Origin of the sequence: Streptomyces sp. NPDC005866 (genome assembly GCF_040629895.1) — a bacterium.
Classification (GTDB): Bacteria; Actinomycetota; Actinomycetes; order Streptomycetales; family Streptomycetaceae; genus Streptomyces.
Window position 1 is genome coordinate 57672 of the sequence record NZ_JBEXWP010000017.1, and the last position, 115343, is coordinate 173014.

The 115343-nt window shown below is 70.0% G+C and carries 86 protein-coding genes and 7 pseudogenes (1 of these 93 only partly in view); 46 read left to right on the forward strand and 47 right to left on the reverse strand.

The window, feature by feature from the left end; translation table 11 throughout:
• The first annotated feature begins 1333 nt into the window (after nucleotides 1-1333).
• From ABZ396_RS24460 to ABZ396_RS24485, 6 genes and pseudogenes are all read left to right on the forward strand, one after another.
• Nucleotides 1334-2650 (forward strand): sugar ABC transporter substrate-binding protein, encoded by a 1317-nt coding sequence (locus ABZ396_RS24460; protein WP_358926818.1) that lies wholly within the window; start codon nucleotides 1334-1336, stop codon nucleotides 2648-2650.
• Nucleotides 2651-2655: 5 nt separating this feature from the next.
• A complete protein-coding gene (locus tag ABZ396_RS24465) occupies nucleotides 2656-3648 on the forward strand; it encodes a sugar ABC transporter permease (RefSeq protein WP_358926817.1) in 993 nt (330 codons plus the stop codon).
• Nucleotides 3641-4501, forward strand: a complete 861-nt coding sequence (locus ABZ396_RS24470; protein ID WP_358926816.1) for a carbohydrate ABC transporter permease — start codon at nucleotides 3641-3643, stop codon at nucleotides 4499-4501. The genes ABZ396_RS24465 and ABZ396_RS24470 overlap by 8 nt, the downstream gene beginning before the upstream one ends.
• 38 nt (nucleotides 4502-4539) lie before the next feature.
• A complete protein-coding gene (locus tag ABZ396_RS24475) occupies nucleotides 4540-5898 on the forward strand; it encodes a GH1 family beta-glucosidase (protein WP_358926815.1) in 1359 nt (452 codons plus the stop codon).
• 145 nt (nucleotides 5899-6043) lie between these two features.
• On the forward strand, nucleotides 6044-7924 hold the full coding sequence (locus ABZ396_RS24480) for a discoidin domain-containing protein (RefSeq protein ID WP_359185847.1): 1881 nt from the start codon (nucleotides 6044-6046) through the stop codon (nucleotides 7922-7924).
• 337 nt (nucleotides 7925-8261) lie between these two features.
• Nucleotides 8262-8738, forward strand: a pseudogene (locus ABZ396_RS24485) (leucine zipper domain-containing protein); the annotation flags it as partial.
• Nucleotides 8739-9147: 409 nt separating this feature from the next.
• Here ABZ396_RS24485 and ABZ396_RS24490 read toward each other — a convergent pair.
• From ABZ396_RS24490 to ABZ396_RS24500, 3 genes are read right to left on the reverse strand one after another with little or no spacing between them, the layout of a single operon-like run.
• The gene (locus tag ABZ396_RS24490) at nucleotides 9148-10185 is read right to left on the reverse strand and encodes a hypothetical protein (RefSeq protein WP_358918743.1); all 1038 of its coding nucleotides are present in this window, start codon (nucleotides 10183-10185) and stop codon (nucleotides 9148-9150) included.
• Between the two features lie 5 nt (nucleotides 10186-10190).
• Complete coding sequence (locus ABZ396_RS24495; protein ID WP_358918745.1) at nucleotides 10191-10706, reverse strand: ABC transporter permease; 516 nt, start codon at nucleotides 10704-10706, stop codon at nucleotides 10191-10193.
• Entirely contained in the window at nucleotides 10648-11454 is an 807-nt protein-coding gene (locus ABZ396_RS24500; RefSeq protein WP_358918747.1) for a CDP-alcohol phosphatidyltransferase family protein, read from the reverse strand. Before ABZ396_RS24500 ends, ABZ396_RS24495 begins: the two co-directional genes overlap by 59 nt.
• Before the next feature lie 121 nt (nucleotides 11455-11575).
• Here ABZ396_RS24500 and ABZ396_RS24505 point away from each other — a divergent pair, with 121 nt between their 5' ends.
• The 5 genes and pseudogenes from ABZ396_RS24505 to ABZ396_RS24525 form a co-directional block, all read left to right on the forward strand.
• Nucleotides 11576-12556 (forward strand): zinc-binding alcohol dehydrogenase, encoded by a 981-nt coding sequence (locus ABZ396_RS24505; protein WP_358918748.1) that lies wholly within the window; start codon nucleotides 11576-11578, stop codon nucleotides 12554-12556.
• Between the two features lie 150 nt (nucleotides 12557-12706).
• Nucleotides 12707-13105 carry a 6-carboxytetrahydropterin synthase gene (locus ABZ396_RS24510; RefSeq protein ID WP_358918750.1) on the forward strand — a complete coding sequence of 133 codons (399 nt, stop codon included), beginning with the start codon at nucleotides 12707-12709 and terminating at the stop codon, nucleotides 13103-13105.
• Complete coding sequence (locus ABZ396_RS24515; protein ID WP_358918752.1) at nucleotides 13102-14319, forward strand: glycosyltransferase family 4 protein; 1218 nt, start codon at nucleotides 13102-13104, stop codon at nucleotides 14317-14319. Before ABZ396_RS24510 ends, ABZ396_RS24515 begins: the two co-directional genes overlap by 4 nt.
• A gap of 92 nt (nucleotides 14320-14411) precedes the next feature.
• Nucleotides 14412-15359: a class I SAM-dependent methyltransferase gene (locus ABZ396_RS24520; RefSeq protein WP_358918754.1), complete on the forward strand. Its 948-nt coding sequence runs from the start codon at nucleotides 14412-14414 to the stop codon at nucleotides 15357-15359.
• 47 nt (nucleotides 15360-15406) lie between these two features.
• Nucleotides 15407-16237 (forward strand): annotated as a pseudogene (locus ABZ396_RS24525) (lysylphosphatidylglycerol synthase transmembrane domain-containing protein); the annotation flags it as partial.
• Between the two features lie 98 nt (nucleotides 16238-16335).
• Here the strand turns inward: ABZ396_RS24525 and ABZ396_RS24530 are convergent.
• A complete protein-coding gene (locus ABZ396_RS24530; RefSeq protein WP_358918755.1) occupies nucleotides 16336-17094 on the reverse strand; it encodes a creatininase family protein in 759 nt (252 codons plus the stop codon).
• Between the two features lie 38 nt (nucleotides 17095-17132).
• Between ABZ396_RS24530 and ribA the strand changes: the two genes are divergently transcribed.
• Entirely contained in the window at nucleotides 17133-17792 is a 660-nt protein-coding gene (gene ribA / locus ABZ396_RS24535; protein ID WP_358918756.1) for a GTP cyclohydrolase II, read from the forward strand.
• Nucleotides 17793-17915: 123 nt separating this feature from the next.
• Here the strand turns inward: ribA and ABZ396_RS24540 are convergent, their stop codons facing one another.
• The gene (locus ABZ396_RS24540; RefSeq protein WP_358918757.1) at nucleotides 17916-19139 is read right to left on the reverse strand and encodes a serine hydrolase domain-containing protein; all 1224 of its coding nucleotides are present in this window, start codon (nucleotides 19137-19139) and stop codon (nucleotides 17916-17918) included.
• 433 nt (nucleotides 19140-19572) lie between these two features.
• Between ABZ396_RS24540 and ABZ396_RS24545 the strand changes: the two genes are divergently transcribed.
• Together ABZ396_RS24545 and ABZ396_RS24550 are read left to right on the forward strand one after the other, a co-directional pair.
• Nucleotides 19573-19998, forward strand: coding sequence for a PPOX class F420-dependent oxidoreductase (locus ABZ396_RS24545; protein ID WP_358918758.1), 426 nt, complete (start codon nucleotides 19573-19575; stop codon nucleotides 19996-19998).
• Nucleotides 19999-20102: 104 nt separating this feature from the next.
• Entirely contained in the window at nucleotides 20103-20444 is a 342-nt protein-coding gene (locus ABZ396_RS24550) for a VOC family protein (protein WP_358918760.1), read from the forward strand.
• Here the strand turns inward: ABZ396_RS24550 and ABZ396_RS24555 are convergent.
• From ABZ396_RS24555 to ABZ396_RS24565, 3 genes are all read right to left on the reverse strand, one after another.
• The gene (locus tag ABZ396_RS24555) at nucleotides 20341-21555 is read right to left on the reverse strand and encodes a glycosyltransferase family 4 protein (RefSeq protein ID WP_358918762.1); all 1215 of its coding nucleotides are present in this window, start codon (nucleotides 21553-21555) and stop codon (nucleotides 20341-20343) included. The two genes, ABZ396_RS24550 and ABZ396_RS24555, sit on opposite strands and share 104 nt — an antisense overlap.
• 74 nt (nucleotides 21556-21629) lie before the next feature.
• A complete protein-coding gene (locus tag ABZ396_RS24560; protein WP_358918764.1) occupies nucleotides 21630-22952 on the reverse strand; it encodes a nucleotide sugar dehydrogenase in 1323 nt (440 codons plus the stop codon).
• Nucleotides 22953-23031: 79 nt separating this feature from the next.
• Nucleotides 23032-24453: a glycosyltransferase gene (locus ABZ396_RS24565; RefSeq protein ID WP_358918765.1), complete on the reverse strand. Its 1422-nt coding sequence runs from the start codon at nucleotides 24451-24453 to the stop codon at nucleotides 23032-23034.
• 92 nt (nucleotides 24454-24545) lie between these two features.
• On the opposite strand from ABZ396_RS24565, the gene wecB reads away from it, so the two are divergent.
• From wecB to ABZ396_RS24585, 4 genes are read left to right on the forward strand one after another with little or no spacing between them, the layout of a single operon-like run.
• On the forward strand, nucleotides 24546-25634 hold the full coding sequence (gene wecB, locus ABZ396_RS24570) for a UDP-N-acetylglucosamine 2-epimerase (non-hydrolyzing) (RefSeq protein ID WP_358918767.1): 1089 nt from the start codon (nucleotides 24546-24548) through the stop codon (nucleotides 25632-25634).
• A complete protein-coding gene (locus tag ABZ396_RS24575; protein WP_358918769.1) occupies nucleotides 25627-26301 on the forward strand; it encodes a methyltransferase domain-containing protein in 675 nt (224 codons plus the stop codon). The genes wecB and ABZ396_RS24575 overlap by 8 nt, the downstream gene beginning before the upstream one ends.
• Nucleotides 26301-28109, forward strand: a complete 1809-nt coding sequence (locus ABZ396_RS24580; RefSeq protein ID WP_358918770.1) for a hypothetical protein — start codon at nucleotides 26301-26303, stop codon at nucleotides 28107-28109. The genes ABZ396_RS24575 and ABZ396_RS24580 overlap by 1 nt, the downstream gene beginning before the upstream one ends.
• The gene (locus ABZ396_RS24585; RefSeq protein WP_358918771.1) at nucleotides 28106-30292 is read left to right on the forward strand and encodes a glycosyltransferase; all 2187 of its coding nucleotides are present in this window, start codon (nucleotides 28106-28108) and stop codon (nucleotides 30290-30292) included. Before ABZ396_RS24580 ends, ABZ396_RS24585 begins: the two co-directional genes overlap by 4 nt.
• A 203-nt stretch (nucleotides 30293-30495) precedes the next feature.
• Here the strand turns inward: ABZ396_RS24585 and ABZ396_RS24590 are convergent, their stop codons facing one another.
• Nucleotides 30496-31497 carry a fatty acid desaturase gene (locus ABZ396_RS24590; RefSeq protein ID WP_358918773.1) on the reverse strand — a complete coding sequence of 334 codons (1002 nt, stop codon included), beginning with the start codon at nucleotides 31495-31497 and terminating at the stop codon, nucleotides 30496-30498.
• Nucleotides 31498-31775: 278 nt separating this feature from the next.
• Between ABZ396_RS24590 and ABZ396_RS24595 the strand changes: the two genes are divergently transcribed.
• Nucleotides 31776-32081 carry a hypothetical protein gene (locus ABZ396_RS24595; protein WP_358918775.1) on the forward strand — a complete coding sequence of 102 codons (306 nt, stop codon included), beginning with the start codon at nucleotides 31776-31778 and terminating at the stop codon, nucleotides 32079-32081.
• Between the two features lie 104 nt (nucleotides 32082-32185).
• On the opposite strand, the gene ABZ396_RS24600 is transcribed toward ABZ396_RS24595, so the two are convergent.
• On the reverse strand, nucleotides 32186-33547 hold the full coding sequence (locus ABZ396_RS24600; protein ID WP_358918777.1) for an MFS transporter: 1362 nt from the start codon (nucleotides 33545-33547) through the stop codon (nucleotides 32186-32188).
• A gap of 198 nt (nucleotides 33548-33745) precedes the next feature.
• Entirely contained in the window at nucleotides 33746-34411 is a 666-nt protein-coding gene (locus ABZ396_RS24605) for a TetR/AcrR family transcriptional regulator (protein WP_358918779.1), read from the reverse strand.
• Between the two features lie 179 nt (nucleotides 34412-34590).
• Here ABZ396_RS24605 and ABZ396_RS24610 point away from each other — a divergent pair, with 179 nt between their 5' ends.
• The 3 genes from ABZ396_RS24610 to ABZ396_RS24620 all read left to right on the forward strand — a co-directional run bounded on the left by ABZ396_RS24610 (nucleotide 34591) and on the right by ABZ396_RS24620 (nucleotide 39454).
• Nucleotides 34591-35472, forward strand: coding sequence for a shikimate dehydrogenase (locus tag ABZ396_RS24610; protein WP_358918781.1), 882 nt, complete (start codon nucleotides 34591-34593; stop codon nucleotides 35470-35472).
• A gap of 110 nt (nucleotides 35473-35582) precedes the next feature.
• Complete coding sequence (locus ABZ396_RS24615; RefSeq protein ID WP_358918782.1) at nucleotides 35583-37373, forward strand: TIM barrel protein; 1791 nt, start codon at nucleotides 35583-35585, stop codon at nucleotides 37371-37373.
• Between the two features lie 209 nt (nucleotides 37374-37582).
• Entirely contained in the window at nucleotides 37583-39454 is a 1872-nt protein-coding gene (locus ABZ396_RS24620) for a glycosyltransferase family 39 protein (protein ID WP_358918784.1), read from the forward strand.
• Nucleotides 39455-39506: 52 nt separating this feature from the next.
• Here ABZ396_RS24620 and ABZ396_RS24625 read toward each other — a convergent pair.
• The 8 genes and pseudogenes from ABZ396_RS24625 to tkt all read right to left on the reverse strand — a co-directional run.
• Nucleotides 39507-40257: pseudogene (locus tag ABZ396_RS24625) on the reverse strand (beta-galactosidase small subunit); the annotation flags it as partial.
• A gap of 136 nt (nucleotides 40258-40393) precedes the next feature.
• Nucleotides 40394-40993, reverse strand: a complete 600-nt coding sequence (locus ABZ396_RS24630) for a histidine phosphatase family protein (RefSeq protein ID WP_358918786.1) — start codon at nucleotides 40991-40993, stop codon at nucleotides 40394-40396.
• 6 nt (nucleotides 40994-40999) lie between these two features.
• Nucleotides 41000-41881, reverse strand: coding sequence for a phosphogluconate dehydrogenase (NAD(+)-dependent, decarboxylating) (gene gnd, locus ABZ396_RS24635; RefSeq protein ID WP_358918788.1), 882 nt, complete (start codon nucleotides 41879-41881; stop codon nucleotides 41000-41002).
• Between the two features lie 6 nt (nucleotides 41882-41887).
• Nucleotides 41888-43552 (reverse strand): glucose-6-phosphate isomerase, encoded by a 1665-nt coding sequence (gene pgi, locus ABZ396_RS24640; RefSeq protein WP_358918790.1) that lies wholly within the window; start codon nucleotides 43550-43552, stop codon nucleotides 41888-41890.
• Nucleotides 43545-44480, reverse strand: a complete 936-nt coding sequence (gene opcA / locus ABZ396_RS24645) for a glucose-6-phosphate dehydrogenase assembly protein OpcA (RefSeq protein WP_358918792.1) — start codon at nucleotides 44478-44480, stop codon at nucleotides 43545-43547. Before opcA ends, pgi begins: the two co-directional genes overlap by 8 nt.
• On the reverse strand, nucleotides 44477-46045 hold the full coding sequence (gene zwf, locus ABZ396_RS24650; protein ID WP_358918794.1) for a glucose-6-phosphate dehydrogenase: 1569 nt from the start codon (nucleotides 46043-46045) through the stop codon (nucleotides 44477-44479). Before zwf ends, opcA begins: the two co-directional genes overlap by 4 nt.
• Entirely contained in the window at nucleotides 46045-47211 is a 1167-nt protein-coding gene (gene tal, locus ABZ396_RS24655; protein ID WP_358918796.1) for a transaldolase, read from the reverse strand. Before tal ends, zwf begins: the two co-directional genes overlap by 1 nt.
• Nucleotides 47212-47279: 68 nt before the next feature.
• Entirely contained in the window at nucleotides 47280-49358 is a 2079-nt protein-coding gene (gene tkt, locus ABZ396_RS24660) for a transketolase (RefSeq protein ID WP_358918798.1), read from the reverse strand.
• Between the two features lie 145 nt (nucleotides 49359-49503).
• On the opposite strand from tkt, the gene ABZ396_RS24665 reads away from it, so the two are divergent.
• On the forward strand, nucleotides 49504-50400 hold the full coding sequence (locus tag ABZ396_RS24665) for an AraC family transcriptional regulator (RefSeq protein ID WP_358918799.1): 897 nt from the start codon (nucleotides 49504-49506) through the stop codon (nucleotides 50398-50400).
• A 50-nt stretch (nucleotides 50401-50450) separates the two neighbouring features.
• On the opposite strand, the gene ABZ396_RS24670 is transcribed toward ABZ396_RS24665, so the two are convergent.
• The 4 genes and pseudogenes from ABZ396_RS24670 to ABZ396_RS24685 all read right to left on the reverse strand — a co-directional run.
• Nucleotides 50451-50885, reverse strand: a complete 435-nt coding sequence (locus tag ABZ396_RS24670) for a DUF3592 domain-containing protein (RefSeq protein ID WP_358918801.1) — start codon at nucleotides 50883-50885, stop codon at nucleotides 50451-50453.
• A gap of 224 nt (nucleotides 50886-51109) precedes the next feature.
• Complete coding sequence (locus ABZ396_RS24675) at nucleotides 51110-51289, reverse strand: hypothetical protein (protein WP_358918803.1); 180 nt, start codon at nucleotides 51287-51289, stop codon at nucleotides 51110-51112.
• A 117-nt stretch (nucleotides 51290-51406) separates the two neighbouring features.
• Nucleotides 51407-52816 carry a glycoside hydrolase family 16 protein gene (locus ABZ396_RS24680; RefSeq protein ID WP_358918804.1) on the reverse strand — a complete coding sequence of 470 codons (1410 nt, stop codon included), beginning with the start codon at nucleotides 52814-52816 and terminating at the stop codon, nucleotides 51407-51409.
• 177 nt (nucleotides 52817-52993) lie between these two features.
• A pseudogene (locus ABZ396_RS24685) lies at nucleotides 52994-53436 on the reverse strand (L,D-transpeptidase family protein); the annotation flags it as partial.
• 246 nt (nucleotides 53437-53682) lie between these two features.
• On the opposite strand from ABZ396_RS24685, the gene ABZ396_RS24690 reads away from it, so the two are divergent.
• On the forward strand, nucleotides 53683-55467 hold the full coding sequence (locus tag ABZ396_RS24690; protein WP_358918806.1) for a sulfatase-like hydrolase/transferase: 1785 nt from the start codon (nucleotides 53683-53685) through the stop codon (nucleotides 55465-55467).
• An 88-nt stretch (nucleotides 55468-55555) separates the two neighbouring features.
• Here ABZ396_RS24690 and ABZ396_RS24695 read toward each other — a convergent pair whose 3' ends face one another.
• Both ABZ396_RS24695 and ABZ396_RS24700 read right to left on the reverse strand, forming a co-directional pair.
• Entirely contained in the window at nucleotides 55556-56326 is a 771-nt protein-coding gene (locus tag ABZ396_RS24695; protein WP_358918808.1) for an IclR family transcriptional regulator, read from the reverse strand.
• Nucleotides 56323-56856 carry a MarR family transcriptional regulator gene (locus tag ABZ396_RS24700; protein WP_358918810.1) on the reverse strand — a complete coding sequence of 178 codons (534 nt, stop codon included), beginning with the start codon at nucleotides 56854-56856 and terminating at the stop codon, nucleotides 56323-56325. The genes ABZ396_RS24695 and ABZ396_RS24700 overlap by 4 nt, the downstream gene beginning before the upstream one ends.
• Before the next feature lie 191 nt (nucleotides 56857-57047).
• Here ABZ396_RS24700 and ABZ396_RS24705 point away from each other — a divergent pair.
• Nucleotides 57048-57140: pseudogene (locus ABZ396_RS24705) on the forward strand (MaoC family dehydratase); the annotation flags it as partial.
• Nucleotides 57141-57237: 97 nt separating this feature from the next.
• On the opposite strand, the gene ABZ396_RS24710 reads toward ABZ396_RS24705, so the two are convergent.
• The 5 genes from ABZ396_RS24710 to ABZ396_RS24730 form a co-directional block, all read right to left on the reverse strand.
• Nucleotides 57238-60171 carry a glycoside hydrolase family 2 TIM barrel-domain containing protein gene (locus tag ABZ396_RS24710; RefSeq protein ID WP_358918812.1) on the reverse strand — a complete coding sequence of 978 codons (2934 nt, stop codon included), beginning with the start codon at nucleotides 60169-60171 and terminating at the stop codon, nucleotides 57238-57240.
• On the reverse strand, nucleotides 60168-61031 hold the full coding sequence (locus ABZ396_RS24715) for a carbohydrate ABC transporter permease (RefSeq protein WP_358918814.1): 864 nt from the start codon (nucleotides 61029-61031) through the stop codon (nucleotides 60168-60170). The genes ABZ396_RS24710 and ABZ396_RS24715 overlap by 4 nt, the downstream gene beginning before the upstream one ends.
• 14 nt (nucleotides 61032-61045) lie before the next feature.
• Complete coding sequence (locus tag ABZ396_RS24720) at nucleotides 61046-62005, reverse strand: sugar ABC transporter permease (RefSeq protein WP_358918815.1); 960 nt, start codon at nucleotides 62003-62005, stop codon at nucleotides 61046-61048.
• A complete protein-coding gene (locus ABZ396_RS24725) occupies nucleotides 62005-63291 on the reverse strand; it encodes a substrate-binding domain-containing protein (RefSeq protein ID WP_358918817.1) in 1287 nt (428 codons plus the stop codon). The genes ABZ396_RS24720 and ABZ396_RS24725 overlap by 1 nt, the downstream gene beginning before the upstream one ends.
• Nucleotides 63292-63364: 73 nt before the next feature.
• Nucleotides 63365-64384, reverse strand: coding sequence for a carbohydrate kinase family protein (locus tag ABZ396_RS24730; protein WP_358918819.1), 1020 nt, complete (start codon nucleotides 64382-64384; stop codon nucleotides 63365-63367).
• 127 nt (nucleotides 64385-64511) lie between these two features.
• On the opposite strand from ABZ396_RS24730, the gene ABZ396_RS24735 reads away from it, so the two are divergent.
• The 5 genes and pseudogenes from ABZ396_RS24735 (at nucleotide 64512) to ABZ396_RS24755 (ending at nucleotide 72023) form a co-directional block, all read left to right on the forward strand.
• Nucleotides 64512-65276: a DeoR/GlpR family DNA-binding transcription regulator gene (locus ABZ396_RS24735; protein ID WP_358918821.1), complete on the forward strand. Its 765-nt coding sequence runs from the start codon at nucleotides 64512-64514 to the stop codon at nucleotides 65274-65276.
• Nucleotides 65273-66610, forward strand: coding sequence for a 6-phospho-beta-glucosidase (locus ABZ396_RS24740; RefSeq protein WP_358918822.1), 1338 nt, complete (start codon nucleotides 65273-65275; stop codon nucleotides 66608-66610). Before ABZ396_RS24735 ends, ABZ396_RS24740 begins: the two co-directional genes overlap by 4 nt.
• A 46-nt stretch (nucleotides 66611-66656) precedes the next feature.
• Nucleotides 66657-69701, forward strand: a complete 3045-nt coding sequence (locus ABZ396_RS24745) for a glycoside hydrolase family 38 C-terminal domain-containing protein (protein ID WP_358918824.1) — start codon at nucleotides 66657-66659, stop codon at nucleotides 69699-69701.
• 4 nt (nucleotides 69702-69705) lie between these two features.
• Nucleotides 69706-70955 (forward strand): annotated as a pseudogene (locus ABZ396_RS24750) (alpha-L-fucosidase).
• 177 nt (nucleotides 70956-71132) lie between these two features.
• Entirely contained in the window at nucleotides 71133-72023 is an 891-nt protein-coding gene (locus tag ABZ396_RS24755) for a sulfotransferase (RefSeq protein ID WP_358918826.1), read from the forward strand.
• A 45-nt stretch (nucleotides 72024-72068) separates the two neighbouring features.
• Here ABZ396_RS24755 and ABZ396_RS24760 read toward each other — a convergent pair whose 3' ends face one another.
• Together ABZ396_RS24760 and ABZ396_RS24765 are read right to left on the reverse strand one after the other, a co-directional pair.
• Entirely contained in the window at nucleotides 72069-73748 is a 1680-nt protein-coding gene (locus ABZ396_RS24760; RefSeq protein WP_358918828.1) for a carbohydrate binding domain-containing protein, read from the reverse strand.
• A gap of 166 nt (nucleotides 73749-73914) precedes the next feature.
• Entirely contained in the window at nucleotides 73915-75039 is a 1125-nt protein-coding gene (locus ABZ396_RS24765) for an ATP-grasp domain-containing protein (RefSeq protein WP_358918829.1), read from the reverse strand.
• A 364-nt stretch (nucleotides 75040-75403) separates the two neighbouring features.
• Here ABZ396_RS24765 and ABZ396_RS24770 point away from each other — a divergent pair, with 364 nt between their 5' ends.
• Together ABZ396_RS24770 and ABZ396_RS24775 are read left to right on the forward strand one after the other, a co-directional pair.
• A complete protein-coding gene (locus ABZ396_RS24770; protein ID WP_358918831.1) occupies nucleotides 75404-76309 on the forward strand; it encodes a metallophosphoesterase in 906 nt (301 codons plus the stop codon).
• Nucleotides 76257-76937, forward strand: a complete 681-nt coding sequence (locus tag ABZ396_RS24775; protein ID WP_358918832.1) for a 4'-phosphopantetheinyl transferase superfamily protein — start codon at nucleotides 76257-76259, stop codon at nucleotides 76935-76937. The genes ABZ396_RS24770 and ABZ396_RS24775 overlap by 53 nt, the downstream gene beginning before the upstream one ends.
• A gap of 15 nt (nucleotides 76938-76952) precedes the next feature.
• Here the strand turns inward: ABZ396_RS24775 and ABZ396_RS24780 are convergent, their stop codons facing one another.
• From ABZ396_RS24780 to ABZ396_RS24790, 3 genes are all read right to left on the reverse strand, one after another.
• On the reverse strand, nucleotides 76953-77180 hold the full coding sequence (locus tag ABZ396_RS24780; protein WP_358918892.1) for a hypothetical protein: 228 nt from the start codon (nucleotides 77178-77180) through the stop codon (nucleotides 76953-76955).
• Between the two features lie 234 nt (nucleotides 77181-77414).
• Nucleotides 77415-77957 carry a toxin-antitoxin system, toxin component gene (locus tag ABZ396_RS24785; RefSeq protein WP_358918894.1) on the reverse strand — a complete coding sequence of 181 codons (543 nt, stop codon included), beginning with the start codon at nucleotides 77955-77957 and terminating at the stop codon, nucleotides 77415-77417.
• 79 nt (nucleotides 77958-78036) lie between these two features.
• On the reverse strand, nucleotides 78037-78693 hold the full coding sequence (locus tag ABZ396_RS24790; protein WP_358918834.1) for a helix-turn-helix transcriptional regulator: 657 nt from the start codon (nucleotides 78691-78693) through the stop codon (nucleotides 78037-78039).
• Nucleotides 78694-78939: 246 nt separating this feature from the next.
• Here ABZ396_RS24790 and ABZ396_RS24795 point away from each other — a divergent pair, with 246 nt between their 5' ends.
• On the forward strand, nucleotides 78940-79611 hold the full coding sequence (locus tag ABZ396_RS24795) for a hypothetical protein (protein WP_358918835.1): 672 nt from the start codon (nucleotides 78940-78942) through the stop codon (nucleotides 79609-79611).
• A gap of 17 nt (nucleotides 79612-79628) precedes the next feature.
• Here ABZ396_RS24795 and ABZ396_RS24800 read toward each other — a convergent pair whose 3' ends face one another.
• The 3 genes from ABZ396_RS24800 to ABZ396_RS24810 form a co-directional block, all read right to left on the reverse strand.
• Nucleotides 79629-79874, reverse strand: a complete 246-nt coding sequence (locus tag ABZ396_RS24800; protein WP_359185884.1) for a hypothetical protein — start codon at nucleotides 79872-79874, stop codon at nucleotides 79629-79631.
• Nucleotides 79875-80078: 204 nt separating this feature from the next.
• Entirely contained in the window at nucleotides 80079-80858 is a 780-nt protein-coding gene (locus tag ABZ396_RS24805) for a hypothetical protein (RefSeq protein ID WP_358918836.1), read from the reverse strand.
• A 38-nt stretch (nucleotides 80859-80896) separates the two neighbouring features.
• Nucleotides 80897-81637, reverse strand: a complete 741-nt coding sequence (locus ABZ396_RS24810; protein WP_358918838.1) for a GntR family transcriptional regulator — start codon at nucleotides 81635-81637, stop codon at nucleotides 80897-80899.
• Between the two features lie 123 nt (nucleotides 81638-81760).
• On the opposite strand from ABZ396_RS24810, the gene ABZ396_RS24815 reads away from it, so the two are divergent.
• The 10 genes from ABZ396_RS24815 (at nucleotide 81761) to ABZ396_RS24860 (ending at nucleotide 93956) form a co-directional block, all read left to right on the forward strand.
• Nucleotides 81761-82792 carry an ABC transporter ATP-binding protein gene (locus tag ABZ396_RS24815; protein ID WP_358918840.1) on the forward strand — a complete coding sequence of 344 codons (1032 nt, stop codon included), beginning with the start codon at nucleotides 81761-81763 and terminating at the stop codon, nucleotides 82790-82792.
• A 29-nt stretch (nucleotides 82793-82821) separates the two neighbouring features.
• On the forward strand, nucleotides 82822-84012 hold the full coding sequence (locus ABZ396_RS24820; RefSeq protein WP_358918842.1) for an ABC transporter substrate-binding protein: 1191 nt from the start codon (nucleotides 82822-82824) through the stop codon (nucleotides 84010-84012).
• A 3-nt stretch (nucleotides 84013-84015) separates the two neighbouring features.
• On the forward strand, nucleotides 84016-84879 hold the full coding sequence (locus ABZ396_RS24825; RefSeq protein ID WP_358918844.1) for an ABC transporter permease: 864 nt from the start codon (nucleotides 84016-84018) through the stop codon (nucleotides 84877-84879).
• Between the two features lie 11 nt (nucleotides 84880-84890).
• Nucleotides 84891-85706, forward strand: coding sequence for an ABC transporter permease (locus tag ABZ396_RS24830; protein WP_358918845.1), 816 nt, complete (start codon nucleotides 84891-84893; stop codon nucleotides 85704-85706).
• A gap of 55 nt (nucleotides 85707-85761) precedes the next feature.
• The gene (locus ABZ396_RS24835; protein ID WP_358918846.1) at nucleotides 85762-86757 is read left to right on the forward strand and encodes a LacI family DNA-binding transcriptional regulator; all 996 of its coding nucleotides are present in this window, start codon (nucleotides 85762-85764) and stop codon (nucleotides 86755-86757) included.
• A gap of 138 nt (nucleotides 86758-86895) precedes the next feature.
• The gene (locus tag ABZ396_RS24840) at nucleotides 86896-88248 is read left to right on the forward strand and encodes an extracellular solute-binding protein (protein ID WP_358918848.1); all 1353 of its coding nucleotides are present in this window, start codon (nucleotides 86896-86898) and stop codon (nucleotides 88246-88248) included.
• Nucleotides 88249-88254: 6 nt separating this feature from the next.
• Nucleotides 88255-89211 (forward strand): sugar ABC transporter permease, encoded by a 957-nt coding sequence (locus tag ABZ396_RS24845; protein ID WP_358918850.1) that lies wholly within the window; start codon nucleotides 88255-88257, stop codon nucleotides 89209-89211.
• A complete protein-coding gene (locus ABZ396_RS24850; protein ID WP_358918851.1) occupies nucleotides 89208-90089 on the forward strand; it encodes a carbohydrate ABC transporter permease in 882 nt (293 codons plus the stop codon). Before ABZ396_RS24845 ends, ABZ396_RS24850 begins: the two co-directional genes overlap by 4 nt.
• A 30-nt stretch (nucleotides 90090-90119) precedes the next feature.
• On the forward strand, nucleotides 90120-91727 hold the full coding sequence (locus ABZ396_RS24855; protein ID WP_358918853.1) for a glycoside hydrolase family 13 protein: 1608 nt from the start codon (nucleotides 90120-90122) through the stop codon (nucleotides 91725-91727).
• 51 nt (nucleotides 91728-91778) lie between these two features.
• Nucleotides 91779-93956 carry a discoidin domain-containing protein gene (locus ABZ396_RS24860; RefSeq protein WP_358918855.1) on the forward strand — a complete coding sequence of 726 codons (2178 nt, stop codon included), beginning with the start codon at nucleotides 91779-91781 and terminating at the stop codon, nucleotides 93954-93956.
• Here the strand turns inward: ABZ396_RS24860 and ABZ396_RS24865 are convergent.
• The 4 genes and pseudogenes from ABZ396_RS24865 to ABZ396_RS24880 form a co-directional block, all read right to left on the reverse strand.
• On the reverse strand, nucleotides 93925-94740 hold the full coding sequence (locus ABZ396_RS24865; protein ID WP_358918857.1) for an ABC transporter ATP-binding protein: 816 nt from the start codon (nucleotides 94738-94740) through the stop codon (nucleotides 93925-93927). The two genes, ABZ396_RS24860 and ABZ396_RS24865, sit on opposite strands and share 32 nt — an antisense overlap.
• 24 nt (nucleotides 94741-94764) lie before the next feature.
• On the reverse strand, nucleotides 94765-95541 hold the full coding sequence (locus ABZ396_RS24870; protein WP_358918858.1) for an ABC transporter permease subunit: 777 nt from the start codon (nucleotides 95539-95541) through the stop codon (nucleotides 94765-94767).
• A pseudogene (locus ABZ396_RS24875) lies at nucleotides 95538-96312 on the reverse strand (ABC transporter permease). The gene ABZ396_RS24870 and the pseudogene ABZ396_RS24875 overlap by 4 nt, the downstream one beginning before the upstream one ends.
• A 5-nt stretch (nucleotides 96313-96317) precedes the next feature.
• Nucleotides 96318-97283, reverse strand: coding sequence for an ABC transporter substrate-binding protein (locus ABZ396_RS24880; RefSeq protein ID WP_358918860.1), 966 nt, complete (start codon nucleotides 97281-97283; stop codon nucleotides 96318-96320).
• A 241-nt stretch (nucleotides 97284-97524) separates the two neighbouring features.
• On the opposite strand from ABZ396_RS24880, the gene ABZ396_RS24885 reads away from it, so the two are divergent.
• The gene (locus ABZ396_RS24885) at nucleotides 97525-98277 is read left to right on the forward strand and encodes an IclR family transcriptional regulator C-terminal domain-containing protein (RefSeq protein ID WP_358918862.1); all 753 of its coding nucleotides are present in this window, start codon (nucleotides 97525-97527) and stop codon (nucleotides 98275-98277) included.
• Here ABZ396_RS24885 and ABZ396_RS24890 read toward each other — a convergent pair.
• From ABZ396_RS24890 to ABZ396_RS24900, 3 genes are read right to left on the reverse strand one after another with little or no spacing between them, the layout of a single operon-like run.
• Nucleotides 98228-99166 carry a PDR/VanB family oxidoreductase gene (locus ABZ396_RS24890; RefSeq protein ID WP_358918864.1) on the reverse strand — a complete coding sequence of 313 codons (939 nt, stop codon included), beginning with the start codon at nucleotides 99164-99166 and terminating at the stop codon, nucleotides 98228-98230. The genes ABZ396_RS24885 and ABZ396_RS24890 overlap by 50 nt on opposite strands.
• Nucleotides 99163-99333 carry a hypothetical protein gene (locus ABZ396_RS24895; RefSeq protein ID WP_358918866.1) on the reverse strand — a complete coding sequence of 57 codons (171 nt, stop codon included), beginning with the start codon at nucleotides 99331-99333 and terminating at the stop codon, nucleotides 99163-99165. Before ABZ396_RS24895 ends, ABZ396_RS24890 begins: the two co-directional genes overlap by 4 nt.
• Complete coding sequence (locus ABZ396_RS24900; protein ID WP_358918867.1) at nucleotides 99330-100394, reverse strand: aromatic ring-hydroxylating dioxygenase subunit alpha; 1065 nt, start codon at nucleotides 100392-100394, stop codon at nucleotides 99330-99332. Before ABZ396_RS24900 ends, ABZ396_RS24895 begins: the two co-directional genes overlap by 4 nt.
• Before the next feature lie 916 nt (nucleotides 100395-101310).
• On the opposite strand from ABZ396_RS24900, the gene ABZ396_RS24905 reads away from it, so the two are divergent.
• On the forward strand, nucleotides 101311-102330 hold the full coding sequence (locus ABZ396_RS24905; protein WP_358918869.1) for an IS110 family transposase: 1020 nt from the start codon (nucleotides 101311-101313) through the stop codon (nucleotides 102328-102330).
• Between the two features lie 922 nt (nucleotides 102331-103252).
• Here ABZ396_RS24905 and ABZ396_RS24910 read toward each other — a convergent pair.
• Together ABZ396_RS24910 and ABZ396_RS24915 are read right to left on the reverse strand one after the other, a co-directional pair.
• On the reverse strand, nucleotides 103253-108589 hold the full coding sequence (locus ABZ396_RS24910; RefSeq protein ID WP_358918870.1) for a tetratricopeptide repeat protein: 5337 nt from the start codon (nucleotides 108587-108589) through the stop codon (nucleotides 103253-103255).
• Nucleotides 108586-109875, reverse strand: coding sequence for a hypothetical protein (locus tag ABZ396_RS24915; protein ID WP_358918872.1), 1290 nt, complete (start codon nucleotides 109873-109875; stop codon nucleotides 108586-108588). Before ABZ396_RS24915 ends, ABZ396_RS24910 begins: the two co-directional genes overlap by 4 nt.
• Before the next feature lie 604 nt (nucleotides 109876-110479).
• On the opposite strand from ABZ396_RS24915, the gene ABZ396_RS24920 reads away from it, so the two are divergent.
• A protein-coding gene (locus ABZ396_RS24920) for a hypothetical protein (RefSeq protein WP_358918874.1) crosses the window boundary here: on the forward strand, nucleotides 110480-115343 show its 5' portion. 488 nt of this gene lie beyond the right edge of the window; the window shows 4864 of its 5352 coding nt (coding positions 1-4864); its start codon is at nucleotides 110480-110482; the stop codon falls past the right edge of the window.

Here is a 115343-nt window from a genome sequence, read left to right on the forward strand (position 1 = left end):
GGCCTTTGCGTGCACTGCCGGAACCCGGGGCGCGATCCCAATTTCTCAGCCACTAGCAGCGCTTCACCGAAAATCCACATATGTTCCACATCAACTCCGGCCGGCCCGGGACATGCCGGCGCGTTCCGTGCGCCACCCGCGACGATGTGCATCCGGGGCGTTCCGGACGTCCTTTCCCGGGGCGGCCGGGCAGGTGAAGAGGGGGGGTGTCCCAACGTCCCGCTGGGGGTCGTAAAGCGTGCCTTTCGGCCAATCGCTGGAGTTTTGGCGGTCTCTTCCGATGAGGGGCTCGATCTCCGTCCGCCGATCCGGAAAACACCTTCCGGGGTCGCGGAGTTATCGAAGCCGTCCAGATGAATGTCCGGAAAATGCCGGGACAACGAGCCGTCCCATTCTCCGAGGAGCGGAGCAAAGGGAACGAATCGGTATCTCCGGGAGGGCCAACTCCCCTGGTCCTACGGAAGGCGGTCGCGTCCCATTATCGTGACGAGTTCGGACGAATGAGGGGAGAGGGTGATGTGCGACCGCACGACTGCCGTCCCCGTCCCGCCGGTTCCCGCTCTGCGGCCCGTACCGGACTCCGTGACACCCGACCGGCTTTCAACTACTGCCGGACGCCCAGGCATTGATGGCCCATCAGTCATGGCCCGGAGAACTTCGTCGCACGGAAATTGCGCCGCCCATTCCAGGATCCGTCAGGGAACCGCATTCGATAGGCATCGGGCCATGCGCGCCGAACTCCACCCGATCCCGTCAGCCCGCTTGCAGCGGCCGTTCGCAACCTGGGCATCCCCGCCCACATCGACGCAGGGAAGACCATCGTCACCGATTTCGCCCCCGGGTCGCGACCGCGGCATCACCGTCTTCGCCGTGGAGATCGAACGCCCCCTGTGCGTCCTGCGGTGCGTCCTGCGGCGGAGGTACCTGCACCGGCCTCCGCGCTGCGGTGGGACCGGCCTCCGCGCTGCGGTGGGACCCGCCCCCGCGCTGCGGAGCGACCGGCCCCGCAGTACGGTGACCCCCCGTCGAAACACAACCGTTGTGGAACGCCCCGTGAGCCCTCTCTGTCCAGGTCACGCGCCTCCGGCCCAGGTCACACCACCTGGCGTGAACACGCCACCGGTCCGGAACCGGGTGTTCCCCGGCTCGCCTGCGCGGATACCCGTGCCGGATCCCTTGACGAGTCACTGTTCGGGGGATTAACTCACGTCCTAAATTAAGCCATGAGGGGCTTCGGGAGTCGAACGGTGGTCTCGGCCTTCGCAAGTGCGGGCGCCGGCCTTCGCGAAGCCCTCTCGGGGTTCTCGACTCCCGGAAAGGCACAGCTGGAGCCATGCGCAGCATCCGAGCCGCGGCCGTAGGCGCCGTCACCATGTCTCTTGCCCTCGCGGCCACGGCCTGCGGTGGCGGTTCGTCCACCGGCGGCGGGTCCAACGACTCCCCGAAGACGCTCACTTACTGGGCCTCCAACCAGGGCGCCAGCATCGAGGTCGACAAGAAGGTGCTCCAGCCGGAGCTCGACAAGTTCGAGAAGCAGACCGGCATCAAGGTCAAGCTGGAGGTCGTGCCCTGGTCGGATCTGCTCAACCGGATCCTGACCGCGACCACCTCCGGCCAGGGCCCCGACGTGCTGAACATCGGCAACACCTGGAGCGCATCCCTGCAGGCCACGGGCGCGCTGCTGCCCTGGGACGCCAAGAACTTCGAGAAGATCGGCGGCAAGAACCGTTTCGTCGACTCCGCGATGGGCTCCACGGGTGCCGAGGGCAAGGACCCGGCGGCCGTACCGCTGTACTCGATGGCGTACGCGCTCTACTACAACAAGAAGATCTTCGCCGACGCCGGTATCGCCAAGCCCCCGGTCACCTGGGACGAGCTGGTCGCCGACGGCAAGAAGATATCCGCCAAGGGCAAGTCGGTGCTCGGCGCCGAGGGCGGGAACCTGTCGGAGAACATCCACCACACCTTCGTCTTCGCCAAGCAGCACGGCGCCGACTTCTTCACCTCCGACGGCAAGCCGGACTTCACCAACGACAAGGTCGTCGCCGCGGTGAAGCAGTACATCGACCTCATGGCCAAGGACAAGGTCATCCCGACCGGCGACGCCGAGTACGCGCAGAACCAGTCGGTGAGCGACTTCGCCAAGGGCAAGCAGGCGATGCTGCTGTGGCAGTCGGCGTCCTCCAACCTCAAGTCGCAGGGCATGAGCGACAGCGACTACGGCATCGCCCCCGTGCCCGTGCAGTCCGGCGCCCCCGGCACCGGCGCCCAGGTCAACTCGGCGGTCATGGGCATCAACATGGCCGTCTTCAAGAACACCCACAACGTCGACGGCGCCACGAAGTTCGTGAAGTTCATGACCAGCGACACGGAACAGAAGATTCTCAACACCGCCTACACCTCCATCCCCCCGGTCAAGACCGTGCAGGAGGACGCGGCCTTCGGTACCCCGGCCAACGCCGTCCTGAAGAACACCCTCGCCACCAGCGCCGCGGCCCTGCCCCAGGTGGCCTCCGAGTCGCAGTTCGAGACGACGGTCGGTACGGCCGTGAAGAACCTCTTCGCCGACGCGGCCGCAGGACGCGCCGTCACCACCGACTCCGTGAAGGCCCAGCTGGAGAAGGCCCAGCAGCAGATGCCGGCGGCCTGAACGCGATGACGACCACCACCACCGCCGTGCACGAGCCGGTGCGTGCGAAGTCCGCCGGGACGGCGGGCGGCTCGGGCCGCCGTCCCGGGCGGATCCGCCGGATCGGACTGCCCTACCTGCTGCTTCTGCCCGCCCTGCTGCTCGAACTCCTCGTCCATCTGGTGCCGATGGTCATCGGCGTCGTGATGAGCTTCAAGGAGCTCACCCAGTTCTACATCCGCGACTGGGGCACCGCCCCCTGGTCCGGGTTCGACAACTACCGGACGTCGGTCGAGTTCAACGCCCCGGTCGGCAAGGCCCTGTTGCACTCCTTCTTCGTCACCGTCGAATTCACCCTGCTCTCAGTCGGCCTGTGCTGGCTGATCGGCACGGCGGCCGCGGTGTTCATGCAGGACACCTTCCGCGGGCGGGGCCTGCTGCGCGCCCTGTTCCTGGTGCCGTACGCGCTGCCGGTCTACGCGGCCGTCATCACCTGGGTGTTCATGTTCCAGCACGACAACGGCCTGGTGAACCACGTCCTGCACGACCAGCTGCACCTCACCGACAAGCCGTCCTTCTGGCTGATCGGCGACAACAGCTTCTGGGCGCTGCTGACCGTGTCGGTGTGGAAGGGCTGGCCGTTCGCCTTCCTGATCGTGATGGCCGGACTTCAGAACATCCCGAAAGAGCTGTACGAGGCGGCCGCCCTGGACGGCGCCGGCATGTGGCAGCAGGTCCGCCGGATCACCCTGCCCTCGCTGCGCCCGGTCAACCAGGTGCTGATCCTCGTCCTGTTCCTGTGGACGTTCAACGACTTCAACACGCCGTACGTCCTGTTCGGCAAGTCCGCCCCGGAGGCCGCCGACCTCATCTCGGTCCACATCTACCAGGCCTCCTTCGTCACCTGGAACTTCGGCACCGGCTCCGCGATGTCCGTGCTCCTGCTGCTCTTCCTGCTGGTCGTGACCGGCGTCTATCTCGCGCTCACCTCACGCGGACGGAGGACCGCCGATGTCTAGCCCCCACTCGCCGATGGCCCCGCCGCGCTCCTTCCTCTGGGCCCGGGGGATCTTCCTCACCCTGCTCACCGGGTTCGTGCTGGTCCCCGTGTACGTGATGATCTCGAGCTCGCTGAAGCCTCTCGCGGACGTCACCGGCAAGTTCCGCTGGCTGCCGAGCGGGCTGACCATCCGCCCGTACATCGACATCTGGTCGACGGTCCCGCTCGCGCGATACTTCGTGAACTCGCTGGTCGTGGCGGTCTCGGCGACCGTCTGCTCGGTCGTCGTCGCGGTGTTCGCCGCCTACGCGGTCAGCCGCTACGAGTTCCGCGGCAAGCGGGTCTTCACGGTCACCGTGCTGTCCACCCAGATGTTCCCCGGCATCCTCTTCCTGCTCCCGCTGTTCCTCCTGTACGTCAACATCGGCAACGCCACCGGCATCGCCCTGTTCGGCTCGCGCGGCGGACTGATCCTGACGTATCTGACGTTCTCGCTGCCGTTCTCGATCTGGATGCTGATCGGGTACCTCGACTCGGTGCCCAGGGACCTGGACGAGGCGGCGCTGGTGGACGGCTGCGGGCCGCTCGGCGCGCTGTTCCGGGTGGTCGTACCGGCGGCGATCCCGGGGATCGTCGCGGTCGCCGTCTACGCCTTCATGACCGCCTGGGGCGAGGTGCTGTTCGCGTCGGTCATGACCAACGACACCACCCGCACCCTGGCCGTCGGCCTCCAGGGCTACTCCACGCAGTACGACGTGTACTGGAACCAGATCATGGCCGCCTCGCTCGTGGTGAGCGTCCCCGTGGTGGCCGGCTTCCTGCTGCTCCAGCGTTACCTCGTCGCCGGGCTGACGGCGGGCGCCGTCAAGTGAACCCGTCCAGTTCAGAAGCTTGTCGCGAAAGGAATTACGTGACCATCGACCTCGCCGCACTCCCGCACGACTTCCTGTGGGGAACGGCAACGGCGGCGTACCAGATCGAGGGAGCCGTCGCCGAGGACGGCCGCTCACCCTCCATCTGGGACACCTTCTCGCACACCCCGGGGAAGATCGCGGGCGACGACAACGGCGACATCGCCTGCGACCATTACCACCGCTGGCGCGAGGACATCGGCCTGATGGGCCAACTCGGCACCAACGCCTACCGGTTGTCGATCGCCTGGCCACGCGTGCGGCCCGGCGGCGACGGCCCGGTCAACGCCAAGGGCCTCGACTTCTACGACGAGTTGATCGACGCCCTGCTCGCGGCAGGGATCACCCCGTCGGTCACCCTCTACCACTGGGACCTGCCGCAGGCCCTCCAGGACCGGGGCGGCTGGCCCGAGCGGGCGACCGCCGAGCACCTCGCCGACTACGCCTCCGTCGTCGCCGAGCGGCTCGGTGACCGCGTCCGGCACTGGACCACCCTCAACGAGCCCTCCTGCTCGGCCTGGATCGGCCACCTGGAGGGCAAGATGGCCCCGGGTCTGACCGACCTCACGGCCGCCGTCCGCGCCTCCTACCACCTGCTCCTCGGCCACGGTCTGGCCGCCCAGGCGATCCGCGCCGCCGCGCCCGGCGCCGAGGTCGGTATCGTCAACAACCTGTCGACCGTGTACAGCGTTTCGGACCGCCCCGAGGACGAGGCCGCCGTCCGCCGCCACGACGGACACGTCAACCGCTGGTGGCTGGACCCGGTGCACGGCCGTGGCTTCCCGGCCGACATGGTCGAGACGTACGGCGTCGAACTCCCCGAGCGCCCCGGCGACCTGGAGACCATCGCCACCCCGCTGGACTGGCTGGGCCTGAACTACTACTTCCCGGCGTACGTGGAGGACGACCCGAACGGCCCGGCCCCGTACGCCCGTTCCGTGCGCCGCCCCGACGTCCCGCGCACCGGCATGGACTGGGAGATCGACGCCAGCGGCATCGAGACGCTTCTGCTGCGCCTCACGAACGAGTACGGGGCCCGCAAGCTCTACGTCACCGAGAACGGCTCGGCCTACCCGGACGTGGTCCGCCCCGACGGCACCGTCAACGACCCCGAGCGCCAGGAGTACCTGGTCGGCCATCTCGCCGCCTGTGCCTCGGCGGCCCGCAAGGGCGCCCCGCTGGCCGGGTACTTCGCCTGGTCGCTGCTGGACAACTTCGAGTGGGCGTACGGCTACGCCAAGCGCTTCGGTCTGGTCCACGTCGACTACCGCACCCAGGTCCGCACGATCAAGGGCAGCGGCCGCCGGTACGCGGACATCATCCGTGACCACCGGGGACAGGGCCGCCAGGCGGCCTGACCGGGACCGCGGTGGGCGCGGACCAGGGGAGTTCCGCGCCCACCGCACCGCACTCTCACACGCATGCACGACGGTCCATGGACACCGAGCTCTGATCTGTCATGAACACAACAATATGTGCACCATCGACACTCAGGAGACCCGCATGCCATCCCGCATTCCCCGCACCCTCCTGGCCGCCGCCGCCGCCGCGACCGCGGCCCTGCTGGCCCCGGGCCCGGTCCTGGCCGCACCGGCGTCCGCCGCTGCCGCCGCCGTGACCTGGGACACCGACCGTGCGAACACCGCCTACGCGGCCGACCCGAACGCCGTCACCGCCTCCGGCAGCGAGAACGGCGGCACCACTCCCGGCATGGCCTTCGACGGCGACGGCGCGACCCGCTGGTCCAGCAACTTCGCGAACGACGCCTGGATCCGGATCGACCTCGGCAGCACGATCCGCATCGACCGCGTGGTCCTCGACTGGGAGGCCGCCTACGGCAAGAAATACGTCCTGGAGGCCTCGAAGACCGGCACGGACTGGACGCCGTTCTACACCGAGACCGCGGGCACCGGCGGCTCGGTCACCGCGCACACCTACCCACAGGAGGTCACCGGCCGCTACATCCGGATGCGCGGCATCGAACGCGCCACGCCCTACGGCTACTCACTGTGGAACTTCAAGGTCTACGGCGGCACCCCGGCCCCGGCGTCCTCGACCGTCAGCAACCTCGCCCTGAACCACCCGGCGTACTCCAACTACTACCAGCACGCGGGCAACTCACCGGCGTTCGCCACCGACGGCGGCTGGCCGGCCGACCTGAAGGGCGACTACACCCGCTGGTCCAGCGACTGGAACGCCGACCGCTGGATCTCGGTCGACCTGGGCGCCACCTCCACGATCTCCTCGGTGGACCTGTACTGGGAGTCGGCGTACGCCGTCGACTACCTCCTCCAGGTCTCCGCCGACAACGTCAACTGGCGCACGGTGTACGAACCTTCGGCCGCCGCCATCGCCGCCCGACGCGCGAACGTCGTCGCCCCCGGGGACGCGGCGGGCCTGCACGACACCGTCACCCTCCCCTCCCCGGCGACCGGCCGCTATGTCCGGATGCTCGGCAAGGAGCGCCGCAGCTTCTACAACCCGGCCCCCTCGACCGCCCAGTTCGGGTACTCCCTCTACGAGTTCCAGGTCTGGGGCACCGGCGGCAGCGCGCAGGCGGCCTACCCGGCCCTCCCTGGCGAGCAGTCGGGCACGTACCAGACCACGTTCTTCGACGACTTCACCGGCGGCTCGCTCGACCGCTCCAAGTGGCGGGTCGTCCGCACCGGCACGGAGATGGGCCCTGTCAACGGCGAGTCGCAGGCGTACGTCGACTCCACGAACAACGTCCGCACGCAGAACGGAGAGCTGGTCCTCGGGGCGAAGTACTGCAAGGGCTGCACCCAGGCGGGCGGGGGCACCTACGACTTCACGTCCGGCCGCATCGACACCAACACCCACTTCGACTTCTCCTACGGCAAGGTCAGCGCCCGTATGAAACTCCCGGTCGGCGACGGCTACTGGCCCGCCTTCTGGCTGCTGGGCAGCAACGTCGACAACCCGTCGGTCTCCTGGCCGGCCTCCGGCGAGACCGACATCATGGAGAACATCGGCTACCCGACGTGGACGAGCACCTCGCTGCACGGCCCCGGCTACTCGGCAGACGGCAACATCGGCACCCGCCAGACCTTCCCCAACGGCGGCACCATCGACCAGTGGCACACCTACGCGGTGGAGTGGACACCGACGGCGATGCGTTTCTACGTCGACGACACCCTGGTCCAGGAGACGACCCGCAACAAGCTGGAGTCGACCCGCGGCCAGTGGGTCTACGACCACAACCAGTACGTCATCCTCAACCTCGCCCTGGGCGGCGCCTACCCGGCCGGCTGGAACCAGGTCACCAGCCCCTACTGGGGCCTGCCGCAGTCCAGCGTGGACAAGATCGCGGCCGGGGGAGTGCAGGCGGAGGTGGACTGGGTGCGGGTGGAGCAGAAGCGGTAGGGGGACGTACGTCTCCCCGGAGACGAGCAACACGGCCGGGCTCCCTCGTAGCTGCACAAGTCCGCCTGGTCCGAGCGGGAGCGGCCGGGGCTGCTGCGGGTGCGGGAGGGCGTGATCGCTTTGCACGCGATGCGCTGGCCGGAAGAGATCCGCGACCCGTCACAGACCTACCCGCCGGCGGTGGAAGTCTCGGACGCGGAAGTCGACGAGGCCCTAGGTGTGTTGTCCCGGCACGTTGGTGACAGGCGACACGCCTTGAGCGGTCCTTGAAAGAGGTGAGGGCCTCTGGGTTCGGTGTGGATTGCGACATCTACAACCGGCACCCAGGAGGCCCTCGTTGTCCCACCGTAATGCCCCGCTGACCCCGACCGGCAGGCTGCGTCTGGCCCGGTGCGTTGTCGATGACGGCTGGCCTGTGCGGCGGGCCGCGGAACGTTTCCAGGTCAGCCACACCACCGCCGCCCGATGGGCCGGCCGCTACCGCCACCACGGAGCCGAGGGCATGCATGAACGCTCCAGCCGACCTCACCGCTCACCCCGGCAGACGCCCGCCACGGTGGAAGCAGAGGTGGTGCGGATACGACGCGAGCACCGCATCGGACCACTTCGGCCGGCCGCCCGCACCCGGGTCGCCGCGTCCACCGCCCACCGCATCCTCAAGCGCCACGGCGTGCCCGCCCTGGCCACGCTGGACCGGGCCACCGGCGAGCCAGTCCGCCGCTACGAACGCTCCCGGCCCGGCGAACTGATCCACATCGACGTCAAGAAACTCGGCCGCATCCCCGACGGCGGCGGCCACCGCACCCAAGGACGTGCCGCGGCCAGGGCCTCGGCGAAGAAGACGGCGGCCAAGAAGACCACGACAAAGAGGACGACGGCGAAGAAAGGGTCCACACGCAACCCCGGCGCAGCGCGTAGCGGCGACCACCGCCGTCCTGTACGGCGCGGCGGGCGAGGACCACCTCAAGGATGTCCGTCGCCAACGGTCGGCCACCGAGCCCAACAGGCCCCCGAACGCAATGTGGTGGCCTGCGTGCTCTACCGTGGCCGAAGCGGCCGTCTCGTTCTGGTGTTGCGTCACACCACGTCGTGATCATGGTGGCCGCCCTCACACCCGCAGCCACCCCCTCAAGCCGCTGAACAGCAGCGACGAGCACCAGCAGACCTATGTACAGCTGCCGTATCGAAGCTGGTGTCAATCCGACGTAGTCTGCGGGTCGGATTCAGGCTTGGGGAGTGTCGATGAGTTCTCCGGGTACCTTGAAGCTGTGGCTGGTGCTGTGGGTTAGGTCGGCGGTGACTACCCGGTTCCCGGCTGCGAGGACCCATGTCCCTGGAGTGGTTTCGCTCATTCCCTGTGCTTCGTTGATGTCCTTGATGGTCATGTGGTGCAGTTCGCGGCCATCGCCTCGAGAGACCTCCACCAGTTCCACGCTGTGCGGCAATGTGATCGCTGCTGTGATCGTGTCTCGGGTGGAGGCGACCTGGCGGATGTTGCCGGCTGAGGCCGTCAGGATGTCCATGCCGTCCTGGGTGCGGAGTTGAAGCGTGGGTGGTCCATCGGTGGTCTGCTGCTTGGCGCTTCCGGCGAGAACGGGCTTGCCCGGGCCGCAGGCAATGTTCTCGACTTTTATGGTCAAGGTATGGACGGTTGCCTGCTTGTCGGTTGACTTGGGGGTGATTACGGCGACGCGAGAACCGGTGTCCGTGACCTCGCTGATACATACTCCGCTCTCGCCGCCAGCGGTGACGGTGGGGTCGATGGGCAGGGGCACTTGGTGTTCGACCTGCCAGGTGGCGGGGTCATAGACGAGGGCTTTGGCCTGCTGGGTGGGTGACAGTGCCGCGTTGGAAACCGCGAACGTGCGGGATCCGGCTGGCACAAGGGTGCTGGCGCCCTGGACGTGCCCGAGTCCGGCCAGGTCGTGGTCCTTGGTATCGACCTGGTACAGGACGCTCGGCTTACCGTTTTTCTTGGGGATGGCTACGGCCCAGCGTCCGTCGGTGAGGCGGACGATCTGCGGGTTCTGGATGTCGTCGTCGTCCTTCTGGGTGGGCACGACGGCGAGCGACTCCGCACGATGGCGGTCCGGATCGATGCCGACGACGGTGGTGAGCCCGTTGACCTTCGACAGCACGAAGACCTTGGATCCCTCCCAGTCGTCGCCGAGGGTGACGCCGCCAGGGCCGCACGCCGCGAGGGGAACAGCGAGGGCGGACAGGGCTACGAGGGCCAGAGCGGGACGCAGGATGCGCTTCATCGAACTCACCATTCACTGATCGCGGTGCTGGGGGCGAGCTGGGCGGCGCGCCGCGCAGGCATCCATGCGCCGATCACGGTCACGGCCACTGTCAGCAGGAGCAGTCCTCCCAGTGTCGGGGCGCTGGGTAGGGGAAGGGCGACGGGCAGGTAGGGGGCGAGGCCTGGGTCGCCGTGGAGGACGGCAACGGTGGCGGCCGCACCGCCGACCCCCAGCAGCGAGCCGACGAGTGCACCGGCGACGCCGACGAGGGCCATCTCAGCGACGAGCATGGTTAGGATGCCGCGGCTGCGGAAGCCCACGGCTTTGAGGATGCCGATCTCGCGTACGCGCTGCCGGGACAGGGCTCCGGCGACCACTAGCGCGCCCAGGCCCGTTTGAGTGCGTGCTCCGTCATCTGCATGGGCGCCAGTATGTGGCCAGGCACTGACACGACCTGGCCGAATGCGCGCCGTACTCAGTTCAGCGCACCGCCAGTTCCAGCCTCTCGATCTCCTCCACGCGCACCTCCACCCGCGCACTCTCCCCAACCGCCACCACCACCGTCGGCGTCGCCGCCCGCGCGTTCCGCCACAGCCACACCACATCCCGCCCGAACGACCACACCAGCGAGCCGAGCGCCAGCAGCACCACGCCCAGGTCGGCCAGGTACGGCAGCAGGTCCGCGCCCGCCAGCAGCAGGCAGATGCCCTGCATCGCGGCGACCGTCTTGCGGGCCATCGACGGCGGCAGCGGGGCGTTCAGCCAGGGCGCGACCTTCGCCGCCGCGAGGAACGCGTAGCGCATCGCGCCGATCAGCAGCACCCACGGCCCCAGCCGCGTCGAGACGTACACGCTCAGCACCAGGATCAGGAACGCGTCGACCTCCATGTCGAAACGCGCGCCCAGCGCGGTCGACGTGCCGGTGCGGCGGGCCACCTTGCCGTCCACGCCGTCGAGGATCAGGGCCACGGCGGTCAGGCCGACCAGGAGCGAGACCGGCGGGGAACTCTCGAAGGAGTCGGCGACCAGCGCCGTGACACCGCCGACCAGGATCGCGCGGCCGAGGGTGACCCGGTTCGCCGGGCCGAAGGTGCGTGGCCGGGTGCGGTGCAGGGCCCGCGAGAGCACCGCCCAGGTGGCTATCGCGAACGCGAGACCCGTCGCCCATCCGGCCGGCCCCATGCCGATCGCCGACCCGAGCAGGGTCAGCAGCAGGATCTGCACGCCCGCTCCCACAGCGGTCTCCTGCTGGACCAGCCTGGCTTGGTAATTGTTGTTCAGGGCCACCGCACGTCCTCCGGCCGAATGACAGAGTCGATCAGCGCCGCGTACTGTGCGCGGCCTGTGCACTTGTCGCTGTGCACATCTCGGTACGTGAACAACTTCCCGATCGTTCAGGAGGATGCCGATGAACCGCTCGGCCCGCGCGTTCTGGCTCCGCTCTCCGGGCCACGGAGAGCTGCGTGACGTCGCCCTCACGGAGCCCGCCGAGGGCGAGGTGCTGGTGCGCTCGCTGTACTCGGGGGTCAGCCGGGGAACCGAGACACTGGTGTTCCGCGGCGGGGTGCCGGCCAGCCAGCATGCGGTGATGCGGGCGCCGTTCCAGGAGGGCGAGTTCCCCGGGCCGGTGAAGTACGGCTACCTCAACGTCGGCGTCGTGGAGGCAGGCCCCGTTGACTTGATCGGGCGTACGGTGTTCTGCCTGTATCCGCATCAGACGCGCTACGTCGTTCCGGTGGCCGCGGTGACGGTGGTACCGGAGCGCGTACCGGCGGCGCGTGCGGTGCTCGCGGGCACCGTGGAGACCGCAGTGAACGCCCTCTGGGACGCCGCTCCCCTGGTCGGCGACCGGATCGCGGTGATCGGCGGCGGCATGGTCGGCTGCTCGGTCGCCGCCCTCCTCGCCCGCTTCCCCGGCGTACGGCTTCAGCTGGTCGACGCCGACCCGGCCCGCGCCAAGACCGCGGAGGCCCTCGGTGTCGACTTCGCGGCGCCCGAGGACGCCCTCGGCGGCTGCGACCTGGTCGTCCACGCCAGCTCCACCGAGCAGGGCCTCACCCGCGCCATGGAACTCCTCGCCCCCGAGGGCACGGTCCTCGAACTGAGCTGGTACGGCGACCGGCGTATCGCCCTCCCGCTCGGCGAGGCGTTCCACTCCCGCCGGCTCACCGTGCGCAGCAGCCAGGTCGGCACCGTCTCCCCACGCCGGGCCGGCCGCAGCTACGCCGACCGGCTCGCCCTGGCCCTTGACCTGCTCGCCGATCCGGCGCTGGACGCCCTCATCACCGGGGAAAGCGCTTTCGAAGAACTGCCGGAGGTGCTTGCGAAACTCGCCTCCGGGGAGATCCCCGCCCTCTGCCACCGGATCCGCTACGGCGACATCGGCTGACGCAACGTCCAACGCGGCCCGCCAAGTGGGCCTGACCTCAGAAAAGGGTGAGAGTGGACTGAACACGGGGAAGCCAGGAACCGTATTAAGGGCATCCCCCGGCAGGGATCAGCCGAGGGACCAGACGCGCCGCACCTGGAGGGTCGTCCGTTGTTCAGCATCACCGTCCGCGATCACATCATGATCGCCCACAGCTTCCGCGGCGAGGTGTTCGGGCCCGCGCAGCGCCTGCACGGCGCCACGTTCCTCGTGGACGCCACCTTCCGCCGTGAGCAGCTGGACGAAGACAACATCGTCGTCGACATCGGTCTCGCCACCCAGGAGCTCGGTGCCGTGGTCAGCGAGCTGAACTACAGAAACCTCGACAACGAACCGGACTTCGCCGGGGTCAACACCTCCACGGAGTTCCTCGCGAAGGTCATCGCCGACCGGCTCGCCGAGCGGATCGAGAAGGGCGCGCTGGGTGAAGGCGCCAGGGGCCTCGCCGGACTCACCGTCACCCTCCACGAGTCGCATGTCGCCTGGGCGAGTTACGAGCGTGCCCTGTGACCGACGTGACCATGGGCCGGGCCCCGGCCCTCACCTACGTGCCCGCGCAGCGCGCAGGCACCGGCGAGAACAAGACCGCCGAGACCAAAGCCCCCGCGAACATCGGGATCCTGCCCATGTCCCTGCGTATCGTGCACTTCGTCCTGCCGGGCGGTGTCGACGACCTGGCGACGCCGAGCGGCGGCAACGCCTACGACCGGCGGGTCTGCCTGGACCTGCCCGGCTTCGGCTGGCAGGTCACCAAGCACGTTGTGCCCGGCTCCTGGCCCCGCCCCGACGCGGCCGCCCGGGACACCCTCGCCCGCACCCTGCGGGAGCTGCCCGACGGCGCGATCGTCCTGCTGGACGGCCTGGTGGCGTGCGGGGTCCCCGAGACCGTCGTACCGGAGGCCGAACGGCTGCGGCTCGCCGTCCTCGTGCACCTGCCGCTCGGCGACGAGACCGGGCTCGATCCGGCCGTGGCCACCGACCTGGACACCCGGGAGCGCGCGGTGCTGCGCGCCGTGCCGGCCGTCGTGGCGACCAGCGACTGGGCGGTACGGCGGCTGGTCTCGCACCACGGTCTGGCCCCCGAGCGGGTCCATGTCGCCGCCCCGGGCGCCGACATCGCCCCGCTGGCCGGTGGCACCGACGGGGTCTCGCACCTGTTGTGCGTCGCCGCCGTCACCCCGCGCAAGGGCCAGCACCGGCTGGTCGAGGCCCTCGCGGCGGTCCGGGACCTGCCGTGGACCTGCACCTGCGTGGGCGGGCTCGGCCAGGACCCGGAGTACGTCGCCCATCTGCGGTCCCTGATCGCCAAACACGGGCTCACCGAGCGGCTGCACCTCGCCGGTCCCCGCTCCGGCGCCGACCTCGACGCCAGCTACGCCGCCGCCGACCTGATGGTCCTCACCTCGTACGCCGAGACCTACGGCATGGCGGTCACCGAGGCCCTCGCCCGGGGTATCCCGGTGCTCGCCACCGACGTCGGCGGGCTGCCCGAGGCGGTCGGCCGTGCCCCCGACGGCGGGGTGCCCGGCATCCTCGTGCCGCCGGAGGACCCCGCCGCACTCGCCGCCGAACTGCGCGGCTGGTTCGGCGAGGCCGACGTACGCCGTCGTCTGAAGGCCGCCGCGCGCGGCCGGCGGGCGGCGCTCGACGGCTGGGCGACCACCGCCCGCAGTCTGGCCGGAGTCCTGCTGAGGCTCCCCGACGAACCCCGGAGGGCGGCATGACCAGCGAGACGACGACCACTACTCCGGTCGGCGCGATCCCCGCGCCGCCGGGGCCCAGGGATGCTACCGATGCAGAGGTGGGACGAGAGCACATGGATGTCGCAGCCGCCGGTGAGCCCGGACGGTCCGAGGTGATCGCAGGGGCCGGTCCCGTCGTGCGCCTGGGCGAGCGGGCCACCGTACGCCTGCGCGAGAGCGGGCCCGAGGAGCCGCCGCGGTACGCCCCCGAATGGCTGGAGCTGCGGGAGAGCGCGGACGCGGCCGCCCGGGCGCACGATCTGCTGGACCCGCTGCGGATCCGGCTGGCCAACCTGCCCGGCAAGACGGGAGGTCTGGTCGTGCACGACCTGGGCTGCGGCACCGGCTCCATGGGCCGCTGGCTGGCGCCCCGCCTGGACGGCGCCCAGCACTGGATCCTGCACGACCGCGACCCCTACCTCCTGCACTTCGCCGCCGTCGCCTCGCCCCGCGTGGCCGCCGACGGCAGCCGGGTCACGGTGGAGACCCGCCGTGGTGACGTCGCCCGCCTCACCCCCGACGCACTGGCCGGCGCCTCGCTGGTGACCGCGTCCGCGCTCCTGGACGTCCTCACCCGGGAGGACGTCGGCATACTCGCCGAGGCCTGCGCCGGGGCCGGCTGCCCCGCCCTGCTCACCCTGTCGGTCGCCGGACGGGTCGAGTTCGGCTCGCCCCATCCGCTGGACGCGGAGCTCACGGAGGCCTTCAACGCCCACCAGCGGCGCGACGGGATGCTCGGCCCGGACGCGGTCACGGCCGCCTGCGAGGCGTTCGCCGACCGGGGCGCCACCGTGAAGGTGCACCCCAGCCCCTGGCGGCTCGGCCCCGACGAGAAGGCGCTCACCGAGCAGTGGCTGCGCGGCTGGGTCGGCGCGGCCGTCGAGGAGCGCTCCGAACTGGCCGAGCGCGCCGAGGCCTATCTGGCCGAGCGACTCGCCGCCTGCGCGGCCGGCGAACTGCGGGTCGTCCTGCACCACAGCGACCTGCTGGCGCTCGCCCGGCCGACCGGAGGCACCTCATGACCACCCCCACCCTGGTCCGTGCGGCCGCCCCCGTCGCCCCGGTGACCATGCCCCCGCGGCTCGGCCTCCGTGCCGTTCGCACCCACGTGGGCACCCTCGCCGGAGTCGCCATCATCGCCGTGCTGCTGTGGCGGCTCGGCACCGGCGTCTTCCTCGACGGACTGCGCCGCATCGACACCCCGACGCTGGTCGCCGGCCTGCTGATCGGCGCGGTCACGACCGTACTGAGCGCCTGGCGCTGGCAGTTGGTGGCCCGCAGCCTCGGCCTGCGGCTGCCGCTGGGGCCCGCCGTCGGCGACTACTACCGCGCGCTGTTCCTCAACGCGGCCCTGCCCGGCGGGGTGCTCGGCGATGTGCACCGGGCGGTCAGGCACGGGCGGAGCGAGGGCGACATCGGGCGCGGGGTCCGCGCGGTCGTCCTCGAACGGACCGCGGGACAGATCGCGTTGACGGTGTTCGGCGCGGGCGCGCTGCTGATCCTGCCCTCGCCGGTCCGCGACGACGTGCGCAGCTTCGCCCCGCTGCTGATGGCCGGGGTGCTCGGCGCGTGCGCGATCGTGGCCGCCGTCCGCATGAACAAGGCCCCGGGCAAGCGTCGCGGTGCCCTCCGCTCGGCCCTCGCCGAGGCCCGACGGGCGCTGCTGTCACGGGAGAACGGGCCGGGCGTCGCGCTGTCCTCCGCGGTCATCCTCGCCGGGCACGTCGGGATGTTCGTGGTGGCCGCGCGGGTCGCCGGCTCCACCGCCTCCGTGCCGGTGCTGGTGCCGATCGCGGTTCTCGCCCTGGTCGCCATGGGGCTGCCGCTGAACGTGGGGGGCTGGGGGCCCCGGGAGGGCGTCACCGCCTGGGCGTTCGCCGCGGCGGGCCTGGGCGCGGACAGCGGGCTCGCCACCGCCGTCGTCTACGGCGTCCTCAGTTTCGTGGCGGCCCTGCCGGGCCTGGTGGTCCTGGTCGTCCGCTGGTACGCCGGGATGCGCTACTCCCGCCCCGAGGTGAGCAGTTCGAAAACCGCTCCGAAGGAATCGGCCAGGCTCGCCAGGAGTTCCTTCCCCTTTTCCGCCGACCCCAGGGAGGGACGGCCGATGACGCCCGACTCGGTATAGGCGGACATTCCCAGGGTAAGGAGATGACGGCGGTCGTCAGCGGTGAAATCGGCGGACTCGTGACCAGGGCGGACCAATTCGGGATGAGCGTGCAGCAGAATCGAGGTCTCGATTTCTCCCGCGTGCATGTCGGTGAGCGCCGAGGTCTCCACCCCGGCCCGCACGAGCGCTGTCTCCCAGTCCTCCGCGGCCGGGTACAGCGCCATCCGCTCACCCCGCGCGGACGCCTCCTGGACGACGTTGCCCAGCACGTAGTTGCCGCCGTGGCCGTTGAGCACGACCAGCGCCTCGACACCCGAGCGGCGCAACGATTCTGCGATGTCCTGGACCACCGCGTGCAGGGTCACCGAGGAGATGCTGACGGTCCCCGGCCAGGCCGCGTGCTCGTGCGAGCAGGAGACCGTCACCGGAGGCAGGAGGTGCACCGGAAACGCGGCGGCGATCTCCCGGGCGACGGCACATGCGACGAGCGTGTCCGTCGCCAGCGGAAGGAAGGGGCCGTGCTGTTCGTAGCTCCCCACCGGAAGGACGGCGACCTGAGATGAAACGCCCGCCCCCCTGGTACGTACCTCTTCCGTGGTGTCCGCCGGCAACAAGCCGTATGCCGCCGTACGCGCGCCCGAACCATTCATCGTTTGACGGCCTTTCGTCTCTGCTTAGGAATCAGATCATGACAGAAAACATCGGCGTACTCGGCAAGGAGTCCCCACGGCGTTCGGGCGTGGAACGCGTCGTGAATACACCGCTGCCCACCGTCTACGGGAAATTCCAGGCGATCGGCTACCTGGACCACGACCGCGGTGACGAGCAAGTGGCCCTGGTCTACGGGGACATCGACAGCGACCGGGTGCTGACCCGGTTGCACTCGGAGTGCCTGACCGGTGACGCGTTCGGCTCCCAGCACTGCGAGTGCGGCGACCAGCTCGCCGCCGCCCTGCGCGCGGTCGTCGCCGAAGGCAGCGGCATCGTCGTCTACTTGCGGGGCCACGAGGGCCGCGGCATCGGACTGCTCGCCAAGCTGCGCGCGATGGCGCTCCAGGCGGAGGGCCTCGACACGGTCGAGGCCAACCTCGCCCTCGGCCTGCCCGTCGACGCCCGCGACTACGGCGTCGCCGCCGGCATCCTGCGCGACCTCGGGGTGGCTTCCGTACGCCTGATGTCCAACAACCCGCGCAAACGGGAGTCCCTGCTGCGCCACGGAATCGAGGTCGCCGAGACGGTCCCGCTGCTGATCGAGCCGTGCGAGAACAACATCACGTATCTGCGGACCAAGCGGGAGCGCCTCGACCACGTGCTGCCCCATCTGGACGCGGTGGCGCACTGGTCCTGAGGCGCCCGGTGGCCTCCCGGGCGCGCCCCCTTCCTCGACGTGCGTCCGCTCGGCGCCGGCCGGTTGACGCCCGCCACCCCGCGCCCGGAGACCAACCTGGTCCGACCGGACAACCCGGTCCCCTTAGTCCAGGATCGTCTCGTGGACCAGCCGGCGCAGTTCCGGGAGGATCTTCAGGGTCTTCGGGCGCACCTGGGTGTGGAACTGCACGGTCAGGTCGTGCGCGGGGTCGACCCAGAAGGCGGTCGTGGCCGCGCCGGTCCAGCCGTAGGTGCCGGGGCTGCTCGGCGAGAGGGTGCGCGTGGGGTCGACCACCACCGAGACGCCGAGGCCGAAGCCGAGGCCGTCGTTGCCGGGCTCCTGATGGGCGGGGGCGCCGAAGGCGCGCAGGTCGGTGCCGCCGGGCAGGTGGTTGCTGGAGAGCAGGCCGACCGAGGCGGCGGAGAGCAGGCGGACGCCGTCCAGCTCGCCGCGCCGGCGCAGCATCTCCATGAAACGGTGGTAGTCGTACGCCGTCGCCGCGAGACCGCCGCTGCCGGACAGGAAGCGGGGGCGGCCACGCAGCGGCAGCCCGGGGATCGCCTCGATCGCGCCGCCGTCCGTCTCGCCGTACAACTCCGAGAGCCGGTCGGCCTGTTCGGGCACGATGTGCAGGCCCGCGTCCGGCATGCCGAGCGGGCGGAAGATCCGGTCGGCGAAGAACTCGTCGAGCCGCTGCCCGGACACCACCTCGATGACGCGGCTGAGCACGTTGAAGCCGACGGAGTAGTTCCACTGGGTGCCCGGCTCGAACTGGAGGGGCATACGGGCGTACACCTTCATCGCCTCGGTGAGGTCGGCGCCCGCCGGCACCGAGAACTCCAGGCCGGCCTCGCGGTAGCGGGCGTCCACGGGGTGCGAGTGGTAGAACGCGAACGTCAGCCCGGCGGTGTGGGTGAGCAGATGCCGGATCAGGATCGGCCCGTCGGCAGGCCGGGTCACCATGCCGGTGCCCGAACCGCTCACGTACACCTGGGGATCGGCGAACTCCGGCAGAAGGCGGCCGACCGGGTCGTCCAGCGACAGCAGACCGTCCTCCACCAGCAGCAGTATCGCCACCGCGGTGACCGGCTTGGTCATCGAGTACACCCGCCAGATGGTGTCCGGCTCGACCGGCAGTCCGGCCGCGCGGTCGCGCTGGCCCTGCGTGGTGAGGTGGGCGATCCGGCCACCGCGCGCCACGGCCACCAGGTAGCCGGGCAGGCGCCCTTCGTCGACATAGTGGGCGAAGTGCTGGTCGAGGCGGTCCAACGCCTTCACGTCCAGCCCGACCTCACTGGGGTCGACGTCCTGTCGCAGCTGTGCCATCGCTCTCCTCCGGTCGTGTCGTCCGCTGTGCGTCCGACCTCGGACCTCATCGTCGCGCAGGAAGCGGAGAACGGACCCGCTCATCCGCATGTGGTGTGACGGACGCTATAGAAGAGGCGCCGGGAGCGGACGTACGGCCGCCACGCCGAGCGCGCCGGAAACGCCCGGGGGAGCGGCGGTACGCCCCGACGCCGCACCGGCGGGACCGCCCCGACGAACTGCGGTTCCACCGTCCCGGAACCGGCGGCGCCTCTCGTACATGCCCGTGTGTCCCGTGCCGACTCCAGGTACACCCGCGATGGTGCGGCGACTTGCGCGCCCGGCGCAGCCGTACCGCCGTCCGGCGCCGCCGCTCCGCGCACGGACGGCTCGGTGGAGCTCCGGCGTGCGACGGCCGGGAATGCCAGGCCGTCGCGACGGGGTTGGACTGGACATGACCCAGGACGCTCTTCTGAAGCTGCTCGCCGAAGGCCACGCCGGGGTGCTGGTCACCCTCAAGAGCGACGGCCGCCCCCAGCTGTCCAATGTCAATCACGCGTACTACCCGGACGAGCGGACCGTCCGTGTCTCGATCACGGACGACCGCGCCAAGACCCGTAACCTGCGCCGTGACCCCCGTGCCTCGTACCACGTCACCAGCCCCGACCACTGGGCGTACACGGTCGCCGAGGGCACCGCCGAGCTCTCGCCGGTCGCCCGGGACCCCTACGACGAGACCGTCGAGGAACTCGTCCGCCTCTACCGTGACGTCCGGGGCGAGCACCCCGACTGGGACGACTACCGCGCCGCCATGGTCCGCGACCGCCGGCTGGTGCTGCGGCTGCGCGTGGAGCGGGCGTACGGCATTCCGCGCGCCTGACGGAACGCCCGGACGGACACCGGCCCGTGCTCCGCGAGCGGGGCCGGTCCGACGCGTGGCCGCGGGTGCTTGCCGCTCGCGGTGTCCGTCGCTAACCTCCGCGCGTGATCAATGGGGCACATGTGGTGATCTACACGCGCGACGCCGAGGCGGACCGCGCCTTCCTCGGGGACGTCCTGGGCTGGCCGCACGTCGATGCCGGAGGAGGCTGGCTGATCTTCGCGCTGCCGCCGGCCGAGGTGGCCTGCCACCCGGCCGACGGCGAACCGTCGCACGAACTGATGCTGATGTGCGACGACCTCGATGCCACCACCGCCGAACTCACCGCGAAGGGCGTGGAGTTCAGCCGACCCTTCCAGGACGCGGCCTGGGGTCGGGTGACGGGGTTCCGGTTGCCGGGCGGAGGCGAGGTCGCCTTGTACGAGCCGCACCACCCGCGCCCCTAGCACCGGCCGCCTCACGTACCCAGCTCTCCAGCACGTGCGTGAACTCGGCCGCTTTGTCGGGCCAGTTGAAGTGAGTGAGGGCCGCCTCACGGCCCCGCTGAGCCGCGGTGTGGCGCAGTACCGCGTCGGCGCTCAGCCGCCGTATCGCCTCCGCCGCCGCGCGCGGATCCTCGTACGGCACGACGAGACCGCAGCCGTGCCGCTCGACCATGCCGGCCGCCAGCGGGGTGGGCGTGGTGATGACGGGGACGCCGTGGGCCATGTACTCGACGACCTTGGTGGGCCGCGAGTGGCGGTAGTTGGGCTGGTCGTGGAGGAGGGAGAGGCCGGCCAGGGCGCCGGAGAGCAGCGCGAGGGCACGGTCGTTGGGCAGGAAGCCGTGCCAGCGCAGGACACCGTCCCGGTCGGCCGCCGCCAGCGCCTCCCGCACGTCGGGGTCGGCCGCGCCGGCCACCTCGATGCGCAGGCCGGGCCCCAGGTGCCGGGCGGTCTCGATGAGGTCCAGCGCGCCGCGCGCCCGGGACAGGTGACCGACGTAGACGACGCGTTCGGCGCCGGGCGGTTCGGGCGCCTGGACCGGCGCGGTGGTGAAGTTCGGCACCACCGGGTGGGTGCGGCAGAACCGCTCCTGGTAGGCGTCCTCGGCGAGCAGCAGCCGCAGATGGCGCTCCGCCAGCCGCTCGGCCGCCCGCACGCCGAGCCGCAGCGGCGGCCGGAGCACCCGGGGTACCCAGCGTTTCGTGGCGAGCGCGGCCGCGGTGTCCTCGTGGACGTCCCACACCACCACCGGGGCCGCCCCGGACCGCCGCCAGCGGCGCAGGGTGCCGGGCAGGGCGAGGAGCAGTTCCGGGTCGTGCAGGAGGATCACGTCCGCCTCGTGGCCGCGTTCGGCGAGCAGGGCGCGGGCCGCGCCCACCGCCGCACGGCGGCTGCGGCCCGCCGCCCGGGGCAGGTCGATGCCTTCGAGGTCCGCGCGGGGGCGCACCTCGCGGGCCGAGAACGGCGCCGCGTACACCACGTGGTGCCCCCGGTCCCGCAGCGCGGTGATCTGCCGGTGCAGTATGCGCGCGTCCTCGGGGTGGTGGACGACGGTGACGACGAGTATCCGCATCTGAGCGCCTTTCGACTCCGCCGCCCGGAGCCCTTGGACTCCAGGCGGCGGAAAGGACTTGCCACAGAGGTCGCCTACAGCACCTCGACACCTGGCCGGAAGATCCGCCCACGGGTGTCGAAGAGCAGCCGGGCCTCGTCGCCGAGGGCCGGGAGGTCGTACGCGGAGTGGTCCTGGAGCAGGATCGTCAGGTCGTGCGAGCGCACGGCGGCCATGACGTCGGTGACGCGCGGCACGGCCTCCCCGTCCACGAACCAGGCCGGTACGAACGGGTCGTGGAAGGCGATCTCGGCCTCCCGGTCCCGCAGCAGGCGGGCCACCGGCACCGCCGGCGACTCGCGCTGGTCGGCGACGTCCGGCTTGTACGTGACGCCGAGGAGCAGCACCCGGGAGCCGTGCAGGGCGCGGCCCTCGTGGTTGAGCAGATCCTGTGCGCGCCGGACGACGTACTGAGGCATGTGCGCGTTGATCTCCCGGGCGAGTTCCACGAACCGGAACTCGTAGCCGATCGAACGCACCTTGTAAGACAGGTAGTTAGGGTCGATCGGGATGCAGTGCCCGCCCACCCCGGCGCTCGGCCTGAAGGCCTGGAAGCCGAACGGTTTCGTCCCGGCGCAGCGGATCGCGTCCCACACGTCGACCTGCAACTCCTGGCACAGGATGGCCAGTTCGTTGACAAGGGCGATGTTGACGTGCCGGTAGGTGTTCTCCAGGAGCTTGGCCATCTCGGCTTCCCGGGTGCCCTTGGCCTGCACGACGGTGTCGACGATCTTGCCGTAGAAGGCGGCCGCCCGGGCCGCGCACGCCGGGGTGCTGCCGCCGACCACCTTCGGGGTCTCGCGCAGCCCGTGCGTGGTGTTGCCGGGGTCGATGCGCTCCGGTGAGAACGCCAGCGCGAACTCCTCGCCGGCCCGTAGCCCCGACTCCTCCAGGATCGGCTTCACGATCTCCTCGGTGGTGCCCGGGTAGGTCGTCGATTCGAGGACCACGAGCCGTCCGCGGCGCAGTCTGCCCGCCACGGCCCGCGCGGCGGAGGTCACCGCGCTCAGATCGGGGCCGCCGTCCGCGCTGAGCGGGGTCGGCACACAGATCACGATCGTCTGCGCACGGGCCAGACAGGCGTCGTCCGTGTACGCGGTGAAGCCGGCCTGCCGCATGCGGGCGACGTCGTCGTCGGAGACGTCGTCGACATGGGAGTGTCCGGCGTTGAGGGCCTCCACGACCCGTGGGTCGAGGTCGAGCCCCGCCACTCTCAGCCCGACCAGCGATGCCTCCCGCGCGAGCGGAAGCCCGACGTAACCGAGCCCGATGACGGCCAGTTCGAAGCCGTCGGTCCGTTCTGCATCCCCGAGCGATGCGCTCGATTCCCCGAGCGGTACGGCCTTTTCGACCTGCATAGGGATCCACTCCGCCCTCAACGGCAGACGCCGTATTGATCCGAAGGGCCCGGACGGTGGGATTCCGGGCGAGGGGGCCTCAGACACATCCAAGAGCGCTGTACGCCTCTCGGGTCGTGGCAGCGACCCTTGTCCAGGTGCGGTCACGCGCTACCAGAGCGCGGGCGGATGCTCCCCATTCATGCCGCCGTTTTCGACTGTAGAGCAATACTTCGAGAGCTTCTGCCCAGGCGTGTGGAGATTGGGGCGCGATCAGCCGGCCGTTCACCTCGGGCTCGACCACTTCCCGTAGGGCTGTGAGATCACTGGCCGCCACCGGAAGACCGCTCGCCATCGCTTCGACCGGCTTGAGCGGGGTGACCAGACGGCAGACCCGTTCATCGGTGCGCGGCACCGCGAAAACGTCCAGAACGGCGTGGTAGGAGCGCACTTGCTCGTGCGGGACGCGGCCGGTGAACAGCGCGACGCCGTCCCCGAGCCCCAGCCGCCCGGCCAGCGCCTCCAGCGCCGCGCGCTCGGGTCCGTCGCCGACGATCAGCAGCCGCAGCGGAACACCTCGGCGGCGCAGCTCGGCACCCGCATGGAGCAATGTGCCGATTCCCTCGTGTGGAGTAAGGGTGCTGACGGTGCCGACCACATAGTCGTCCGCCGCGATGCCGAGCCGGGCGCGCAGTTCCGCCCCGTCCGGCGGCGGGGCGAGGAAGGCGTCGTCCACCGCGTTGGGCACGATCAGGATCCGCTCCTCCGGTACTCCGCGGGCCGCGATCTCGGCCTTCATCGCCGTGCCCAGCGTCAGCACCAGATCGGCCTGGCGCATGCAGTACGTCTCCAGGGCGCGCCGCGCACGGTACGTCTCGTCGTCCGGGGTGCGGCCCGCCGCCTGGGTGAGCCAGGTCTCCTCCAGGAACCCACGCACCTCGTACACCACCGGCAGCCCGTACGTTTCGCGCAGGGCCAGTGCCACCCGCCCGTTGCCGTGGTCGGTGGCCGCGTGCAGTACGGCGGGCCGCAGCCGCTCCACCAGGCGCCCGGCCAGCTCGGCGTTGCGGGCCAGCACCGCGCCCTGGCCGTACGGCAGGGCCAGCGGCAGCAGCCGGTGCTGCGGCACCCCGTTCACGATCTGCAGCGGGCGAGCGTCCAGGACGCCCTGCGCCACCGGGAACCCCACGCGGGTCACCACGTGCGGATCGAGCCCGGCGGCCCGCTGGGCCTCGGCGAGGGCCTGGGTGCGCACGGTGTATCCGGCGTGTTTGAACGGCAGCCCGTTGGTGACGATATGGAGCACCCGGCCGGGCTGGGGCCGCACCGGCCGCCCGGCGGGTGCCGGGACCCGGGCGGCGGACGGTGTGGCGGTCGGCCCGGCCGTGCGGGCCCGGGCGGCGAGCCGCCGCTCGACCGGCCGCAGCCCGCGCCGCACCCGCCCCGACAGCAGCCGTACGCCGAGCAGCGCGGCCCGGGTGGGATCGTGCCGCAACTCGCCCCATGCGACGGATGCGGCCAAGCTGAGTGCACGGGGGATTCGACGCGGCATGTGCCGGGACAGACGTCGGGCCATGTCGCCAAGGTAGGCCGACAGAGCGGAGAACGTACGACATGAACGGCCGCGTACTCCATGTCGTAGGGACCAGGCCGAACTTCGTGAAGGCCGCGCCCGTCGTCGCCGCCCTGCGCGCGACCGGGCACGACCAGGTCCTGGTGCACACGGGTCAGCACTACGACGAACGGATGTCGCACATCTTCTTCCGGGAGCTGGGCCTGCCCGCCCCGGACACCGACCTGGGCGTCGGCTCCGGCAGCCACGCCCGGCAGACCGCCGACCTGCTGGTGGCGCTGGAGGGTGAACTGCTCGCCCGCGCCCCGGCCCTCGTCGTCGTCTACGGCGACGTGAACTCGACCCTGGCCGCGGCTCTGGTCGCCGCCAAGCTGGGGATCCCGGTGGCCCACGTCGAGGCGGGCCTGCGCAGCTTCGACATGGCCATGCCGGAGGAGGTCAACCGGCGCCTGGTCGACCAGCTGGCCGAGTTGCTGTTCGCTACCAGCCCGGAAGCCGTCGGCCACCTCGCCCGCGAGGGCGTCGACCCCGGCCGGGTGCACTTCGTCGGCAACCCCATGATCGACACCCTGCTCACCCATCTGGACCACTTCGACCCGGCCACCGCCCGCGCCGCCCACGCACTGCCCGAACCGTACGGCGTGGTCACCCTGCACCGGCCGGCCAACGTCGACGACCCCGAGGCGGCCGCGGCCGCCGCCCGCGCGCTCGCCGAGGCGGCCACCCACCTCGACCTCGCCGTGCCCCTGCATCCGCGCGGCCGTGAGGCGCTGAGCAAGGCGGGCCTCGCCGACGCACCCGGCATCCATCTGCTCGAACCGCTCGGATATGTCGAGTTCATGGGCCTGGTGCGGGGCGCCGCCGCCGTGATCACCGACTCGGGCGGGGTCCAGGAGGAGACCACCGTGCTGGGCGTCCCCTGTCTGACGCTGCGCACCACGACCGAACGTCCGGTCACCGTCACCCACGGCACCAACCGCCTGGTGAGCCACAGCGAACTGGTGCCCGCCCTGCGCAAGGTCCTGGAAGGGCAGCCGGCGGCCGACCCCGAGGGGCCGCCGCTGTGGGACGGCAAGGCCGGCCCCCGCATCGCCCGCGTGCTCACCGAGTGGCTGGAGCGCCATGACTGACGCCACCCGCACCCACCCCGACGGTCCCCGCGCCGACCTCGGGCACACCGCCCGCACCTACTGGGACACCCGGCACCGCGAACGCGACGACCTCGCCTCCGGCGGCCACATCGGCCTGGACCGGCCCGGCAACGAGATCTTCTACGCGGTGCGGCTGGGCCAGCTCCTCACCCTGATCGGCGACCTGTCCAGCCCGTCCTCCCCGCTGTTCGTCCTGGACGCGGGCTGCGGCAAGGGGCACTTCGCCCGCGCCCTGGCCCGCTGCGGCCACCAAGTGGACGCCTTCGACGCCAGCGAGGAGGCCGTCGCCCACGCCCGGGCCGACGGCGGCGGACCCCGCTACGCGTTCGCCGCCCTCGACGAGTGGCGCAGCCCCTGGCTCTACGACGTGGTGATGTGCGTGGATGTCCTCTTCCACGTCTTGGACGACACGGAGTGGGCGGCCGGACTGCGCAATCTCGCCTCGCTGGTCCGGGTCACCGGCCGGCTGATCGTCACCGACGAGAACACCGACGAGCCCGTCCCGCGCGGCGACTACATCCTGCACCGGCCGATCGCCGCCTACCGCGAGGCACTTGAGCCCCTGGGCCTGAGTCACACCCTCTTCCGGCCCTACGGCTTCCGCGAGAACCGGGTCGGCTTCCATGTCTTCACAAGGACCCGCTGATGCGCCTGACCGATCTGCTCCACCCGCATCTGGACGACGTGACCTCGGTCGTGGACGCGACAAGCGGCGGCCTGCGTCTGGACCCCTATCTGCACCTCCCGCCGGGCGTCGAGCTGACCCGGCACGAACAGCCCGTCGGCGAAGGGGAACTGGTGCTCCTCTGCTACGGCCCCGACCCCGCAGTGCACGGCGACGAGGCGGACTGTCTCGCCGCGCTGGAACGGATGCGGCCCGGCGGCCGCGGTCTGATCGTCTTCGGTCACCCGGGGACCGACCTGCCCTACCACCGCCTCCTCGACGCCCTGGTGGCCCACCGCTGCCAGGTGCTGCACGCCACCTCGCTCGGCTACACCCATCTGCACGCCGGCGCGGTGTTCGCGTGCACCGAGGAACTCCTGCCGCCCCACGACTGGTTCGGCCGCCCGCTGCCGGCCGACGGTTTCGCCACCGCCCTCAGGATCGCCGACGAGTACGTCCTCGCCGACTTCGTCTCCCGCTCCCAGCGGGCCCGTCTGATCGACCTGGAGCGGGCGGCCGAGGAGACCGCCCGCGCCCTGGAGACGGCCCGCGAGGACGGCCTCGCCGAACGGCTGGCCGCCGCCCTGCGGGACAAGGACCAGCTCGCCTCCGCCCTGCGCGGCGCCCGGGAGCGCACCGGGGTGCTGGAGGCGCGCGTGGCCATGCTGGAGGGCTCCACGTCGCTGCGGGTCGGCAAGGCGCTGGTGTCGGCGGCCCGGTCGCCCAAACGCGGCGCGGCCCGGCTGCCGGGGGAGCTGTACGGACTGTGGCGGCAGCGGAAGGGGAAGGGGCGGCCGGCGCGGGCCGCGAGCACCGCCCCGGCGCCGGAGGCACCGGCCGACGATCGCTTCCACCTCTCCCACCGCGCCCTGTCCGTGGCACCCCGCGACCGGCTGGTGATCACCGGCGTGCTGACCGACCGCAGCGCGGCGGACTTCGCGGCGGACGCCGTGGTCAGCCGGGTGCTGCCGCACGACGGACGGCTGCTGGTGGCGCGCACCGACCCGGACGTCTTCCTCGTCCAGCTCGGCGCGTGCACCGGCGAGGCCGGCCCCTGGTCGCTGACCGGCACCGGACTCGCCCCCGACCTCGACCGGCGGCTGGCCGAACTGGTCGGCCAGGCACGGGGGCTGGGCCGTACGGCGGTGCTGTGGCGGGACGGCCCGGCGTCGTCCGCGCCGGGTCTGTCCCAGCTGCCCTGGGACGCCGTCCTCGACGGCGACACCGGGGTGGCGCTCTCCCGCCTCGACCCGGTCACCGACGGCCGGGACCGGCTCCGGGACGTCTTCCAGCAGGACAGCACCCGGCTACGGCTGGCCCGGCTCGCCGAACTGGCCGGCGCCCCGGACCCGCTCGCCGAACGCCGGGTCGCCGTACTGGCCGCGCCCCGGGACGCCACCGACGTCGCCCGGCTCGTCGCCCAGACACTCGGCCAGCTGCACCGGCCGGCCGAGGTCGTCGTCGCCGACCCCGCGGGGCTCGACCTAGACGAACTCACCGCCGCCTCGGTCACCGTCCACTCCGGACCGCCCACCACGCCCTGGGTCGCCGACTGGACGGACCTGACCGAGGACCGCCCCGACACCCTGCTGCTCGACCTGCTCTGCGCCCAGGAGTTCTCGGGCGCCGACGCGGTGGGCCACACCCCCGCCGCCGACGACTACGCCTTCGTACCGACCCTGACACCGCTGCTCGTCCGCCGGTCACTCCTGGACACCGGCGCCCCACCGGACACCTGGTCGCGTGCCGGGCACCGCCTGTTCGCCGTGCGTGGAAAGGAACCGTCATGACCCGCACCCTCAGGGCGCTCGTCTACGGCGACGTGGACCTCAACCTCATCGACGGTTCCGCCGTCTGGGCCCAGTCGACGGTGCAGGCGCTGTCCCGCGCGGGCTGCCGGACCCGGCTCGTCCTCAAGGCCCCCGTGGAGACGGGCCGGCTGACCGACCCGCTGGCCGGACTGCCCGGGGTCACCGTGGTGCGTCCGTACGAGGAACACCTCGTCCCCGGGCAGGGTGCGCATCCCCTCTCCCCCTTCCAGGCCTCGCAGTTGCTCGCCCGTCTCGACGAGGAGGAGCCCTGCGACCTGCTGGTGCTGCGCGGCCGCCGGCTGGTGAAGCAGATCGTCGGCGACGGCGCCTTCGACGGACGCATCTGGGCCTACCTCACCGACATCCCGCAGTCCCCGGCCGAGATGACCGAACTGGACCGCGCCGACCTCGCTCGCATCGCCAACGCCTCCCGGCAACTCCTGTGCCAGACAGAGGAGTTGCGGTGCTTTCTGGAGGCCTGGGTGCCGGAGGCCTGCGGCCGGGCCGTGCTCAGCCCGCCCGCGGTGCCCGAACCCGGCTTCCCGGTCCCGCAGCGCAACGGACCGCACGATCCCGTACGCCTCGTCTACACCGGCAAGTTCGCGCCCCGCTGGAACACCCTGCCCATGACCCGGCTGCCCGCGCGGCTCGCCGAACGCGGCATCCGGGCCGAACTCCACGCCGTCGGCGACAAGATCCACAAGGATCCCGCCCACCCCGGCTTCGACACCGCCATGGCCGAGGCACTGCGCACCACCCCCGAGGTCGTCCACCACGGTGGCGTGCCCCGTGAGGAGGCCATGCGCATCGCGGCCGACTGCGACCTCGGTCTCGGCTGGCGCGACTCCTCCCTCGACGCCAGCCTCGAACTCTCCACCAAGGTACTGGAGTTCGGATCCCTCGGCCTGCCCGTCGTCCTCAACCGCACCCCCGCGCACGAGGCGCTGCTCGGCGCCGACTACCCGCTTTTCGTGCCCGGCGACGCGGCCCTCGCGGACGCGGTGGACGCGGTCACCGTCGCCGTACGCGATCCCGAGGCCAGGCATCTCGCCGCCGACCGGTGTGCGGAAGCGGCCCGGCAGTACACCTTGGAGGCCGCGGCGGCCCGCTGGCGCGGTCACCTCGACCGGGCCTTCCCGTCCGTGCCGCCGGCCGTCGCCACCCGCGCGCGCCCGCTGCGGATCGGGGTCGCGGGCCACGACCTGAAGTTCCTCACCCGGCTGCTCGACCACTTCCGCGCCCTGCCCGGCCTCGACGTACGGGTCGACGCCTGGCCCGCGCTCGCCCAGCACGACCCGGCCGCCAGCCGTGAACTCGCCGACTGGGCCGATGTGGTGGTCGTCGAGTGGTGCGGCCCGGCGGCGATCTGGTACAGCCGCCACAAGCGGCGCGGCAGCAGGCTGATCGTCCGCCTGCACCGCTTCGAACTCGACGCCGGCTACCCCCAGCAGGTCGACATCGAGGCCGTCGACCGGGTGGTGTGCGTCAGCCCCTACTACGCCCGCAGCACCCGGGAGCGCACCGGCTGGCCCGCCTCGAAGATCACCACGATCGGCAACTGGGTCGACGTCGACCAGCTCGACCGGCCCAAGGCCCCCGGCGCCCGCCACCGCCTCGGCATGATCGGCATCGCGCCCAGCCGCAAACGCCTCGACCTCGGCCTCGACGTCCTGGAAGCGCTGCGCGCCCACGACCGGCGCTGGCACCTCTCCGTCAAGTCCAAGCCACCGTGGGAGTACTGGTGGATCTGGAACAAGCCCGAGGAACGCGCCCACTACGAGACGATCCTGCGCCGCATGCAGACCTCGCCGCTGCTCGAAGGGGCCGTGGTCTTCGACCAGTTCGGCCCGGACGTGCCGAACTGGCTCCGCCGTATCGGCCATGTCCTGTCCACCAGCGACGACGAGAGCTTCCACCTCGCCCCGGCCGAGGGCATGGCCTCCGGCGCCGTACCCGCGCTGCTGCCCTGGCTGGGCGCGGACGAGATCTACGACCGGCGGTGGATCCACGACACCCCGGAGGCGATGGCCGAGGCGATCGCCGGACTGGGCGAGCAGGAGGACTGGCGGTCGGCCGGGCAGACGGCCCGCGGCCAGGTGCGGGAGAGCTTCTCCCTGGAGCGGGTGGCGAAGGACTGGACGGAGCTGCTGGTGTCCGGCTGACGACGCGGCCGCTCGCGTACGGCCGAGGCACGCGTTCCGGCGGAGCCGAGCGCGCGGGTCCGCATCCTGCCGTGGACACCCTGCAGGACGCCCGAAGACCCCGTCACCAGCGGTTTCGCTGAGCACGGGGTCTTCGCGTCCGTGCGGTCGGCGGACGGCACCGGGCTTCCCCGGCGGGGAGTCCGGTCATCCGCCGACGGGCGTCAGGCTGCGGACTCCTGTTGAGTGGCCGGTTCGGGCAGCAGCCGGGCGCTGAGACGGTCCGCGCTCGGCCAGCGGACGTCGTGGACCCAGCGCAGCTTCTCGAATACCCAGATCAGGCGTGCCGACGGGTCGAGCTGGCCCGGCAGCACGCCGTGGCGCGCGCCGGTGGGGTCGGCGTGATGCGAGTTGTGCCAGCTCTCGCCGAAGGACAGCAGGGCGAGCGGCCAGAAGTTGGTGGCCTTGTCCCGGCTGGCGAACGGGCGCCTGCCGGCGACGTGGCAGATCGAGTTCACGGACCAGGTGACATGGTGCAGCAGAGCCATCCGCATCAGGCCGGCCCAGAAGAACCCGGTCAGCGCGCCGGCCCAGGTACCCGTGACGAGCCCGCCGATGAGCGCGGGGGCCAGCAGCGAGACGGCGGTCAGTGGTCCGAACAGCTGACCGATCAGTCGCAGGTCGGGATCGGCGGCGATGTCGGGGGCGAACCTGGCCCGGTTGCTCAGTTCACGCTTCAGCATCCACCCGATGTGCGCGTGGAGAAGCCCCTTGAGCAGCGCGCGCGTGTCGGTTCCGAAGCGCCAGGGCGAGTGCGGGTCACCCTCGCGGTCGGCGAAGGCGTGGTGGCGGCGGTGGTTGGCGACCCATTGGACGGGCGAGCCCTCGACCCCCAGCGAGCCCGCGACGGCCAGGGCGATGCGCAGGCCCCGCCTCGCCTTGAACGAGCGGTGCGTGAAGAGTCGGTGATAGCCGACCGTGAGGCCGAAGCCGGACACGAGGTAGGCCACCACGGCCATGCCGACGTCCAGCGCGGACAAGCCGCGTCCCCACGCCAGCGGCACCGCGACGACCAGGCAGAGCAGCGGGCTGACGACGAAGATCCACATCGCGACGCCCGCCGCGGCCGTCTGCGGGGCGTCGAGGAGCGGCTTGACCCCGGCCGCGGGGTCGGCGTCGCCTTCGGCGACGGCCTGTCCAGAACGGTCAGTTTGACTCGGGTTCATCGGTTCCTCGCCGTTGCTCGAGGTTTCGGACGCGCTGCCGGACCGACACGGGATCACGCGCGCGTGTGCTTTCGAGCGCGCTCGGCGCCCACGGCCCACGATCGCACCGGGCGGCATCCGCGCAGGTCGTCGCTCATGTCCAGGGTGTGAACGTCGCGGGACTAAACCTTCCTCACGTCCCGCGACCGGGAACGGTTGATCTCAAGTCCGGTTGAGGTTCTAGAGTCGAGCCCGCTGACGCCGACGTAGCGGAGTCGATGTAGGGGAGAGGAACGGCCATGAGGACACTGGTGCTCGGGAGGACGCCCGCCAGGGTGACGGCCGTGCTGGCCACACTGCGTGCGGACGGCTTTGACGCGGAGGGAGTGAGCACCGACGAGGAGGCCCTGAAGCTGTTGGAGACCGGGGAGTTCAAGGTGCTGATCATCGGCGGCGGTGTGGGGCCCGCCTCCCGCGCGGCGATCAAGGAGTTCGCGGCGGGTCACCAGGTGCGGCGGGTGCTCGACGGGGCGCTGACGGAGCCGTTCGACGTCTATGTACGGCAGGAGTTCGAGCCGCTGATCCGGGAGGCCGCCGAAAGGTGACGGCCACGGTCCGCCCGGGCGCTGGTCCGGGCGGACGCATGACCGCTCCTCACACAACCGAAGCGGCGGCCTCCCCGAGGTGAAGTCGTACGCCGGGCCCAGGCTCAGGCCGCCACCGTCTCCGGTCGGGATGCCTCCCGGGAGCTGCGTGAGCCGAGCTCCTCCGTGGCCAGCTGGTGGGTCTCGCGTGCCGAGAGGGCGGCGACGACCGGTGGCACGCACAGGGCCGCGGTGAACAGCGCCACCGCCGACCAGTCGTCACCGCCCGGACCCGCGATCCGCGCCGCGAAGGTCACCGCGAACCCGGCCACCGCGAACCCGCTCTGGGTGCCGATCGCCATGCCCGACAGCCGGACCCGGGTCGAGAACATCTCGCCGTAGAAGGACGGCCAGACACCGTTCGCCGCGCTGTAGACGACCCCGAAGGCGATGATGCCGAGGACCAGGATCAGCGGGTACGAGCCGGTGGAGACCGCCCACAGATAGCCGGACATCGCCACCGCGCTGCCCACAGCGCCGATCAGATACACCGGCCGCCGGCCGATCCGGTCCGACAGCGTCGCCCACGCCGGGATCGCACCCAGCGCCACCAGGTTCGCCAGTGCGCCCACCCACAGCATCGAGGTCTTGGACATCCCGACCGAGTCGCTCGTCGCGTACGCCAGCGCCCACACCGTGAAGATCGTGCTCACCGAGGCGATCAGCGCGCCACCGACCACCCGCAGCACATCCGCCCAGTGCTGCCGCAGCAGCGTCACCAGCGGCAGCCGTACGACACCCTCGGTCGCCGCCTGCTGCGCGAAGGCCGGGGTCTCCTGGACATTGCGGCGGATGAACCAGCCGACCACGGCCACCGCGGCACTCAGCCAGAACGGCACCCGCCAGCCCCAGGACAGCAGTTGGCCCTCGGGCAGCTGGGAGACCGGGATGAAGACGAGGGTGGCGATCAGCTGACCGCCCTGGGTGCCGCTCAGCGTGAAACTGGTGAAGAAGCCGCGCCGGTTCGGCGGCGCGTGTTCCAGGCTCATGGAGCTGGCGCTGGCCTGCTCACCGGCGGCCGAGATGCCCTGCAGTACCCGGCACAGCACCAGCAGTACCGGGGCCAGGCCGCCCACCTCGGCGCGGGTCGGCAGACAGCCGATCAGGAACGTCGACAGGCCCATCAGCAGCAGCGTGAAGACCATGATCTTCTTACGGCCGATCCGGTCCCCGAAGTGGCCGAGGAACAGCGCGCCGACCGGACGGGCCGCGTACGCCACACCGAACGTGGCGAAGGAGAGCAGGGTCGCGGTGGCCGGGTCCGACGCGTCGAAGAAGACCTTCGGGAAGATCAACGCGGCCGCGCTGCCGTAGATGAAGAAGTCGTAGTACTCGAGGGCGCTGCCGATCCAGGCGGCCAGGGCGGCCTTCTTCGGCTGGCCGCCGGGCGGTACGGCGGTGGCGGCGGGCGGGGCGGGGACGGACACGGCGGTGCTCCTTCGGAGAAACTCCAACGTAGGTGGAGTGAGCGGCGGGGGAGAAGGCCGGTTCCCAGGGATGACGGGTCGGCGGACCCAGTGAGCGGTGTTAATTAACCCACTGGATAGTTAGTCGCGATGGGTAGGGATGTTGCGCTCGTGTTTCCCCGCTGTCAAGAGGTCGTGCCGGTTCTCCCGCTGCGGCGGTCAGTCCGCCGTGCGCTCCGCAGTGAGGTAGGCGATCACCATGTCGCCGAGCATGGTCCGGTAGTGCGCGCGCTGCGCCGGGTCCACCAGGTCACGGCCGAAGAGGGCCCCGAACGTGGCCCGGTTCGCGACCCGGAAGAAACAGAACGAGCTGATCATCGCGTGCAGGTCGACCGCGTCCACGTCGGCCGTGAACAGGCCGGACTTCTGGCCCTGCCCCAGGATCCGGCGGATCACCTCAAGGGCCGGTGAGCCGATCCTGCCGAGCTCCTCGGAGGCCGCGATGTGCTCGGCGCCGTGGATGTTCTCGATGCTGACCAGGCGGATGAAGTCCGGGTGCTGTTCGTGGTGGTCGAAGGTGAGCTCGGCGAGCCGGCGGATCGCCGCGACCGGGTCCAGATGCTCGACGTCCAGCTGCTGCTCGGCCTCGCGGATCACGCCGTACGCCCGCTCCAGGACCGCCGTGAACAGCTGCTCCTTGCCGCCGAAGTAGTAGTAGATCATCCGCTTCGTGGTGCGGGTGCGGGCCGCGATCTCGTCGACGCGGGCGCCGTCGTAGCCGGCCCTGGCGAACTCCTGGGTGGCCACGTCGAGGATCTCGGCCCGGGTGCGGGCGGCGTCACGGATCCGTCCGTTGGTCTGTGCCGGTTCGTCGACGCTGGTCATCGGGTTCCTATCGGGTCCGTCGAGGGAGAAGCCGGTGGGAGAGGCCGGTGCCGGAGATTGTAGAAGCCCGCGCCGGTGGTGTTCCCGAGATGTTCCCGAACGTCTTCCCCCGCCGCCACTTTCGGTGCTATAGCTAACGTACTAGTTCGTACATTAATGATGCCGCTCAGGAGGGCCACGTGGCCAAGGACTCGTATCTCGTCGGACTGATCGGTTCCGGCGTCGGCCCGTCGCTCAGTCCGGCCCTGCACGAGCGGGAGGCCGACCGGCAGGGGCTGCGGTACCTGTACCGGCTGATCGACATCGACGTGCTCGGCGTTCCGCCCGAGGCCGTGGGGGATCTGGTACGGGCCGCGCGCGACCTCGGCTTCGACGGGCTGAACATCACGCATCCGTGCAAGCAACTCGTCATCGGGCACCTGGACGCGCTCGCCCCGCAGGCCAAGGCTCTGGGCGCGGTCAACACGGTGGTCTTCGAGGCCGGCGGCAGGGCGGTGGGTCACAACACGGACGTCACCGGGTTCGCGGCGTCGTTCGCGCGGGGGCTGCCGGACGCTTCACTGGAGCGGGTCGTGCAGCTGGGTGCGGGAGGCGCGGGGGCCGCGGTGGCACATGCGACGCTCACGCTGGGGGCGGAGCGGGTGACCGTGGTGGACGCGGTGCCCTCGCGGGCGGCTGCGCTGGCCGAGCAGTTGTGCGGGCAGTTCGGGGCGGCCCGGGCGGCGGCCGCGGGTCTGGAGCGGCTGCCGGAATCGCTCGCCGACGCGGACGGGCTCGTGCATGCGACGCCCACGGGGATGGCCGCGCATCCGGGGCTGCCGGTGCCCGCCGGGTTGCTCCACCCCGGGTTGTGGGTGGCTGAGGTGGTGTATCGGCCGCTGGAGACCGAACTGGTGCGTACCGCTCGGGCTTTGGGGTGCGCCGTGCTGGACGGGGGCGGGATGGCCGTGTTTCAGGCCGCGGATGCGTTTCGGTTGTTCACCGGGCGGGAGCCGGAGCGCGCCCGGATGCTCGCTGACATCGCGGAGCTGGCCGGTGTGCCGCAGCGCGACGTCGTGTAACGCGTGCGTGCCGGATGTGGCTGGTCGCGCCCACGCGGCGGAGCCGCACATCGATACCGCCCCGCGCCCCTGCAAGAAGGGGCGCCGCACACCACGTAAGGAATGCCGCAATGCGCACCTCGATCGCGACTGTCTCGCTCAGCGGATCCCTCACCGAGAAGCTCACCGCCGCCTCCCGGGCCGGGTTCGGCGGTGTGGAGATCTTCGAGAACGACCTGCTGGCCAGCCCCCTGTCACCGGCCGAGATCCGCATCCGGTGCGCCGACCTGGGGCTGAGGGTCGACCTCTATCAGCCGATGCGCGACATCGACGCCGTCCCCGGCGACGTGTTCGCCCGCAACCTGCGGCGCGCCCGGCACAAGTTCGAGTTGATGAGCGAGCTCGGCGCCGACACCGTCCTCGTCTGCTCCAGTGTCTCCCCGCTCGCCGTGGACGACGACGACCTCGCCGCCGCGCAGCTCGCCCGACTGGCCTCCCTGGCGCAGGACTTCGGCATCCGCGTCGCCTACGAGGCGCTCGCCTGGGGGCGGCACATCAGCACGTACGACCACGCCTGGCGGATCGTCGAGGCAGCCGGCCACCCCTCCCTCGGCACCTGCCTCGACAGCTTCCACATCCTCTCCCGCGGCTCCGACCCCAAGGGCATCGAGTCCATCCCCGGCGAGAAGATCTTCTTTCTCCAGCTGGCCGATGCCCCACTGCTCGCCATGGACGTGCTCCAGTGGAGCCGGCACTATCGGTGTTTCCCGGGGCAGGGCGGCTTCGATGTCGCCGGACTGGTGCGGCACGTGTTGCGTACCGGGTACGACGGGCCGCTCTCCCTCGAAGTCTTCAACGACGTCTTCCGGCAGGCCGAGGCCGGGCCGACCGCCGTCGACGCCCACCGTTCGCTGCTGGTGCTCCAAGAGGCCGTCGGCGTGGGGGACCTGCCCGCTCCGGTCGTGCCGACGGGAGTCGCCTTCGCCGAACTCGTCACCCCGGACGCCGAACCGGTCTCGGCGCTGCTCGGCGCCCTCGGATTCGCCCGCACCGCCCGCCATCGCAGCAAACCCGTCGACCTGTGGGAGCGGGGCGAGGCCCGGATCCTCGTCAACACCGGTCCCGCCGCCCGCCGTGACGGCACCCAGCTCGCCGCGATCGGCCTGGAGTCACCGGACCCGCAGGCCGCCGCCCGCCGCGCCGAGGCCCTGCTCGCCCCCGTACTGCCCCGCCGCCGCGCCCCGGAGGACGCCCCGCTCGACGCGGTCGCCGCCCCCGACGGCACGGAACTGTTCTTCTGCGCCACCGGCCGCGACCCCGAACTTCCCGACTGGCGAGCCGACTTCGCCGATGAGCAGCACGAACCGGTGCCGGCCCCGGCGCGCATCGACCACCTCGCCCTCACCCAGCCCTGGCACCAGTACGACGAGGCGACCCTCTTCCATCGCAGCGTCCTAGGCCTGCACGCCGAGGAGAGCGTCGACGTCGCCGACCCCTACGGGCTGCTGCGCTCCCGCGCCGTCACCAACGCCGACGGCAGCGTCCGGATCGCCCTCGGCGTCGGCGCGGCCCCGGCCGACGACACCCTGCACGCCCAGCACATCGCCCTGGCCACCGACGACGTGGTCGCCGCGGCCCGTGCCTTCCGCGCCGCCGGCGGCCACCCGCTGCCCATCCCCGCAAACTACTACGACGATCTGGCCGCCCGGTACGAGTTCGCCGACGGCGAGCTGGAGACGTACCGCGCCCTCGGCATCCTCTACGACCGGGACGCGGGCGGTGTCTTCCGGCACTGCTACACGCGAACTGTCGGACGGGTGTTCTTCGAACTCGTCCAGCGTGACCCCGGCTATCGCGGATACGGCGCCCAGAACGCGCCGGTGCGCCTCGCGGCCCAGCACGCCGGGCGGCCGGCCCGCTGAGCCGCCGGGTGAGCGTGCGGTGAGAGGCCGGTGAGACACAGGTCGGATTCAGGTTCCGTTCAGGCGCCGCGACGGAGACTCACGAAGATCCGGAATGTTTCGTCGCGTTCCGGATGTGACCTTCGTCGATTTCCACCCGTCCTAGGAGTCGTAGCAATCCGGGACGTTCTGGAAGTCCTGGAACCCGGGAGTCCTGGAGGCTGTCTCCGATGCCGAGCCCCGTCATCACCGCGCCGCTCGTCCGCGTCGAGGGTCCGCCGCCACCGCCGACCCCGGCGCGGACCCGCACCGAACGCTACGAGCGCCCGCTGCTCGCCGTTATCGCCGCCGTCGCCGCGCTCCTCTTCTTCTGGGGCATCTGGCACAGCGCGTACCACGCCTTCTACGCGAGCGCCGTCCGCAGCATGACCGACAACCCGGTCGCCTTCCTCTACGGCTCCTTCGACCCCGCCAACTCGATCACCCTGGACAAGCTGCCCGGCTTCCTGTGGCCGCAGGCCCTGTCGGCGCTGCTCTTCGGCTTCCACCCCTGGGCCCTGGTGATCCCGCAGGCCCTTGAGGGCGTGGCCTGCGTGGTGCTGCTCCATGTGGTGGTACGGCGCTGGGCCGGCGTACCGGCCGGGCTGCTGGCCGCCGCGTTCCTCACGCTGACCCCGGTGACCGTGGGCCTGGCCCGCTCGGTCACCGAGGACGCGCCGTTCGTGCTGTTGCTGCTGCTCGCCGCCGAGGCCACCGGGCGGGCCACCGCCCGCGCCCGGCTGCGTACCCTTGTCCTGGCGGGCGTCTGGGTCGGGCTTGCCTTCCAGTGCAAGATGCTGGAGGCCTGGGCGGTGCTGCCCGCGCTGGGCGTGACCTATCTGGTGGCCGCGCCCACGTCCCTGCGCCGCCGGATCCGCGATCTGGCCGTGTCCGGCGCGGTCATGCTGACGGTGTCCCTGTCCTGGATGCTGATCGCCACGCTCACTCCGGCGTCGGCCCGCCCCTACCTCGACGGCACGACCGACAACTCGGCCGTAGGCCTGGTCGTCGGCTACAACTTCCTGACGCGCTTCCACTCACTGGGCATCAACGCGGCAGGCACCGGGAGCATAGTCGCCGACCAGGCGCACAACCACGTGTCCGCGCGCATGGGGGACAGCGTCTTGAAGATGTTCAGCCCCGGGATCGCCACCCAGACGGGCTGGCTGTATCCGCTGGCGGCCCTGGGCCTGGTGGCCGGAGCGCTGACCCTGCGGCGCCGCCGCGTCCCGCGCACCGACCCCGCCCTGGCCGGATACCTGATGTGGGGTGTCTGGCTGGCGACGTTCTTCCTGGTCTTCAGCTTCGGCAGCGTGACCGGACACACCTACTACATGGGTGTGGTGGCGGTCGCCCTGGCGGCACTGGCCGCGGCGGGCGTGACGCAGGTGCGGCGGCGCAGCACGCTGTGCGCCATCCTGGCCGTCAATGTCGCCTGGTGCGCGGCCCTCACCCTGAGCTACCCGGGATTCTTCGCCTGGTCGGTCGCCGTCGCCGTGGGACTGTCCCTGCTGGCGCTGGGCCTGTTCGCCGCCGGCCGGCGGCGCCCGCACCGGACCGCCCTGGCCGTCGCCCTCGCCGCCATCCTCTTCATACCCACGGTGTGGTCCGCGTCCGCGCTCTCCCCGCGGTACAACCAGCCCGGCAGCTTCGGCCGGGTCGGCCCGGCCAGCGTCCGGGTCTACGGCGCCGGCTCGGCCCTGACCCCGGCCCAGCAGCAGGTCCTCGCCTACCTCACCGCGCACCGCGACGGCGCCCGCTATCTGGCCGCCGTACCCCGCTGGCAGGCGGCGGCACCGTACATCCTCGCGGCCAACGCCCCGCTCCTGCCGGTGGGCGGCTTCACCGCCCATGTGCCCTACCCCGCCGCCACGGCCTTCCACCAGCTGATCGACACCGGCAAACTCCGTTACGTCGTCCTGAGCCCCGCCGACCTCACCCACCGCGCCCGGGGCGCCAAGACCCCGGGCCGGGCCCTGATGCGCTGGGTCATCGGCCACTGCTCGCCGGTCCATGTCTCGGTCTACACGGTGTACCGCTGCGGGCCGGGGCACGGAGGATGACCTGAGCGAAGGGCCGGGACCGCCACCGCCAGGGGCCCTCCACGTACTCGGTTCAGCCGATGTCCGAGAACACGAAGGAGAACTCGGCCGGTCCGGCGTGGAGTCGGTACTGCGACAGCACACCCGGGCCGCAGGACTGCGAGCCGATGCCGTGCTGGCCGTGGTCTAGGTTGACCCAGACGCCCGCGGCGGAGCCGCTGTCGGATGCGGCGCCCTCGGGTGAGGTCGGTGCGATGGGCGGCCGCGTCCAGCTGCTCGGTGGTCCAGCGGCGGGCGGTGAACCAGAACTCGGGGTCGCCCTCGATCCGCAGTCCGCCGACCTCCGCCCAACGGACGTCCGCCCGGGCGCCGTTCTCCTGAGGCCGGACATACGGGGTCTGCATAGCATCGACAGTCGACTGCCAGCGGCCGACTGCCGACGCCGTCCTGGTGTCCGGATACGCTTCGCCCGGCCCGCCGCCGAACCACCGCACACGGTCGGCGGCCGACAGTCCGAAGAGGACGCCGAGCCGGGGCAGCGGCACCGTCCAGTCGCCGTCGGGGGTCACGGAGACGGTGAGCTTGAGGCGGTCGCCATCCGAGGTCCAGCGGTAGACCGTGACCGGGCCGAACTCCCGGGCCGCCGGGGCCACTCGGGTGCGTACGGTCAGCGCCTCGCCGTCCACGTCCACTGCGTCCAGGCGGTGCCGCATACGGTGCAGACGGAACGTGCGCCACAGCGTGCCGTGGCGGATGTCGCTCTGCCAGGGGGCGTCGTCGTCGTTGTCGGTGGTCGCCCGCCAGACGTCCAGACGCAGCCCGGTCCCACCGGCCCGACGGTCGTGCCGAGTGACGGCAACCGCCGTGCGGCGAGCGGGAATTGACTGAGGCGGTTCCGGACGGGGTCCACAACGGCGAAACGGCCCGCCAGTTGCTACTGACGGGCCGTCACAATGCCTCTTACGGCGTCGGCGTCTTGTTCCACTCGGCGATCACGGGCCGTCCGTGCTCCGTGGACAACCGGCTGACCGTGCCGGTCGCCAGCTGGAACAACCGGCCCTCGGCGGGCGGCAGCCCCAGGCGGCGAGCGGTGAGCACCCGCAGGAAGTGGGCGTGGGCCACGAGGACCACATCGCCGTCGTCACCCGCGAGGGCCGTGTCGACCTTGGCGAGCACCCGGTCGGCCCGGGCCCCGATCTCCTCCGGCGACTCGCCGGGGTGGCCCTGCGGGCCCAGGGGGACGCCGTCGGTCCACAGGTACCAGTCGGGGCGGGAGCGGTGGATCTCCACCGTGGTGATGCCCTCGTAGCCGCCGTAGTCCCATTCGTGCAGGTCGGGATCGGGCACGACCCCGGTGAGGCCGGCGAGTCCGGCCGTGCGTATCGCGCGGCTCAGCGGGCTGGCCAGTGCCAGTACGTAGGTCCGGCCGGTGACCAGCGGGGCGAGGGACTTGGCCTGTTCCTCGCCGTGCTGGGTGAGGGGCAGGTCGGTCCAGCTGGTGTGCCGGCCCGACAGGCTCCACTCCGTCTCACCGTGGCGGACCAGAAGGAGGTCCCCCACCGTCGGTCACTCCTTCGCCGACTCGACCGCGTGGCCGCCGAACTGGTTGCGCAGGGCCGCGATCATCTTCATCTGCGGGGAGTCGTCCTGGCGGGACGCGAACCGCGCGAACAGGGCGGCGGTGATCGCCGGGAGCGGCACCGCGTTGTCGATGGCCGCCTCGACGGTCCAGCGGCCCTCGCCCGAGTCCTCCGCGTAGCCGCGCAGCTTCTCCAGGTGCTCGTCGTCGTCAAGGGCGTTGACCGCGAGGTCGAGCAGCCAGGAGCGGATGACGGTGCCCTCCTGCCAGGAGCGGAAGACCTCGCGGACGTTGTCCACGGACTTGACCTTCTCCAGGAGCTCCCAGCCCTCGGCGTAGGCCTGCATCATGGCGTACTCGATGCCGTTGTGGACCATCTTGGAGAAGTGCCCGGCGCCCACCCGGCCCGCGTGGACATAGCCGTAGGGGCCCTCCGGCTTGAGCGCCTCGAAGATCGGCTTCAGCCGCTCGACGTGCTCCTTGTCGCCGCCGACCATCAGGGCGTAGCCGTTCTGCAGGCCCCAGACACCGCCGGAGACGCCGGCGTCGACGAAGCCGATGCCCTTGATGCCGAGCTCCGCGGCGTGCTTCTCGTCGTCCGTCCAGCGGGAGTTGCCGCCGTCGACCACCGTGTCGCCCTCGGACAGCAGGTCCTTGAGCTCGTCGACGACGGACTGGGTGGCGGTACCGGCCGGGACCATCACCCAGACGGTGCGGGGGGCTTCGAGCTTCCCGACCAGTTCCTCAAGGGTCTTGACGTCGGAGACGTCGGGGTTGCGGTCGTAGCCGACGACGGTGTGGCCCGCGCGGCGGAGCCGCTCGCGCATGTTGCCGCCCATCTTGCCGAGGCCGATGAGTCCGAGCTGCATGTCAGTTCACTTCCTAAGCTGGCGGTACGTCGAGACGAGAGCGGTGGTGGAGGGGTCGAGGCCGGGCACGGAGCCCGCCGCGGCAGCGGCTGATGTATACGGCTCGGTCAGCGCGGGTTCGATGCGCTTGGCGAGGACCTTGCCCAGCTCCACGCCCCACTGGTCGAAGGAGTCGATGTTCCAGACGGCGCCCTGTACGAACACCTTGTGCTCGTACAGCGCGACCAACTGGCCGAGCACGGACGGGGTCAGCTCACGGGCCAGGATCGTCGTCGTGGGGTGGTTGCCCTTGAAGGTGCGGTGGGCGACCTGCTCCTCCGGGACGCCCTCCGACCGGACCTCCTGCGCCGTCTTGCCGAAGGCCAGCGCCTGCGTCTGGGCGAAGAAGTTCGCCATCAACAGGTCGTGCTGCGCACTGAGTTCACCGCTCAGCTCGGCGACCGGCTCGGCGAAGCCGATGAAGTCGGCCGGGATCAGCTTCGTGCCCTGGTGGATCAGCTGATAGTAGGCGTGCTGGCCGTTGGTGCCGGGCGTGCCCCACACCACGGGGCCCGTCTGCCAGTCCACCGGACGGCCGTCCCGGTCCACCGACTTGCCGTTGGACTCCATGTCCAGCTGCTGCAAGTAGGCCGTGAACTTGGACAGGTAGTGCGAGTACGGCAGCACCGCGTGCGACTGGGCGTCGAAGAAGTTGCCGTACCAGATCCCCAGCAGGCCAAGGAGAACAGGTGCGTTGGCCTCGGCGGGCGCAGTGCGGAAGTGCTCGTCGACGAGACGGAAGCCGTCGAGCATCTCACGGAAGCGGTCCGGGCCGATGGCGATCATCAGCGAGAGGCCGATGGCGGAGTCGTAGGAGTAGCGGCCGCCGACCCAGTCCCAGAACTCGAACATGTTGTCCGGGTCGATACCGAAGTCCGTCACCTTCCCGGCGTTCGTGGACAGGGCCACGAAGTGCCGGGCGACGGCCTTTTCGTCGCCGTCGAGACCGTCGACCAGCCAGGTGCGCGCCGAGGTGGCATTGGTGATCGTCTCGATCGTCGTGAACGTCTTCGACGCGACGATGAACAGGGTCTCCGCCGGGTCCAGGTCCCGGGTCGCCTCGTGCAGGTCGGCGCCGTCCACGTTGGAGACGAAACGGAACGTCAGGTCCCGGGCCGTGAAGGCGCGGAGGGCCTCGTAGGCCATCGCCGGACCCAGGTCGGAGCCGCCGATGCCGATGTTGACGACGTTGCGGATACGGCGGCCGGTGTGCCCCGTCCACTCGCCCGAGCGGACCCGCTCGGCGAAGTCGCTCATCTTGTCCAGGACCGCGTGCACGGCCGGGACCACGTTCTCGCCGTCCACCTCGACCACCGCGTCCCGCGGGGCGCGCAGGGCGGTGTGCAGGACCGCCCGCTGCTCGGTGATGTTGATCTTCTCGCCGCGGAACATCGCGTCCCGCAACCCGAACACGTCGGTGGCGGTGGCCAGTTCCTGGAGCAGGGCGAGGGTCTCGTCGGTGATCAGGTGCTTGCTGTAGTCGATGTACAGGTCGCCGACGCGTACGACGTACCGCTCGGCGCGTGCCGGGTCCGTCGCGAACAGCTCACGCAGGACCGGCTGTCCCTGGGCGCGGTGGTCCTCCAGGGCGGCCCACTCGGGCCGCCGGGTGAGCCGGGGGGAGTCAGGCATGGGAAGCGGTCTCCTTGGTCCCCTCGCCGCGCAGGGCGATGGCGTACATCTCGTCGGCGTCGAGGCGGCGCAGTTCCTCGGCGATCAGTTCGGAGGTGGGCCGGACCTTCAGTGCGAGGGTGCGCGGCGGCTGGCCCGGCAGCGTCAGGGTGGCCAGCGGGCCCTCGGGGCGGTCGATGACGATGTCGCCGCCCGCGGTGCCTAGCCGGACGGCCGTGACCACCGGGCCGGAGGAGACCACGCGGTCCACCGTGACGCCCAGACGGGCCTCCAGCCAGCGGGCGAGGAGTTCGGCGCTGGGGTTGTCCGCCTCGGCCTCGACGGCCGCCGAGGTCACGGTCGCCCGGGCCTGGTCGAGGGCGGCGGCCAGCATGGACCGCCACAGGGTGAGCCGGGTCCAGGCGAGGTCGGTGTCACCGGGCGCGTAGTTGCGGGCGCGGGACTCCAGGACCTGCATCGGCCGCTCGACGGCGTACAGGTCGGTGATCCGGCGCTGGGCGAGCGCGCCGAGCGGGTCCTTGGACGGGGTGTCCGGGGCCTCCACCGGCCACCACACGACGACCGGGGCGTCCGGCAGCAGCAGCGGCAGCACCACCGAGTCGGCGTGGTCGGAGACATCGCCGTACGTCCGCAGCACGACCGTCTCGCCGGTCCCGGCCTCGGAGCCGACGCGGACCTCCGCGTCCAGGCGGGAGGCGGTTCGGTCGCGCAGGGTACGCACATGCCGCTTGATGACGACCAGGGTGCGCGAGGGATGCTCGTGCGAGGCCTCCTCGGCGGCCTTGATCGCGTCGTAGGCGTTCTCCTCGTCCGTGACGATCACCATCGTCAGGACCATGCCCACCGCAGGCGTGCCGATGGCGCGGCGACCCTGCACCAGCGCCTTGTTGATCTTGCTTGCCGTGGTGTCGGTCAGGTCGATCTTCATGGCCTGCGCCAGCTCCGTCCGTCTCGTGCGAGCATCTCGTCGGCTTCCTTCGGTCCCCAGGTTCCCGCGGGGTACTGCGCGGGTTTGCCGTGCTGCGCCCAGTACTCCTCGATCGGGTCGAGGATCTTCCAGGACTCTTCCACTTCCTGGTGACGGGGGAACAAATTGGCGTCACCGAGCAGCACGTCCAGGATGAGCCGCTCGTACGCCTCCGGGCTGGACTCCGTGAACGACTCGCCGTAGGCGAAGTCCATGGAGACGTCCCGGATCTCCATCGAGGTGCCAGGCACCTTGGAGCCGAACCGGACGGTCATGCCCTCGTCTGGCTGGACGCGGATGACGATCGCGTTCGCGCCGAGTTCCTCGGTGGCCGTCGAGTCGAAGGGGGAGTGCGGGGCCCGCTGGAAGATCACCGCGATCTCGGTGACCCGGCGGCCGAGCCGCTTGCCGGTGCGCAGGTAGAAGGGGACGCCCGCCCAGCGGCGGTTGTCGACCTCCACCTTGACGGCCGCGTAGGTGTCGGTCTTCGACTGGGGGTCGATGCCGTCCTCCTGGAGGTAGCCGATGACCTTCTCGCCGCCCTGCCAGCCCTCCGCGTACTGGGCGCGCACGGTGTGCTTGCCCAGGTCCTCGGGCAGCCGCACCGACTTCAGGACCTTCAGCTTCTCGGTGAGCAGCGCGTCCGCGTCGAACGCGATGGGCTCCTCCATCGCGGTCAGCGCCATCAGTTGGAGCAGGTGGTTCTGGATGACGTCCCGGGCGGCGCCGATGCCGTCGTAGTAGCCGGCCCGGCCGCCGATGCCGATGTCCTCGGCCATGGTGATCTGCACATGGTCGACGAACGAGCGGTTCCAGATCGGCTCGTACATCTGGTTGGCGAAGCGGAGCGCCAGGATGTTCTGGACGGTCTCCTTGCCCAGGTAGTGGTCGATGCGGAAGACCTGGTCCGGCTCGAACACGTCGTGCACGACCGCGTTGAGCTCCTGCGCCGACTTCAGGTCGTGGCCGAACGGCTTCTCGATGACCGCCCGCCGCCAGGCCCCGGCCGGCGGGGTGGCCAGGCCGACCTTCTTCAGCTGCTGCACGACCTTCGGGAAGAACTTCGGCGGCACGGAGAGGTAGAAGGCGAAGTTGCCACCGGTGCCCCGGGAGCCGTCCAGCTCGTCGACGGCGGCCTTCAGCTGCTTGAACGCCGTGTCGTCGTCGAAGTCGCCCGGGATGAAGCGCATGCCCTCGGCGAGCTGCTGCCAGACCTCCTCGCGGAACGGGGTCCGCGAGTGCTCGCGCACCGCCTCGTGGACGACCTCGGCGAAGTCCTGGTCCTCCCAGTCCCGCCGGGCGAAGCCGACGAGCGAGAAGCCCGGCGGCAGCAGACCGCGGTTGGCCAGGTCGTACACGGCCGGCATCAGCTTCTTGCGGGACAGGTCACCCGTCACGCCGAAGATGACCAGGCCGGACGGGCCGGCGACCCTCGGCAGGCGCCGGTCGCGCGGGTCCCGCAACGGGTTCTTCCACTCGGCGGCGGGCACCACCGGCACCCGCACCTCCTCGACTGGCTTGTTCATTACGCGTCAACTCCCTTGCTGTTCAAGGACTTCGTGACGGCGTCCAGCAGCTCCTGCCAGGCCACCTGGAACTTGGCGACGCCCTCGTCCTCCAGCTTGCCCACGACCTCGTCGTAGGAGATACCGAGCCGCTCGACGGCCGCCAGGTCGGCGCGGGCCTGGGCGTAACCGCCCGTCACCGTGTCACCGCGGACGTCGCCGTGGTCGGCGGTGGCGTTGAGCGTCGCCTCCGGCATGGTGTTGACGGTGCCGGGCGCGACCAGCTCGTCGACGTAGAGGGTGTCCTTGTACGCCGGGTCCTTCACGCCGGTGGAGGCCCACAGCGGGCGCTGCTTGTTGGCCTTGGAGCCGCCGAGCGCGGTCCAGCGAGCCGAGGGCTGTGTCGAACGGCCGGCGGAGCCGAACACCTCGTCGTAGGCCTCGTAGGCGAGCCGCGCGTTGGCCAGCGCCGCCCTGCCCTTGAGCGCCAGCGCCTCGTCCGTGCCGAGGACCGTCAGCCGCTTGTCGATCTCGGCGTCCACGCGGGAGACGAAGAAGGAGGCCACCGAGTGGATCGTGGCGAGGTCCAGGCCCTTGGCGGCGGCCCGCTCCAGGCCGGTCAGGTAGGCGCCCATGACCTCGCGGTAGCGCTCCAGGGAGAAGATCAGCGTGACGTTGACGCTGATGCCCTCGGCGATGACCTCGGTGATCGCCGGGAGACCGGCCCTGGTCGCCGGGATCTTGATCATGACGTTGGGGCGGTCGACGAGCCAGGCGAGCTGCTTGGCCTCCGCGACGGTGGCGGCCGTGTCGTGGGCGAGACGGGGGTCGACCTCGATGGATACCCGGCCGTCCACACCATTCGAGGCGGCGTATACAGGATGCAGAATATCGGCGGCCGCACGCACATCGGCGGTCGTCATCATGCGCACCGCCTCGTCGACCGTGACACCCCGCACGGCCAGGTCGGCCAGCTGCTCCTCGTACCCCTCACCGGAGCCGATGGCGGCCTGGAAGATCGACGGGTTGGTGGTGACGCCGACGACGTTCCTGGTCGCGACGAGCTCGGCCAGGTTGCCGGTGCTGATCCGCTTGCGCGACAGGTCGTCCAGCCAGATCGAGACGCCCTCGTCGGACAGGTTCTTCAGTGCTCCCGCGGTGGCGGTTGCTTCGGTCACGGTGATCATCTTCCTTTACTGGAACTCTTCTGGCTCTTCTGGTGCTTCGGGTGGGCGGATCAGGCGGATCAGGCGGATCAGGCGGTCCGGGCGGCGGCGCGGGACGCGCGGGCCGCGGCGGCCACGTTCTCGGCGGTGAAGCCGAACTCGGCGAACAGGGTCTTGGCGTCGGCGGAGGCACCGAAGTGTTCCAGGGAGACGATCCGTCCGGCGTCGCCGACGAAGCGGTACCAGGTCAGGCCGATCCCGGCCTCGACGGCGACCCGCGCCTTCACGGCCGGCGGCAGGACGCTCTCGCGGTACTCGCGCGGCTGCTCTTCGAACCACTCCACGGACGGCATCGACACCACCCGGGTGCCGATCCCCTCGTCCTCCAGGAGGTCGCGCGCCTCCACGGCGAGATGGACCTCGGAACCGGTGGCGACGACGATCACCTCCGGGGTCTCGGTCGACGACTCGCGCAGCACATAGCCGCCCTTGGCCGCGTCCGGGTTCGGCGCGTACGTCGGCACGCCCTGGCGGGTCAGCGCGAGCCCGTGCGGGGCGGGCTGTGTGGCGTGCCTCTTCAGGATCTCGGCCCAGGCCGTCGCGGTCTCGTTGGCGTCGGCCGGGCGGACGACGTTCAGGCCGGGGATGGCGCGCAGCGAGGCGAGGTGCTCGACCGGCTGGTGGGTGGGGCCGTCCTCGCCGAGACCGATGGAGTCATGCGTCCATACGTACGTCACCGGGAGCTGCATGAGCGCGGCCATACGGACGGCGTTGCGCATGTAGTCGGAGAACACCAGGAAGGTGCCGCCGTAGATCCGGGTGTTGCCGTGCAGGGCGATGCCGTTCATCTCGGCGGCCATCGAGAACTCGCGGATGCCGAAGTGGACGGTACGGCCGTACGGGTCGGCCTCGGGGAGCGGGTTGCCCTTCGGCAGGAAGGAGGACGTCTTGTCGATGGTGGTGTTGTTCGAGCCCGCGAGGTCGGCGGAGCCGCCCCACAGCTCGGGCAGCACCGGGCCGAGCGCCTGGAGGACCTTGCCGGAGGCCGCACGGGTGGCGACGGACTTGCCCTCCTCGAATACCGGGACCGAGGACTCCCAGCCGTCGGGGAGCTGGCCGGCGACGACCCGGTCGAAGAGCTGGGCGTGCTCGGGCCGGGCGGTGCGCCACTCGGCGATGCGCTTGTCCCAGGCGGCGTGCGCCTCGGCGCCCCGGTCGAGCGCCCGGCGGGTGTGGGCCAGGACGTCGGCGTCGGCCTGGAAGGACTGGTCGGGGTCGAAGCCGAGGACGCGCTTGGTGGCGGCGACCTCGTCGGTGCCGAGCGCGGAGCCGTGGGAGGCCTCGGTGTTCCGCGCGTTCGGGGCGGGCCAGGCGATGATCGTGCGCATCGCGATGATCGACGGCCGTTCGGTCTCGGCCTGGGCGGACTTCAGGGCCGCGTACAGGGCGTGGACGTCGACGTCGCCCTCGGCGGTGGGCTCGATGCGCTGGGTGTGCCAGCCGTAGGCCTCGTACCGCCCCAGCACGTCCTCGGAGAAGGCGGTCGCGGTGTCGCCCTCGATGGAGATGTGGTTGTCGTCGTAGAGGAAGACCAGGTTGCCGAGCTTCTGGTGGCCGGCCATCGATGAGGCCTCGGCGGAGACGCCCTCCTCCAGGTCGCCGTCGGAGACGATCGCCCAGACGGTGTGGTCGAAGGGGGAGGCGCCCTCGGGGGCCTCCGGGTCGAAGAGGCCGCGCTCGTAGCGGGCGGCCATGGCCATGCCCACGGCGTTGGCGACGCCCTGGCCGAGCGGTCCTGTGGTGGTCTCGACACCGGCGGTGTGGCCGTACTCGGGGTGGCCGGGGGTCTTGGAGCCGTGCGTCCGGAAGGCCTTCAGGTCGTCCAGCTCGACCTCGTAGCCGGCGAGGAACAGCTGGGTGTAGAGGGTCAGCGAGGTGTGGCCGGGGGACAGGACGAAACGGTCCCGGCCGGTCCACTCCGGGTCGGCCGGGTCGTGCCGCATCACCTTCTGAAAGATCGTGTACGCGGCCGGGGCCAGGCTCATCGCGGTGCCGGGGTGCCCGTTGCCGACCTGCTGCACGGCGTCGGCCGCGAGAAGGCGAGCGGTGTCGACGGCACGCTGGTCGAGGTCGGTCCACTCGAAGCCGTCTGATGTCTGCGTGCTCATCTTCAAGAAGTCCTCGCTAGAAGCGTTCTGGCTTGCCTGACGTGTTCAAAACTAAAAGTCTGACTTTTGAGAAGGAAGGTTGGAGTGTGTCAGCCTGTGGTGAAACTGGGACACGGATCTTCGACAGGGACGGCACGAGCGGGACATGGCGGACAGAACGCCCGACGGGGCAGGTGACGGTGACGGAATCAGAACCTTCCCCTTCCCGGTGGATCTGAGCGTCGGCGGTGTCGGCATACAGGTCGGCCCGATGGGGACCGAGCGCATGTGGCACGCCGACGCGCACCTGGAACGCGTACACCGCATCGACTTCCACGTGGTCATGCTCTTCACCGAGGGCCCGGTCCGCCACATGATCGACTTCGCCGAGTACGAGGCACGCGCCGGCGACCTGCTGTGGATCCGGCCCGGGCAGGTGCACCGCTTCTCGCGGAGCTGCGAGTACCGCGGAAGCGTCCTGACCATGCAACCCGGCTTCCTGCCGAGGGCGATCGTGGAGGCGACCGGCCTCTACCGCTACGACCTGCCGCCCCTGCTCCGCCCCGACGCACCGCAGCTCGCCGCGCTCAAGGCAGCGCTCGCGAACCTGCAACGCGAGTACGAGGACACCCAGACGCTCCCCCTGAGCCTGCACACCTCGGTGCTACGGCACTCGCTCACGGCGCTCCTGCTGCGGCTCGCGCATCTCGCGGCCAGTTCGGCGGAGGCGGCCCGCCGCCAGGCCGATACGACCTTCACCCTTTTCAGAGATGCGGTGGAGCAGGACTTCGCCACCAACCACAGTGTCAGCGCCTACGCCGACGCCCTCGGCTACTCCCGCCGCACCCTGGTCCGCGCGGTCCGCGCCGCGACCGGCCAGACCCCGAAGGGCTTCATCGACAAGCGGGTCGTCCTGGAGGCCAAACGCCTGCTGGCCCACACGGACCTCCCGATCGGCCGGGTGGGCGCGGCGATCGGCTTCCCGGACGCCGCCAACTTCTCCAAGTTCTTCCAACTGCACACGGGCCAGACACCGGTGGCGTTCCGGGTGGAGCTGCGGTAGCCGCGGCCGAGTTGCCCGGGGCGAGCGGGTGCGGCCGGCGGCTGCCGGCCTCAGAACGGCGACAGCTCGATCAGCCAGAGAACCGTCGGAACGCAGAAGACGACGCCCCAGAAGCCGGTCACCATGAACGCGGCCAGGGCGATACCCATCCAGGCCACGCGCGTCGGGGCGAGGACGCGTTGGGGGTCCTGGGGGTCGTATCTGATCTCGTCGCGGCGCCCTCGCAGTGAAGGGCGCGCCGTGACCTCCCGGCCGTCAAGCGTGCGGAAGTGCACGACACAGGCGTTGGCGGCCTCGCTGTTCGGGTCCGGTGCGAACCTCGCGCGTACGGTGACGCCCCGCCGTGGCAGCACCCACCACGTGTCCACCTCAGCAATGCCCACCCACAAGCGCAGCAGGGCGACGCCTGCCGGGAGCAGCAGCCACGCAAAGACTCCGAGCAGATTGTCCCCCGGCAGCCACGCCGCCAGGGGCAGACCAGGCACAGGTACCAGAGCCCACGTCGCCACCATGGGCTGCCGTGCAGTACCCGATCACGCGGCGCGGCCAGTATGCGCGGGGGCCACACCCGCAGTGAACGCCGCTGCAGCGGCGACCGGTTCGCCGACGGGCCGGCGTCACTCATGATCGCTTCGATCTCCGCGCCGAGCGCGGCGACCATGTCCGCATCGCGGTGCCGGACCATGAGGACCACGTCGGCCTGCGTGTCCTAGAGGACCAACACGGTCAGCGACTGCCCGCCGACCTCCACCCGGCGGATCCGCGCCCCGGGTGCGACGACCGTCGTCCGTCCCTGTCTCCGGTGCAGCGCGTTCTGCTCCACCCACCCCCGGGTACGGCCCGTGGCCAGGACAACTCCCGCCGCAGGCCCGGATTTCGGTTCCCCCATGGCAGCGAATCGTAGGCGTGCCGAGTGGCAACTGTCTCAGCCGGGACGGGATGGGACGGGACGTGACCGTGCGGGTGCCCCGCGAGAGCCTGTCCCTGGGGCACCCCGACGGCCCGGTCAGTGACCGAAGTCGAACCAGTTCACGTTCACGAAGTCCGCCGGCTGGCCGCTGCTGAACGTCAGATAGACGTCGTGGGTGCCGGTCACCGCGCTGATGTTGGCCGGGACCGTCGTCCAGGTCTGCCAGCCGCCGGTGTTGCCCACGGCGAAGCTGCCGACGGGGGAGTTGGACGGACTGTCCAGACGAACCTGGACCAGGCCGCTCACCCCGGAGGCCGCGCCGCTCGCCACCCTCGCGTGGAACTGGGTGGCAGCCGTGGAGCCGAACTTGACACCCTTGTACAGCGCCCAGTCGCCGTTGGTGATGTAGCCGAGGTTCTGGCCACCGCCGGTGTCCGTGGTGGTCTCGGTGGTCACCCCGGACTGGCTGTCGTACGACTCGGCCTGGATCGCGCTGTAGGCGTCCCGGTTGCCGGTGGGCGGGGGCGTGGTGCCGCCCACACCGGACTGCAGGACCTGCACATAGTCGACGACCATCGGGTGGCCGGACTCGGTGGCGCTGGTCGGGCCGCCGCCGAAGGCGTCAGGGAAGCCGCCGCCCATCGCCACGTTCAGGATGACGAAGAAGCCGTGGTTCGTGGCGTTCGTCCAGGTGGTGGCGTCCACCTGACTGGCCGTCACCGTGTGGTAGTTGACGCCGTCGACGTAGAAGCGGATCGCCTCGGGGCTCGCCGAGCGGTCCCATTCCATCGTGTAGGTGTGGAAGCCGGACTGGCAGGTGGTGTTCGGGCAGGCGGTGGAGTTGCCAATGCCGGTGGTCTCGTTGCACGGGCCGCCGGGGCTGGTGCCGCAGTGCATGGTCGCCCAGACCTTGTTCAGGCCCTGGACGTTCTCCATGATGTCCAGCTCGCCGACGCCCGGCCAGTTCTGGTAGTTGCCCCGGTAGGGCGCGCCCAGCGTCCAGAACGCGGGCCAGTAGCCGTAAGCGGCGGCGCCGGTGACGTTCGGCATCTGGATACGCGCCTCGACGCGCAGCTTGCCGCCGGCCGGGGGCTGGAAGTCGGTGCGGGTGGTCTCGATACGGCCCGACGTCCAATGGCCGGCCGCGTCGCGCACCGGGGTGATCTTCAGGTTGCCGCTGCCGTCGAGGGCGACGTTGGCGGTGCTGGAGGTCATCGTCTCGACCTCGCCGGTGCCCCAGTTGGCGGGTCCGCCCGGGTACGAGGTCCCGGTGTCGTACTGCCAGTTGGAGGTGTTGACACCGGTACCGGCGGTGCCGTTGAAGTCGTCGAGGAAGACCTGGCTCCAGCCGGACGGCACACCGGGCGCGGAGGCGCTGGCGGGGAGGGTGGCGGTCGTGGCGGCGGCGGCCGCCAGACCGATCGTGGCGAGTACGGCGACGAGGGCACGGCGGAAGGAGCGCCGCCGTCTGTGATCCGCAGGGGCTATACCGGAGGTTTCACTCATGGGGTGCCTCTCGGGTACGGAGTGGGGGTGCGCGGGATGCCTCCGAGAGCGCCGGGACTGGCTGAGAGCGCTCTCAAAGTGGGCCCAATGTGCTCTCCGTGCCTGCGGCCGTCAAGAGTTAAAACAAAGAATCTCCTTGTTCCTCAAGGCAGTTCAGGCGGTGAAGCCGCCGACGGGTCAGACCGCGCTGCCGGCCTTCCAGTCCGACCAGGACAGGTACCAGCCGTTGAGGCCGTTGGAGGCCTCGACGGTCCTCTCGCCGGAGTTCCCGACGATCACCACATCGCCGAGCATCGAGCTCTCGTAGAACTTGTAGCCGGCGACCGAGGAGTCGCTCGCACCCTTGGGGTCATGCAGGCCGACGCGGCCATGGCTGGTGTTCTGGCTGCCGAACACCGAGGTGCACGCCCAGTAGTCGCCGTGCACGAAGGTGCCGGAGGTGGTCACGCGCTGCGCGTGCGGGACGTCGGGGATTCGTACTCGTCGCCGAGACCGACCGTGGAGGACTCCATCCGGGTCTGCTTGAACCGCTCGCTGATCACCATGATCCCGGACCGGGTGGTGTGGTCGGAGTCGCCGCCGGTGACCGGGTAGGTGGCGTACGTGGCGCCGTCCCGCCTCCACGCCCCGCGTGACCGACGGTTGCGCGCGGTGCTGCCCTCCTGAGTGCGCCTGGACGGGACCCGGTGGTACGGCCGTCGCACAGGTTTGTGATCATTCTGATGTCGTGGAGAGGGAACCTCCGACCCTGAGATTCCCTCTGACGAGTCGAAACAGAGCGTTCACAGCGTGTGCATGGTCCTGGACGGATGGTTGCGATCACCATCTGTTCAGGACCACGCGCCGCCGTCACACCAGGGGACCCTATGCCCAGCCGCCGCCGCTTCCTCACCGGGGCCGCCGCCGCGCCCGTCGCGCTCGCCGCGGTCACGGCGTGCGAGGACGGGGACGCGGCACAGCCCGCCCGGCCGGCCCCGCACACCGTCAACCCGGCCGTGGCGGCGCCCGCCGCGCGGACCCCGTCGAACCGGCTCAACTTCGTGGTCGTCCTCGCCGACGACCTCGGCTACGGCGAACTCGGCTCCTACGGCCAGCAGCTGATGCACACCCCGCGTCTGGACACCCTCGCCGCCGAGGGCCTGCGCTTCACCCAGGCCTACGCGCCCGCCCCGGTGTGCGCGCCCGCGCGCTGCTCGCTCCTCACCGGCCTGCACAGCGGGCACGCGACCGTGCGGAGCAACCCCTTCGGACCGGGCGGCCAGGGCGCCCTCACCGACCGGGACTTCACCTTCGCGGAGGCGCTCAAGGCGCTCGGCTACCGCACCGGCCTGATCGGCAAGTGGGGCTTCGGACCCAACGCCCCCGACCAGCCGAGCCACCCCAACTCCCGCGGCTTCGACGAGTTCTACGGCTACCTCACCCACCACCACGCCCACGACTACTTCCCCGAGTACCTGTGGCACAACGGCAGCCGTGAGGAGATCCCGGCCAACAAGGGCGGCGCCCAGAAGGTCTACGCCCCCGACCTCATCTCCGAACGCGCGCTCGGCTTCATCCACACCCACCGCGACGAGCCGTTCCTGCTCTACCTCGCCCCGACCGTGCCGCACGCGCCCAGCAAGGACCCGCACGTCGGCGAGTACGCCGACCGCCCCTGGACCGGGCCCAACAAACGGCACGCCGCCCAGGTCACCGGCTTCGACACCCTCGTCGGCGACCTCACCGACAAGCTGACCGCGCTCGGCCTCGCCGACAACACCGTCGTCCTCGTCACCAGCGACAACGGACCGCACGAGGAGGCGGGCACCGACCCCGAACTCTTCGACGGCAACGGCCCGTTGCGTGGCTTCAAGCGGAACCTCTACGAGGGCGGCATCCGTGTCCCCCTCATCGCCTGGTCCCCGCGGCACGTCCCGACCGGCACCACGGACCGGCCCACCCCGCTCACCGACCTGCTGCCCACCCTCGCCGACCTCGCGGGCGCGCCCGCCCCCACCGACGTCGACGGCCTCTCCATCGCCCCCCTCCTGCGCGGCTCCTCGCATACGGCCCACCACGACAGCCTGTACTTCTACCGCAACCACGCGGGCGTCACCGCACGCCAGAACGCCGTCGACCACGGCCGGGGCGACCGGCTCGCCGAGGCGCTGCGGCGCGGCGACCTCAAGGCGATCCGGTTCGCGCCGGGGCAGAACCTTCGCGCTCCGGACGACCAGTGGGACGTGGAGCTGTACGACCTCGCCCGCGACCCCGGCGAGGAGCACGACCTCGCCGCCGCCCGGCCCGCGCAGGCGGACGCCCTGGTGAAGCTGATGCGCGGGTCGTGGGCGCCGGTGTACCCGCGCAAGCCCTTCGGCGTGACCCTTGAAGTGGGCGGCGGGGGAGCGGAGTTCACGGTCACCGCCACGCTGGCCAACGGCTCCGGGCGGCCCTGGAACGCCGCCCGGCTCACCCTCGACGCCCCGAGCGGCTGGGTGGTCCACGCCCGGGACGCGGCCACCGCGGCCCGCCTGGATCCCGGCGAACGCCTCACGGTCCGCTGGCGGGTCGCCCGCCCCCCGGTCTCCACCGCCACGACGTTCACCTGCCGGGGCACGGCCCACCACCAGGGCGACGAGCTGACGTACACGGCGACGGCGGCGCTCGGCTGATCCCACGTCAGGTATTCGCCGGGGCCCCGATTCGACCCCGCGTCGGGAACGGACGCCGTCGGGCGTTGTCCGCCGTCACCCGGCCGCGCTATCCGGACGGTTCCGGCCGCTCCGGCTGCCAGCCCAGTGCGCGAGAGATGCCGCGGGCCGCCAGCCGTACCGCCGGGACCAGCGCCGGTACCTGGGCGCCGGCCTGGGGCACCACCACCGAGACGGCCGATACCACCTGCCCCGCCGCCCCGCGCACCGGAGCCGCCACCGACAGCGCGTCGTCGGTCACCTGACGGCTGCTCACCGCGACGCCCGTGCGCCGCACCTCGGCCAGCGAGCGGCGCAATTGACCTGGATCCGTGATGGTGTACGGCGTGAAGGCGGCCAGCGACCCCGCGCAGTACTCCTGTTGGAGCCCGGGTGTCTCGTGCGCGAGCAGGGCGAGGCCCACCCCCGTCGCGTGCAGCGGCCAGCGGGCGCCCACCCGGATGTGCACACCCACCGCCGAACGCCCCGACAGCCACTCGATGTAGACGACCTCGGACCCGTCCCGCACCGCCAACTGCACGTTCTCGTGGGTCGCTTCGTACAGGTCCTCCAGATAAGGCAGCGCGATCTGGCGCAGCGCGAGCCCCCGGGGCGCCAGCGCGGCCAGCTCCCAGAGCCGCAGCCCCACGTGGTAGAAGCCGTCCGGGTCCCGCTCCAGCGCGCCCCACGCGGTGAGCGCGCCGACCAGGCGGTGCGCGGTGCTCAGGGAGAGCCCGGCCCGCCGGCTGATGCCGCTCAGGCTGAGCGCCGGATGCCGGTGGTCGAACGCGGCCAGCACCGCCAGCAACCGGTCGGGCGCGGAGCGGGCGGCGGCGGTCATGGCCGGTCGGCGACGCGCAGCAGAAGAGCGTGGAGTGCCTGACGCTCGGCGGGGTCGAGCGGGCCGAGCAGATCGCTCGTGACCCGCTGGCCCGCCTCGTCGGTGTCCCGCAGGAAGGCGCCGCCGGCCTCGGTGAGGACGACGATCCGGCTGCGGCGGTCGTCGGGGGAGGGGCGCCGCTCGGCGAAGCCCAGCTTCTCCAGGTCGTCGACCAGGCCGACGATCGCGCTCGGGTCGTAGCCGAGCCGGGTGCTCAGCTCCCGCTGGAGCGCGCCCTGCGAGGTGGCGAGGAAACGCAGCACCGCGTAGTGGCGCAGCCGTAGCCCCGACTCCTGCAGGACCGTGTTGAAGAGCTGCCCCGAGCGCAGGCCCAGGCGGTACAGCAGGTAGCCCGTGTCCGCGTGCAGCTCGCGCATCCACGGCTCCTCCGCGTCGATCGAGGTCGGGTTCTCGGTGTGCTGGCGGGTGATGGCGGTCTCCCTGGTCCGGGCCCCGGCGGCGGGGGCGTTCTGTGGCACCGACTCCAGCATGACGCACCCGCGGGTCGGCAACAACTATTGACGACAACAATTATTGCTCTTAGCTTCTATCTCGAAGCCGCAACCGTCGTACGTTGAAGGGACACCGCCCGCGCCCCCCGACCGGGACCACTTCGGCGACTGCGGTGCCGCCGGCCTCGGTGATGGACTTGACGGCCTGATCGGCCACGGCCTCGTCCAGCGGGGTGCAGATCGCCGTGGACGGGACGATCGAGATCGAGGGCGGGACCAAGCCCGCCGCCGTTCTGCGGAGCCTGTCGCGGTTCTACGCCTGAGCAGGTCGCCGTGCGGCGCGGCTTGTCAGCCCCTCCGCACAGCGCCTCGACGAGCCTTTGGAGGTATCCGCAGGGTGAGCGAATAGGTGACCAATCGTCAGGAACCCACTCGCAGGGTCCAGCTCCAGCGGTGGACGCCCGGTGCGACGAGGTAGGAGGGGAGGGTGTCGGGACCGCACGAGGCCGTACCGAGGCCCCGGTGTGCGGCGTCGATGTGGACCACACAGCCGGCCCGCGGCACGAGTTCGTCGTGGTGCGTGACCGCGGTGAGGTCCTCGGCGCGGTAGCGGGTGACGGAGACCTGGCGGGGCTCGTCCAGCTCGACCGCGAGTCCGGTCCCGTCCGGCGCCGACAGCGTGAACCGCCGTACGCCGTGCCGGCCGCCGCTCTCCTGGGGCCGCAGATACGGGGTGAACAACTTGTCCACGGGGAGACAGTGGTGGCCGACCGGGGCGCCGGCGGCGCGGTCCGGGTACGACTCCCAGGGACCCTGACCGAACCACTCCAGCAGATCGAGCCCGGCCACCGTCTCGAAGACCGAGCCGACCCGGGCCACGTCGTCGAACACCGCGGGCAGCTCGGCCGACTCCTCGACCCGGATGCCGCCCTCGACCGGGATGAACTCCTGCCGGTGCCGTACGACACCGACCGTACCGGCGTACTCGGCGACCACGGCCACCCGGTCGCCGTCCCGGCGCACGGAAACCACCTTGCGCACCAGCTGGTCCAGGCCCCAGGCCCGCCAGCGCAGCGCGATCCCGCCCAGCTCGTCGTTATCCGTGGGCGCCCGCCACAGCGACAGCGCCGGAGCGGCGGTCAGCAGCGGGTGCAGCAGCAGACCCTCGCCGTCCACCTCCACGGCCGGTCCCGCCGGCACAGGCTCCCCGGGGGTGTCCGCCGCCCGGATCCGGATCTGCGGCGCGCAGATCTCCGTGCCGGCCGGCGCCCAGGCCTGGTCCTCGGCGGTCGTCACCCGCAGTGTCAGCCAGGCCTCGCCGCCGTCCGCCGGCACCTCGAAGGGCAGCGGTACGGCCGCGGTCTCGCCGGGGCACAGCTCGGGCAGCTCCGCCGGGCCGGTCAGGGTACGGCCGTCGGCCAGCGCCAGCTCCCAGGTGCCTGTCAGCCAGCCGAAGCCCCGGAAGTGCTGGTGGTTGGCGAGCACGATGCCCTCGTGCTTGAAGCACCGGATACGCACCGGCGCCGCGATCTCCCGGTGCTCGTACATCGCGGGCTTGGGCGTGCGGTCCGGGAAGACCACTCCGTCCGCGACGAACGCCCCGTCGTGCAGGGCCTCGCCGAAGTCGCCGCCGTACGCCCAGCGGTGGCCGGGCGCGGCGACACCGTTGTCGTACAGCCCGGCGCCCGCGCGCCCGACCGGTCTACCGTCGCTCACCCGCTGGAGAATTCCGTGGTCCCAGAACTCCCAGATGAACCCGCCCTGAAGACCTGGAGTGGACTCGATGGCAGCCCAGTGGTCGGCCAGCGTGCCGTTGCTGTTGCCCATGGCGTGCGAGTACTCGCACTGGATGAGCGGCTTGGTCTGCTCCCCGGACAGCGCGTGCGCCACGCACTCCTCCAGCGGGGCGTACATCGGGCAGGCGATGTCGGAGGCCACGTCCGGGTCCGCCCAGCCGCGCCTGGCCGCCCCCTCGTACTGGATGGGCCGGGTGGGATCGTGCCGCCGTACCCAGCCTGCCGCCGCGTCGTGGTTGGCCCCGTAGTCGGACTCGTTGCCCAGTGACCAGATGATGACCGACGGGTGGTTCTTGTCGCGCAGCACCATGCGTGAGACCCGGTCCACGAAGGCGTTCAGATAGCGCGGGTCGTCGGCGATCTCGTGCGCGTGGTCGTGGGACTCGATGTCGGCCTCGTCGACGACGTAGAGACCCAGCTCGTCGGCGAGGTCGTAGAGCGTGGGGTCGTTCGGGTAGTGCGAGGTGCGGATCGCGTTGAAGCCGAACCGCTTCAGCAGCACCAGGTCAGCGCGCATGTCGTCGTAGGACACCGTCCGCCCGGTGAGCGGGTGGAAGTCGTGCCGGTTGACGCCCCGGATGAACACCCGCTCGCCGTTGACGAGCAGGTCCCGGCCGGCGATCTCGACGTCACGGAAGCCGACGCGGTGGTTCGACGCGTCGGCGACCGTGCCGTCCGCGCGGTGCAGCCGGACGGTCAGCCCGTACAGCTCGGGCTCCTCCGCGTTCCAGGTGCTCACCTCGGGCACGGTTGCATGGATGCGGGCCTCGCCCAGGAAGTCGGAGACCCGGTCGTCCTCCGCGTTGAGCCGATCGAACTCGGCGTCCTGCGTGAGGAGTTCGCCGTCCACATCGGCGCTGACGTACCACCCCCGGGGCAGCGCCCGGCCGCCCGCCGCGTTCCGCACCAGACAGTCCACCCGCAGGTCGCCGTCCCGCCGCGCCCGCACGGTCACGTCCGCGAGATACAGCGGGTCGGTCGCGTACAGCAGCACCGAGCGGGTGATTCCGCCGTGCCACCAGTGGTCCTGGTCCTCGATGTGCGAGGCGTCCGACCACTTGACGACGGTCAGCCGTACGACCGACCGCTCGCCGGGGCGGAGCCGTTCCGTCAGGTCGAACTCGGCGGCCAGATGGGAGTCCTTGGAGATGCCGACGGGCCGCCCGTCCACGTGGACGAGGAGGACGCTCTCGGCGGCGCCGACCTGGAGGACGATCCGGCGGCCGGTCCAGTCGGCGGGGACATCCAGTTCACGCTCGTAGATGCCGGTCGGATTGGCGGCGGGCGCCTGCGGCGGGAATTCCGCGTACGGAATACGGACGTTCGTGTACTGCGGACGGTCGTCCGTATCCTGCATCGTCCACACGCCTGGGACGTATGCGGTCGACCATAGATCGTCGACCGTCGCCGCGTCCGGAGCCGGCAGCAGCTGGAAGCGCCACTCGCCGTCCAGGGACAGGGCGCCCGGACGGCGGTCGACGGTATGCGTCGGCAACCGCCCCCAGGAGGTCACCTCGGGTGCCTCCCAGGGGCGGACGGCCACCAGCGGGTCCGTCACTTGATGGCTCCCTTGGCCAGGTCGCCGATGATCTGGCGGGCGCCGGCCGCGAACACGACCAGCAGGGGGACGAGGGCGAGAAGCGCTCCGGTCATGACCATTCCGTAGTCGGTGGTTCCGTGGGTTCCGTTGAGCTGGGACAGCGCCACCTGGAGAGTGACGTTGTCCGGGTTGGTGAGGGCGATCAGGGGCCAGGCGTAGTCGTTCCACTGGCCCATGAAGGTGAAGATGCCGAGGAAGGCGAGGCCCGGCCGGACCACCGGGAGGGCCACGTGCCAGTACTGGCGGAGGAAGTCGGCGCCGTCGATGCGGGAGGCGTCGAGGAGTTCGTCGTGGATGGCGCCCTTCATGTACTGGCGCATCCAGAAGATGCCGAACGCGTTGGCCGCCGCCGGCACGATCAGCGAGGTCATCGAGCCGATCCAGCCCAGCTTCCCCATGATCACGAACTGGGGGATGGCGGACAGCTGGGCCGGCACCATGAAGATGACCATCAGCAGGGCGAACAGCACGTTCTTGCCCGGGAAGTCGAACTTGGCGAAGACGAAGGCCGCGAGCGAGTCGAAGAACAGGACCAGGAAGGTCACCGAGCCCGCGACCAGCAGCGAGTTAGCCATCGAACCGAAGAAGTCGATGTTGCCGAAGAGACTGCGGACGTTCTCCAGGAAGTGCGGGCCCGGCAGCAGCTTCGGCGGGTAGGAGAAGATCTCCGACGAGGTGTGCGTCGACATGATCACCGCCCAGTAGAACGGGAAGGCCGACAGCAGCAGACCGACGATCAGGACGGCGTGCAGGGCGATGCCACGGCCGCGGGTGCCCTTGACGGCCCTGGGGCGGCGGGTTGTGCGGATGGATGCCATGGTGTGCGGCCTCCCTAGTCTTCGCCCCGGCGCTGCACCAGGCGCCAGTTGATGATCGAGAAGATGATGACGACGAGGAAGATGCCCCACGCCACGGCGGCGCCGTAGCCGAAGTCGTTGTTGTCGAAGGTCTGCTGGAAGAAGTAGAGGACCATCGTCTGGCCGGCGTGACCCGGACCGCCCGCGAACGTCGAGTCGTTGGCGGTGGTCTGGAGCAGCACCTGCGGTTCGGAGAAACTCTGCAGACCGGTGACGGTCGACACGACGAGCACGAACAGCAGCACCGGCCGCATCATCGGCAGCGTGATCCGGAAGAAGGTCTGCACGGGCCCGGCGCCGTCCATACGGGCGGCTTCATACAGTTCACCGGGGATCGTCTGCAGTCCGGCGAGGAAGATGATCGCGTTGTAGCCGGTCCACTGCCAGGTCATCAGGGTGGCGATGGCGACCTTGATGCCCCAGGGGGTGTTCAGCCAGGCCACCTGGTCGAGGCCCACCGCCTGCAGAAAGGCGTTCACCAGGCCGAAGTTGGTGGAGAACACCGAACCGAAGATGATCGCCACGGCGACCACCGAGGTGACGTTCGGCAGGAAGTAGGCGAAGCGGTAGAGGTTCTTGAAGCGGACCGCCGAGTTGAGCATCGCGGCCGTCACCATCGCCAGGAAGATCATGGGGAAGGTGGCGAGCGCCCAGATGACGATCGTGTTCCCGACCGCGGTCCAGAAGTCGGTGTCGTCCAGCAGGTACCGGTACTGCGACAGACCCGCCCACTCCATCGAGCCGAGGCCGTCCCAGCGGTGGAGGGAGACATAGAGCGAGAAGCCGACCGGGATCAGGCCGAAGCAGACGAAGAGGAGGTAGAAGGGGGAGATCGCGGCGTAGAGGTGCCAGTACTTGCGGAATCCCTTGCGGGGGCCGCCGGCCGTCGAGGTCCGTGCCACGGTCGCTGTGGGCTTCTCCAGTGCGGTGGCCATCAGTAGCTCACCCCCAGGTGCTTGGCGATGCGCCGGCACTTGCTCATGGCGTCCTTCCAGGCCTGCTCGGGGTTCTTGCCGAGGACGCCGACGTTCTTGATCTCGTCCTTGAGGGGCTGCGAGAGCGCCACGTCGAACGGGCTGTTGTAGGCGACCGCGATCTTCTGCGCGGCGGGCCCGAAGACGTCCATCGTCACCTGGCCGCCGAAGAACGGGTCGGGCGCGCGCAGGGTCTTCATGTCGTACGACGCCGGGGTCGAGGGGAAGAGCCCCGCGTCCACGAAGCCCTGTGCCTGGTTGGCGGCGTTCAGTATCCAGGCGATGATCTGGAACGCCTGCTCGGGCTCGCGGCACGCCTTGGTGATCGACAGGAACGAACCACCGTTGTTGGACGGCCGTACCGGCATCTGGGCAACCCGCCACCTGCCCTTGGTCTTCGGTACACCGGTCTTGATGTCGTTGGTGGCCCAGGAGGCGTTGAGCTGGCTGGGCAGCTTGCCGTCCTGGAGCGCGGAGAGCTGGTCCGGCGTGCCGCTGACCAGGGCGGAGACAATCCCCCGCCGCTTGGCCTCCACGGCCAGCGCCCAGGCGTGGCGGACGTGCTCCTGGTCGCCGATGAAGTGGCGGTCCTTGTCGACGTACCGCTCGCTGCCCTGCTGCACCACGTTCTCGAAGACGGCGTTGACGTCGGAGAGCAGAAAGGTCCCCGGGATCCGCCTCTTGAGCCGCTCGCCGGCCGCGAAGAACTTCTCCCAGGTGTTCAGTTCGGCGGAGACGTCGTCGGGTTCGTAGGGCAGTCCGGCCTTCCGGAAGACCGGGTACTGATAGAGGTGCGCGACCGGGCCGCAGTCGATCGGGAAGCCGACCATGGTGCCGTCGTCGGCGATGCCCTGATCCCACTTCCAGGGCAGGTACTGTCTCCGGTACTTGTCCGCGCCCAGCGTGCGCAGGTCCACGAACTGGTCGGCGTCGGGGAGATAGGACGCCATGTCCTCGCCCTTGAGGCCCGCGACGTCCGGTATGCGGGCCCGGCCGGTCATCGTGGTGAGCAGCTTCGACCGGTAGTAGCCGCCGATCTTGATGGCCTGCAGGTCGACGTGCGCGTCGTAGCGCGCCTTGGCGTTCTTGATGACCGTGTCACCGAGGCCGCCGTCCCAATACCACAGGACCATGTTCCGGCCGGTGGAACCGGTCGGAACGGCACAGCCGGATGCCAGGCCGCCGAGCGTCGTGGCGGCCGTACCGGCCAGGCCCGCGCGCAGCAGGCCTCTACGTGAGAGCCGCACAGCTCCCACCGCCTTTCGGATCTTTCGGATCTGTTCGGGACTTTCGCATGGAGCGTGGGGGTGGCGAGGGGTCTCAGTACTGCCGTGCGGGGGGAGTGACGGGTGCGTGGCGGACGGGCGGGCCGGGGTCGGCCGGCAGCCGGTCCGTCAGGAAGCCGTAGGCGTATTTCAGATCGGGGTCGGTCAGGGAGCGCCACCAGCGGTCGACGCCGTACCAGCCGGGGGCCGCCAGCGCCCCGCCGTGGTGGCCGACCGAGAGACCGGCGGCGAGTACGGCGAACCGCAGCCGTTCCGCCAGCGGCCAGCCGCCGAGGGAGGCGGCGACGAAGCTCGCCCCGAAGACGTCCCCGGCACCCGTCGCGTCGAGGACGTCCACGGCGAGGGCCGGGACCTCCGCGAACTCGCCGGTGGTCTGGTCGACGGCCACCGCGCCGTCCCCGCCCCGCGTGACCACGGCCACCGGGACCAGTTCGGCGAGCGCGCCGAGGGCCGCGACCGCGCTGTGGGTGCGGGTGTAGGCCATCGCCTCGGTCTCGTTCGGGAGGAAGGCGTGGCACAGGGCGAGTTGGTCGAGGAGGTCGCGGGACCACTCCTGGGTGGGGTCCCAGCCGACGTCGGCGTAGATCCGGGTGCCGTTGGCGGCGGCCTTGGCGATCCACTCGCGGGTTTCGGCCTCGATGTGCACGAGGGCGGTGCGTGCCTCGGGCGGGTCGCCCATCAGCACGTCCTGCGAGTACGGCGGCTGTGAGCCGTGGGTGACCAGGGCCCGGTCCCGCCCGTGGGCGAGGGCGACGGTGACCGGGGTGGGCCAGCCGCCCGCGACCCGGGAGAGGGCGAGGTCGACGCCTTCCTGTCCGGCCAGGACCTCGTGGCAGTAGGCGCCGTAGAAGTCCTCGCCGAAGACCGTGGCCAGCGAGGTGCGCAGACCGAAGCGGGCGGCGGCCACCGCGAGGTTGGCGATGCCGCCGGGGCCGCAGCCCATGCCGGCCGTCCGGATCTCCTCGCCGGGCGTCGGCGGCTTGCCGAGCCCCGTGAGGACGAGGTCGTAGAAGAGCAGTCCGGTGAGCAGCACATCGGGTATGTCGTCGTCCACACGCCACCCTCTCGTCAAATCTCGTCAATTTCGATGACGGGAATCGTGCGCTGCCACGCGAGATTGGTCAATACCCGAGCAGAACTGAGCATGGAAATGATTGAAGATGACGAGTAGTGTGCGTCGCGTGCTGGCAGAACGACGACATCAACTCATCCTGCGGGCCCTGCGCTCGGGCGGCCCCGCGGCCGTGACCGATCTCTCCGAGCAACTCGGCGTGAGCCCCGCCACCGTCAGGCGTGACCTGCTGAAACTGGAGGAGGAGGGCCTGCTGACGCGGGTCCACGGCGGTGCCGTCGCCGACGAGGGCGACCAGCCCTTCGCCGAGGTCGCCGAGGTGCGCGTCGCGGAGAAGGACGCCATCGCGGCCCACGCCGCCGCCCTGGTCGCGGACGGCCAGTCGGTCCTCCTGGACATCGGCACCACCGCCTACCGGCTGGCCCGCCGGCTGCACGGCCGCCGTCTCACCGTCATCACCAGCAACCTCGTGGTCTACGAGGAGCTCGCCGACGACGAGGGCATCGAACTGGTGCTGCTCGGCGGCATGGTCCGCCGTGAGTACCGCTCCCTGGTCGGCTTCCTCACCGAGGACAACCTGCGCCAGCTGCACGCCGACTGGCTCTTCCTCGGCACCAGTGGAGTGCGCCCGGGCGGGCAGGTGATGGACACGACGGTCGTGGAGGTGCCGGTCAAGCGCGCGATGATCGGGGCGAGCGACAAGGTGGCGCTGCTCGCCGATGCCGCCAAGTTCCCGGGTACGGGCATGGCGAAGGTCTGCGGTCCCGAGGACCTGGACCTGGTGGTGACCAACGCGCCGGTCGACCCGGCGACCCGGTCCGCCCTGGAGGAGGCCGGTGTCGACGTGGTCCTGGCAGGAGAGGCTCAAGCGTGAAACTGACGATTCTGGGCGGCGGCGGATTCCGCGTGCCGCTCGTGTACGGGGCGCTGCTGACGGACCGCGGCGAGGGGCGGGTCACCGAGGTCGTGCTGCACGATCTCGACGCCGGTCGGCTGCATGCAGTCGCCCGTGTGCTGGCCGAACAGGCGTCCACCGTCGAAGACGCCCCCGCCGTGACCGCCACCACCGACCTGGACGAGGCCCTGCGCGGCGCCGACTTCATCTTCTCCGCGATCCGCGTCGGCGGCCTGGAGGGCAGGGCCGACGACGAACGGGTGGCCCTCGCCGAGGGCGTCCTCGGCCAGGAGACGGTCGGCGCGGGCGGGATCGCCTACGGTCTGCGGACCGTCCCCGTCGCCGTCGACATCGCCCGGCGGGTGGCCCGCCTCGCCCCCGACGCCTGGGTCATCAACTTCACCAACCCCGCCGGACTGGTCACCGAGGCCATGTCACGCCACCTCGGCGACCGTGTCATCGGCATCTGCGACTCGCCGGTCGGCCTCGGCCGCCGTATCGCCCGGGTTCTCGGCGCGAACCCGCGCGAGGCCTGGATCGACTACGTGGGCCTCAACCACCTCGGCTGGGTGCGCGGCCTGCGCGTCGCGGGCCGTGACGAACTCCCGCGGCTGCTCGCCGACCCCGGCCTGCTCGGCTCCTTCGAGGAGGGCAAGCTCTTCGGCGTCGACTGGCTCCAGTCCCTCGGCGCGATCCCCAACGAGTATCTGCACTACTACTACTTCAACCGCGAGGCCGTCCGCGCCTACCAGCAGGCCGAGAAGACCCGCGGCGCCTTCCTCCGCGACCAGCAGGCGCACTTCTACGAGGAGGTCCAGCGGCCGGGGGCCGCCGCCCTGGCGGCCTGGGAGCGCACCCGCGCCGAGCGCGAGGCGACCTACATGGCCGAGAACCGCGAGACGGCCGGCGCCGGCGAACGCGACGCCGACGACCTGTCCGGCGGCTACGAGAAGGTCGCCCTGGCGCTGATGCGGGCCATCGCCCGCGACGAGCGCACCACCCTGATCCTCAACGTCCGCAACCGCGGCACCCTCTCGGTGCTCGACGGCGAGGCCGTCATCGAGGTGCCCTGCCTCGTCGACGCCAACGGCGCCCACCCGGTCGCCGTCGACCCGCTGCCCGACCACGCCACCGGCCTGGTCTGCTCGGTCAAGGCCGTCGAGCGCGAGGTGCTCGCCGCGGCCGAGTCCGGATCCCGTACGACGGCCGTGAAGGCGTTCGCCCTGCACCCGCTGGTCGACTCGGTGAACGTGGCCCGCCGGCTGGTGGAGGGGTACACCGAGGTCCACCCCGGGCTGGGGTACCTAAAGTAGGCAGCGGCCGGAAAGCGCTTTCCCACCCTCTTTTCTGGAGTCTTCCATGCACGACGAACGCCGCCGGATCGAGGAGCGCGTAGAGCGCCTCCACAACCAGCGCATCAAGCCCGCGATCTACGCGGCCGCCGTTCCCTTCGAGGTGTCCGCCTGGCAGGCCCCCGGGGAGCCGGTGCCCTTCGAGGAGGCCGCGGCCGCCCCGTACGAGCCGTTCGCGATGGACACCCCGTGGGGCCCGCCCTGGGGCACCACCTGGTTCCGGATGCGCGGCCAGGTGCCCGCCGCGTTCGCGGGCCGCCGCGTCGAGGCCGTCATCGACCTCGGCTTCGTGGGCGACTGGCCCGGCAACCAGGCCGAGGCCCTGGTCCATCTGACCGACGGGACCCCGCTGAAGGCGGTCAACCCGCTCAACCAGTACGTGGCGATCGCCAACCCGGCGTCCGGCGGCGAGGTGATCGACTACCTGGTCGAGGCCGCCTCCAACCCCGACATCCTGGCGAACGACTTCGCGGCGCCGACACCGCTCGGCGACGTACTGACGGCCGGCGACAAGCTGCTCTACACCTTCAAGCGCGCCGACATCGCCGTCCTCGACGAGGAGGTCTGGCACCTCGACCTCGACGTCCAGGTGCTGCGCGAGCTGATGCTGGAACTGGGCGAGCACGACCCGCGCCGGCACGAGATCATGCACGCCCTCGACCACGCGATGGACCTGCTCGATCTGGACGACGTCTCCGGCTCGGCCCCCGCCGTGCGCGAGTCCCTGAAGCCGGTGCTGTCGAAGCCCGCGCACGCCAGCGCCCATCGCATCTCCGGTGTCGGTCACGCCCACATCGACTCGGCCTGGCTGTGGCCGATCCGTGAGACCAAGCGCAAGACCTCCCGCACCTTCTCCAACGTCACCTCGCTCGCCGACGAGTACGAGGAGTTCGTCTTCGCCTGCTCGCAGGCCCAGCAGTACGAGTGGGTGCGCGACAACTACCCGCAGGTCTGGGCCCGGATCCAGGAGTCGGTGAAGAAGGGCCAGTGGGCGCCGGTCGGTGGCATGTGGGTGGAGGCCGACGGCAACCTGCCCGGCGGCGAGGCGGTCGCCCGCCAGTTCGTCCACGGCAAGCGGTTCTTCATCGAGCACTTCGGCATTGAGACCAAGGGCGTCTGGCTGCCGGACTCCTTCGGCTACAACGCGGCCTACCCGCAGCTCGCCAAACTCGCCGGCAACGAGTGGTTCCTCACCCAGAAGATCTCCTGGAACCAGACCAACAAGTTCCCCCACCACACCTTCTGGTGGGAGGGCATCGACGGCACCCGTATCTTCACGCACTTCCCGCCCGTCGACACCTACAACGCCCGTTTCAGCGGCGAGGAGATGGCCCGCGCGGTCCGCAACTACGCCGAGAAGGGCGGCGCGACACGCTCGCTGGCCCCCTTCGGCTGGGGCGACGGCGGTGGCGGCCCCACCCGCGAGATCATGGAACGGGCGCGCCGCCTCAGGGACCTGGAGGGCTCCCCGAAGGTCGAGGTCGAGCACCCGGACGCCTTCTTCGCCAAGGCCCGCGCCGAGTACGAGGACGCGCCCGTCTGGGTCGGCGAGCTCTACCTGGAGCTGCACCGCGCCACCTACACCTCCCAGGCCCGCACCAAGCAGGGCAACCGGCGCAGCGAACACAAGCTGCGGGAGGCCGAGCTGTGGGCCACGACGGCCGTCCTGCACGCGCCCGGCTACCGCTACCCGCACGACAAGCTCGACCGGCTCTGGAAGACGGTCCTGCTCCACCAGTTCCACGACATCCTGCCGGGCTCCTCGATCGCCTGGGTGCACCGCGAGGCCGAGGCCGAGTACGGCAGGGTCGCCCAGGAACTGGAGGCGCTCACCACCGAGGCGGTCGCCGCGCTGGGCGGCGGCCCGGCACGGGTCTTCAACACCAGCCCCTACGACCGCGCGGAGGTCGTCCGCGACGGCGCGGGCGCTCCGGTGTATGTCGAGGTCCCGGCGAGCGGCAGCGCGCCTCTGACGGGCGCCGTCGAGGCTCCGCGGCCGGTGACGGTCGACGGGCGGGTCATCGACAACGGACTCGTCCGTGTACGGATCGCAGAAGACGGCACACTGTCTTCTGTGTTCGATCTACGGGCGAACCGTGAAGTCCTCGCCGGCCAGGGCAACCTGCTCCGCCTCCATACCGACCTCCCCAACTACTGGGACGCCTGGGACGTCGACAAGCACTACAAGAACCGCTACACGGATCTCCTGGAAACGGACTCGGTCGAGGTCGTCGACGCGGACCCGCTGCTCGGCTCCATCCGCGTCACCCGCGCCTTCGGCAACGGCTCGAAGATCACCCAGACGATCACCGTCCGCGCGGGCAGCCCCCGGATCGACTTCGAGACGGACATCGACTGGCACGAGGCGGAGAAGTTCCTCAAGGCCGGGTTCCCGGTGGACATCCGCGCCCCGCACTCCTCCGCCGAGATCCAGTTCGGCCACGTCCAGCGGCCCACGCACACCAACACCACCTGGGAGGCGGCCCGCTTCGAGGTCTCCGGCCACCGCTGGGTGCACATCGCGGAGCCCGGCTACGGCGTCGCCGTCGTCAACGACTCTACGTACGGCCACGACGTCTCCCGAACGGTCCGCGAGGACGGAGGTACGACCACCACGGTCCGCCTCTCCCTGGTCCGCGCCCCGCGCGTCCCGGACCCCGGGGCCGACCAGGGCCGCCACCGCTTCACCTACTCCCTCCTGCCCGGCGCGGGCATCGAGGACGCGGTCGCGGCCGGCTACGCCCTCAACCTCCCGCTGCGGGTCGCCGATTCGGCGGGCGAGCCGCAGCCGGTGGTCTCCGTCACCGGCGAGGGCGTCACCGTCGAGGCGGTCAAGCTCGCCGACGACGTCTCCGGCGATGTCGTGGTCCGGCTCTACGAGTCCCGGGGCGGCCGTGCCCAGGGCGTGCTCCGCACCGGCTTCCCGCTCGCGGGCGCCCAGGTGACCGACCTGCTGGAACGCCCCCTGGAGGACGTGTCCGCCGACGGCGACACCGTCCCCGTGGAGCTGCGCCCCTTCCAGATCCTCACCCTCCGCCTCCGGAGGGGCTGACCGGATGCCGATGCAACCCTGGTTCACCGACGCCAAGCTGGGGATCTTCGTGCACTGGGGCATCTATGCCGTCGACGGGGTCCAGGAGTCCTGGTCCTTCTACGACGACGTCGTGCCGCACGACCGGTACATGTCCCAGCTGGACCGCTTCACCGGCGCCGACTACGACCCGCGGGCGTGGGCGGACCTGTTCGCGCGCGCCGGGGCCAGGTATGCCGTACTCACGAGCCGTCACCACGACGGTGTCGCCCTGTGGGACACCGCGTACGGCGACCTCAACCTGGGCAGGGACTACCTCGGCCCCTACGCCGAGGCCCTGCGCGAGAAGGTTCTCAAGGTCGGCCTCTACTACTCGCACTCCGACTGGAACCACCCCGACTACGCCTCCACGCGCAAGCCCGGCCGCCCGCCGGAGCAGGAGGACAACCGCTACTCCGAGGTCGCGGCCGAGGACGAGGACCTGGCAGCCTGGGAACGGTTCATCGCCTACCGGGACGGCCAGACAACGGAGTTGGCCTCCCGCTTCCGGCCGGACCTGATGTGGTTCGACGGCGAGTGGGAGCGCAGCGAGGAGCAGTGGCGGATCCCCGAACTGGCCGCGCTCATCCGCTCGTACGTCCCGCATGTCATCTTCAACGCGCGCATGCTCAGCGAGGGCGACTATGCCACCCCCGCGCAGGGCGCCCCCATCGTCCCGCCGGACGGCCCCTGGGAGCTGTGTCTGACGGTCAACGACTCGTGGGGGTACCAGCACCACGATCACAACCACAAGTCCCTCGCCCAACTGGTCCGCTACTTCACGGAGACCATCGGGGGCGGCGGCAATCTGCTGCTCGACGTCGGCCCCATGGCGGACGGCACCACCCGCGGCGGCAGGTGGAGCGCCTTGAGGGGCTGGGGGAGTGGATCCGCAGGCACGCGGAGGCGGTGTACGGCACCGGGCGCGGCCTGCCGGCCGGGCACCACTACGGGCCCAGCACCCTCTCCGCCGACCGGCGCACCCTCTATCTCACCCTGTTCGACGCCCCGCGCGCCGAGATCGGCGTCCGCGGCCTCGCCGCCAAGGTCAGGAAGGTCACGGTGGTGGGCAGCGGCACCGAGCTCGGTCACCGGGTGGTCGGCGGGCTGCACGAGGCGGTCGGTGTGCTGTGGATCGACCCACCGGCCGCGGCCGACGTCGACGCGTACGCCACCGTCCTCGCCGTCGAGTTGGACGGGGAGCTGGAGCTGTACCGGGGATCCGGCCGGTTCTGAGCCGGTTTGATGCCAAAGGCCGGGAGTTCTTATATGAAGAATTAAGGGAACGGTAAGTTGGCTGGTCACGGCGGCTTTTCGGGCCGCCGTGACCCCTTTGGTTCGTCTCTTGGACATCTTGAGTTCGTCTGTCACCCCTGGGATGCGGAACGGCAGGGACGAGAGAAAGGCATCACCGTGCGAGACCCGCGAATGTCAGCGATCGCCAAGGGGCTGAAGCGCCGGGGACGGCTGATGGCACAGGCGGTGAGTCCGCCGCGCCGCACCCTGGACGCGATCCCGACCCAGCAGCGGGCGCCGGCCACACACCAGGCCTCCGACGGCTACGTGGCCCCGCGCGCCCCGCGCCTGGTGGAGTCCCCGGTCTTCGTGCTGTCCTCGGTGCGCTCCGGCTCCACGTTGCTGCGGGTCCTGCTGAACAGCCACAGCCGCATCCGCGCCCCGCACGAGATGCATCTGCGCACGGTCCACGTCCGTATGTCGCGGGAGTTCACCGCGGACGCCATGAAGGAGCTCGCCCTCGACCGCGAGGAGCTGGAGCACGTCCTGTGGGACCGGGTGCTGCACCTGGAGCTCAGCCGCAGCGGCAAGGACGTCATCGTCGACAAGACCCCGCCCAACACCCTCATGTGGACCCGGCTGCACCGATGTTGGCCCGAGGCCCGCTTCGTCCTCCTGCTTCGCCACCCCGGCGCCGTCATCCAGTCCCTGACCAGCCGCCGCGCCGACCCCGACCACGAGGCGATCCGCGGCGAGGTCCTGAGCTACGCCGAAAAGCTCGAAGAGGCCCGCCAGAAGCTCACCGGCGCCCATGTGATCACCTACGAGGACCTCACCGCCGAACCGGAGCGGGTCACCCGCGGCCTGTGCGCGTACCTCGGCGTCCCGTGGGAGAGCGGCATGCTCGACTACGGCAAGCAGGACCACGGCGACTTCAAGCCGAAACTCGGCGACTGGAGCAGCGAGATCAAGTCCGGCCGTATCCAGGCCGCCCGCCAGGCCGACCCCACCGCCGAACTCCCGCCCCGGCTCAGCGAGATCGCTAAGGCGTGGGGATACCCGGTCTAGGGCCTGCCGCGGCACCAGGCACCCCCACGCCACCGCTGCCGATGCTCAGCCGGTGAAGCCGGCCGTGATCGAGGTGAACTGCCAGTTGCTCTGGCTGATCCCGGAGCAGTTGCTCACCACGCCACCGCCCGCGCAGCCGCGGTCCCGGTTGACCGACCAGAACGCGAGCCGGGCGATGTGGTGCGAGTTCGCCCAGTCACGGATCTGCGTCCAGATCGCCGGGGTCGTGGTCTCCTGCTGGTCCGACAGACCGTTCATGCCGGAGATCCCGATGTGTGCGTAGGCGGTCGCGTCGTCCCAGCCGAACGTGGACTTCAGCTTGGCCTTCAGCCCCTCGGCCGCGTTCACCGTGTTGCCGTACATGTCAGCGCCACCACCGAAGTCGAACGGCATGATGGTGAAGACGTCGATGCCGGCACCGAGCGACTGCGCCTGCTCGATGAGCCGGTTGCCGTAGTACGTCGGCCCGGTGGTGGACGTCCCGAAGGTGACGATCGTCTTCAGGCCGGGGTTGTTGGCCTTGACCGTCTTCAGGGCGGTCAGGATCTTCGCCTGCACGGCTTCGTTCTCGAACTCGTCCGTGTTCTCGATGTCCATGTCGACGGTCTTGAGACCGTAGGCGTCGATCACCTTCTGGATCGCCCCCGCGAGTGCGCTCGCGGACGAGCAGTTGGCGCCGAGCTTGCTGCCTTGCCAGCCGCCGAACGAGGGCACGATGTCACCGCCGGCCGCCCGGATCTGGTTGATCGCCGTCTGGTCGACGCCGCCGGTCAGCGGCCGGCTGCCGTCCCAGGACGGGGTGCAGCCGCCCGAGTCCAGCACGAAGGCCATCGTGAACCACTTGACGCCGGTGGCGCTCATCACCGTGGACGGGCTCGGCGGGTCGCCCCAGCCCTCGTACAGGTAGGGCGCGGCCTGCTTGAACCCGGTCCCGCCGCCGCTGCCCGCGTCGGTCGTGACACTGACGGAGTTGGAGGCGGCCGAGACGTTCCCCGCCGCGTCGCGGGCCTTCACGCTGAAGGTGTAGGACGTGCTGGGCGAGAGTCCGCTCACCGTGGCGCTCGTCCCGGAGACGCTCAGCACCTGGCTCGACCCGCTGTAGATGTCGTACGCCGTCACCCCGACGTTGTCCGTCGCGGCCGACCAGGACAGCGACACGCTGGACGAGGTCTTGCCGGTGGAGGTGAGGCCGCCGGGGGCGGTGGGCGCCTGGGTGTCGGAGCTCCCGCCGGGCCCGTCGAGGCTGATGTCGTCGGCGTAGTAGGTGCCCTGCGCGTACCAGCCGTGGACGTAGATCTGGGCGCTGGTCTGCGAGGCCCCGGTGGTGAAGGAGACGCTCAGCTGGCTGTACTGGGACGGCGAGGTCGTCCAGGTGGAGGCGCCGCCGGTCACCCCGAGATAGACGTACGAGCCGCGGACCCAGCCGCTGAGCGAGTACGTGGTGTTGGGCTGCACGGCGACGGTCTGCGTGCACTGGGCGTTGTCACTGGAACTCACGGCCCCCGCGAGGGCCTTGGTCCCACTGTGCGCGGGGGAGGAGACGACCGAGCCCAGGTTCCCGGTGCAGGACCAGGGTGAGAGACTTCCCGACTCGAAGCCGGGGTTGGAGAGGATGTTGGCCGCCTGTGCGGTACCGGGAAGCGCGATGGCCCCGGCGAGCGCGAGGGCGGCGGACCCGAGCAGTGCGAGTATCCGACGTCTGGAACGTCTGAGCGAGTTGCGCACGCGATCTCCCTGCTGGAATGGGGGTGTTCGGGAGTGCACGGAAGTGCTGAGGGTGCGCAGACCAAGTTGGTATGGACCAATCCGGCTGTCAAGGAGAACGGCAGAACTGGTCCATACCGGTGGCTGGAGAAACTCAGGGGTGCCGGGCGGCTCTCGGGCCGGCAGCCTAAAGCGGCAACACCTGGGCCGCTTCGGCCACGGCCTCGACGGCCGCGGGCATCGGCGCGGGCAACATGACCTCGCCGGCCTCCTCCCGCCGCACCGGAACCGACGGCAGCACGGGCCTCGGCCCCGACACGACCGCGTAGTCCTGCCCCAGGAACGGCGGCTTGATCACCCCGGGGTCCTCGCCCAGAGCCAACTGCACAGCCGCCCACGGCGCGTTGACCCCACAGAGTGACAGCTGGTGCACCCCACCGGCGGGACGCGTGTTGACATCGAGCAGCACCGGCTCGTCGCCGTACATCCGGAACTGGATGTTGGACAGATAGTGCAGCCCGAAACCCTCCGCGATCAGCCGGGCCGGCTCCAGCCACCGCTCGTCGAGGGTGAATCCGCGCCGCCGCCCCTTCTTCGTCCGGCCGACGGCCAGCCGGACCCGGTTGTCGGGCCCGGTGAGGCAGTCCACGGACACCTCCGGCTCCTCCAGGCGCGGCATCACCAGCCAGTCCACCGGCTGGTCGGCCCGCCGCAGCGCGTCGAGGACCAGGTCGAGCTGGACGTACGGCCCGGGGAACCCGTTGAGGTGAAAGAGCGAGAGGGGGGCGCGCGTGATCACGCGGAAGCCCACACCACCCGCACCGGCGGCCGGCTTGAAGCAGGCCCTGTGCCCGTCGGCCTCCAGTTCCTCGACCGCGGCGACCAGTTCGTCGGCCGTGCGGACCCGCCACCACGGCGGCACCGGGACACCGACTGCGCCGACCGCCTCGTACGCGGTCGCCTTGTCCTCGAAGACGGCGGTGGCCTCGGGCGTCGGAGCCAGCAGGGCCGTACCGAGCGCCTCGAAGTCGGCCCGGTGGGCGACGATCGCCGACTGGTGCAGCCGGGGCACGAAGACATCGATGCCACGGCGCTGGCACTGGTCGAGCGCGTACTCGACGTATCCGGCCGGGGACAGGCCCTCCGGCTCCAGGTCGGCGGTGTCGGCGGCGGCGAGCACGGGGGAGTCGGCGTCACCGTGCGTCGCATGGATCTCGACCGCCCGGTCGCTGGGATTTCTCCGCAGTTGATCCATGAAGAAGACGTTCTCCGCGTACGTGCGGTTGAGCCAGACGCGTACGCGAGAGAGCATGCAGGCCGCCTTTCGGGCTTTTCGGGCAGGACTCAGCGGCCCGTGCCCGGGCAGGGTGCTTGGAGGAACACCAAACCGCCCCGGGCGAAGGGAGGTTCGTGGCGGTGGTGTTGGGGGGATCATACGGCTTTGAAGGGCCCCGCGTGCAACGTGAGTGTTACGGATTGCCGGGGACTGTCCACGCGCGTTTTCCTGCACCGTCCACGGCGGTTTCCTTGACTGACGGCCGTCTGCCGGGCACCGGACGGCGACCCGCCGAGGGCCCGCCGGAGAAGGACCGCCGACAGGCCGACAGGGCCCCTTGTTCCGTGGACCCGTCATGTGCTGTGGTGGGTGGTGACGACATGATCGGAGGGGGTGCGGGGTGGAGTCCACGGCCGGTGCCGGGCAGTTGCTGGCCATCAGCGACCTGCACATCTCGTACCCGGAGAACCGCGAGCTCGTCGAGAAGATGCGTCCCGAGACGGATGACGACTGGCTGATCGTGGCCGGTGACGTCGCCGAGACCGTCGCCGACATCCGCTGGACGCTGGAGACCCTGGCCGGCCGCTTCGCCAAGGTGCTGTGGGCCCCCGGCAACCACGACCTGTGGACCCATCCCAAGGATCCGGTCACCCTGCGCGGCGTCGCCCGCTACGAGCACCTCGTCGGCCTCTGCCGGGAACTCGGCGTGGTCAGCCCCGAGGACCCCTATCCCGTCTGGGAGGGCCCGGGCGGCCCGCTCGTCGTCGCACCGCTCTTCCTCCTCTACGACTACTCCTTCCTGCCGGCCGGCTGCGCCACCAAGGAGGAGGGCCTCGCCTACGCGCACGGCACCGGCATCGTCTGCAACGACGAGTACCTGCTGCACCCCGACCCCTACCCGACCCGCGAGGCCTGGTGCCGGGCCCGGGTCGAGGCCACCGAGCGCCGGCTCGCCGAGCTGCCCGAGGAGCTGCCGACCGTGCTGGCGGGCCACTACCCGCTGGACCGGCATCCCACGGACGTCCTGTGGCACCCCGAGTTCGCCATGTGGTGCGGCACCACCCTCACCGCCGACTGGCACCACCGGTTCCGCGTCGCCACCATGGTCTACGGGCATCTGCACATCCCCCGGACCACCTGGCACGACGGCGTCCGCTTCGAAGAGGTCTCCGTGGGATACCCCCGCGAGTGGCGCAAGCGATCCCAGCCCCCGGGCAAGCTGCGCCGCATTCTGCCGATGGAGGTCGGAACCGGTGATCGAGGAGCTGCTCCCGGACTCGGTGGTGGCCGTGGAGATGCTCGGTGACGAGGCGATCCGCGAAGCCCCCCTCTATCCCGAGGAGGCGGCGCTCGTCGCACGTGCCGTGCCCAAGCGCCGCCGTGAGTTCTCCGCCGTGCGCGCCTGCGCACGGCGCGCCATGGAGAAGCTCGGGGTCCCGCCGCAGCCCGTCGTGAGCGGCGAGCGCGGCGCACCGCGCTGGCCGGACGGGCTGGTCGGCAGCATGACCCACTGCGAGGGCTACTGCGCAGCCGCCCTGGTCCGCGCCACCGACCTGGCCTCCCTCGGTATCGACGCCGAACCGCACGCCCCGCTGCCCGAGGGCGTCGGAGAGTCCGTCCTGCTGCCCTCGGAACGGGAGCGGCTCGGCCTGCTCGCGGCCGAGCGGCCCGGCGTGCACTGGGACCGCCTGCTGTTCAGTGCCAAGGAATCCGTCTACAAGGCGTGGTTCCCCCTCACCGGGAAGTGGCTGGACTTCATGGAGGCCGACATCGAGCTCGTCCCGGAGCCCGGGGAGCGGCCGCACGGCACCCTGCACACCCGCCTCCTTGTCCCCGGCCCCCAGGTCGGCGGGCAGCGGCTGCAGGTCTTCGAGGGCCGCTGGAGCGTGGGGCACGGCATGCTGACCTCCGCCGTGGTCGTGCCGTACCCCTGATCGTGCTCCGTGGGCTCAGGTGGGTGGGCACCAGTCGTGCAGCAGCCGGAAGAACTCCTCCTCGTTGCCGACGAGTCCCGCCCGGGCCAGCGCCTCCTCGGCCTCGGTCAGCACGGCCGGCGGGACCAGGAAGGGGCGTGCGCCGTCCGGCGGTCCGTCGAAGGCGGCGCGCACGGTGTGCAGCAACCGCAGATAGGCCTGGACGGCGGTGCGCTCACGGTCGGTCAGTACGGCGGTGGACATGGCTCGGCTCTCCCCGTCGGTCGTCACGGTCACGCGCCCGGACGGCGCGGCCGCACCGCGTGTGCGGTGCGCACCCACCAGCTTGCCGTCCGCCACTGACAACGCCTCCCCGCTACGCCTCGGTTCGCCCGCTCAGCCGACGCGGAACCGCACCGCCCGGGACTCTGAGGGAACGTCTCTTCGCCCGGCCGGCAACGGAATCCGGTCGGCAGTGGCGTCCGACGGGGCCGGTGCTCACTTCCCCGGATAGCCCAGCGAGGCCTCGATGCGCCCCCCCAAGTCGTGCCGCCGCACGGGACCGCGCAGCGCCGAAACCGCGAGCCAGGTCCGGCACTTGCTGGCCAGCAGCAGCCCGAAGGTCTCCGCGTCCTGTTCCCCGGCCTGGTCGAAGCGGGTGCGGGCGGCCACCCGCCGGACGGCGGCCCGGATCGAGGCCTGGACCGAGGCCCGGTCGGTGTCCCCGCCGGTGCCGGTGCCGGTGCCGGTGTCTTCGTTCAGGAGACGTGCCGCCACCGCCACTCCCTCGATGTCATGGCCGTGGTGGCCGGCGTGCATGTGCCACACCTCGTGGCCGAGGATCACCAACTGGTGGTCGGGCGCGGTGCGCTCCTCGACGACGACCAGGTCCCGGTCGGCCAGGTCGAGCCACAGCCCGCTGGCCGTGCCGGGCGGGAAGACGGCCGTACGGAACAGGACCGGGCGGCCGCGGCGGCGGCTCATCGCGTCGCACAGCGCCCGGTACAGCTCCTGCGGCTGGGCGGGCGCGGGCAGGGTCAGCTAACCGGCCAGCTCACCGCTCAGCCGGCGCATCTCCCTGCCGATGGCCATGTTCTTCTGTTCTTCTGTCCCCCTCAGCTCACGACTCGGCCCGCTTGACGCTCTCCAGGAGCATGTCCAGCCATTCCGCGACCTTGTCCCGGTGCTGGTCGGTGGGCAGCTGCGCGGCCCGCCAGGCGATCCCGCGCACCCCGTGGTCCTGCAGCAGCCGCTCCAGGGGGTCCTCGGCGGCCTCGGCCGCGGCCCGCTCCCGGTCGGCCAGCTTCTGCAGCAGCTCCTGCTCGACGCGCTGGAGGGCGCCGGCGAGCGCCTCGGGGTCCTCGGCGGTGAGGAAGCCGGCGTGCACCCGGAAGAAGCGCTGGAGAGCGTCGCAGTGCTCCATGGTCGGCCGCCGGTCGCCGTTGAGCAGGGCGCCGGCCTGCTGCCGGGACATGCCCGCGCCGTCGGCGATCTCCTGCTGGGTGTGCTTGCGGCCGTTGGGCTTGAGCCGGGTGCGGCGCAGCAGGTCGAGGCGTTGCAGGAAGCGTTCCTGGACGTCGGGCTCGCCGCCGGGCCGGCCGCAGAGCAGGGCCTTGACCACGGACTCGGGGACGCCGCAGGCGTAGGAGAGCCGTCCGACGTGGAAGACCTCGGCCTGTGCCACGCCGAGCCGGTCTGCGAGCGCGGTGACGCGGGAGACGACGGCCGGCAGCTGGGCGGTCGCCGAGGCGCCCGGATCCTCGTAGCCATCCGTCACCGACAGAACTCCTACGTCTCTCAGGGGAATCAGGGGCTTCGCTCAAGCGGTCGCCGTGGACTTCCCGGCGCGAACTTCCCGGAGATTAGCGGGTGGTTCGAACTCGCATCCAGGTGTCGCCACAACTGTGGCCAATTTCGGCCGCCAACGGGCATGAAATGCCACGATAGTTGACATGGCTCCGAGTGGGGCAGCAGGATCACATCGCCGCGAGAAGGCCGCATAGGCAAGAGGGGTGACCTCCCGATGGCATATCAGGCAGGTGGGCGGCGGCCGGCGCCGCGGCCCGTCCCCGAAAGTCTTGAGGCCCAGGCATATCTCCAGGACTACGCGTTGCTGCTGGACGCGGTCCCCTTCCCGTCCCTGGTGGTGGACCACCGCTGGGACGTGGTGCTGGCCAACGGCGCGTTCGAGACACTTTTCCGGGGGGTCGCCCCGCATCCCACTGCCATGCCCGGGGACAACTTCCTCCGGTTCGTCCTGTTCCACCCGGACGCCGGATCGGTGCTCGGATCGCACGAGTCGGGCTGGTGCCTGCCGATGCTGGCCCAGTTCAAGACCACGATGGAGCGGTACGGCCACGACCACGAACTCCAGTCGATCCGCCGGGAGATCGCCCAGGACCCCATCATGGAGGCGGCCTTCCGGCACGGCCTGCCGCACTGGCTGCGCGTGGTAGGCGAGGAGGGCGCCCGGCTCGACGGTGCCGTCCGGCCGGTGCTGCACCCGGACCCGCTGCTGGGCGCCACCGAGTGCCGGGTGGTCGGCGAGATCCCCAGGACTCTTCAGGACATGGGCTACGCGCGTTACACCCTGGTGCTGCGCGCCACCCCCCGTCCCGCCGCCGCCCCGCGCCGCTCCCGCCGGCCGGGCGGCCTGGGCGCCCACCTGACCGTGGTCGCCGCCCCCGACGCCTGACCCGGCACCGTCGGCGTTCAGGTCGCCGACGGCGCCGGGCCGGACGTCCACACCGGCTCCTGTGCGGACGCCCCGCCGTCACCGGCGTGGGACATCCCCAGCGTCAACTGGTGCTGCGCGCCACCCCCCGTCCCGCCGCCGCCCCGCGCCGCTCCCGCCGGCCGGGCGGCCTGGGCGCGCACCTGACCGTGGTCGCCGCCCCCGACGCCTGACCCGGCACCGTCGGCGTTCAGGTCGCCGACGGCGCCGGGCCGGACGTCCACACCGGCTCCTGTCCGGACGCCTGCACCGGCTCCTGTCCAGGACACCCCCAGCGTCACCGGCCCGGGATGCACCCCTGCGTCACCCGCCCCGAGTTCCCCGCCGTCACCGGCCCGGGAGACCCCCAGCGTCACCCGCCCCGCACATCCCCACCGTCTTCTGCCCGGGACACCCCCGCCGTCACCTGCCCGGACGCGGATCCCGTCTCACGCCGCGGCTACCGCCAGGACGAGCGGGACGCCCCGGCAGGGCACCAAGCGGGTCGTGCCGAACGTGCCCGGCCGTCCGCTCTCCAGTACGGCCGCGAAGTCCGGCCCCTTGGTCAGCGAGCCGGCCAGGTGCGCCGGGTCCGCCGACGCCGCCACCCGGCCGCGGGCGTTGACCAGCCGGGCGGGTCCCGGCAGTGCGCGCAGCAGGGGCAGCGCGGCCGCCTCGAAGTGCCGCAGATACACATCCGCCGCGGCCACGCCCAGGAAGCGGCCCGCCCGTTCCACCGGCGCGGACAGGGTGAGGCTGTACTCGTCCGAGCAGAGGTAGTCGACGTACGGCCCGGCCACCGCCCGCCGCCCGGTGTCCCGGGGCAGCGTGAACCAGTCCCAGTGCGTGTAGTCGGAGTAGGCCGACGTGCGCGGGTCGAGGTCGAGGAGCAGCGGCCGTAAATCCCCGCAGGCGTCGGTCTGCCACCACTCCAGCCAGGCCGGGACGTCGGCCAGCAGTCCGGGCGCGGCCACGAAACCGACACCGGAGACCAACTCCTGCCGTGCCAGGCGCAGATGGAGCCCGGGACGCAGCGCGGCCAGGTCCGCGGTCACCGGCCTGCGGCCCTCGGCGGCCACCCGGGCCAGCAGCGCGGTGGTGTCGGCGCGGGTGTCGGCGACGGCCCCGAACACCGCCTCCAGGGCGCGGCCGACCCGCTCGGCCACATACTCCTCGGCGGCGTCGGGCGTCCTGGTCACGGAGGTGGAGGGGACGGTGCCGCGGCTCATGCTGCTCTCCGGCGGACGGGGTAGCGGGCGCGGCGCGGCTACAGGGCCAGCCGCAGGGCGATGAGCCGCGCCGTCGAGTCCCGCACACACCGCTCGGCCAGCTCCCTGGCCGATGCGTCCGCCCCATCCTGCACGGCCGAGATTACGGACCGGTGACGGTCCGCCACCTCTTCACGATATTCGGCGTCGCCGAGCACAAGGCACAACAGCACCCCGACCTCCGTCTGGAGCGCGACCTGTTCCCGGGTGAGCCGGGCCGACTGGGCGGCGGCGGCCAGCTCCACATGGAAGCGGCCGTAGAGCCGGCAACGCGCAGCCGCGTCCCGGGCCTCGCGCAACTCCTGTGTGGTCCGGCGGAGTTGGTCCAGGTCGTGGTCCTCGGTGCGCTGCGCGGCGAGGTACGCGGCGGTGCCGGACAGGGCCGCCCAGTGGTCGCCGAGGTCGCGCAGCTCCTCGGAGCTCCAGCCGCGCAGCCGCTCCATGAGCCGCTTGCGGCCGGGCGTGTCCGGCAGGGACACGAAGCTGCCGCCGCCGCGGCCCCGGCGGGTGACGACCAGGCCCTGCTGGCGCAGTGCCATCAGCGCCTCCCGCAAGGTCACCGTGGACACCCCGAGCCGTCCCGCCAACTCCGTCTCACCGGGCAGTTGCTCCCCGTCGGCGAGCAGACCCAGCTCGATGGCGTCGCCGATCCGGCGCACGACGGCGTCCACCCGCGCCCCGCGGTCGACCGGGGCGAAGACGGCCTTTCGGGCGCCGCCGTCCGTCTGCTGCTGTTTCACGGCCCACCACCCTGCGCGTTGACCCAAGCTTTACCTCAGAAGGGTCTTGAGCTTTGAACTATGACTTCATATCTTTCCGATCACCATCTGCAACGCAAAAGAGCGCCAGAAAGGTTCCCGCCCATGGAGGCCACCGCGATCAGGTTGCGGGATCTGCGGAAGTCGTTCGGCGACACGAGCGCCGTGGCAGGAGTCGACCTGGAGATCCGCGATGGCGAGTTCTTCTCGATGCTCGGCCCCTCCGGCTCCGGCAAGACCACCGTGCTGCGTCTGATCGCCGGCTTCGAGACCCCCACCTCGGGCGCGGTCGAACTCGCGGGGCAGGACGTCACCCGCCGCGCCCCCTTCGAACGGGACGTGCACACCGTCTTCCAGGACTACGCCCTGTTTCCGCACATGAACGTCGAGCAGAACGTCGCCTACTCCCTCAAGGTCCGCCGGGTCCCCAAGGCCGAACGCCTCGTCCGGGCCCGCAAGGCCCTCACCGAGGTCCGCCTCGACGGCTTCGGCGCCCGCCGTCCCGCCCAGCTCTCCGGCGGCCAGCGCCAGCGCGTCGCCCTCGCCCGCGCCCTCGTCGGACGTCCCCGCATCCTGCTGCTCGACGAGCCCCTCGGCGCCCTGGACCTTAAGCTGCGCGAGCAGATGCAGATCGAACTCAAGGCCCTGCAGCGGGAGGTGGGCATCACCTTCGTCTTCGTCACCCACGACCAGCAGGAGGCCCTGACGATGAGCGACCGCGTCGCCGTCTTCCACCAGGGCCGTATCGAACAGGTCGGCACGCCCGCAGAGATCTACGAACGCCCCGCCACCGCCTTCGTCGCCTCCTTCGTCGGCACCTCCAATCTGCTCACCGGGGACACCGCCCGGCGGGTGTTCGGGGAGAGCGGCACCCACAGCATCCGGCCCGAGAAGATCCGGGTCCTCAAGGAGACCGCGGAGCCGGGCGAAGCCGGGCACGCCGACGCCGTCGGCACCGTCGCCGAGGTGGTCTACCTCGGCGACGCCACCCGCTTCCTGGTCGACCTGGACGGTGGTGGCCGGCTCACCGCGCTCCAGCAGAACCTCGACACCACCGCCGAGGACGTCACCGCCTACCGCGGCACCCGCGTCCGGCTGCGCTGGCAGCGTCGGCACACCGTCCACGTCCCCGGCTGATCCGCCGTCCCTCACGTCTGGAGTACGTCGTGCGCCTCACCCGCCCCCTCATCGCGGCCGCCGCGGTCGCGCTGCTGCTGGCCGCCACCGCCTGCGGCTCCTCCGCCTCCGGCTCCTCGACCGGACTCAACCCGCCCGACCTCAAGCCCCTCGCCAAACTCGGCAGGACCGAGGGCCAGGTCAACCTGATCGCGTGGGCCGGCTATGTCGAGGACGGCTCCGACGACCCCAAGGTGGACTGGGTCACCGACTTCGAGAAGCAGACCGGCTGCCAGGTCAACTCCAAGGTCGCCGCCAGCTCCGACGAGATGGTCAAACTGATGAAGACCGGCGAGTACGACGCCGTCTCCGCCTCCGGCGACGCGTCCCTGCGCCTGATCGCCTCCGGCGACGCGGCCCCGGTCAACACCAAGCTCGTACCGAACTACAAGGACATCTTCAGCGGTCTCAAGGACGGCGCCTGGAACTCGGTCAAGGGCCAGATGTACGGCATCCCGCACGGCCGCGGCGCCAACCTGCTGATGTACAACACCCAGAAGGTGACCCCCGCGCCCACCTCGTGGTCCGCCGTCTTCGACGACGCGGCGAAGTACCAGGGCCATGTCACCGCCTACGACTCGCCGATCTACATCGCCGACGCGGCCCTGTATCTCAAGGCCACCAAGCCCCAGTTGAAGATCAAGGACCCCTACGCGCTCGACCAGAAACAGTTCGAGGCGGCCGTCGCCCTGCTGAAGAAGCAGAACGCGGACATCGGCGAGTACTGGGGCGACTACCTCAAGGAGGTCTCCGCCTTCAAGAGCGGCGACTCCGTGATCGGCACCAGCTGGCAGGTCATCGCCAACCTGGCCACCGACGAGGGCGCGAAGATCAAGGCCTTCGTGCCCAAGGAGGGGTCCACCGGCTGGTCCGACACCTGGATGGTCTCCGCCAAGGCCAAGCACCCCGACTGCGCCTACAAATGGCTCGACTGGATCGTCTCCCCGAAGGTCAACGCCGAGGTCGCCGAGTACTTCGGCGAGGCGCCGGCCAACGCCAAGGCCTGTGACCTGACCAGCGACAAGAACTTCTGCAGGACCTATCACGCGGCCGACGAGAGCTACTGGAAGAACATCGCCTTCTGGAACACACCCATCGAGCAGTGCCTGGACGGCCGTACCGACGTCAAGTGCGTGCCGTACGCGAAGTGGGTGCAGGCCTGGACCGAGATCAAGGGCTGAGCCATGACGGTGCTCACCCGGACCGCGGGGGCGCTGCACCGGCGCCCCCGGCTCCGGCTCGCCCTGCTGCTGACGGCCCCGCTGCTGTGGCTGGCCGTGCTCTATCTGGGATCGCTGGCCGTGCTGTTCGTCTCCGCGTTCTGGACGACGGACTCCTTCACCTCCGAGGTGGTGAAGGTCTGGTCGACCGACAACTTCCACGAGCTGTTCACGACGCCGGTGTTCCGGCAGGTGATCTGGCGCAGCGTCGGTGTGGCCCTCGCGGTGACCGCCCTGTGCGCGGTGATCGCCTTCCCGGTCGCCTTCTACACCGCCCGGGTGGCCAAGCCGAGCCGGCGCCCGCTGCTCGTGGTCGCCATCCTCACCCCGCTGTGGGCGAGTTACCTGGTCAAGGTGTACGCCTGGCGGCTGATCCTCGCCGAGGGCGGGCTCGCCGACTGGCTGCTGAAGCCCCTCGGGCTGAGCGGCCCCGGCTTCGGGCTGCCGGCCACCGTGCTCACCCTGACCTATCTGTGGCTGCCGTACATGATCCTGCCGATCCACGCCGCACTGGAGCAACTGCCCGACAATCTGCTGGACGCGTCCGCGGACCTGGGCGCCCGCGCCGGGCGGACCTTCCGTTCCGTGGTGCTGCCGATGGTGCTGCCCTCGGTCGCCGCCGGCTCGGTGTTCACCTTCTCGCTCAGCCTCGGCGACTACATCACCGTGCAGATCGTCGGCGGCAAGAGCCAGCTCATCGGCAACCTCGTCTACGCCAACATCGAACTCAACCTGCCCATGGCCGCCGCGCTCGCCACCGTCCCGGTCGTCGTCATCGTGCTGTACCTGTTCGCGATGCGCCGCACGGGCGCGCTGAGCAGCCTGTAGAGGAGCCCGCCGTGCAACTCTCCCGTTCCGCGCGGATCGCGGTGCGCGTCGCCGCCGGGTTCGGCTTCGCGGTGATCTACGTGCCGTTGCTGCTGGTCCTCGTCAACTCCCTGAACCCGGACCGCAGCGCGAGCTGGCCGCCGCCCGGCCTGACCACGCACTGGTGGTCGGCCGCCTGGCACAGCTCCGGTGCTCGCGAGGCCCTGTGGACCTCGGTGAAGGCGGGGCTCGGCGCCACCGCGATCGCGCTGGTGCTCGGCACGCTGATCGCCTTCGCGGTCGCCCGGTACCGTTTCTTCGGCCGGGACGCGCTCTCCTTCGTGGTCGTCCTGCCGATCGCCCTGCCCGGTATCGTCACCGGCATCGCCCTCAACTCGGCCTTCGGCACGGTCCTCAAGCCGCTCGGCGTCGGACTCGGCCTGTTCACCGTGGTCGTCGGACACGCCACCTTCTGTGTCGTGATCGTCTTCAACAACGTGGTCGCGCGGCTGCGCCGCACCTCCGGTACGTACGAGGAGGCGGCGGCCGACCTGGGAGCCGACACCTTCCGCACCTTCGCCGACATCACCTTCCCGCTGGTGCGCTCCGCGGTGCTCGCGGGCGCACTGCTCGCCTTCGCGCTCTCCTTCGACGAGATCGTGGTCACCACCTTCACTGCGGGACCAGGCGTCCAGACCCTGCCGCTGTGGATCTACGACAATATGACCCGCCCCCAGCAGGCACCGGTGGTGAACGTGGTGGCGGCCGTGCTCGTGCTGCTGTCGGTGATCCCGATCTACGTCGCCCAGCGGCTGTCGGCGGACACGGCGACGGCCAGCCGTGTCTGACCCCTGGCCCGAGGTTACGCAAAGCGCTTGCGTAACTTGCGCTAGTCTTGCGCCCATGACGCGACGACTTGCGGAAGTGGCCAAGAAGGTCGGGGTCAGCGAGGCCACGGTCAGCCGGGTGCTCAACGGCAAGCCCGGGGTCTCCGAAGCCACCCGGCAGGCGGTGCTCTCGGCCCTCGACGTCCTCGGCTACGAGCGCCCCACCCAGCTGCGCGGCGAACGCGCCCGGCTCGTCGGCCTCGTCCTGCCCGAGCTGCAGAACCCCATCTTCCCGGCGTTCGCCGAGGTCATCGGAGGCGCGCTCGCCCAGCTCGGGCTCACCCCGGTGCTGTGCACCCAGACCAAGGGCGGGGTCTCCGAGGCGGACTACGTGGAGCTGCTGCTGCAACAGCAGGTCTCGGGTGTCGTGTTCGCCGGCGGCCTCTACGCCCAGGCCGACGCGCCCCACGACCACTACCGGCTGCTCGCCGACCGCAACATCCCGGTGGTGCTGGTCAACGCGGCCATCGAGCACCTCGGCTTCCCGAGCGTGTCCTGCGACGACGCGGTGGCGGTGGAGCAGGCCTGGCGGCACCTCGCCTCCCTCGGCCATGAGCGCATCGGACTCGTCCTCGGCCCCGGCGACCATGTCCCGTCCGCCCGGAAACTCGCCGCCGCACGGGCGATCGGCGATCTCCCCGACGAGTTCGTCGCCCGCGCGATCTTCTCCATCGAGGGCGGCCACGCCGCCGCGTCCCGGCTGATCGACCGGGGCGTCACCGGCATCATCTGCGCCAGTGACCCCCTGGCACTCGGCGCGATCCGCGCCGCCCGCCGCAAGGGGTACGAGGTCCCCTCCCGCGTCTCCGTCGTCGGCTACGACGACTCGGCCTTCATGAACTGCACGGAACCCCCGCTGACCACCGTCCGCCAGCCCATCGAGGCCATGGGCCGCGCGGCCGTCGAGCTGCTGAACGTGCAGATCGGCGGCACCGTCGTACCGCCCGAGGAGCTGCTGTTCGAGCCGGAGCTGGTGGTCCGCGGCTCCACGGCGCAAGCGCCCAAGGTCTGAGATCCAGCACATCCAATCTGCTGTCAAATAATTACAGATTCTGCGCGACATCTTGCGGACACCTGTTGCCGGTGCTTGAGTGTGCGGCGCCCACCGGTCCCGGTGGCGCCCACTGCTCCTGTTCTGGGGGGTCCACCGATGTCCAGCACCGGGTTCCGCCGTGCTCTCGTCGCGATAGGTGTCTGTTCGTCCCTAGCGCTCTCGGCCTCGGCCTGCGGGTCGAGTAACGACGGCGCGGGAAGCGGCAAGACGCGTATCACCATCAACTGCGAGCCGCCGAAGAGCGCCAAGGTCGACCGTTCGTTCTTCGATCAGGACATCGCCGATTTCAAGAAGAAGAACCCGGACATCGACGTCGTCGCGCACGACGCGTTCCCCTGCCAGGACCCGAAGACCTTCGACGCCAAGCTGGCCGGCGGCCAGATGGAGGACGTCTTCTACACGTACTTCACCGACGCCAAGCACGTCGTGGGCATCAACCAGGCGGCCGACCTCACGCCGTACCTCAAGGACCTGAAGAGCTACGACACCATCCAGAAGCAACTGCGGGACATCTACACCGTGGACGGCAAGGTCTACGGCATACCGCGGACCGGATACAGCATGGGGCTGATCTACAACCGCGCGCTCTTCCAGAAGGCCGGTCTCGACCCCGACAAGCCGCCGACGACCTGGGAAGAGGTCCGCGCCGACGCCAAGAAGATCGCCGCCCTCGGCAACGGCACCGTCGGATACGCCGACTACAGCGCCCAGAACCAGGGCGGCTGGCACTTCACCGCCGAGCTGTACTCACAGGGCGGCGACGTCGTCTCCGCCGACGGCAAGTCGGCGACCGTCGACACCCCCGAGGGCCACGCCGTCCTGCAGAGCCTGCACGACATGCGCTGGACCGACAACTCGATGGGCAGCAAGCAGCTGCTGATCATCAACGACGTGCAGCAGATGATGGGTTCGGGCAAGCTCGGCATGTATCTCTCCGCCCCGGACAACATCCCGATCCTGGTGAAGGAGAAGGGCGGCAACTACAAGGACCTCGCCCTCGCCCCGATGCCTGGCGGCAAGGGCACCCTCATCGGCGGCGACGGCTACATGTTCAACAAGAAGGACACCCCGGAGCAGATCCGCGCCGGCCTCAAGTGGCTCGACTCCATGTTCCTCACCCCCGGTGACGGCTTCCTCGGCGACTACGCCCGCGCCAAGAAGAACAACGCACCCGTAGGCCTGCCCGAGCCGCGCCTGTTCACCGGCGCCGCCGACGCCAAGGACCAGCAGGTCAAGAAGGCCAACGCCAATGTCCCGGTGGAGAACTACCAGGCCTTCCTGGACGGCAACCAGTCCCTCCAGATGAAGATCGAGCCGCCCAACGCCCAGCAGATCTACTCCGTCCTCGACGGCACCGTCTCCGCCGTCCTCACCAAGAAGGACGCCGACATCGACCAGCTCCTCAAGGACGCCAACGACAAGATCGCCGGCATCCTGGCCCGGAGCTGACCCACGATGACGAAGACGGCCGCACGACGACCCGCCCCGGGGGCGGTCGCCGTACGACAGTTCCCGGCGCCGCCCCCGGCAGGGGACCGGAGGCGGCGCCGGTTCCTCGACCAGGCCCGTGCCTACGGGTTCATGCTCGGCGGACTGATCTGCTTCGCCCTGTTCTCCTGGTACCCGGCGATCCGCGCGGTCGTGATCGCCTTCCAGAAGTACACGCCAGGCTCGTCCCCCGAATGGGTCGGCACCGCCAACTTCACCCGGGTCCTGCACGACCCCGAGTTCTCGGCGGCCTGGCGCAACACCCTCACCTTCACGCTGCTGGCCCTGCTGATCGGCTTCGCGATCCCGTTCGTGCTCGCCCTGGTCCTCAACGAACTCCGGCACGCGAAGGCGTTCTTCCGGGTCGTGGTCTACCTGCCGGTGATGATCCCGCCCGTGGTCAGCGCCCTGCTGTGGAAGTGGTTCTACGACCCGGGAGCCGGCCTCGCCAACGAGACCCTGAGCTTCCTGCACCTGCCCACCTCGAACTGGTCCAACGGCGCCGACACGGCACTCATCTCCCTGGTCATCGTGGCTACTTGGGCCAACATGGGCGGCACCGTCCTGATCTACCTGGCCGCCCTCCAGTCCATCCCCGGCGAGCTCTACGAGGCCGCCGAACTGGACGGCGCCAACATCCTGCAACGCATCCGGCATGTGACGATCCCTCAGACCAGGTTCGTCATCCTGATGCTGATGCTGCTTCAGATCATCGCCACCATGCAGGTGTTCACCGAACCCTTCGTGATCACGGGTGGCGGCCCGGAGAACGCCACGGTCACCGTGCTCTACCTCATCTACAAGTACGCATTCCTCTACAACGACTTCGGCGGGGCCTGCGCGCTCAGTGTGATGCTGCTGGTGCTGCTCGGTGTCTTCTCCGCGGTGTATCTGCGGCTGACCCGCTCCGGGGAGGACGGATGAGCAGCGCCACCCGAACCCTGATCTCACCGGCGACCCTGGCCCGCCCGCGCGGGAAGGCGATCTACTGGAGCGTCTTCACCGGTGTCGTCCTGCTCTTCGCGCTCGCCTTCCTGTTCCCGGTGTACTGGATGGTGACCGGCGCGATGAAGTCCCCGGACGAGGTCGCCCAGACCCCGCCCACCCTCATCCCGAAGCACTGGCACCTGACCGGCTACACCGACGCCTGGGACCTGATGCAGCTGCCCCAGCACCTGTGGAACACGGTGGTGCAGGCGGCCGGCGCCTGGGTCTTCCAGTTGGTGTTCTGCACGGCCGCCGCCTATGCCCTGTCCAAGCTCAGGCCGGCCTTCGGTAAAGTGATCCTCGGCGGGATCCTCGCCACCTTGATGGTCCCGGCCCAGGCCCTGGTCGTACCCAAGTACCTGACCGTCGCCGACCTGCCGTTCATCCACACCAGCCTGCTCAACGACCCGCTCGGCATCTGGCTGCCGGCCGTCGCCAACGCCTTCAACCTCTATCTCCTCAAGCGGTTCTTCGACCAACTGCCCCGCGACGTGCTGGAGGCCGCCGAGATCGACGGCGCCGGAAAGCTGCGCATCCTGTGGTCGGTGGTCCTGCCCATGTCCCGCCCGGTGCTCGGGGTGGTGTCGATCTTCGCACTGGTCGCGGTGTGGCAGGACTTCCTGTGGCCGCTGATGGTCTTCTCCGACACCGACAAGCAGCCCATCAGTGTGGCCCTGGTCCAGCTGTCGCAGAACATCCAGCTCACCGTGCTCATCGCCGCGATGGTGATCGCCAGCATCCCGATGGTCGCGCTGTTCCTCGTCTTCCAGCGGCACATCATCGCCGGGATCAGCGCGGGCAGCACCAAGGGCTGACGCCCTCCCTCCGACAGAAAGGCACGCACAGTGGGACAGCCCAGCCATGCCCCGAAGGACCACGACTGGTGGCGTTCCGCCGTCATCTACCAGGTGTACGTCCGCAGCTTCGCCGACGGCGACGGTGACGGCACCGGCGACCTCGCGGGAGTCCGAGCCAAGCTGCCGTACCTGGCCGGACTGGGTGTGGACGCTCTGTGGTTCAACCCCTGGTACCTGTCACCGCTGAAGGACGGCGGCTACGACGTCGCCGACTACCGGGCCATCGACCCGGCCTTCGGCACCCTCGCCGAGGCCGAGAAACTCATCGCCGAGGCGGAGGAGCTGGGCATCCGGACGATCGTCGACATCGTCCCCAACCATGTCTCCGACCAACACCCATGGTTCCAGGCGGCGTTGGCAGCCGGACCCGGCAGCCCCGAGCGCGAGCTGTTCCACTTCCGCCCGGGACGTGGCGCGAACGGCGAACTCCCGCCCAACGACTGGCCGTCACAGTTCGTCGGCTCCACCGAGCCGGTGTGGACCCGGCTGCCCGACGGCGACTGGTACCTGCACCTGTTCACCCCCGAACAGCCCGACCTCAACTGGGCCCACCCGGCCGTCCGCCAGGAGCACGAGGACATCCTGCGGTTCTGGTTCGAGCGGGGCGTCGCCGGCGTCCGCATCGACTCCGCCGCCCTGCTCGCCAAGGACCCGGACCTGCCCGACCTGGCCACGAACCCGCAGCCGCACCCCTTCGTCGACCTCGACGACCTGCACGACATCTACCGCTCGTGGCGCGCGGTCGCCGACGCCTACGGCGGTGTCTTCGTCGGCGAGGTCTGGCTTCCCGACGCCGAGCGCTTCGCCCGCTACCTGCGCCCCGACGAACTCCACACCGCCTTCAACTTCTCCTTCCTGTCCTGCCCCTGGGACGCGGACCGGCTGCGCACGTCGATCGACACCACCCTCGCCGAGCACGCCCCGGTCGGCGCGCCCGCCACCTGGGTCCTGTGCAACCACGACGTGACCCGCACGGTCACCCGCTACGGCCGCGAGGACACCGCCTTCGACTTCGCGACCAAGGCCTTCGGCACCCGGACGGACCTGGTCCTGGGGACCCGCAGGGCTCGCGCGGCCGCGCTGCTGTCCCTGGCGCTGCCGGGTGCGGTCTATGTGTACCAGGGGGAGGAGCTGGGGCTGCCGGAGGCCGAGATCCCGGTGGACCGCATACAGGATCCGATGTACTTCCGGTCCCGCGGCGCCGATCCCGGCCGGGACGGCTGCCGGGTGCCGATGCCGTGGGTGGCCGGTATGCCGTACGCGGGATTCGGTTCGCGCGAGGAGCCGTGGCTGCCGCAGCCGGCCGGCTGGGCATCGTATGCAGTCGACCGTCAGCAGGGTGACCCCGACTCCATGCTCGCCCTCTACCGCCGGGCGATCGCCGCCCGTCCCCTCTTCGGCGCCGGCCCGCTGACCTGGCTGCCCGCCCCCGAGGGCGTCCTCGCCTTCACCCGTGGCGAGGGCGTGGCCTGCGTGGTCAATCTCGCGCCCACCCCCGCCCAACTGCCCGAGCACTCCCAACTCCTGCTCGCCAGTGGCCCGTTGGACGACACGGGCCGCCTGCCGCAGGACACGGCGGCCTGGCTGATGACCTGAGCCGCCCGCTTGCGCTATCCCCGTTCACCCCCACCCTGAAGGGATCGGCACATGCAGAGCACCACAGCCAGATCTGTCAGGAGCATGCCAGCGGTGGCGGCCGCTGTCGCGCTCGCCGCCGGCATGCTCGTCGCCATCGCGCCCGCCGCCCACGCGGCCGCGGGCGCCAGCCTGCCCTTCACCTCGGTCGAGGCGGAGTCGGCGACCACCACCGGCACCAAGATCGGCCCGGACTACACCCAGGGCACCCTCGCCTCCGAGGCCTCCGGCCGCCAGGCCGTGCGCCTGACCTCCGGACAGCGCGTCGAGTTCACCGCGCCCCAGGCGTCCAACGCCGTGAACGTCTCCTACAGCGTCCCGGACGGCCAGTTCGGCACGCTCAACGTGTACGTCAACGGCGTCAAGCTGGCGAAGACCCTGACCGTCACCTCCAAGTACTCCTACGTGGACACCGGCTGGATCGCCGGAGCCAAGCAGCACCACTTCTTCGACAACGCGCGGCTGCTGCTCGGCCAGAACGTCCAGGCCGGCGACAAGGTCGCCTTCGAGTCCACCGGCACCCAGGTCACCGTCGACGTGGCCGACTTCGAGCAGCTGGCCCCGGCCGCCTCCCAGCCCGCCGGGTCGGTCTCCGTCACCTCCAAGGGCGCCGACCCCAGCGGCAACGGCGACTCCACCCAGGCCTTCCGGGACGCCATCGCCGCCGCACAGGGCGGGGTGGTGTGGATCCCGCCGGGCGACTACAAGCTGACGTCCTCCCTGAGCGGCGTACAGAACGTCACCCTCCAGGGCGCCGGCAACTGGTACTCGGTCGTACACACCTCCCGGTTCATCGACCAGTCCAGCTCCTCCGGGAACGTCCACATCAAGGACTTCGCGGTGCTCGGCGAGGTCACCGAACGCGTCGACTCCAACCCGGACAATTTCGTGAACGGCTCGCTGGGCCCGAACAGTTCGGTCTCCGGGATGCGGATCCAGCACCTCAAGTGCGGCTTCTGGCTGACGGGCAACAACGACAACCTGGTCGTCGAGAACAACCGCATCCTCGACACCACCGCCGACGGCCTCAACCTCAACGGCACCGCCCACGGCGTCGTGGTCCGCAACAACTTCCTGCGCAACCAGGGCGACGACTCCCTCGCCATGTGGTCGCTGAACTCGCCCGACACCAACTCTAGCTTCTTGAACAACACCATTTCGCAGCCGAACCTGGCCAACGGCATCGCGATCTACGGCGGGACCGACATCGCCGTGCGGAACAACCTGATCTCCGACACCAACGCCCTCGGCAGCGGGATCGCCATCTCCAACCAGAAGTTCCTCGACCCGTTCTACCCGCTGGCCGGCACCATCACGGTCGACAGCAACAAGATCGTCCGCGCGGGCGCCATCAACCCCAACTGGAACCATCCGATGGGCGCGTTGCGCGTCGACTCGTACGACAGCGCCATCAACGCCACCGTCAACATCACCAACACGACGATCACCGACAGCCCGTACAGCGCCTTCGAGTTCGTCTCCGGCGGCGGGCACGGCTACGCGGTCAGGAACGTCAACGTGACCGGGGCGACCGTGCAGAACACCGGGACGGTCGTGGTGCAGGCCGAGGCTCAGGGCGCCGCCACCTTCCGCAACGTCACCGCCACCGGCGTCGGTGCGGCCGGTATCTACAACTGCCCCTACCCGGCGAGCTCCGGCTCCTTCGCGCTCACCGACGGCGGCGGCAACTCCGGCTGGTCCAGCACCTGGTCCGACTGCTCGACGTGGCCGCAGCCCGGGCAGAGCAACCCCGCCCCGGACCCGGGCCGCAACCTCGCCAAGGGGCGTCCGGCGACCGCCACCGGCTCGCAGGACGTCTACACGCCCGGGAAGGCGGTCGACGGTGACGCCAACAGCTACTGGGAGTCGGCCAACAACGCCTTCCCGCAGTCGCTGACCGTCGACCTCGGCTCCTCCTACGCGGCCCGCCGTGTGGTGCTGAAACTGCCTCCGTCCTCGGCCTGGGGCGCGCGCACCCAGACCATTACCGTGCTGGGCAGCACCGACGGCTCCACCTACTCGACGGTGGTGGGCTCCACGGGCTACCGCTTCGACCCGGCCACCGGCAACACCGTCTCCGTGGCCCTGCCCAGCTCCACCAACCTGCGCTATCTGCGGCTGACCGTCAGCGCCAACTCTGGTTGGCCCGCGGGGCAGCTCAGTGAGGTGGAGGCGTATCTGACGTCGTGACCTCCGCCGCCTGGGGAGCCCCGCGTTTCGCCGCCTGGATCTGCTCGTACACATGGGTCCGCAGTTCGGCGAAGCGCGGGGCGACCCGGGTGTGCAACTGGTCGCGCCGGTCCGGCAGATCGACCTTCAGCTGTTCCTTGACGACGGTCGGGGAGGCGGACAGGACGATCACGCGCTGGCCCAGGTAGACGGCCTCGTCGATGCCGTGGGTGACGAACAGGATCGTGATCCCGCGCTCCCGCCACAGCCCCCGGACCAGATCCTCCAGGTCGGCCCGCGTCTGGGCGTCGACGGCGGCGAACGGCTCGTCCATCAGCAGAACCCGGGGCTCGTAGGCGAGGGCGCGGGCGATCGCGACCCGCTGCTGCATACCGCCCGAGAGCTGCCAGGGGTAGGCTCCGGCGGCGTCCGCGAGGCCGACCGAGCGCAGTGCGTCGGAGACCAGTTCCTTTCGCCGCTCTCGCGTCAACCGCTTCTGCTTCAGCGGGAGTTCGACGTTCTCGGCGATCCGCATCCAGGGGAACAGGCTGCGGCCGTACTCCTGGAAGACGAACGCCATCCCGGGCGGTGGCCCGGTCACCTTGCTTCCCTCCAGGAGGACTTCGCCGCCGGTCGGGGTGAGCAGACCGCCCATGCACTTGAGCAGGGTGGTCTTTCCGCAGCCCGACGGGCCGACGAGACAGACGAGTTCGCCCGCCTCCACGGTGAAGGTGAGGTCCCGCACCGCCTCGACGCGGCGTCCGGATCCGTCGTAGACCTTCTTCAGGCCGCGTACGTCGAGCATGGACCGCCCCTTCACGATGCTCACTCAGGACCGCCGGGTTGTCGCGCGCAGTCCGTGGTACCAGCCGAGCACCCGACGCTCGACCATCTGGCAGACCACCGACAGCGCGAAGCCGAGCAGGCCCAGCAGCAGGATCCCGGTCCACATGTCGGGGATCGCGAAGCCGCGCTGGAACTGCACGATGGTGAAGCCGAGTCCGTTGCTGGCCGCGAACATCTCGCTGATGACCATCAGGATGATCCCGATCGACAGCGCCTGCCGCAGGCCCGCGAAGATCTGCGGACTCGCCGAACGCAGTATCAGCGTACGCAGCCGGGTCACGCCCGTGATGCCGTAGGAACGGGCCGTCTCCGCCATCACCGGGTCCACCGCCCGTACGCCCTCGACCGTGTTGAGCAGGATCGGCCAGACGCAGCCGCCGGCGATAACCACGATCTTCATGCCGTCGCCGATGCCCGCGAACAGCATGATGACCGGGACGAGGACGGGCGGTGGCACCGCCCGCAGGAATTCGAGGACCGGTTCGCAGACCGCCCGCACCCGCCGGTAGGAGCCGATGACCGTGCCCAGACCGATGCCCACGACGGCCGCCGTGGCGTATCCGGCGAGCAGCCGCAGCACACTGCGCAGCAGGTCGTCGCGGAGCCGCCGGCCGGTCCAGACGTCAGGGAAGGTCTTCAGGATGGTGCGCAGCGGCGGCCAGTAGACGTTCGTACTGCCGTCGGAGGCGACCCACCACAGCGCGACCAGCACGACGGGCAGGGCCAGCAGGTACACCGCTCTGAGCAGCAGCCGCCTCACACCGCCACCTCCCCGCGCACCGACTGGTGCCAGGCAAGCGCCCGCCGTTCCACCGACCGTGCGCCCACGTTGATGAGCAGGCCCAGCAGCCCGGTGACCACGATCAGGGCGTACATGTCCGGCACCGCCTGCGAGGCCTGTGCGACGGCGATCCGCTGGCCCCAGCCCCGGGGCGCCGATGACCAGTTCGGCGGTGATGGTGAGGATCAGGGCGACCGCGGCGGCCAGCCGGACACCGGTCATCACATACGGCAGCGCGGTCGGCCACAGCACATGGCGGACCCGTGCCCAGGTGCCGAGTCCGTACGACCGTGCCGTCTCCTCGGCGACCGGGTCGACGTCCTGGACGCCGTACATCACCTGGATCAGGACCTGCCAGAAGGAGGCGTAGACGACGAGCAGCAGGACCGAGCGGAGTTCGGTGCCGTAGAGCAGGATGGCGAGGGGGATCAGGGCGACCGAGGGGATCGGGCGGAGGAACTCGACCGTGGAGGCGGTGGCCTCGCGCAGATGCGGGACGATCGTCAGGACGACCCCCGCCACGATGCCGGCGCCGACCGCGACGGCCAGGCCCACCGCCCAGCCGGTGAGGGTGTCGCCGAGCGCGGACCAGAAGGCGCCGTCGGCGAGTTCGGTGCCGAGGGCACGGGCGATCCGGCTGGTCGGCGGGAAATAGTCCTCCTTGACGAGGCCGAGCCGCGGCACCGCCTCGCCGAGAGCGAGGAAGGCCGCGAGTCCGGCCGCACCGAGTGCGGTGTTCAGCCCCTTCACCTCGTTCACGGCAGCAGCTTGGCCAGGTCGGGTGCCGTCTTGAAGAGGCCGTCCTGCTCGCTCAGCTTCTCCAGCGTCTCGATCGAGGAATGGTTCGGATCGGCCGGCCACTTCGGCAGCGTGACCTTGGCCAGTACGTCCGCCGGGGTCTTGGTGTACGTGGTGACGATCTGCCGGACCTCGTCCGGGTGCGCGTCCGCGTAGGCCAGCGACTCGGCCGTGGCCTCCTGGAACTTCTTCACGACGTCCGGGTTCTGCTGTGCGTATGACGTCGAGGTGAAGTACATGGCCACGGTGAGGTTCTTCGCCACGTCGACCATCGGCGAAGCGGTCTCGGTGGCGCCCTGGCCCCTCATGGTGGCGAGCGCCGGCTCGACCGCCATCGCGGCGTCGATCTGCCCCTTGTCGAGCGCGGCCGGCATCTGGTCGAAGGCCAGCTCGACGAAGTTCACCTTGCCGGGGTCGCCGCCCGCCTTGCGTACCGACTCGCGGACCGCGGTCTCGTTGATGTTCTTCAGCGTGTTGACGGCGACCTTCTTGCCCTCCAGCTGCTTCGCCGACGTGAGGCTGCTGCCCTTCTTCACGACGAGCGCGCCGAAGTCCTTGCCCGCGACGCCCGTCGAGGCCACGCCGTTGGCGATCGTCTGCACCGGTACGTTGTTGGACTGGGCGATCATCAGCGAGGTCATGTTGCTGAACCCGAACTGGAACTGACCGCTCGTCACCCCCGGCACGATGGCCGCTCCGCCCTGCGCGAGCGTCATCGACAGCTTCAGGCCGCGCTTGCTGTAGAAGCCCTCCTTCTGCCCGAGGTAGAGAGGGGCCACGTCGACGATGGGGATGATCCCCACCTTGACGGTGGTGGTGCCGCCCGACGAGGGGCTGGTACCCGACGAGCCCCCGGAGGAGCCGCAGGCCGCCGTGGTGAGCAGGATGGTGCCGGCCGCGAGACCGGCGAGCAGACGACGCATGGCTCCTCCTGTGCAGACAACGGTGTTCCGACAGGGTGTTCGCTGTGCGCACAATGGTGCTCGGATGGTGCTCAGCGGGAACGTAGAACCGGCCGGACAACCCGGTCAATGGGTTTAGCTGACAGAATTGTTGACAGTTATCGAACCGCGCTCTCACCGTGTTCTCCGTGTCGAGCCGTCGAGCCGCCGCCCGTGGCGGGCCGTGGCGGACGGCGGAACGTATCGGACCGGGGAGGCGCCGATGACTAGTGATGCCCGCGCACCGCACTTCGTGAGGTCCTTCGAGCGCGGCCTGGCCGTGATCCGCGCCTTCGACGCCGAGCATCCGGAGCGCACGCTCAGCGAGGTGGCCCGCGCCTGCGACCTGACGCGGGCGGCCGCCCGCCGCCTGCTGCTCACCCTCGCCGACCTGGGCTACGTCCACTCGGACGGCCGCCGGTTCCGCCTCACCCCGCGCATCCTGGAACTCGGCTACGCCTATCTCTCCGGCCTCGGCCTGCCGAGCCTCGCACAACCGCATCTGGAGCAAGTCGCCACGCTGGCGGGGGAGTCGGCGTCGCTGTGCGTCCTGGACGGCGATGCCGTCGTACAGGTGGCCGCCGTGCAGGCCCGGCGGGTCATGGCGGCCGCCATCGCGGTGGGGACACGCTTCCCGGCGTACGAAACGGCGGCAGGCCAGGTCCTGCTGGCCCATCAGCCCGAAAGCCGCTTACGCCAGGCTGAGTTGATACGACGTCAAGGGCATGCCCTGTATGAAGACGACCCGGAGGACGGCGTCGCAACACTGGCCGTCCCGGTCCGGGACCGGGACGGCCAGGTGGTGGCCGGTGTGACCCTCGCGGCGCACACCGGCCGGATGTCCGTCGCCGCGGTCCGCAACGATCTGCTGCCGCACCTGCTCACGGCCGCGACGCGGATCGAGGCGGACCTACGGATCACCCGGATCACAGATCGAGCACCAGGCGCTCCCCTCGGCACCGCGACACACAGATGAGCATGGTCTCCCCGGCCGCCCGCTCCTCCTCCGTGAGCACCGAGTCCCGGTGGTCCGGGGTGCCTTCGAGGACATCGGTCTCACAGGTGCCGCAGGTGCCCTCCGTGCAGGAATAGAGCACCTCCATCCCGGCGGCCCGGACGGTGTCGAGCACGGAGACCCCGGGTGCGACGGTGAGGGTACGACCGCTCCGCGCGAGGACGACCTCGAACTCCGCCTCCTCGCCCGCCTGTCGGGCCTTCGGCTGGAACCGCTCCACCCGCAGCACGCCCGCCGGGCAGCGCTCCTCCACCGCGTCCAGCAGCGGTCCCGGACCGCAGCAGTACACGAGGGTGCCGTCCGGGACGTCGTCCAGCACCGGGCCGAGGTCCAGCAGCCCGGTCTCGTCCTGCGGGGCGACGGTGACCCGCTCCCCGCCGTACCGCGCCAACTCACCGGTGAACGCCATGGACCGCCGGGTCCGCCCGCCGTACAGCAGCGTCCACTCGGCGCCCGCGGCCTCGGCGGCGGCCAGCATCGGCAGGATCGGGGTGATGCCGATGCCACCCGCGACGAACCGGTAGCGAGGGGCCGGCTCCAGCCGGAAGTGGTTACGCGGTCCACGCACCCGCACTTTGCCGCCGACGCCCAACTGCGCGTGGACGTGGGCGGATCCGCCCCGCCCTCCGGGCTCCCGCAGCACGGCGACGCGCCAGCCGGAACGCTCCCCGGGATCCCCGCACAGCGAGAACTGCCGCTCCAGCCCCGGACCGAGCACGACATCGACATGCGCCCCCGGCTCCCAGCCCGGAAGGTCCTCGCCGAGAGGGTGCCGAAGGGTGAGGGCGACGACACCGTCAGCCGCCAACGCCCGTTCAGCGACGACCAGTTCGGCCTCGTACAGACTCATGTGGTGCTCTCCGGAGGCTGGTGTCCTTCGGGGTGGCCGAGCATCCACTCCCACATCTCGACCGGATCCTGCGCGGTGTGCTCGGCTCCGCAGTGACAGGTGCCGTGCAGCACGTCGGTGCCCGGCAGCCAGTCGATGCGGTAGATCTCACCGGTCGGTGTGCTCACAGGGCCCGCTCCACCGGCTTGTCGCCCTCCTCGACCAGCCGGGCGAGGATACGGCGGGCGGCGAGACCGCCGGTGTCGATGTTGATGCTCAGCTCCTGGTAGCCGGCGCGCTCCGAACCCAGCGTCCGCTGCAGCAGGTTGAGGGCGTCCACGTCCTGCATGACCACCGTGTGGTTGTTGCTCCGCAGGAAGTCGGTGACCTCGGCGTCGTCCGTCGCCCAGTCCCGGGAGACCATCCAGAAGTCGTACACCTTGCCGTCCGAGGACGGGGTGATCGCGTAGGTGATCTCGGTGTGGAAGCCGTTCGGATCGCTGCCGTCGGCCTCCGGCACCACGCCCACCGGTGCGATCCGGCTGTGCAGCAGATACAGACACGGAGCGTGGTACTCGATGTCCTGCCAGCGCGTGATCCGCCCCTCGATCCCGGTCGAACGGGCGTAGAACGGCGGACACTCGGAGTCGGCCATGCGCCGGCTGACCCGCACGATCCCGGCGCCCTCGTCGACCTCGGTCGTGATGGGCGTCTCGGCGACCTCGGGGGTCCCTATGTAACCGCCGTGCAGATAGGTCTCGTGGGAGAGGTCGAGGAGGTTGTCGACGAGGAGTCCGTAGTCGGCGTCGATGGGCTCCATGCCCCGTACGGTCAGCCAGCCGGGGGAGTCGAGGTGGCGGGCCCGCGGGATGGTGTCCGCGTCCGCGAGTCCGGGGTCACCGACCCACACCCACACCAGCGAGTCCTGCTCGACCACCGGGTAAGAGGCGACCCGGGCGGTGCGCGGGACGCGTTTCTGTCCCGGCACGTACACGCAGGCGCCGGTCCGGTCGTAGGTGAACCCGTGGTACCCGCACACGATCCGGTCACCGTCGAGCCCGCTCTCCGACAGCGGGTAACGGCGGTGCACACAGCGGTCGCTGAGGGCGACCGGGCTGCCGTCCTCCTCGGCGCGATAGAACACGAGCGGTTCCCCGAGAACCGTCCGCCCGAGCAACTCCCGCCCGACCTCGTGACTGTAGGCGGCTACGTACCACTGGTTTTTGGCGAAGGCGGTCATGTGCGGCATCGTTGCGGCTCCCGTCGTTGGGCGATGGCGACATCGTCCGGAAGGGTGTCGCGGGGGCGCAATACCTCTTCCGTCTCGCGGAAGAGGCAGGGGAAACTGCCTGTTCAGGGCGGGTGCTTGTCTGTGGGAGTGAAATTTGGAGCGCTCTGAGCCGACGACCTTGCTGGGCGTTTCCGTCGATGATTGTGTCGAGCTTTACACTCCCGCTTTGCGAGACATAGCAGCTCTGAGCATTTTGTGTTGATTATTGCGCCGCAAGCTGGTGGTACACCGGCAGAAGTTGTATCGCCGCAGATCAACTTTGATCGTTTCCGCGTTGACAGGCCGTGGGGTCGAATCCGGGTCGAATTTGCCGATCTTTCGCCTATCCAGCGCGTAGTTGCAGGTCAGGAGTGGGGTGAGAGGGCGTGATGGCAGGCAGTGCGAGACCGATTGCTGAGGCTGTGGCCTTGAGGGGTGCCCCCGAGCAGATTCTTGGTCTCCTGGTTGTGCACGTGCGGTACCCGCACTGACCTGTGGAAACGGGGCTGCTGCCGTCGGCGGAGGACGCATCAGCCCGGGAATGGCCCGGATCTTGGACTCGGGCGCGCGCCTCAGACCATCCTGGGAGTCCAGGATGGACGGCAGGCTTTTCAACGCACCCTGCTGCCGAGTGGCGGGGGCTCGGTGGGCGGCGTAGCGCCGGGATGCTTGGTCCTGGCGTGGCCCGCCGGATGTTGGCGACCGGGGGCTGTTGAAGGAGCGAATCTCGCTGTGGAGCAGAGCAGCGGACTCATAATCCGTCGGCCGTGGGTTCGAGTCCCCCCCGCCCCACCTGTGCAAGCTTCTGACCTGACCTTATGAGGGCTGGGGCTTCCCCTCTCGGTCCATGCGAAGGACCGTCGTGGTGGGGGCGGGCGGGGTCAGGAGGCCCGCGATGCAGGCTTACGTGGGGATCGACGTGCACCGCCGCCGGTCGCAGATCGCTGTGATGGATGAGGGCGGCCGGACTGCGGTGAACCGGAACGTGCCCAACGGCCGGGAGGCCGTCCTGGGCGTGATCGGGGACCTGCCGGCGGGGACGCCGGTGGCGTTCGAGGCGGCGTTCGGCTGGGGCTGGCTGATCGAGTTGCTCCAGGACTACGGGTTCGAGGCGACGCATATGGCGCATCCCTTGCAGTGCAAGGCGATTGCCTCGGCCCGGCTGAAGAACGACAAGGTCGACGCCGCGACTCTGGCCCATCTGCTGCGCTCGGATCTGCTGCCGGAGGCGTGGATCGCTCCGCGGCAGGTGCGCGAGGAGCGGGCGGTGCTGCGCCACCGGGCCCAGCTGGTGCGGCTGCGCACGCTGCTGCGCAACCGGATCCACGCGGTGCTGGCCCACCACGGCTGCGACCGCGCGTCCAGTTGCTGGAGCGCCCCCGGCCGGGTCTGGCTGGACGGATTGCCCCTGCCGGATGCTTCCCGGCACGTGGTCAGGGACCTGCTGGAGGTCATCGACGCACTTCAGGTGGTCATCGACCGGGCGGATGCGGCCCTGGCCCGGGCCGCCAAGGCCGATCCACGGGTGAAGGCGCTGCGGGCACTGCCCGGTGTCGGCCCGCTCACCGCGCTGATCATCATCGCCGAGATCGGTGATGTCTCCCGGTTCTCCTCGGCCCGCAAGCCAGCCTCCTGGGCCGGGCTCACCCCCACCGTCCGTGGCTCGGACCGCACCGTGCGCTATGGGCACATCTCCAAACAGGGCGACCCGTGGCTGCGCTGGATCATGTGTGAGGCCGCACAGACCGCCAAGCGGAATCCGGTCTACGCCGCTACCTACGTGCGCTTGTCCCAGCGCCGCGGCAAGAAGATCGCTACCACGGCGATCGCCCGCAAACTCCTCACCCACGCCTACCACTTGCTGCGCGAGGCCGAGGCCGCGCAGACGGCCAAGGAGGCGCGCACCCCGACATGACGACACCACCGACGGGACGGGACTCCAAGCCCCGGGCGAGCTCGCCTTTCCGCATGAGCCGGCCACGCCGCGCTCGATGATCTGAATGAGCAGCCCGGCCCCCGAAGCAAGGTCATGATCCCGCCCTCGCGGGCGGGATCGAATGGGTGCGTGCGAGTCACCAACACCACCAACCCTGCGCACACACATCCCCACACGCCGGGACGGCCCTTCATGCCCCTTGACAGCCCCAGCCCTCATGGGTGCGGAAACGTTCAATTTGTCCTGGCGGGACGTCAACTTTGCCCGAAGGGACTGAATCCGCTGCTCATGAGTTTGAGGCGCGGTTCAGCTAGGGGAGGAGGGGACTCCTCTGACCTGCGACGATGCGAGCGTTTGTGGCTGTCGTAGACTGTCTGCGCCGAGCCTCTCGGGCTTCATTTCAAGATCGTGAGGCCGTGTTGAGGCCGAAGAGTCTCGGTAAAGGCGTGTAACTGACTCCGCCGCCCCCGGCCTGGGGTGCTCTGGCAGCAGGTTCCATGTGTGGGGCTTGGCGCTGCTGAGCCGAGCAAGGTCACGTTCGAGACGCTGCTCGTCGAGGGACCGGTATGCAACGGTCATCTGACGGGAGTGCTGCACCGGAAACGGCCCGTACTGAAAACGGCCCTGCTGGAGCACCGCGACCCTGTAGTGCTCCGCCGGCTGGAGACCGAGGCCGCGGGGGTACTGGGTGATGCACCCTCTGATCCGACCGACCGACCGACCGAGCGTGCGGCGGCTCCGTGTACCCCAGGGCGTCATCTCGCGGGTGGCGGCCGGAGCTGGGCTGTGCTTATTCGGCAGACCTGCCATCGCCCAGCGTGCGCTATCCGCCGGGGGAAGGGCGAGCCGCGCTCAGCTGCGGGTCGGTGTGGGGTTGGGGCTGCGGGGTGTGGGTGCCTTGTCAGGAGTTGTCGTCGGGGTCGATGAGGGCGGCGAGCTCAGTTGCGAAAGCGAGTTCGTGATCGTGCTTGGCCAGGGTGCGCAGACGGATGGCGTAGGCACGGCGCTGGATGGGCGTGCCGTGCTGGGCGATCAGTTTTGCGAGACGGCGGGCTTGGCCGCTGTGGCCGTCAGCTGTGCTTATGACCGTTGCGAAGAGTGCTCCAGTGATGCCTGTCAGTGGGCGTTCGTGGGCATACAGGATGCTGCGTAGACGCGGAATGTCTCCTTGATCCATAGCGTGGAAAGCCTGTTCGGTGGATGACTCTTTGTCGGTGACGATCTCATACACCTCGTCAAGGGGAACCTGCTCAGCGAGCTGGAGAATGGCCAGGTGTCGGCGTGCCTCAGGGGCGTCGCTGCCGACGAGGAGGGCCTGGATCTCTGGTGTGCGTAGGGCACACTCATGCTGATCGATGAATTTCTTGGAGTCCGTCCACGTCGGGGTATTGACCCATTTTTCAAGGAGAAGGCGTGCTTCGTGCTCACGCTGGCCACGCTCGAGGACGGTTATAAAACTCTGTGCCTCGGCTTCATCCAGGAAAGCGATGAGGGTGTTGATGTGAGGGTCGTCCGGAAATAGGGCTGCCGTCAAGTCGAGGCGGTGCTGGAAGTCAGAGTGCTGGAGTTTGCTACTGTGCGCGTCTAGAAATGCTTTGATTCTGGGCCAGTCGGAAGCTTGGGCCCACTGATTAAGCAGTTCTAGGAAGTCGTCGGGTAGAGGATGGGTGGCCCAGTTCGGAAGTTGCGGGTCGTTGATGCTGTAGCGGATTACGATGTTGCGGATTTGGTGCCGTGTGCGGCGTAGCAGATGCGGGCTACCGGTTTGGGCCGCCCGGCTCGCCTGGATGAGTTGATTGAGGGCGCAATCGGTACCTATATTTTCGGCCAGATACCCGGCGTAGTAGGAGCGGAGTTCCGCCTGCGCGAGGACATTTTCCTCCAAAATGGCTGCGGCGTCTTCCCAAGCGGCAGTGATCGCGCTCGCATCGCTCTGTCGGCTTGCGAGGTTGTTGAGGGAGGCGGCGAGGTGGGGGAGGAAGCTGGTGGGGTTGTTTTTGACGAGGGTGCGGTAGTGGTTGACGGCTTCGGTGCTGGAGGCGAGTGCAGCGGTCAGGTTTCCGGTTTCGCTCTGTCGGCTTGCGAGGTTGTTGAGGGAGGCGGCGAGGTGGGGGAGGAAGCTGGTGGGGTTGTTTTTGACGAGGGTGCGGTAGTGGTTGACGGCTTCGGTGCTGGAGGCGAGTGCAGCGGTCAGGTTTCCGGTTTCGCTCTGTCGGCTTGCGAGGTTGTTGAGGGAGGCGGCGAGGTGGGGGAGGAAGCTGGTGGGGTTGTTTTTGACGAGGGTGCGGCAGTGGTTGACGGCTTCGGTGCTGGAGGCGAGTGCAGCGGTCAGGTTTCCGGTTTCGCTCTGTCGGCCTGCGAGATTGTTGAGGGAGCTGGCCAGTGCGGGGAGGTGGACGGCAGCATTTTCCTCGGACAAGGCGCGTCGAATCTCGACGGCCTTGGTAACGGAGGCGAGTGCTCCCTCAGAATCCTTCCTGTGGGTTAGTAGGGTTGCGAAGTCATGTAGGGAGCTTGCGAGGTTGGGGAGATGGGCGCCGGAGTTGGTCTTGGCGAGTTTCTGGTCGATCGTCAGAGCCTCCATGGCGGAATCCATTGCGCTATCCAAGTCCCCAATTTCGCTTTGACGGTTGGAGAGGTTGCTTAGCGAGCTGGCCAGCCTGGGAAGATAGGCCCCTGGGTAGGTTCGAGCTAGCGTGCGGTTGATGCGGACGGCCTCAACGATGGGCGCGACTGAACCAGCAGGGTCGCCGTTCATGGCCTGCATGACCGAGAGATTGTTGAGGGACATGGCTAGGTCGGCAAGGAACGCCTTGGGATTTGCTGTCGAAAGATCCCTGCGGATTGCTACAGCCTCAGTGATAGAGGCCAAGGCCTCCGCGTGAATTCCGGCGTTGTCTTGAAATGCGGCAAGACTGTTGAGCGACATCGCGAGGTCTGGGAGGAAGGTTGCGGACTGTTTTTCGATCAGCAGTCGGTAGTAGTCGACGGCCTGTGTTATTGAAGCGAGAGCCCCTGGGTGATCTCCGTTTTCGTTTTGGCAGCGCGCATAGTTGGCCAGTGCCATGGCGAGGTCGGGGAGGAAGGCTTCTGGGTGCGCCTTGGTTAGTAGCTGATAGTGGTGGACGGCTTCGTTTACTGAGATGAGTGCACCCGTGCTGTCGCCAACCTGGCTCTGTCGATTTGACAGGTTGTTTAGGGAAGATGCAAGGCCAGGAAGGAAGGCTCTTTGGTTATTTTCAGCGAGTTCGCGTCGGATATCGACAGCTTCTTCTGCGCTGGATAGTGCCCCTGCAGCGTCCCCAAATTGGCTCTGGCACTCGGAAAGCCCCTTGAGGGAATTAGCGAGTTCGGGCAAGTGTGCGACCGGATTTATTTCCGCCAATTCGCGCTGTATTTTCACGCTCTGATCAGCCGATGTGAGTGCACCTTCGTGATCTCCTACGTCTCCCTGCAGGGTCGATAGATTATTGAGGGTTGTGGCGAAGCGGGGAAGGAAGGTGGCGGGGTTAATTACGGAGAGATCCCAGAAGTGATCGACGGCTTCTGTGATGGAAGCGAGGGCTCCGCCGGGGTCTCCAGTTTTACTTTGTTGAGCCGAGAGGTTGTTGAGGGAGGCTGCCAGGTCGGGGAGAATTTCAGTCGGACTATTTTTAAACAGTTCGCGATAGATCTCAACTGCTTCTGCGCTGGAGGCCAGTGCTCTCTTGTGGTCTCCAAGGTCGCTCTGTGACGCGCCCAAGTTATTGAGAGTGGTTGCCAATCCGGCGAGATGCATGCCTGAATCGGCCTGAGCCAAGGTGCGACGGATCTCTATCGCTTCTTCAACAGTGGCCAGCGACCCCTCACGCTCGCCGAGCGTACGCTGCAGCACGGAGAGGTTACTGAGAACCATGGCGAGGTCGGGTAGGTGCGTGCTTGGGTCGGCCTGGGCCAATGTTCGACGGATTTCTACTGCCTCCTTAACGGAGGCCAGTGCTCCCTTGTGGTCTCCGAGATCACTCTGCGCCCCGCAAAGGATGTTGAGCGACGCTGCGAGTTCGGGGAGGTGCGTAACTGGGTCAGCCTTGACCAAGGCTCGGCGGATCTCCACCGCTTCTCTTACAGTGGCTATCGCCCTGTCATAATCTCCGATATTGGCCTGGCGTTGACCGAGACGCTGGAGCAGTACCGCGAGGTCTGCGGGCGCGGGGTTGGCGGAGGAACGGAGTTCAGTCAGACGTCGGGACTCTGCCTGCAGTCCGAGTTGGGGCAGTCCCACTGACATGAAAGGGATGGCCTGGGAGAGGTCATCGAGCCATGCCGGTGCCGGATCAGCGTCGATCAGTTGGCAGAGCGCGGCCAGAGCACTGCCGCTCTGTTCGCTCGCGACTCGGAGAACATGTAGCCAGCGGCCCGGCTCACCCTCAGTCCAGGCGGCTATCAGATTGGCGGCTGTGCCGGGGTGGGCCGAAGCGGCACGGTTGAGCTGGCGTAGCGCCTCCAGCAGTGGCTCCGGTTCCAGACCGTCCAAGGCACGATTGAGGAGGTTGGGGTCATCACGCAATTCACGCAGGGCCAGATGATCCGCGATCGGGTCCGGGCGCAGAACGAGTGCTTCGCCTGGGCCTGGCTGCAGACACACAGTGAGCGTGGCGCGGATTGCCTCGCGCCATTGGACGGCGTCGGCGAGTTCTTCTACCGCGCGGAGTGCGGCGATCGTCTGAATATGGGTCGTTGGGGCACGCAGTGTCAGGCAGGCCACAGCACGGCTGAGTACTTTTATGGGAGCGTCTGCCGTGTTACCGATAACCTGCCGATAGGTCTGCGTCCAGTAGCCGCGTTCGTGGTCGAGGACTTCCTCATACAACTCCTCTCGGCTGTTGGGGAGTTTGCCGGAGCTGCGGGAGGCGAGGTAGGCCAGCAGGATGTAGTCCAGGGTGGTCCACTCCACAGGTGTTGCCCTCTCGGCTGCCGATACATCGACAGAGCCGGGTTCCTCGACGAATGCCTCGATGGCCCGGCGGAAGAGCGCGGAGCCGTCGGGGTGCTCGGGCGGTAGTTCCAAGGGGGCTAGTTCGCGGCAGAGGTGTCCGTCGCGCTCCCAGGCCCGGCGCAGGTTGGTGAGCCACTGGCCGGCGGCGGAGCGGGCGGTCATCACCAAGACGGCGGGGGTGGCCCCGCGTTCGGTGCGGCGTTTGAGGATGGTCAGCAGGCGCTGGGCGTCGGCGGGGCGGGCCTCGGCGTAGTCGAGGACGATGAGGGTGGGGGAGACGACGGCTCCGAGCCAGTCATCTCCGTCGGTGCTCTCGCGCAGGTAGCCGGTGTACCAGCCCTCGTAGGTGTCCAGTTGGTGTGCGAGTTCGAGGGCGAGGCGGGTCTTGCCGGCGCCGCCGGCGCCGTGGATGAGCGTGATGCCGGTGTGGGGTCCTTCGGCGATCGTGCGGCAGAAGTGGGTGAGGACGGTCAGTTCGTCGCGGGCCTGGAAGGGCACAACTGCGTGCTCGGCCTTGAGGACCTCCAACGGCCGGTGCACGCGCGGATCCAGTTCCACGTACGGACTGCGCAGTGGTTGATCCTGGGGCCTGTTGGCGGGTGTGTGAGTGTCCTGGGCGCGCCAGGCGCGGCCGACGTCAACCGCTAGACGCCAGTTCCACGTAGCGGCGTAGTCGACCCCGGCACGGACGGCATCAGCAAAGGACGCACGAGCGCCCAGGATTGGGCTGGCGGGCAGAGGTTGGGCGATACCGACTGGGTCGAGCAGCAGCAAGGGGCGCGGGCGTCCGCCGATGTCCTGCTGGACCAGGCCCAGCCAGTCCTCCGGCGGGGCGGACCACACATCCGCGTCCGGCACTTGGAAACCGTCGGGAGGCGGATCGCCGACCCACACGCCCAGGAGAGCATGGGCGGCCCTCCCGGTCTCGGGTGGATCGAGAATCAGGACGAGTGGGTGCAGGCCCGCGTGGAGGCAGGCTCCGGCCATGACGAGGGTCAGGTCCAGGCAGGTGGCGTGCTTGGGGGACCAGAGGACTTCGCCGGGATCCCGGATGACCTGGCGGTCGGGTTCGTCGGAAGGCGCCTCGTGGGAGTAGGTGATCCCTGCATCGGCCAGGGCCTCGTACACGGTCCGGACTTGAGCGATCCGGCTCCTGGCAGGGGGCCCGGGTAGGCGCACCAACGCGGCGACCTCGTCGGGTAGAACGTACTTGGCGAGCGCGGCGGGTTCGCCCTCCATCGACCAGCGGGGCCAGATACTCATGGGGCAACCACCGCCACCGTGTCGGAGGCGTCCAGGTCGCCGATGCCGGGCACTTCCTGCACCGCCACCTCGATGTCGTACAACCCGGCTGGCTGGCCGGGGAAGTGGGTGACGTAACTGCCTGTGGCCTCGTCCCAGTCCAGCCGGACCTCTGCGACCGGGGTGCGTCGGCCTTCCGCCGGGCGGAGGGTGGCCCACAGGGCGAGGGAGGCTGGGGTGGCGGACACCTCGTCGGGCAGGCGGTCGCCCCGCAGGCGCACCCGCAGCGGAACGGGCTCTCCCGTGGCGTGGAGTTCGTCCAGGTCCAGGCCGAGAGAGGTGTCCCGTTCGTTGCCGCGAGCGGCCATCAACGTCTTCCGGGCCTCATAGGCCTGGGCGAGAGCGGGGATCCATTTGGCGGAGGCGATTGGCCCGTGCCGGTCGCGGGTCCGCCAGTCGCGGGTGGTGTCGTGCCCACTCATCTCGACCGGGACGGCGGAGAGCGCCGGGACCGTGCCGTCGCCGTGGTCCTCATCCCATCCCTCAAGGTCCAGCCAGGTGGGGAGATCTTTGCTCACGGTGAGCTTGTGGCCATCCCAGGTGGCGGATCCTGCGGTGCCGTGGCTCCAGCCCAGCCGCGGTACGACCTGCGGCTCCGCCCCCGTGCGGGGCATCGTCTTCCAGGCCCGCCCGATGTCCTGATGCAACGCGAAGCCCGCCTCCGCCAACTTGCCCACTTCCGGCAGAGGTAGGTCGTGGGGGTAGCGGGCCATGTCGGCTGTTGTGTCCCAGATCATGGGGTAGCGGGGCAGCAGCTCCGCCACCGACGGCCACGTCCTCAGCAGGTCGCTCGCCCCGTCCAGGCGTACGCCCGCCAAGCGGACGCCGTTGGCCAGCAGTTGCAGGGCTTTGGGGGCGCCGCGGTGCGGAGTGCCCAGGGTCACCAGGGACCGGCACAGAGGCCAGCCCTCCAGCGGGCCCAGCCAATACCGGGCGACTAGGCCGCCCATCGAATGGGCCAACACCACCACCCGGCCAGCCCGTTCGGAGGGGCTGAGGTCCTTCAGCCGCTCGTGGACGTCCGCTGCCAGAAGCTTCGCGGCATGCTCGATGCCGAGACGGAAGTCGTAGGGAAACAGGACCACGTTCGCCTGCGGGTTGCGGTGATCGGGATGCCCCATGTCCATCACCACACCCGGCAGGGCCTGCATCCCCGCCCACAGGCGCTCGTAGCCCGGAATCACCGTCCAGCCCGGCAGCAGCCGCTTCGACCGGATCAGACCTGTCGGCCTGAGCGGCTCATCCACAGCCAGTCGATCCGAACGCCGCAACAGGCTTGCGATGTCACCGAAGCCTGCATCCCACACTGTCTTGGCGGCTTGCTTGCCAGCCTCCGATCGCTCCAGCACGCTGCCACCGATTCCCGGCAGCACGTACACCAAATGCTTGCGTTCCATCCTCGCCCCCGCTCTTCCGCCGGTTACCCGGGACCATCCCTCGGCCTTCACCCACCACAGCTCCGTACTGCCGCCTCACCACGACTGCGGTCGATCGCTGTGGGCTGGCACCGGAGAACGGACCTACCAGCGAGGGGAGTTCAGGAGGTATCACATATTCGAACGGTGCGGCAGCATTCTGAGTACAAATGACCCAAAAGGGTGATGGTGGTGCGTTCGGTGCCGGGAATCTGCGTCGCGCCGAGACAGGTAGTAGTCCCCGTAGGCTCGCGGGGCTGGTTGCTAGGGCATGGGGCGCTACTGGGTCGTCCCTGCCCGCGGGCCCTGACGGGGAAGTTCTCGATGGTGCGTAGGTCAAGCCGATCGGGCGATCTTCACCCGATCATGGCCTGTGAACGATAGGTGTCACAGGGGCGGGATACGGTCCGTTCCGACGCTTAGGCGAGGGGGGACCATGACCCGTGACGCGTGTGCGGAGCAACTCCAGGAGTACGCCCTCGGAGTGCTGGAAGACTGGCGACGGCCGACGAGATGGCGGCCGGCTCTCCAACTGCGTGCTCTGTCCTTCAGTAGCGCCCGGGATTACGCCGGACGTTTCCTGCTGGAGTTGCTGCAGAACGCTCATGACGCGCACCCCAGGGAGCGCCGTGACGGCCAGGTGCACGTGCTGCTGGATGAGGACGAGGGCGAGTGGGGGACGCTGTATGTCGCCAATGGCGGTAGACCGTTCACCTGGCAGAACGTTGAGGACGTGTGCAAGATCGCCCAGAGCTCGAAGGTCATCGGAGAGGGGATCGGCAATAAGGGCGTGGGATTCCGGAGCGTCCTGCTGATCAGCAAGGGGCCCGAAATCTACAGCTCTGATCCGGACGGACCGGGCGGTTCGGAACTGGACGGCTACTGCTTTCGGTTTGCTCGGGAGAGCGACGTAGAGCAGCTTCTCGGGGACGCGGACACGGCGCGCAGAGCGGTCGCCGAATTTCCACCGTTCCAGATTCCGTTCCCGGTTGAGCAAGTGCCCCCGGTCTGCGCCGAGCTGGCTAAGCTGGGGCACGTCACTGTTGTCCGGATCCCCTTGCAGAGCGAGGCCGCCCGCGCCGAGGCTCGCCTCCGGCTGGTGGAGCTCGCTGAGGCCAAGGCGCCGATCATGCTGTTTCTGGACCGTCTCACTCGTCTGACACTCGAGCGCAGGGTTGAGGGCGAGGTGCGTGATATCCATGAACTCACTCGCGTGGAACGCTCGTTCGCTCCCGAGGATGAGGACGCCTCGACCGCCGCGCTCTTCTTCGCGGAAGTGGATTTGGGACCGGCCGGGGCTTTCCTCGTCGCGCGTGGCAGGGTGGCGCCGGAGCGACTGGACCAGACGCTCGTGGAAGCCGTCGGCCTCGGCCTCCTCGATGACAAGTGGCGGCAGTGGGCCGAGTCTGCTGTGATCGAGATCGCTGCACCACTCGCCGTCGCGGGGAAAACACGGCGCGGACAGACCTATACCTTCCTGCCGCTGGGCGAGGGCGTGACGACACCCTTCGCCGGGCACGTCAACGCCCCGTTCTTCACCAAGATGGACCGGACCGACCTCGACCGCGAACACCCGCTGAACGCCATGCTGTTTGACGCTCTCGCCGAGACCTGTCTGGCCGCCTCCGCGCGGCTGCGCACGGTGCAGCATCTGCGGCTTCGGCAGGTGGCGGTAGACCTGGTGAGCTGGGAGAACGGGCACCGGTCCGCTGGGCTGCTGGTCACAGCGGCCCGGCATGTGCACGGCTGCGAGCTGGCCGACGTACCGCTCGTGCCCGTCCTCGCCAGCGATGGCGCGGCACCCCACCTGACCTGGGCCTCGCCCCGGCGTGCGGTCCTCTGGCCCGATCTCAACTTGTCCGTGCTCACGGCACAGCGCGCGCACGAGGCCGGTGCCGTGGTTGCCGACCCGGAGCTCGGCACCGATCGTCTCAGGCGACTTGCCGTGATGTGCAAGGGGCTGAAGTGCCCCTGGGAGCCGACACCGGAGGCGCTCGCTGATCACGTGGAGCGGATGGCCGCTACGCTCCCCTTGCCCAAGTCCGGGGTTGGCGAGCCCGTCGGCGTATGGAACGCCGTGTACGACGACTTGGCTGCTCTCTTCGAGGAAGACGGCCGCGTGTTGCGCGGCAAGAGGCTGCTCCTGGCCGACGACGGAACTCTGCGACACGCCAACGGGGATGCAGGGCAGGGCGGTTCGCAAGGCAAGCGGACCGCACGTCGGGCTCGGCGTGACGCGTTCTTCCAGCCTGTGCGAGGGGAGACAGACGACTCGGAGGCGCTGTCGGTTCCCGCACTGCTCGGCAAGCGGCTCTTCTACCTGCACCCAGGCCTTACCTGGACCGATGGCACGGGGCACGTACGGCGCCTGCCCGCCCGCACTTTCCTTGAGAGCGCCGGGCTCGTCCGGCCCTTCGATATGAAGGGCCTGCTGGAACATGTGAGCCGTGCCCTTGTGGAAAGCAAGGACCACAAGCTGCGCGTCCAAGCCCTCCGGTTCGTATTTCGGCTGTGGCGGTCGCGGCGGTCACCGGGCGGATTTGCGGCCTCGTCGCTGGGACTGTACGTGCCGTCCGCGGACGGTGCCTTGATCGAGGCGAACGGCGCGGCCTTCGGCCGAGGGTGGGAGGGCACCACCGGGGACGATCTGGCTGCAGTTGTCACCGCTGGACAGGAGGCGTCCCAGAGCCTCAGATGGATCGCCAAGCGACTGATCGCGGCACCGGACGCGTTCGTCAAGCGAGGGGAAGCGGCCGACGAGTGGCGGGCGTTCCTGAGCGAAGTGGGGGTGACCGACGGGTTGATCCCGATCTCCACCAGGGGGGCCACAACGCGCGCGGACGGCCATGAACTGACCACCCGCCCGCTGGTCCGCATGGCGAACGTGCCCGCCGAGGTAGTGGTGCAGTGGGAGCCGCACATCGACCGTCGGCGGTCCAATGCGCGCTATCCCCAAACGCCGTACACCGGCACCCCTGCTTACCGGATCCCGGGCCAGGACATTGTCAGCCGGCTCGGCGAAAGCGCCCGACTGGCGTACGCGAGGCTCGTCCTACACGCTCTCGCCTACTGGAGGGACGCGTATTTCACCAGCACATGGACTAGTGCAGGAAGCCGAAGGGACGACCAGGAGCAGGTGCTGACACCCCTGGCCGCCTTCATCAGGGAGCAACCATGGCTTCCGGTACGGGACCGCAGCCGGGCCGTACGGTTCGTACGGCCGGCCGATGCCTGGCACTGCCCGCCCGGGCTGGAGGACGAACCTGCCTACGCGCCGACCGTCGACCACCGCATACGTCATCTGCTCCAACCGGAGAAGGTCAGCACCCGGCTGCGCTCCATGGGGCTGCCCACCTGGGATCACGCAAGGGACAGCGCACGCCTCGTCTCCGCGTTGGGGCGTTTCGTGGCGGAGGGCGCGGTCAGCGGCGAGGACCGGCCCGCCGCGCAGCGCACCAACGAGCGAGCCTGGAAGCACCTTGTGCAGCAGCCATACGGCGTGCTGCCTGAGGACGCAGTCCTGCTCGCCGAGTCGGGGCAGCGGCTGGTAGCCGTGCCGCTGTCCGAACTGAAGGGCACAGACACAGTGTTGTACGTCAGTGGCGAGCGCGACGGCCTGACCGGCCGGCTGGTACGCGAGATGGAGTGTCCGCTGCTGGTGGTTCCTGGCGTCGCCGCGCAGGTCGCCGAACGCCTCAGGCTTGGCCGTCCGAACGCAGTCCGGCACGTCGATGACGCGACGTTCTCAGTGACCGTCGACGGTGAGGAAGTGAATCCCGCCACCATGGGCGAGCCGCTCGTGGACCGTCTGCCCTGGCTCACCCTGGCCGTAGGCGTTCTCGCCGACCACGTGGCGGACGGCCCTCGACCGAGCGAGGCGGAACTGACCGACCTGACGTCCGCCGTCCGCCGTATCCGGATGCACCGCTACGGCTCCTGGGAGATCAAACTCGACGGCCGTACCGTGACGATGCCGGACCGACTCGGCGGGATGCTGCCCCTCGCCGATCCCCAGCACCCCCTTCTGCTGGCCCGGCAAGCGGACCCGGACTGGGCGGAGGTAGCCCGGCTTTCGGAGGCGCTCGCCGATCTGCTCGGACACCGGGAATTCGGCATCCGGCTGCGCCTCGCCGCCCTCCAGCTCGCGTCCTGCCACGCCGATCTGCGCTCACCCGCGCAAGACGAGCTCGCCGAAGCCCTCGGAGTCATGGTCCATCAGATTGAGGAAACCAGCCGGCGCATCGACGGAGCCATCGGCGTGGTCCTGAAGCGATGCCATCCCTTCCTCGTTCACATCCTCGGTGCCGATACGGCGGACTTGCTGACCGTGCCGCCGCCGCGCGACACCAGGGAGTTCCAGGCCAAGCTCGAGAAATACGCAGACGAACTACCGCTGCCACCCGAGCAGTTCATCGCTCGGGCTCGCACGGCCCGGAGCATCGACGAACTGCGGCTCGTCCTCGGGATCGACTTCGCCGCGCTGAATGACACACTGCAGTCTCGGGCGCCACACCATGATCCGATCAGCCATGCGGAGGCCCACGAGGAGGCAGTACGCGGCTACCTCGACCTACACAAGAAGGAGCTTGTGAACCGGCTGCGCTGGACAGCCAAGAACGACTTCGACGCACGGCGCCCGCTGGCGGACTGGCCGTCGTTGCGCTCACTGGACTGGATCACGGCCCCGGCGGCATGGGCGTACACCGTGGACACGGCCAGCAGCGAGCTGCTGGAGCGGCACGTCGAAGAGCAGCTAACGCTGCGGCTGGGCGAACCAGCTCCCCGCAAGGGCGACACTCTTCCGGCAATCGACCAGGTGCGGAGCGGAAACAACCGAGTGATCGCCGCCACGGCCGCCGACCTCGTCGCTCTAGTCAATGCAGCGGGGCGCCCGCTACCTGCGGCGCTGGCCGGTGCCAATCCGGCGGAGAGCATCACCGCGCACCTTGACGAGGCCGGCGCGCTGGACTTCCGGCTCCTCACCCCAGACGACGTCGTTGCCTGGCTGGCCGTTCTCGGCCATTGGCCGGACGGGATGCCAGCGACGACCGATCCCGGCCAGCACGGGCTGACCACGGTTGACCTGGACCGGGTGCGGAACGCGGCGGAACACGAGCGTCGCGAGCGGGAGCGCCGACGGAGAATGCTCTCCGTCGGCGGCCGGGAATTCGACGTGCAGTCGGGCGACTTCACCGAACTGACTGTCGAGCTCCAGCGAGCCCTCGACAACGGCGCAGTCCCCGGACTCTCAAGTGGCCGCGCTATCTTCACCCGGCTCCAGCCAATGGAACCCGCAAGCC

Excerpts from the sequence above, each read along its gene's own strand:
- ABZ396_RS24460 (WP_358926818.1), top strand. The coding sequence starts at position 1,334 with ATGCGCAGCATCCGAGCCGCGGCCGTAGGCGCCGTCACCATGTCTCTT.
- ABZ396_RS24465 (WP_358926817.1), top strand. The coding sequence starts at position 2,656 with ATGACGACCACCACCACCGCCGTGCACGAGCCGGTGCGTGCGAAGTCC.
- ABZ396_RS24470 (WP_358926816.1), top strand. The coding sequence starts at position 3,641 with ATGTCTAGCCCCCACTCGCCGATGGCCCCGCCGCGCTCCTTCCTCTGG.
- ABZ396_RS24480 (WP_359185847.1), top strand. The coding sequence starts at position 6,044 with ATGCCATCCCGCATTCCCCGCACCCTCCTGGCCGCCGCCGCCGCCGCG.
- ABZ396_RS24490 (WP_358918743.1), bottom strand. The coding sequence starts at position 10,185 with ATGAAGCGCATCCTGCGTCCCGCTCTGGCCCTCGTAGCCCTGTCCGCC.
- ABZ396_RS24505 (WP_358918748.1), top strand. The coding sequence starts at position 11,576 with ATGAACCGCTCGGCCCGCGCGTTCTGGCTCCGCTCTCCGGGCCACGGA.
- ABZ396_RS24520 (WP_358918754.1), top strand. The coding sequence starts at position 14,412 with ATGGATGTCGCAGCCGCCGGTGAGCCCGGACGGTCCGAGGTGATCGCA.
- ABZ396_RS24530 (WP_358918755.1), bottom strand. The coding sequence starts at position 17,094 with ATGAATGGTTCGGGCGCGCGTACGGCGGCATACGGCTTGTTGCCGGCG.
- ribA (WP_358918756.1), top strand. The coding sequence starts at position 17,133 with ATGACAGAAAACATCGGCGTACTCGGCAAGGAGTCCCCACGGCGTTCG.
- ABZ396_RS24540 (WP_358918757.1), bottom strand. The coding sequence starts at position 19,139 with ATGGCACAGCTGCGACAGGACGTCGACCCCAGTGAGGTCGGGCTGGAC.
- ABZ396_RS24545 (WP_358918758.1), top strand. The coding sequence starts at position 19,573 with ATGACCCAGGACGCTCTTCTGAAGCTGCTCGCCGAAGGCCACGCCGGG.
- ABZ396_RS24555 (WP_358918762.1), bottom strand. The coding sequence starts at position 21,555 with ATGCGGATACTCGTCGTCACCGTCGTCCACCACCCCGAGGACGCGCGC.
- ABZ396_RS24560 (WP_358918764.1), bottom strand. The coding sequence starts at position 22,952 with ATGCAGGTCGAAAAGGCCGTACCGCTCGGGGAATCGAGCGCATCGCTC.
- wecB (WP_358918767.1), top strand. The coding sequence starts at position 24,546 with ATGAACGGCCGCGTACTCCATGTCGTAGGGACCAGGCCGAACTTCGTG.
- ABZ396_RS24575 (WP_358918769.1), top strand. The coding sequence starts at position 25,627 with ATGACTGACGCCACCCGCACCCACCCCGACGGTCCCCGCGCCGACCTC.
- ABZ396_RS24580 (WP_358918770.1), top strand. The coding sequence starts at position 26,301 with ATGCGCCTGACCGATCTGCTCCACCCGCATCTGGACGACGTGACCTCG.
- ABZ396_RS24585 (WP_358918771.1), top strand. The coding sequence starts at position 28,106 with ATGACCCGCACCCTCAGGGCGCTCGTCTACGGCGACGTGGACCTCAAC.
- ABZ396_RS24590 (WP_358918773.1), bottom strand. The coding sequence starts at position 31,497 with ATGAACCCGAGTCAAACTGACCGTTCTGGACAGGCCGTCGCCGAAGGC.
- ABZ396_RS24595 (WP_358918775.1), top strand. The coding sequence starts at position 31,776 with ATGAGGACACTGGTGCTCGGGAGGACGCCCGCCAGGGTGACGGCCGTG.
- ABZ396_RS24605 (WP_358918779.1), bottom strand. The coding sequence starts at position 34,411 with ATGACCAGCGTCGACGAACCGGCACAGACCAACGGACGGATCCGTGAC.
- ABZ396_RS24615 (WP_358918782.1), top strand. The coding sequence starts at position 35,583 with ATGCGCACCTCGATCGCGACTGTCTCGCTCAGCGGATCCCTCACCGAG.
- ABZ396_RS24620 (WP_358918784.1), top strand. The coding sequence starts at position 37,583 with ATGCCGAGCCCCGTCATCACCGCGCCGCTCGTCCGCGTCGAGGGTCCG.
- gnd (WP_358918788.1), bottom strand. The coding sequence starts at position 41,881 with ATGCAGCTCGGACTCATCGGCCTCGGCAAGATGGGCGGCAACATGCGC.
- pgi (WP_358918790.1), bottom strand. The coding sequence starts at position 43,552 with ATGCCTGACTCCCCCCGGCTCACCCGGCGGCCCGAGTGGGCCGCCCTG.
- opcA (WP_358918792.1), bottom strand. The coding sequence starts at position 44,480 with ATGAAGATCGACCTGACCGACACCACGGCAAGCAAGATCAACAAGGCG.
- zwf (WP_358918794.1), bottom strand. The coding sequence starts at position 46,045 with ATGAACAAGCCAGTCGAGGAGGTGCGGGTGCCGGTGGTGCCCGCCGCC.
- tal (WP_358918796.1), bottom strand. The coding sequence starts at position 47,211 with ATGATCACCGTGACCGAAGCAACCGCCACCGCGGGAGCACTGAAGAAC.
- tkt (WP_358918798.1), bottom strand. The coding sequence starts at position 49,358 with ATGAGCACGCAGACATCAGACGGCTTCGAGTGGACCGACCTCGACCAG.
- ABZ396_RS24665 (WP_358918799.1), top strand. The coding sequence starts at position 49,504 with ATGGCGGACAGAACGCCCGACGGGGCAGGTGACGGTGACGGAATCAGA.
- ABZ396_RS24675 (WP_358918803.1), bottom strand. The coding sequence starts at position 51,289 with ATGGGGGAACCGAAATCCGGGCCTGCGGCGGGAGTTGTCCTGGCCACG.
- ABZ396_RS24680 (WP_358918804.1), bottom strand. The coding sequence starts at position 52,816 with ATGAGTGAAACCTCCGGTATAGCCCCTGCGGATCACAGACGGCGGCGC.
- ABZ396_RS24690 (WP_358918806.1), top strand. The coding sequence starts at position 53,683 with ATGCCCAGCCGCCGCCGCTTCCTCACCGGGGCCGCCGCCGCGCCCGTC.
- ABZ396_RS24695 (WP_358918808.1), bottom strand. The coding sequence starts at position 56,326 with ATGACCGCCGCCGCCCGCTCCGCGCCCGACCGGTTGCTGGCGGTGCTG.
- ABZ396_RS24700 (WP_358918810.1), bottom strand. The coding sequence starts at position 56,856 with ATGCTGGAGTCGGTGCCACAGAACGCCCCCGCCGCCGGGGCCCGGACC.
- ABZ396_RS24715 (WP_358918814.1), bottom strand. The coding sequence starts at position 61,031 with ATGGCATCCATCCGCACAACCCGCCGCCCCAGGGCCGTCAAGGGCACC.
- ABZ396_RS24720 (WP_358918815.1), bottom strand. The coding sequence starts at position 62,005 with ATGGCCACCGCACTGGAGAAGCCCACAGCGACCGTGGCACGGACCTCG.
- ABZ396_RS24745 (WP_358918824.1), top strand. The coding sequence starts at position 66,657 with ATGCACGACGAACGCCGCCGGATCGAGGAGCGCGTAGAGCGCCTCCAC.
- ABZ396_RS24765 (WP_358918829.1), bottom strand. The coding sequence starts at position 75,039 with ATGCTCTCTCGCGTACGCGTCTGGCTCAACCGCACGTACGCGGAGAAC.
- ABZ396_RS24780 (WP_358918892.1), bottom strand. The coding sequence starts at position 77,180 with ATGTCCACCGCCGTACTGACCGACCGTGAGCGCACCGCCGTCCAGGCC.
- ABZ396_RS24795 (WP_358918835.1), top strand. The coding sequence starts at position 78,940 with ATGGCATATCAGGCAGGTGGGCGGCGGCCGGCGCCGCGGCCCGTCCCC.
- ABZ396_RS24805 (WP_358918836.1), bottom strand. The coding sequence starts at position 80,858 with ATGAGCCGCGGCACCGTCCCCTCCACCTCCGTGACCAGGACGCCCGAC.
- ABZ396_RS24815 (WP_358918840.1), top strand. The coding sequence starts at position 81,761 with ATGGAGGCCACCGCGATCAGGTTGCGGGATCTGCGGAAGTCGTTCGGC.
- ABZ396_RS24825 (WP_358918844.1), top strand. The coding sequence starts at position 84,016 with ATGACGGTGCTCACCCGGACCGCGGGGGCGCTGCACCGGCGCCCCCGG.
- ABZ396_RS24835 (WP_358918846.1), top strand. The coding sequence starts at position 85,762 with ATGACGCGACGACTTGCGGAAGTGGCCAAGAAGGTCGGGGTCAGCGAG.
- ABZ396_RS24840 (WP_358918848.1), top strand. The coding sequence starts at position 86,896 with ATGTCCAGCACCGGGTTCCGCCGTGCTCTCGTCGCGATAGGTGTCTGT.
- ABZ396_RS24845 (WP_358918850.1), top strand. The coding sequence starts at position 88,255 with ATGACGAAGACGGCCGCACGACGACCCGCCCCGGGGGCGGTCGCCGTA.
- ABZ396_RS24850 (WP_358918851.1), top strand. The coding sequence starts at position 89,208 with ATGAGCAGCGCCACCCGAACCCTGATCTCACCGGCGACCCTGGCCCGC.
- ABZ396_RS24860 (WP_358918855.1), top strand. The coding sequence starts at position 91,779 with ATGCAGAGCACCACAGCCAGATCTGTCAGGAGCATGCCAGCGGTGGCG.
- ABZ396_RS24865 (WP_358918857.1), bottom strand. The coding sequence starts at position 94,740 with ATGCTCGACGTACGCGGCCTGAAGAAGGTCTACGACGGATCCGGACGC.
- ABZ396_RS24880 (WP_358918860.1), bottom strand. The coding sequence starts at position 97,283 with ATGCGTCGTCTGCTCGCCGGTCTCGCGGCCGGCACCATCCTGCTCACC.
- ABZ396_RS24885 (WP_358918862.1), top strand. The coding sequence starts at position 97,525 with ATGACTAGTGATGCCCGCGCACCGCACTTCGTGAGGTCCTTCGAGCGC.
- ABZ396_RS24890 (WP_358918864.1), bottom strand. The coding sequence starts at position 99,166 with ATGAGTCTGTACGAGGCCGAACTGGTCGTCGCTGAACGGGCGTTGGCG.
- ABZ396_RS24900 (WP_358918867.1), bottom strand. The coding sequence starts at position 100,394 with ATGCCGCACATGACCGCCTTCGCCAAAAACCAGTGGTACGTAGCCGCC.
- ABZ396_RS24905 (WP_358918869.1), top strand. The coding sequence starts at position 101,311 with ATGCAGGCTTACGTGGGGATCGACGTGCACCGCCGCCGGTCGCAGATC.
- ABZ396_RS24910 (WP_358918870.1), bottom strand. The coding sequence starts at position 108,589 with ATGAGTATCTGGCCCCGCTGGTCGATGGAGGGCGAACCCGCCGCGCTC.